Origin of the sequence: Glycomyces niveus, assembly GCF_017592475.1 — a bacterium.
Classification (GTDB): domain Bacteria; phylum Actinomycetota; class Actinomycetes; order Mycobacteriales; family Micromonosporaceae; genus Glycomyces; species Glycomyces niveus.
Genome location: NZ_JAGFNP010000015.1, coordinates 55,766 through 157,809, shown reverse-complemented (window position 1 = coordinate 157,809; position 102,044 = coordinate 55,766). Strand labels below are relative to the sequence as shown.

90 protein-coding genes, 2 tRNA genes and 2 pseudogenes (1 of these 94 cut by a window edge) are annotated in these 102,044 nt (G+C 67.9%); 31 read left to right on the top strand and 63 right to left on the bottom strand.

Features of this window, described 5'->3' with window-relative positions; genetic code table 11:
• Positions 1-490 precede the first annotated feature (490 nt).
• Positions 491-1,954: a GTPase ObgE gene (gene obgE, locus J5V16_RS22105; RefSeq protein ID WP_208499147.1), complete on the bottom strand. Its 1,464-nt coding sequence runs from the start codon at positions 1,952-1,954 to the stop codon at positions 491-493.
• Positions 1,955-2,069: 115 nt separating this feature from the next.
• On the opposite strand from obgE, the gene J5V16_RS22100 reads away from it, so the two are divergent.
• Positions 2,070-2,142 (top strand) — tRNA-Lys (locus J5V16_RS22100).
• Between the two features lie 79 nt (positions 2,143-2,221).
• Here J5V16_RS22100 and J5V16_RS22095 read toward each other — a convergent pair.
• The 13 genes from J5V16_RS22095 to J5V16_RS22035 all read right to left on the bottom strand — a co-directional run bounded on the left by J5V16_RS22095 (position 2,222) and on the right by J5V16_RS22035 (position 10,223).
• Entirely contained in the window at positions 2,222-3,442 is a 1,221-nt protein-coding gene (locus J5V16_RS22095; RefSeq protein ID WP_208499146.1) for a tyrosine-type recombinase/integrase, read from the bottom strand.
• On the bottom strand, positions 3,439-3,642 hold the full coding sequence (locus J5V16_RS22090) for a helix-turn-helix domain-containing protein (protein WP_208499145.1): 204 nt from the start codon (positions 3,640-3,642) through the stop codon (positions 3,439-3,441). Before J5V16_RS22090 ends, J5V16_RS22095 begins: the two co-directional genes overlap by 4 nt.
• A gap of 26 nt (positions 3,643-3,668) precedes the next feature.
• Positions 3,669-5,087, bottom strand: coding sequence for a replication initiator (locus J5V16_RS22085; protein ID WP_208499144.1), 1,419 nt, complete (start codon positions 5,085-5,087; stop codon positions 3,669-3,671).
• A gap of 92 nt (positions 5,088-5,179) precedes the next feature.
• Complete coding sequence (locus J5V16_RS22080; protein ID WP_208499143.1) at positions 5,180-5,500, bottom strand: hypothetical protein; 321 nt, start codon at positions 5,498-5,500, stop codon at positions 5,180-5,182.
• An 81-nt stretch (positions 5,501-5,581) separates the two neighbouring features.
• Positions 5,582-5,854, bottom strand: coding sequence for a hypothetical protein (locus tag J5V16_RS22075; RefSeq protein WP_408612509.1), 273 nt, complete (start codon positions 5,852-5,854; stop codon positions 5,582-5,584).
• A gap of 5 nt (positions 5,855-5,859) precedes the next feature.
• Entirely contained in the window at positions 5,860-6,405 is a 546-nt protein-coding gene (locus tag J5V16_RS22070) for a DUF2637 domain-containing protein (protein ID WP_208499141.1), read from the bottom strand.
• Complete coding sequence (locus J5V16_RS22065; RefSeq protein ID WP_208499140.1) at positions 6,402-6,716, bottom strand: hypothetical protein; 315 nt, start codon at positions 6,714-6,716, stop codon at positions 6,402-6,404. Before J5V16_RS22065 ends, J5V16_RS22070 begins: the two co-directional genes overlap by 4 nt.
• On the bottom strand, positions 6,713-7,072 hold the full coding sequence (locus J5V16_RS22060; protein WP_208499139.1) for an RRQRL motif-containing zinc-binding protein: 360 nt from the start codon (positions 7,070-7,072) through the stop codon (positions 6,713-6,715). The genes J5V16_RS22065 and J5V16_RS22060 overlap by 4 nt, the downstream gene beginning before the upstream one ends.
• A 106-nt stretch (positions 7,073-7,178) precedes the next feature.
• Positions 7,179-7,394 carry a hypothetical protein gene (locus tag J5V16_RS22055; RefSeq protein ID WP_208499138.1) on the bottom strand — a complete coding sequence of 72 codons (216 nt, stop codon included), beginning with the start codon at positions 7,392-7,394 and terminating at the stop codon, positions 7,179-7,181.
• Positions 7,395-7,565: 171 nt separating this feature from the next.
• Positions 7,566-8,336, bottom strand: a complete 771-nt coding sequence (locus tag J5V16_RS22050) for an FtsK/SpoIIIE domain-containing protein (RefSeq protein WP_208499137.1) — start codon at positions 8,334-8,336, stop codon at positions 7,566-7,568.
• Between the two features lie 136 nt (positions 8,337-8,472).
• Positions 8,473-9,456, bottom strand: coding sequence for a hypothetical protein (locus J5V16_RS22045; RefSeq protein WP_208499136.1), 984 nt, complete (start codon positions 9,454-9,456; stop codon positions 8,473-8,475).
• 99 nt (positions 9,457-9,555) lie between these two features.
• On the bottom strand, positions 9,556-9,855 hold the full coding sequence (locus tag J5V16_RS22040; protein WP_208499135.1) for a hypothetical protein: 300 nt from the start codon (positions 9,853-9,855) through the stop codon (positions 9,556-9,558).
• Positions 9,856-9,908: 53 nt separating this feature from the next.
• On the bottom strand, positions 9,909-10,223 hold the full coding sequence (locus J5V16_RS22035) for a hypothetical protein (protein ID WP_208499134.1): 315 nt from the start codon (positions 10,221-10,223) through the stop codon (positions 9,909-9,911).
• 184 nt (positions 10,224-10,407) lie between these two features.
• Here J5V16_RS22035 and J5V16_RS22030 point away from each other — a divergent pair, with 184 nt between their 5' ends.
• Positions 10,408-11,172, top strand: coding sequence for a helix-turn-helix domain-containing protein (locus J5V16_RS22030; RefSeq protein WP_208499133.1), 765 nt, complete (start codon positions 10,408-10,410; stop codon positions 11,170-11,172).
• Entirely contained in the window at positions 11,169-11,639 is a 471-nt protein-coding gene (locus J5V16_RS22025) for an NUDIX domain-containing protein (protein WP_208499132.1), read from the top strand. The genes J5V16_RS22030 and J5V16_RS22025 overlap by 4 nt, the downstream gene beginning before the upstream one ends.
• On the opposite strand, the gene J5V16_RS22020 is transcribed toward J5V16_RS22025, so the two are convergent.
• The 4 genes from J5V16_RS22020 to J5V16_RS22005 form a co-directional block, all read right to left on the bottom strand.
• Positions 11,627-12,178: an HD domain-containing protein gene (locus tag J5V16_RS22020; protein WP_208499131.1), complete on the bottom strand. Its 552-nt coding sequence runs from the start codon at positions 12,176-12,178 to the stop codon at positions 11,627-11,629. The genes J5V16_RS22025 and J5V16_RS22020 overlap by 13 nt on opposite strands.
• Positions 12,179-12,589: 411 nt before the next feature.
• Entirely contained in the window at positions 12,590-12,973 is a 384-nt protein-coding gene (locus J5V16_RS22015) for a hypothetical protein (protein WP_208499130.1), read from the bottom strand.
• A gap of 306 nt (positions 12,974-13,279) precedes the next feature.
• A complete protein-coding gene (locus tag J5V16_RS25845; protein WP_208499129.1) occupies positions 13,280-13,564 on the bottom strand; it encodes a translation initiation factor IF-2 N-terminal domain-containing protein in 285 nt (94 codons plus the stop codon).
• Positions 13,565-13,846: 282 nt separating this feature from the next.
• Positions 13,847-14,584: a hypothetical protein gene (locus J5V16_RS22005; protein ID WP_208499128.1), complete on the bottom strand. Its 738-nt coding sequence runs from the start codon at positions 14,582-14,584 to the stop codon at positions 13,847-13,849.
• Between the two features lie 159 nt (positions 14,585-14,743).
• Between J5V16_RS22005 and phoU the strand changes: the two genes are divergently transcribed.
• From phoU to pstA, 4 genes are all read left to right on the top strand, one after another.
• Positions 14,744-15,391: a phosphate signaling complex protein PhoU gene (phoU, locus tag J5V16_RS22000; protein WP_208499127.1), complete on the top strand. Its 648-nt coding sequence runs from the start codon at positions 14,744-14,746 to the stop codon at positions 15,389-15,391.
• Positions 15,392-15,609: 218 nt separating this feature from the next.
• Positions 15,610-16,668, top strand: a complete 1,059-nt coding sequence (gene pstS / locus J5V16_RS21995; protein ID WP_208499156.1) for a phosphate ABC transporter substrate-binding protein PstS — start codon at positions 15,610-15,612, stop codon at positions 16,666-16,668.
• Positions 16,669-16,750: 82 nt separating this feature from the next.
• A complete protein-coding gene (pstC, locus tag J5V16_RS21990; protein WP_208499126.1) occupies positions 16,751-17,737 on the top strand; it encodes a phosphate ABC transporter permease subunit PstC in 987 nt (328 codons plus the stop codon).
• Positions 17,734-18,624 (top strand): phosphate ABC transporter permease PstA, encoded by an 891-nt coding sequence (gene pstA / locus J5V16_RS21985; protein ID WP_208499125.1) that lies wholly within the window; start codon positions 17,734-17,736, stop codon positions 18,622-18,624. The genes pstC and pstA overlap by 4 nt, the downstream gene beginning before the upstream one ends.
• Before the next feature lie 71 nt (positions 18,625-18,695).
• On the opposite strand, the gene pstB is transcribed toward pstA, so the two are convergent.
• Positions 18,696-19,577, bottom strand: coding sequence for a phosphate ABC transporter ATP-binding protein PstB (gene pstB / locus J5V16_RS21980; protein WP_208499124.1), 882 nt, complete (start codon positions 19,575-19,577; stop codon positions 18,696-18,698).
• A gap of 201 nt (positions 19,578-19,778) precedes the next feature.
• Here pstB and J5V16_RS21975 point away from each other — a divergent pair, with 201 nt between their 5' ends.
• Complete coding sequence (locus J5V16_RS21975; protein WP_243901551.1) at positions 19,779-20,168, top strand: phage holin family protein; 390 nt, start codon at positions 19,779-19,781, stop codon at positions 20,166-20,168.
• A 58-nt stretch (positions 20,169-20,226) separates the two neighbouring features.
• Here the strand turns inward: J5V16_RS21975 and J5V16_RS21970 are convergent, their stop codons facing one another.
• Positions 20,227-20,700 carry a hypothetical protein gene (locus tag J5V16_RS21970; protein WP_208499123.1) on the bottom strand — a complete coding sequence of 158 codons (474 nt, stop codon included), beginning with the start codon at positions 20,698-20,700 and terminating at the stop codon, positions 20,227-20,229.
• 297 nt (positions 20,701-20,997) lie between these two features.
• On the opposite strand from J5V16_RS21970, the gene J5V16_RS21965 reads away from it, so the two are divergent.
• Both J5V16_RS21965 and J5V16_RS21960 read left to right on the top strand, forming a co-directional pair.
• Positions 20,998-21,909: a cation diffusion facilitator family transporter gene (locus tag J5V16_RS21965; RefSeq protein WP_208499122.1), complete on the top strand. Its 912-nt coding sequence runs from the start codon at positions 20,998-21,000 to the stop codon at positions 21,907-21,909.
• A 122-nt stretch (positions 21,910-22,031) separates the two neighbouring features.
• A complete protein-coding gene (locus J5V16_RS21960; protein ID WP_208499121.1) occupies positions 22,032-22,205 on the top strand; it encodes a DUF397 domain-containing protein in 174 nt (57 codons plus the stop codon).
• Between the two features lie 67 nt (positions 22,206-22,272).
• Here the strand turns inward: J5V16_RS21960 and J5V16_RS21955 are convergent, their stop codons facing one another.
• Positions 22,273-23,211, bottom strand: coding sequence for a helix-turn-helix domain-containing protein (locus tag J5V16_RS21955; RefSeq protein WP_208499120.1), 939 nt, complete (start codon positions 23,209-23,211; stop codon positions 22,273-22,275).
• Positions 23,212-23,575: 364 nt separating this feature from the next.
• Between J5V16_RS21955 and J5V16_RS21950 the strand changes: the two genes are divergently transcribed.
• Together J5V16_RS21950 and J5V16_RS21945 are read left to right on the top strand one after the other, a co-directional pair.
• The gene (locus J5V16_RS21950) at positions 23,576-23,881 is read left to right on the top strand and encodes a hypothetical protein (protein WP_208499119.1); all 306 of its coding nucleotides are present in this window, start codon (positions 23,576-23,578) and stop codon (positions 23,879-23,881) included.
• A gap of 204 nt (positions 23,882-24,085) precedes the next feature.
• The gene (locus J5V16_RS21945; RefSeq protein WP_208499118.1) at positions 24,086-25,861 is read left to right on the top strand and encodes a serine/threonine-protein kinase; all 1,776 of its coding nucleotides are present in this window, start codon (positions 24,086-24,088) and stop codon (positions 25,859-25,861) included.
• A gap of 75 nt (positions 25,862-25,936) precedes the next feature.
• Here J5V16_RS21945 and J5V16_RS21940 read toward each other — a convergent pair whose 3' ends face one another.
• Positions 25,937-28,867, bottom strand: coding sequence for a UPF0182 family membrane protein (locus J5V16_RS21940; protein ID WP_208499117.1), 2,931 nt, complete (start codon positions 28,865-28,867; stop codon positions 25,937-25,939).
• A gap of 133 nt (positions 28,868-29,000) precedes the next feature.
• Entirely contained in the window at positions 29,001-29,972 is a 972-nt protein-coding gene (locus tag J5V16_RS21935; protein ID WP_208499116.1) for a YlbL family protein, read from the bottom strand.
• 113 nt (positions 29,973-30,085) lie between these two features.
• On the opposite strand from J5V16_RS21935, the gene J5V16_RS21930 reads away from it, so the two are divergent.
• The gene (locus J5V16_RS21930; protein ID WP_243901549.1) at positions 30,086-31,354 is read left to right on the top strand and encodes a zinc-dependent metalloprotease; all 1,269 of its coding nucleotides are present in this window, start codon (positions 30,086-30,088) and stop codon (positions 31,352-31,354) included.
• 21 nt (positions 31,355-31,375) lie between these two features.
• Here J5V16_RS21930 and J5V16_RS21925 read toward each other — a convergent pair whose 3' ends face one another.
• Positions 31,376-31,906 (bottom strand): M48 metallopeptidase family protein, encoded by a 531-nt coding sequence (locus J5V16_RS21925; RefSeq protein WP_208499115.1) that lies wholly within the window; start codon positions 31,904-31,906, stop codon positions 31,376-31,378.
• A gap of 145 nt (positions 31,907-32,051) precedes the next feature.
• Positions 32,052-32,216, bottom strand: coding sequence for a DUF5679 domain-containing protein (locus J5V16_RS21920; protein WP_205327395.1), 165 nt, complete (start codon positions 32,214-32,216; stop codon positions 32,052-32,054).
• A gap of 330 nt (positions 32,217-32,546) precedes the next feature.
• Here J5V16_RS21920 and J5V16_RS21915 point away from each other — a divergent pair, with 330 nt between their 5' ends.
• Positions 32,547-33,845, top strand: a complete 1,299-nt coding sequence (locus tag J5V16_RS21915) for an ABC1 kinase family protein (RefSeq protein WP_208499153.1) — start codon at positions 32,547-32,549, stop codon at positions 33,843-33,845.
• Positions 33,846-34,182: 337 nt separating this feature from the next.
• Here J5V16_RS21915 and J5V16_RS21910 read toward each other — a convergent pair whose 3' ends face one another.
• The 4 genes from J5V16_RS21910 to J5V16_RS21895 form a co-directional block, all read right to left on the bottom strand.
• Positions 34,183-34,386 carry a hypothetical protein gene (locus J5V16_RS21910; protein ID WP_208499114.1) on the bottom strand — a complete coding sequence of 68 codons (204 nt, stop codon included), beginning with the start codon at positions 34,384-34,386 and terminating at the stop codon, positions 34,183-34,185.
• Positions 34,383-34,742 (bottom strand): WhiB family transcriptional regulator, encoded by a 360-nt coding sequence (locus J5V16_RS25160; RefSeq protein ID WP_208499152.1) that lies wholly within the window; start codon positions 34,740-34,742, stop codon positions 34,383-34,385. The genes J5V16_RS21910 and J5V16_RS25160 overlap by 4 nt, the downstream gene beginning before the upstream one ends.
• Positions 34,743-34,818: 76 nt before the next feature.
• Complete coding sequence (locus J5V16_RS21900; RefSeq protein WP_208499113.1) at positions 34,819-35,241, bottom strand: hypothetical protein; 423 nt, start codon at positions 35,239-35,241, stop codon at positions 34,819-34,821.
• Positions 35,242-35,423: 182 nt separating this feature from the next.
• Positions 35,424-37,571 carry an ATP-dependent DNA helicase UvrD2 gene (locus J5V16_RS21895; protein ID WP_208499112.1) on the bottom strand — a complete coding sequence of 716 codons (2,148 nt, stop codon included), beginning with the start codon at positions 37,569-37,571 and terminating at the stop codon, positions 35,424-35,426.
• A gap of 266 nt (positions 37,572-37,837) precedes the next feature.
• On the opposite strand from J5V16_RS21895, the gene J5V16_RS21890 reads away from it, so the two are divergent.
• On the top strand, positions 37,838-38,071 hold the full coding sequence (locus J5V16_RS21890; RefSeq protein ID WP_208499111.1) for a mycoredoxin: 234 nt from the start codon (positions 37,838-37,840) through the stop codon (positions 38,069-38,071).
• A gap of 123 nt (positions 38,072-38,194) precedes the next feature.
• Positions 38,195-39,070: pseudogene (locus tag J5V16_RS25840) on the top strand (EamA family transporter); the annotation flags it as partial.
• Here the strand turns inward: J5V16_RS25840 and J5V16_RS21880 are convergent.
• Genes J5V16_RS21880 through J5V16_RS21865 form a run of 4 tightly spaced genes read right to left on the bottom strand, consistent with a single transcriptional unit; the run spans position 39,025 to position 42,689 of the window.
• Entirely contained in the window at positions 39,025-39,195 is a 171-nt protein-coding gene (locus tag J5V16_RS21880) for a hypothetical protein (protein ID WP_208499110.1), read from the bottom strand. The pseudogene J5V16_RS25840 and the gene J5V16_RS21880 sit on opposite strands and share 46 nt — an antisense overlap.
• Positions 39,196-39,202: 7 nt before the next feature.
• Positions 39,203-40,084, bottom strand: coding sequence for an NAD(+) diphosphatase (gene nudC / locus J5V16_RS21875; protein WP_208499109.1), 882 nt, complete (start codon positions 40,082-40,084; stop codon positions 39,203-39,205).
• On the bottom strand, positions 40,081-41,391 hold the full coding sequence (locus J5V16_RS21870) for a M16 family metallopeptidase (protein ID WP_208499108.1): 1,311 nt from the start codon (positions 41,389-41,391) through the stop codon (positions 40,081-40,083). The genes nudC and J5V16_RS21870 overlap by 4 nt, the downstream gene beginning before the upstream one ends.
• Entirely contained in the window at positions 41,388-42,689 is a 1,302-nt protein-coding gene (locus J5V16_RS21865; protein WP_208499107.1) for a M16 family metallopeptidase, read from the bottom strand. Before J5V16_RS21865 ends, J5V16_RS21870 begins: the two co-directional genes overlap by 4 nt.
• A 270-nt stretch (positions 42,690-42,959) precedes the next feature.
• On the opposite strand from J5V16_RS21865, the pseudogene J5V16_RS21860 reads away from it, so the two are divergent.
• From J5V16_RS21860 to J5V16_RS21845, 4 genes and pseudogenes are all read left to right on the top strand, one after another.
• Positions 42,960-43,670: pseudogene (locus tag J5V16_RS21860) on the top strand (methionine ABC transporter ATP-binding protein); the annotation flags it as partial.
• A 53-nt stretch (positions 43,671-43,723) separates the two neighbouring features.
• The gene (locus J5V16_RS21855; protein WP_208499105.1) at positions 43,724-44,377 is read left to right on the top strand and encodes a methionine ABC transporter permease; all 654 of its coding nucleotides are present in this window, start codon (positions 43,724-43,726) and stop codon (positions 44,375-44,377) included.
• A 33-nt stretch (positions 44,378-44,410) separates the two neighbouring features.
• The gene (locus J5V16_RS21850) at positions 44,411-45,244 is read left to right on the top strand and encodes a MetQ/NlpA family ABC transporter substrate-binding protein (protein ID WP_208499104.1); all 834 of its coding nucleotides are present in this window, start codon (positions 44,411-44,413) and stop codon (positions 45,242-45,244) included.
• 91 nt (positions 45,245-45,335) lie between these two features.
• Positions 45,336-45,408 (top strand) — tRNA-Trp (locus tag J5V16_RS21845).
• A gap of 293 nt (positions 45,409-45,701) precedes the next feature.
• Here the strand turns inward: J5V16_RS21845 and J5V16_RS21840 are convergent.
• The 3 genes from J5V16_RS21840 to J5V16_RS21830 are packed head-to-tail and all read right to left on the bottom strand — an operon-like array spanning position 45,702 to position 49,730.
• Positions 45,702-47,153, bottom strand: a complete 1,452-nt coding sequence (locus J5V16_RS21840) for a phospholipase D-like domain-containing protein (RefSeq protein ID WP_208499103.1) — start codon at positions 47,151-47,153, stop codon at positions 45,702-45,704.
• Between the two features lie 31 nt (positions 47,154-47,184).
• Positions 47,185-48,633, bottom strand: coding sequence for a hypothetical protein (locus J5V16_RS21835; RefSeq protein WP_208499102.1), 1,449 nt, complete (start codon positions 48,631-48,633; stop codon positions 47,185-47,187).
• Positions 48,630-49,730 (bottom strand): CBS domain-containing protein, encoded by a 1,101-nt coding sequence (locus J5V16_RS21830; protein WP_208499101.1) that lies wholly within the window; start codon positions 49,728-49,730, stop codon positions 48,630-48,632. Before J5V16_RS21830 ends, J5V16_RS21835 begins: the two co-directional genes overlap by 4 nt.
• A gap of 209 nt (positions 49,731-49,939) precedes the next feature.
• Between J5V16_RS21830 and J5V16_RS21825 the strand changes: the two genes are divergently transcribed.
• Both J5V16_RS21825 and J5V16_RS25630 read left to right on the top strand, forming a co-directional pair.
• Positions 49,940-50,569 (top strand): hypothetical protein, encoded by a 630-nt coding sequence (locus J5V16_RS21825; RefSeq protein ID WP_208499100.1) that lies wholly within the window; start codon positions 49,940-49,942, stop codon positions 50,567-50,569.
• Positions 50,566-53,688 (top strand): ATP-binding protein, encoded by a 3,123-nt coding sequence (locus J5V16_RS25630; RefSeq protein WP_208499099.1) that lies wholly within the window; start codon positions 50,566-50,568, stop codon positions 53,686-53,688. Before J5V16_RS21825 ends, J5V16_RS25630 begins: the two co-directional genes overlap by 4 nt.
• 12 nt (positions 53,689-53,700) lie before the next feature.
• Here the strand turns inward: J5V16_RS25630 and J5V16_RS21815 are convergent, their stop codons facing one another.
• The 8 genes from J5V16_RS21815 to J5V16_RS21780 all read right to left on the bottom strand — a co-directional run bounded on the left by J5V16_RS21815 (position 53,701) and on the right by J5V16_RS21780 (position 71,878).
• Positions 53,701-53,997 (bottom strand): hypothetical protein, encoded by a 297-nt coding sequence (locus J5V16_RS21815; protein WP_208499098.1) that lies wholly within the window; start codon positions 53,995-53,997, stop codon positions 53,701-53,703.
• Positions 53,994-54,272, bottom strand: coding sequence for a hypothetical protein (locus J5V16_RS21810; RefSeq protein ID WP_208499097.1), 279 nt, complete (start codon positions 54,270-54,272; stop codon positions 53,994-53,996). Before J5V16_RS21810 ends, J5V16_RS21815 begins: the two co-directional genes overlap by 4 nt.
• Complete coding sequence (locus tag J5V16_RS21805) at positions 54,269-54,520, bottom strand: hypothetical protein (protein WP_208499096.1); 252 nt, start codon at positions 54,518-54,520, stop codon at positions 54,269-54,271. Before J5V16_RS21805 ends, J5V16_RS21810 begins: the two co-directional genes overlap by 4 nt.
• 258 nt (positions 54,521-54,778) lie before the next feature.
• Positions 54,779-56,941 (bottom strand): UvrD-helicase domain-containing protein, encoded by a 2,163-nt coding sequence (locus tag J5V16_RS21800; RefSeq protein WP_208499095.1) that lies wholly within the window; start codon positions 56,939-56,941, stop codon positions 54,779-54,781.
• A gap of 2 nt (positions 56,942-56,943) precedes the next feature.
• On the bottom strand, positions 56,944-63,282 hold the full coding sequence (locus J5V16_RS21795; protein ID WP_208499094.1) for a DEAD/DEAH box helicase: 6,339 nt from the start codon (positions 63,280-63,282) through the stop codon (positions 56,944-56,946).
• A gap of 23 nt (positions 63,283-63,305) precedes the next feature.
• A complete protein-coding gene (locus J5V16_RS21790; RefSeq protein ID WP_208499093.1) occupies positions 63,306-68,156 on the bottom strand; it encodes a class I SAM-dependent DNA methyltransferase in 4,851 nt (1,616 codons plus the stop codon).
• Positions 68,157-68,165: 9 nt separating this feature from the next.
• Entirely contained in the window at positions 68,166-70,931 is a 2,766-nt protein-coding gene (locus tag J5V16_RS21785) for a helicase-related protein (RefSeq protein WP_208499092.1), read from the bottom strand.
• Between the two features lie 2 nt (positions 70,932-70,933).
• The gene (locus J5V16_RS21780; RefSeq protein WP_208499091.1) at positions 70,934-71,878 is read right to left on the bottom strand and encodes a serine/threonine-protein kinase; all 945 of its coding nucleotides are present in this window, start codon (positions 71,876-71,878) and stop codon (positions 70,934-70,936) included.
• Positions 71,879-72,245: 367 nt separating this feature from the next.
• Here J5V16_RS21780 and J5V16_RS21775 point away from each other — a divergent pair, with 367 nt between their 5' ends.
• Positions 72,246-73,064: an MGMT family protein gene (locus J5V16_RS21775; protein WP_208499090.1), complete on the top strand. Its 819-nt coding sequence runs from the start codon at positions 72,246-72,248 to the stop codon at positions 73,062-73,064.
• A 51-nt stretch (positions 73,065-73,115) separates the two neighbouring features.
• On the opposite strand, the gene J5V16_RS21770 is transcribed toward J5V16_RS21775, so the two are convergent.
• Positions 73,116-73,499 (bottom strand): transposase family protein, encoded by a 384-nt coding sequence (locus J5V16_RS21770; RefSeq protein ID WP_208499151.1) that lies wholly within the window; start codon positions 73,497-73,499, stop codon positions 73,116-73,118.
• A gap of 385 nt (positions 73,500-73,884) precedes the next feature.
• Between J5V16_RS21770 and J5V16_RS21765 the strand changes: the two genes are divergently transcribed.
• Positions 73,885-75,876 carry a hypothetical protein gene (locus J5V16_RS21765; RefSeq protein WP_208499089.1) on the top strand — a complete coding sequence of 664 codons (1,992 nt, stop codon included), beginning with the start codon at positions 73,885-73,887 and terminating at the stop codon, positions 75,874-75,876.
• A gap of 367 nt (positions 75,877-76,243) precedes the next feature.
• Here J5V16_RS21765 and J5V16_RS25835 read toward each other — a convergent pair whose 3' ends face one another.
• Positions 76,244-76,924, bottom strand: coding sequence for a plasmid pRiA4b ORF-3 family protein (locus tag J5V16_RS25835; protein WP_408612511.1), 681 nt, complete (start codon positions 76,922-76,924; stop codon positions 76,244-76,246).
• Between the two features lie 89 nt (positions 76,925-77,013).
• On the opposite strand from J5V16_RS25835, the gene J5V16_RS21755 reads away from it, so the two are divergent.
• Complete coding sequence (locus J5V16_RS21755) at positions 77,014-77,403, top strand: DUF302 domain-containing protein (protein WP_208499088.1); 390 nt, start codon at positions 77,014-77,016, stop codon at positions 77,401-77,403.
• A gap of 102 nt (positions 77,404-77,505) precedes the next feature.
• On the opposite strand, the gene J5V16_RS21750 is transcribed toward J5V16_RS21755, so the two are convergent.
• Positions 77,506-78,600 carry an SWIM zinc finger family protein gene (locus J5V16_RS21750; protein ID WP_208499087.1) on the bottom strand — a complete coding sequence of 365 codons (1,095 nt, stop codon included), beginning with the start codon at positions 78,598-78,600 and terminating at the stop codon, positions 77,506-77,508.
• Entirely contained in the window at positions 78,597-81,326 is a 2,730-nt protein-coding gene (locus J5V16_RS21745; protein ID WP_208499086.1) for a DEAD/DEAH box helicase, read from the bottom strand. The genes J5V16_RS21750 and J5V16_RS21745 overlap by 4 nt, the downstream gene beginning before the upstream one ends.
• A 292-nt stretch (positions 81,327-81,618) precedes the next feature.
• Between J5V16_RS21745 and J5V16_RS21740 the strand changes: the two genes are divergently transcribed.
• The gene (locus J5V16_RS21740; protein ID WP_208499085.1) at positions 81,619-82,974 is read left to right on the top strand and encodes a hypothetical protein; all 1,356 of its coding nucleotides are present in this window, start codon (positions 81,619-81,621) and stop codon (positions 82,972-82,974) included.
• Between the two features lie 361 nt (positions 82,975-83,335).
• On the opposite strand, the gene J5V16_RS21735 is transcribed toward J5V16_RS21740, so the two are convergent.
• The 3 genes from J5V16_RS21735 to J5V16_RS21725 form a co-directional block, all read right to left on the bottom strand.
• On the bottom strand, positions 83,336-84,442 hold the full coding sequence (locus J5V16_RS21735) for an epoxide hydrolase family protein (protein WP_208499084.1): 1,107 nt from the start codon (positions 84,440-84,442) through the stop codon (positions 83,336-83,338).
• A gap of 74 nt (positions 84,443-84,516) precedes the next feature.
• The gene (locus J5V16_RS21730) at positions 84,517-85,740 is read right to left on the bottom strand and encodes an FAD-dependent monooxygenase (protein ID WP_208499083.1); all 1,224 of its coding nucleotides are present in this window, start codon (positions 85,738-85,740) and stop codon (positions 84,517-84,519) included.
• Positions 85,737-87,131 carry an MFS transporter gene (locus tag J5V16_RS21725; protein ID WP_208499082.1) on the bottom strand — a complete coding sequence of 465 codons (1,395 nt, stop codon included), beginning with the start codon at positions 87,129-87,131 and terminating at the stop codon, positions 85,737-85,739. Before J5V16_RS21725 ends, J5V16_RS21730 begins: the two co-directional genes overlap by 4 nt.
• A 209-nt stretch (positions 87,132-87,340) precedes the next feature.
• Between J5V16_RS21725 and J5V16_RS21720 the strand changes: the two genes are divergently transcribed.
• Positions 87,341-87,970: a TetR/AcrR family transcriptional regulator gene (locus J5V16_RS21720; RefSeq protein WP_208499081.1), complete on the top strand. Its 630-nt coding sequence runs from the start codon at positions 87,341-87,343 to the stop codon at positions 87,968-87,970.
• On the opposite strand, the gene J5V16_RS21715 is transcribed toward J5V16_RS21720, so the two are convergent.
• The 8 genes from J5V16_RS21715 to J5V16_RS21680 form a co-directional block, all read right to left on the bottom strand.
• Positions 87,967-88,803, bottom strand: a complete 837-nt coding sequence (locus tag J5V16_RS21715; RefSeq protein WP_208499080.1) for a DUF7192 family protein — start codon at positions 88,801-88,803, stop codon at positions 87,967-87,969. The two genes, J5V16_RS21720 and J5V16_RS21715, sit on opposite strands and share 4 nt — an antisense overlap.
• Positions 88,804-89,949, bottom strand: a complete 1,146-nt coding sequence (locus J5V16_RS24715; RefSeq protein WP_208499079.1) for an AAA family ATPase — start codon at positions 89,947-89,949, stop codon at positions 88,804-88,806.
• Between the two features lie 76 nt (positions 89,950-90,025).
• A complete protein-coding gene (locus tag J5V16_RS21705; protein WP_208499078.1) occupies positions 90,026-90,457 on the bottom strand; it encodes a hypothetical protein in 432 nt (143 codons plus the stop codon).
• Positions 90,454-90,813 (bottom strand): hypothetical protein, encoded by a 360-nt coding sequence (locus J5V16_RS21700; protein WP_208499077.1) that lies wholly within the window; start codon positions 90,811-90,813, stop codon positions 90,454-90,456. Before J5V16_RS21700 ends, J5V16_RS21705 begins: the two co-directional genes overlap by 4 nt.
• Positions 90,810-91,928 (bottom strand): ARPP-2 domain-containing protein, encoded by a 1,119-nt coding sequence (locus tag J5V16_RS21695; RefSeq protein WP_208499076.1) that lies wholly within the window; start codon positions 91,926-91,928, stop codon positions 90,810-90,812. The genes J5V16_RS21700 and J5V16_RS21695 overlap by 4 nt, the downstream gene beginning before the upstream one ends.
• Positions 91,916-93,370, bottom strand: a complete 1,455-nt coding sequence (locus J5V16_RS21690; protein WP_208499075.1) for a hypothetical protein — start codon at positions 93,368-93,370, stop codon at positions 91,916-91,918. Before J5V16_RS21690 ends, J5V16_RS21695 begins: the two co-directional genes overlap by 13 nt.
• Positions 93,371-93,571: 201 nt before the next feature.
• Positions 93,572-95,827 (bottom strand): alpha-L-arabinofuranosidase C-terminal domain-containing protein, encoded by a 2,256-nt coding sequence (locus J5V16_RS21685; protein ID WP_208499074.1) that lies wholly within the window; start codon positions 95,825-95,827, stop codon positions 93,572-93,574.
• A gap of 130 nt (positions 95,828-95,957) precedes the next feature.
• Positions 95,958-97,355, bottom strand: coding sequence for a cellulase family glycosylhydrolase (locus tag J5V16_RS21680; RefSeq protein WP_208499073.1), 1,398 nt, complete (start codon positions 97,353-97,355; stop codon positions 95,958-95,960).
• Positions 97,356-97,480: 125 nt separating this feature from the next.
• On the opposite strand from J5V16_RS21680, the gene J5V16_RS21675 reads away from it, so the two are divergent.
• Together J5V16_RS21675 and J5V16_RS21670 are read left to right on the top strand one after the other, a co-directional pair.
• Positions 97,481-97,879, top strand: a complete 399-nt coding sequence (locus J5V16_RS21675) for a hypothetical protein (protein WP_208499072.1) — start codon at positions 97,481-97,483, stop codon at positions 97,877-97,879.
• Positions 97,880-97,977: 98 nt separating this feature from the next.
• Entirely contained in the window at positions 97,978-98,652 is a 675-nt protein-coding gene (locus J5V16_RS21670; RefSeq protein ID WP_208499071.1) for a DUF6766 family protein, read from the top strand.
• 2 nt (positions 98,653-98,654) lie between these two features.
• On the opposite strand, the gene J5V16_RS21665 is transcribed toward J5V16_RS21670, so the two are convergent.
• A complete protein-coding gene (locus tag J5V16_RS21665) occupies positions 98,655-99,242 on the bottom strand; it encodes a class I SAM-dependent methyltransferase (RefSeq protein ID WP_208499070.1) in 588 nt (195 codons plus the stop codon).
• 91 nt (positions 99,243-99,333) lie between these two features.
• Here J5V16_RS21665 and J5V16_RS21660 point away from each other — a divergent pair, with 91 nt between their 5' ends.
• A complete protein-coding gene (locus J5V16_RS21660) occupies positions 99,334-99,477 on the top strand; it encodes a hypothetical protein (RefSeq protein WP_208499069.1) in 144 nt (47 codons plus the stop codon).
• Between the two features lie 2 nt (positions 99,478-99,479).
• Here the strand turns inward: J5V16_RS21660 and J5V16_RS21655 are convergent, their stop codons facing one another.
• Positions 99,480-99,992, bottom strand: a complete 513-nt coding sequence (locus J5V16_RS21655; RefSeq protein WP_208499068.1) for a DUF4395 domain-containing protein — start codon at positions 99,990-99,992, stop codon at positions 99,480-99,482.
• Positions 99,993-100,128: 136 nt separating this feature from the next.
• Between J5V16_RS21655 and idi the strand changes: the two genes are divergently transcribed.
• On the top strand, positions 100,129-100,677 hold the full coding sequence (idi, locus tag J5V16_RS21650; RefSeq protein ID WP_307793041.1) for an isopentenyl-diphosphate Delta-isomerase: 549 nt from the start codon (positions 100,129-100,131) through the stop codon (positions 100,675-100,677).
• Between the two features lie 30 nt (positions 100,678-100,707).
• Here idi and J5V16_RS21645 read toward each other — a convergent pair whose 3' ends face one another.
• Together J5V16_RS21645 and J5V16_RS21640 are read right to left on the bottom strand one after the other, a co-directional pair.
• Positions 100,708-101,472: an enoyl-CoA hydratase-related protein gene (locus tag J5V16_RS21645; protein WP_208499067.1), complete on the bottom strand. Its 765-nt coding sequence runs from the start codon at positions 101,470-101,472 to the stop codon at positions 100,708-100,710.
• 14 nt (positions 101,473-101,486) lie between these two features.
• Positions 101,487-102,044 carry the 3' portion of a ferredoxin reductase domain-containing protein gene (locus J5V16_RS21640; RefSeq protein ID WP_208499066.1) on the bottom strand. It continues 726 nt past the right edge of the window, so the window shows 558 of its 1,284 coding nt (coding positions 727-1,284); its start codon lies off the right edge, out of view; its stop codon occupies positions 101,487-101,489.

The following is a 102,044-nucleotide window of genomic DNA, read 5'->3' as shown; positions in this document are numbered from 1 at the left end:
CCTGTTGCGCACCACCATCCGAAGACCATGGCGACTTTTGGTATGTGTCGAAGCATGTCCTGACCGATTTTCAACGGGACACCAAGCAAGTGTCCCAAGGAAAAGACAGTCAAAAACAGTACCAACCAGAAACCACCGAAACCTTGTCCGATCGTCCCAGTCAGCCCGCACGCTGACCATCCAAACACCCTGTTGAGTTCTCAAACAACACGCACTGATCAGATCTGAAACTTCTTGGAAGTTCCTCTCCGACCGGAGCGGCTCCAGTAACTTATCAGACCGGTTTTCGGGCCGTTTTGGCCCCCCGATCGATTCGTTCGGAGTTTTACCCTTTTGGTTCTGGGCCAGGGCCTTTCGGCTTTCCTGTCCGTTTCCCCCGCGGGCAAAGACAAATTTACGGTACCTGGAAACGGGGTTCGCAAGGGGGGTGCGTGCTCGGCGCCACACCCTTGCGAACCACACGTTTCCGCAGGTCAGTCCGCAAATGAGGCTATCGCTTGCGGCGTTTGCCCTTGGCTTCGTCCTCTTTTGCGACCCTTTCGAGCAGCTCGGCGCGGCGCTCCTTGCGCTCCGCGAGCCGTTCGTCGGCGCCCTTGCGGTCGCTGATCTCGAAGCGGGCGTCGGTGCCGCGGGGCCCGACGGTCGCGACGATGTTCGGATCGGTCGGCTGCCACTCGAATTCGTGGTCGGCGATGCGGACGTACGAGCCGGGCACCGCGCCTTCCTTCACGAGGGCGTCTTCGACGCCGAGGTTCGCGAGGCGGTCGGCGAGGTAGCCGACCGCTTCCTCGTTCTCGAAGTTGGTCTGGCTGATCCAGCGTTCGGGCTTGGCGCCGGTGACGATGAATTCGACGTCGCCTTCGAAGGCCGGCTTGACCTTCTTGACCTTGAAGCCGGAGTCGTCGACGGCGGCCGGGCGGATCACGGCGCGGGTCGCCTCGACCGGCGGCTGCGCTTCGCGGAACTCCACCACTTCCTTGGCGAAGGCGAAGTTGAGCTCCTTCAGTCCTTCACGGCTGACGGCGCTGACCGCGTAGACCGGCCACCCGTACTTCTCGAGGTCGCCGCGGACGTACTCGGCGAGTTCGCGGCCGTCAGGGAGATCGACCTTGTTGAGGACGATGATGCGCGGCCGGTCGGCGAGGCCGCCGTACTCGGCGAGCTCGTGCTCCAGGGCGTCGATGTCGGAGACAGGGTCGCGATCGGACTCGAGACTGGCGCAGTCGACGACGTGCGCGAGGACCGCGCAGCGTTCGATGTGGCGCAGGAACTGAAGTCCGAGTCCCTTGCCGGCGGCCGCGCCCGGGATGAGGCCCGGGACGTCCGCGATGGTGTAGGTCGTCTCGCCGGCCGACACGACGCCGAGGTTCGGGGCCAGGGTCGTGAACGGGTAGTCCGCGATCTTCGGCCGGGCGGCCGACATCGCGGCGATGAGGGAGGACTTGCCCGCGGAGGGGAAGCCGACGAGGCCGACGTCGGCCACGCTCTTGAGTTCGAGGACGACCGAGAGCTCGTCGCCGGCCTCGCCGAGTTCGGCGAAGCCGGGGACCTTGCGCTTGGAGCTGACGAGCGCGCGGTTGCCGCGGCCGCCGCGGCCGCCGTGCGCGACCGTCACCTCGGTGCCGTTGCCGGTGAGGTCCGCGAGGACCTCCCCTTCGGAGTAGATGACGGTGCCGTTGGGCACGGACACCCGGATGGACTCGCCGTTGGCGCCGTCCCGGTTCGAACCCTGCCCCTGCTTGCCGTTGCCCCCCTGCAGGCGGGTCTGGAAGTGGAAGTCGAGCAGGGTGTGCACGTTCGGGTCTACGACGAAGACCACATCACCCCCGTGGCCGCCGTTGCCGCCGTCGGGTCCGCCGAGCGGCTTGAACTTCTCACGGTGGACCGACACACAGCCGTTGCCACCCTTACCGGCAATGACCTGGAGATTCACGCGGTCTACGAAACTTGTCACCGGTCAAGCGTAGCCACCGCGGGGACCCCCGGAGACGGAGCCCGCGGCACATGCTAAAGTTTCTCCTCGTGCGAGAGACACCGGCGCCAAAGCCCGGCAGATACTCAAACATCATGCGCCGCTAGCTCAACTGGCAGAGCAGCTGACTCTTAATCAGCGGGTTCGGGGTTCGAGTCCCTGGCGGCGCACAACACATGCAGGTAGAGGCCGGGTTCACACCCGGCCTCTTTGCTATTTCCCTATGAGTACAGCAGCGAAGTACAGCAATCACCCAAGCTCGGTTTCGAGCCGCTTGAGTGCCGTAATCGTGGCTTCATCGGACACCTTGGTATAGACCTCCATCGTGACCGTGATCTTGGAGTGGCGCAGAATACGCATCGCGATCCGAGGGTGAACGTCCAGGTCAGCAAGGATCGAGGCACAGGTACGCCGGGCGTCTCGGATCGAAATGCGCGGCACCCCGGCCTTGTCGCACCTGTAGTACCAGTCCCGCAGGAAGTTCCTCGGGTCCTTGACGCTGCCCAGGGGCGTCGTGATGACCAGGCCCGACTCATGCCAGGCGTTGCCTGCCTCCTGTCGCTCCTTGTCCCGCTGCCGATACCGCAGCTCAACAGCGGCACGGCAGATACCAAGCAGTGGTAGGTAGTCCTCCGAGTCCTCGGTCTTGACCTCGCGGCGCAACAGCTCCGTGCCGACGCGCTGAATCTGCCAGGCCACTTCAAGCCGGTCCCGAGCGAGGTCGATCTCGTCATCGCTAAATCCCAGAGCCTCACCTCGACGCATGCCATAAACGAGGATGAACACGAACGCCAGGTAGTAGCGGTCCTCGTCCACACGAGCCGAGACGAGGAACTTCCGCGCGTCTTCACTTGACCAGCGGCGACGCCGTGTCTTGTGCTTGCGCTGCGCGGTGATCTTGGTCAGTGAACCCAGGTTCTTGTCCAACTTCTCATCGACGACGGCGCACCCGAGCATGGCGCGGAGCGCTCGACGAAGTCCCTGCAAGGACGACTTGGTATAGAGCTGCTTGCAGCATTTCCCGATGGCGCAGCATTGGCGTTTGTCCTCCGCCCTGGCGGAGTCTTTTCCCTGGTAGCAGCATTGACAGGTACCGGCGACCTTGTTCAGCCAGACCTGAATGTCCCGTACTCGGAGCTTGTCCAGACGCCGAGATCCGATGCCCGGTTCGATCTGGAGGCGCACCCACCTCGCGTAGTTGTCGTAGGTGCCCGGCGTGAGGTTCGGCTTGACCAGTTCTTCAAGCCAGTAGTGGGCGTACTGCCCAACGGATTCGACATCTGTGTCGACCGGCCCCTTGGCAGCCTTGGCCTGGAGTTCGATCCACTTGGCGTGGCACTTGTCGCGATCCTTCGAGGTGACGTACTTCCGCTTCAGCGCCCCCGAGGGCGTGGTCACCCAAACGTAAGCGGCCCAGCCGTCCTTATACGGATACATCGAGCCTTCGCGGTTGCCCCGCTTCCCGCTCATGCCACCAACTCCAGAGACTCGGACTTGGCGGCCTTGCGCTCGACGTACTCATCGACCCATTCGGGCAAGATGCGGCGGTTGCCGCCGTCCTTGAGCGAGCGCAGTTCACCGGAGTAGACCAGGGTCTTGACCTTGGCGACGCTGTAGCCGAGCAGTTCGGCGACCTGCGCCATCGTGTACCAACGTGGGGCGAGAACCATCTTTCCATCCATAACAATCAATCCAATCAATCAGTAGTGTTCAGTTCGTGCAAGGCTTCGCGGGCGAGTTGCCGTTGCTCTCGGGCGCGAGATGCGGCGGAGGAGGCCATGAGGGCGTCAGCGGCGGTGTGCCAGCCGGTGCCGTCATAGCGGAGGTAGTTGACGAGCACGGTCGTGTCAGCCTCTTCGGTATCAACCTCGTGTTGACAGCGAATCCATTGGGCGCGTGCGTCTCTGAGTGCTCCGAAGGTGGTGGACCAGGCGCGTGCTTTGGTCATGAAGTGGCCTCCGAAGCCGAGCATGTGCGCCCAGCGGCGAAGGCGAATCCATTGCCCGCCTTGTCTTCCGAGGTCCCAGCAAGCAGCGATCAACCGGGCAATGTGGTCGCCTTGGGGGTCGGCATAGAAGTGGACCGTGGTCTCATCGAGTCGGCCTGACAGGTGGTTAGTGTCCTCGGTGGCTTTGGTGGCGTACTTGGCGAGGTATCCGGCGGCGTGATTCTCGGTCAGTTCGCCCTCGCCAAGCTCGATCTGGCGCACGTCGACTTGCGCACCCCAGCGGATGAGCCAGCCCTCGGGGCGCTCTTCGTGCTCATCGGTGCGGAAGTGCGTCGAGACAGCAGCTTCGGAGACGATGGTGGCGATGTCGTCGGCGCCGATGGCGGCGGGCGGAGGGATCACAACGTCACCAGCGATCGGGGAGCGTCCGTCGAGGCGGATGAGCGTATGAAAGTGGATCGCGCCGCGCCGTTGGAACTCGGCGACCTTGACGTATCGCAGACGCACCGAGGCGGGGTCGATGCCGTGGGCCTTGGCCAGGCGGGACAGGCCGCGGTCGATGTTGATGCGGGTGCGTCGCCACAGTTCGCCGGAGGCGATGTTCCAGACGACTTGGGCGTCATGGTCGTAACACTCCAGGCACAGCGGCTGGCCGATCTCGGGAGCGTCTTCACCGTGGCGGGTGTGGCAGGCCAGGCGGATGCCGTGAGGGCAGGTTTCGGCGTCGCGGCGGGCACGGCAGGGCCGCACCTTCCCCGAGGCGGTCAGCGTCCGGGTGTGGACGGGACCGAAGGCAGGGGCGGTGAGGGTGACGAACAGGGCCGGGTGCGAGGTGACCGTTTCGGGGACGCCTTTGCCGCCGATCATGCCGGAGCGCACGAGGTGGAACGCGTCGTGTTGGTAGGTCTTCGCGCACGTTGGGCAGAGGGAGGCTCGGCGAGTGCCGCAGGCTTTGTAGATCACGCCATCGGGCATGGTGGCAGTCGAGCGGGCGGCGAGGATTTGCCCGGTGGCTTCGTTGACCGTGTGGAGGTCACCAGCGAGTCGGACGGGGTTCGAGCACCCGGCAGCGCCCGCGACGTGTGAAAGCCACGAGTCCCAACCGGTCGTCTTGGCGCGGTGGACTACGTCGGCGGCGAACGAAGGGTGGATGGTGTCGGTGTCCATTGGTGTTCCTCCTTTCGGTGGCGAGTGGTTGGTGCCCTGCCTCGGCGGCTCGTGTGTGTTCATGGAGCGGCGGAGGCAGGGCGTTGGATCTGTTAGTCCTCGTCGTCGAGGTAGACCCAGCCGAAGCAGCGGCACAGGTCTTCGGAGTAGGCGAGATCCCGCACGAAGTCGGGATAGGAGCAGTGGCCGCAAATCACGAAGATCACGGCGATCTCCTCGGTCTGGTCGGGCTTGCCGCCATTGGCGTATAGGACCGAAGTGCACTCGGGGCACTTGTAGACCCGGTAGAGGGTCCGGCCGCCGACCTTCGGCGGGTCGACGGGTTCGGGGAACTGGCATTCGCCCGCGTTGCCGTCGAGGTCGCCCAGGAGGCGCTGACGGTAGTGGTAGGTCATGGCCTGCGTGGTTGGCATACTGGAATCGCCTTTCAATCGCATTGGTTGGCAGTTGATGCCGGGGCGCGGCGCTGTGGAAGGTTGGCCGCGCCCTCGGCGCTAGTCGTTGTTGTTGGGGTCCCGTTGCTGCGGGATGGACCGGCCCCAGCGCTGCTGGGCGGCCTGCCTGGACATGCCGACACGATCGGCGATCTCGGTCCAGGAGTAGCCAAAGGACCGCAGTCCCTTGACGGCGTTGGTGATCGCCTCATCAAGCGAGGCAGAGAGCTCGATGAGCTCGGGAAGTGCGTCCACGTCACCCTCAGCCACCCGGCGCCCATACGCGCGAATGATCCGACGGGCAAAGGCGTTGAACTCGCGGTTTTCGACCATCGCGGCTACCGGCCTTCACCGAAGGCGGCGAACGCGGCGAACGCGTCATCCACCGGAGCGGGTTCAGCAGCCACGGCAGGCTTTTCGACCACGGTCGCGGCCACGTCGATCAACTCAGGTTCCGACTGAGGAGCCGGGACCGGTCGAACGGGTTCGGCCTGCCGAGTTTGGCCGGCGCTTTTGGCCTCAGTGGGTCGCGAAAGCACGACCTTGACCAGGGTCAGGAACCCCAGTGCCGAGGCGGAAGCGGCGAGCCAACCGACGATGGTCGGTTCGGCGTCAAGGACCTGCGCGCCCATGGACAGGAAGATGAAGAACATCATCATGGCCATGACCGACTTGACCTTGTGACCGCCAGAGCGGCGGCGGCGTCGCACCTCAAGACCGAGGGCGATCACCATCAATTCGATGGTCACCGCGTTGACCCAGCCGACCCACGAGGGCTGGCCTGCCATCACGGTGGCGTCGTGGACGTGGGTGAAGGAGACCGCGCCAGCGGCCACACCCATAAACAGCATGATGACGGTCTGCGCGCCGTCTTCGAGCTTCATTGCTTGACCTCCAAAGGTTTCCACCACTGCAAGCCGTTGCAGTAGTCGCATTTGGATGAGTGCTCGACCGTTGGCACGGTCACCTCGTCGCAGATGACGCATCGAACCCACTCCCAACCGGGAGTCGGCGCGAACACGAGGACGTGCAAGTCGTCGTCGGCGAGTTCGGTTCCGGTGAAGTGCTTGCGGCACATACGGCACAGGAACCGCATCCGGGAAAGATCGGTCTGCCACGGCGGACAGGCGTCGATCTGGGCCACCTTGTGCAGCGGCGGAACCGCAGCAGCCTGGAACGCTTCGAACACGGTCACGCCCCCGCCTGCTCAAAGCAGTCGAGGCATTCGCCGTAGCGCTTGGGGATGTAGTAGCCGTATTCCGTCTTACAAGACGGGCAGGTCGACAAGGCGACCCACGCCTTCATGAGCGCAACGAGCTGCGCGTCGGTGGCCGGACGCTTCGGTACGGCCAGGTCGCGGCGGTACAGATAGGCGAATCGCTTACCGCGTCGCCACCTGATCTGAGCCGCTATCGGCTGCCGCCCAGGGGTAAGCCCTTCAGCGGCGAGTTGTCGGCGGGTGTACAAGCCGTCCGGCGCGAAGCGGTAATTGAAGGTCGGCAGACCGCCATGACGGATGCCTTCCGGGTCGTCATATTCGGTACGGAACATTGCACACTCCTCCTTCCTTTTCCATTCGTGATTGCTATTACCGCGTGAGCGTCGGGGCCTCGAACCCCGAAGGTTGCCGATCGCTCTCCCAGTAAGCCCGTGCGGCTTACCTGTTCCTGATCTCGATCGCCACAATCCGGCTGACCCGGATGATCGTGATCGATTCCCTGACCGTCGTGTCGCCACTGAATGTGTGGTCCTCAATGGCGATCATGTCGCCCTCCTTGAAATCCACCATCACGACGGCGGCATTCTCGTCGGTAGTGACGAAGTGCCTGACGCTCTTGTCTTCATCATCAAGCGTTACTCTGAGGTGCTTCATTTCTTGCCCTCTTTCTCTTGTCCTCAATGCCTCATCAGCAAGACGCAGTACTAGCCCGTGTGCGATTAGTGCTGGGATTCCTTGCGTCGTGGACGCCGGGGAATCGAACCCCGGTTGAACCGTTCGCCCGGAGTGCCGCCGACCTGTCAAGGACGGGTTGACGGCACTCGGTTACACGACCGACTTGCGGCCCCGGAGCTGAGCAGCGAACGCCGCCACCTGAGCGACCTCCGCGTCAGACATCCACGCCACCCGCATCCGGCGCGGCACCCCACCCTCAGCGAGGAGAAAGGAGTCACCGGGCTTGGACGGGTCAAGGTTCATCGCGTTGTAGCCCTGGTCAACCCAACCGGCACCGAGCGCAACGTCCGAAGAACCCGGGGTGGAGCAGCGCCCGACCCACCGGTAGGCGAACAGGTCGCGCAGCGCGGTCGGAACGATGTCCCACGAAGCCCGCTGCGTCATCGCCAGGACGATGATCCCGGCAGCACGGCCACGAGCGACGATGTCGCGCAGCAGCGCCGAGAACAGTTCCTGTTCGACCTTGGTGCCCGCCACCGAAGTGAAGTAGGCCAGCTCATCGACCGAGATCACCCAGAACGGGTCAGTCTGAGACGGCACGTGTTTGCGGAGCTTGAGCGCCGACATCTTGGCGTAGCGCTCATCCATGAGCCGCTGCACCCACAGCAGCGTGGCAAGGGCCTTGCGCATGTCCGGGCCTACGAAGACGTCGAAGACGTCGGCCCACTGCATGAGTTCGACCAGCTTGCCGTCGAAGCCGATCAGCTTCGTGTCGACACACAGCGCCGCCTGCGCCAGGATGGTCTGTTCCAGACCCGACTTGCCCGAACCGGGCTCGCCGCCCGCGAGCAGATTCTTGTAGGCGAAGCAAAGCTTCACGGCCTCGCCGGTGGCGTACTTGCCAAGGTAGAAGTCATCCATGATGGACATATTCGGACCGACAGCAGTGTTCATAACGGTTACCTCCCAAAGGAATCCAAGTGATTGGTGGAGGGACGGAACGGCCTGCACCGTCCCTCCGTTTCGAGCAGCCCAGCAGGGCTAGAACCAAGGGGCCTTAGATGAACGCGGGGATGAAGCCCTCGTCCTCGTCCGGACCCTCTTCACGCCGCACGACGGCGGCGTCTTCGGCCTTGTCGGCCTTGGACTGGCGTGGCTTGCGCTCACGACGGGACTTGCCTGTCAGCTCATCGAGCTGCGCTTGGATCACCGGGTCATCGGTGATGTCCACGCCTTCGTCGTCTTCATCGACCTCGGCCATGTCCCGGTACGAGTCCGGGTCGATCCCTTCGAGCATCGAAGAGACCGGCACCGCCACGCCCTCAGCGAGGACATCGCGACGGTGGATATCCACCACCGCATAGGCGGCTTTCTTGCCCGCCGGGCGGGCATCCGCCGAGTTGGCCCAGCAGACCGAAGCCAGCTCGGTCAGACGGCCTTGCAGGTCGTCCAAGGTCAGGTCGCCGCGCAGCCACAGCCACACCCGCTCACCCGACTGGGTCGGACGAGCGATGAGAATCAGCGGCTTGACCGCTCCCCGAGCCCCTTTGCCCTCCATGAAGGCGTCCGAGGCGACGCGGAGGCGGTGACGGGTGACCATGCACCAGCCCCAGTGGTTCAGCCACCGGTTGGCCGGCGGAATGAACCACGGGACACCGACGAGCAACGCGACGATCGCGAGCGAGCCGAACGGCCCGACCCACGCCGCCAGCAGCGCATAGACGGCGATGAGGAGGCCCAGGAGGACGAGCTCACCAGCCCAGTGCCACGCCACGCGCAGCACCGGCCACACCACGGTCAAGACCGCAGCGACCACGCCAGCAGCAGCGCCCAAGGCGACCGCGACGAACAGGGCCTGAGCCCACTCCATCGCCAGCACGGCGATGGGGAAAGCGACCAGAGCGACCGCGAACGCGGCCAGGCCACCGGAGATCTTGGCGCGGCGCTTGGCCGAGCCGACCTCGAACTGATCGATGAGCGTCTGCGCAGCACGAGCCGAAGCCCGGTTGCGGCCAGCAGACCGGCTACCATGAGAAGGCATGGCAGACCATCCTTTCCGCCCCGAGGGGCAAAGGGTTTTGGTTCATGCGAGGCGGGGAACCGGCCAGCTTTGGACGGTCGACCGGTTCCCCATTGCCGCCTAAGCGGCTACTTTCATCTCTTCCTTCACCGCCGGATCGGCGACGAACTTGGTCCGACGACGCGGAGCGTTGTCAAGCGCGCGTTGACGCTTGGCCCCCCGTTCAACGTCATCGGCCAGACGGTGCAGAGCCTCGGCAACCTGCCGGAACTCCACTGCCGATCCATGCAGCACCAAATAGGCACCGCTGTAACCGGCCTCCATTCGCAGCGATCCACGCTGGTTCTCCCAGACAGACGACTCAACGGTCATCCCGTCCGTGAGGAACACCGCGAGGTGTGCGGACATCCCGTCTTGCATGGCAGAGATCCTTTCGAGAGGTCAGGCCCCGGCAACGGAACCCGAACTTGCGGCTACTTCGCAGACTGAGGCTTGATGGCGGCCGCGCGATAGGCGACACCGCTCTTGCCGTTCTGGTTCCAAGGGATGGCTTCCAGGTCGACCGGGGTGACGGGCTGGAGCTGGGCCAGTTTCGGCATCTCTCCAGCGGTCACCACGCGGATGATCTCGCCCTGACCGTTCTCTCCCTTTTCCAGAGCCAGGAGCTGGGTGACCCACTTGAGCGCGCCCGTGTCCTTCTCCGTCTGCTGCTTGCCGTCGTACTCCTTGGCTTCCGGAGCACCGGTGACCATGAACGCCACGTTCGTGACATCGATCTTCAGCTTCATCAGCTTGCCTCTCATCTCGTATTGCTTGGCCCCTAAAGGCTTCGGCCCAGTACTTCTGGGCTGATGAATCAAGAATGAGGGAAAAAGGAGGACGCATTCACCACCTCAAGGGACTTCTCAGGACGTCTCAGTCCTGTTAGACTCGTCCCTAGACGTCCCTGTTTCAGAGATGAAGGTGCAGCGCATGAACGAGCGACTTCGCAGCGCGATCCACGCCCAAGGCATCACTCCGGCCGAGCTTGCGGCCAAGATCGGCGTCGATCCGAAGTCCGTTGAGCGTTGGATCACGAAGGGGCGCAACCCGTACGCGAAGACCCGCGCTGCAGTGGCTCTTGCCCTGCAGCAGAGCGAGAACTACTTGTGGCCTGACGCCTTGCCCGAGCAGAAGGCGAAGATCGTCAGCGAATCTGAGTTGGTTCACACCTACCCGAAGCGCAATGACGTTCCGGCAGAGCTTTGGTCACGGATCTTCAGGCAGGCGACCCGGCACATCGGAGTGCTGGCCTACGCGGGGCTGTTCCTGCCCGAGGGCGATTCAGGCCTGGTGCCGCTCCTCAAGGCGAAGGCGGCTGAGGGTGTGAAGGTTTCGATCCTTCTCGGCAATCCGGATTCAGCCGCGGTTGCTCTTCGCGGCGAGGAGGAAGGTGTCGGTGAGGGGATGCGACGGCGCATCGAGGCGGTCTTGCCGTTCTATCAGCAGCTTGAGGGAACCCCTGGGATCTGGGTCGGGTTCCATGAGACGACCCTGTACAACAGCATCTATTGGTGCGACTCCGAGATGTTGGTGAACACCCACGTCCTCGGGTGCTACGCCTCCCACGCTCCGGTCATGCACTTGAAGGAGCTGCCGGGCGGTGGCATGTTCCGAACCTTTACCGAGTGCTTCGAGCGGGTCCAAGCAAATTCGGTCAATATCTGGACAGGTCAGCAAGGTACGATGCGGCCATGACCCGCGTCGACCACATCAACAATCCGAACGCGCCTGAACCGAACAGCGTGGTTCCTTCGACCACAGCGTTTATCGAGGACGGGGCCGGAAGGATCGTGTTGATCCAGCGAAGCGACAACGGGGACTGGGCGATGCCGGGCGGCGCCCACGACTTCGGCGAGACGATCAGCCAGACGGCCGTTCGCGAAGCGAAGGAGGAGACCGGCCTCGACATCGAGATCACTGGCCTCATCGGGATCTATACAGACCCTGGTCACCTCGCGGAATACAGCGATGGCGAAGTCCGGCAGCAGTTCTCACTCTGCTTTCGAGCTGTGCCGGTGGGCGGCGAGATCCAGACCAGCGAAGAGTCACTAAAGGTTCAGTGGTTCAGCGAGGAGGAAACAGCCTCAGTGAGAATCAACTCCTCAATGAGGCTGCGGATCAAGCATGGGTTTCAGAGGCTGGCTGAGCCCTATCTCGGCTGACTGAGTTCCAGCTCGATCTTCCGCACGCTTCCGATGAGCGAAGGCTTTGCTTTCGTGATGAACCGGTATACCAGGTGCTCAGGACCGTATCGTGATTCGATCTCCGAGAGCCGTTCCTCGATCTCGAAGTCTTGACCGTCAGGCCCGGTTGTCATGTCGCAGTAAAGCAGAGCTTCGGTCGTGAGCGTCTTCTCGTCCGGGAACTTCTCGATGTCCGCTCGAAGATCGCGCTCATCTGCCTCGAGACATGCGCATGAGTGGTTGGCAACCAGGTTCACGATGCGGTCATCCCAACCTTGCCGCTTCAACCAGCGTGCACCATCCAGCGGATGAAAGCCGGTATCGGCAATGCTTGGCGCGTAACCGATGTCGTGCAAAACTGCTGCGATAGCAAGCGTATCGGCATCCGTATCCGAAAGGATGATCGGACCAATTCGCAAGGCCTTCTTGCCTACTGCCTGGACATGGGACCACCGACGAGGCAACGCCTCTTCGAGTGCTGCCCGCGATGTTTCGAAAGCTTCGTCATAAGTACTCATACCTATGGCCACTATAGCGTCTGTGCCGCACTCAGTCTTGAGCCAAGATGCAAAGTGTTGCTCCATCGATGTGGCAGCTTGGTTGATAAGGACCTGACCGGCGCGCCAGCACCGCAGGAGCCCACGCCACGGCCCCTGTGAGAACTTTCTATACATCTTCAAGGCGGCCTTGCGGCCGCACCACGTGGCAGGCCTGCGGTCCGGTCCTCGCTTCGCTGCGGGCGGTCCTCGGCCGGCCACGGGCCGGGCGACGCCTTGAACATGGGAAGAAAGGTTCCGGCCGGAACCCTTGGCCGGGGACCCCTGCGGGCGCGCGGCCAGGCCGGATTGCGGGCGATCCCTGCGGGCCCGCCCTGTCGCTTGGGCGAGCGTATCGCGCGCCCGCCCCCGGCCAATGAACCCGGCCTCCAGCTACAAGGTGACTAGCTGCCATCCCCAGATTTCGGAGACCCGCCCGCGCCAGAACGGTGCTTCCCTCTCGCCCCTGGCACCGAACTCATCGATAATTTGAGCATTTCTCAGGTGAAGAAAGTAGTTGTCCCCGTTCAAGGTGCCGCCGGGCTTGAATCGCGGGACCGCCCACTGATCAGCGGCAACATGCCCAGGCTCAACCAGTGCTTTCTTCAACTCTGCCAGCCAGGCCTGAGAACTCATCAGTTCACCAGTAACGCGAGCATCAGTTGTGTTGACGCACAGTGAGATACGGACCTCGCTCTTCTCGGCGATCCCTATGAGTTCCCTGAGTACGTAGTCACTCTCAGGGGCGGCATCGGATTTCTGGAACATCTTGTCCATGCGATCACGATAAGGCTCGACTTCCGGTTTCGTTGTCGACTGGGCAAGATTGGACGACGCGATCACCCAGACCGCAGCAGTTCGAATCTCGCTAGGGATCGTGCTGGAGTTTTCAAAGGGCCGCGCCGCTTGTGCACCGCAAGCAAGGGACAAGACCGGTCACGAGCGGGCGAAACCGGACAAACGAAAGGCCCCGTTGGTTCAGCGTTTAGGCTGGTCAACGGGGCCACTGGCGGAGGATATGGGATTTGAACCCATGATCGGGTATCACCCGAAACCCGCTTAGCAGGCGGGTTCTAGACCAGCTCAACCTGGATCGGAAGGTCTTGCATGTCGCCCCATGCGACCAACGCCTACCGATGTGCCAGGAACTACCTCATCCGATCGGCTCGCTGGCGCCGCAGCAACCGAACGAGCCAAGTCTTCGGCCTCCGCATCAAGGAAGCTAGAGGCAGACCGAACGGAGATGCCTTCACGAGCAAAGAAGCTAAGGAGACCCCGAGACGTTACACCGAGGTCTTTGGCAAGCTCGTGGACCCGAAGACGAGGCTCAGGAGGCTCCTCAAAGGGACTGAGTCTGTGTTTGCCCATCGTGCTCCTTCTCCTGAGAATGCGGGAAGCCGAACGGTCGGGGTACAGCAGGAAAGTACAGCAACCGCACCAGCCGGAGTCCACCCGAATGAACCTCACATGACCATCTACCAGCAAAGTTAGCCGTCAATAGCCAGTTGACGCTAAATCAGCGGGTTCGGGGTTCGAGTCCCTGGCGGCGCACCACACAAGAGGTCCTGGTCACAGGGCCTCTTTTTTGGTTTCCCGGGAAGACGTGGAGCGGGGCCCGGCGGCCGATGTCCGCCGGGCCCCGCTGCTGCCTTAGACGAGGTCGGCGAACATCTCGTTGGACTGGGTGATGAAGTCCTCGAGCACCGCGGTGGCGGCGGCTTCATCGATGCTCTCGGTGTCCCACAGGGTCGTGTTGACCTTGACTTCCAGGCTGCCGGTGACGACGTGGATGTAGATGCTCTTCCAGCCGTCGCTGTCCTGTGTGTAGATGTAGCCGACGTCGCCGAGCTCGGTGTACTCGGAGAGCTCGTAGCCGTTGTCCTCGTTGTAGTAGTCGGGGATCGACTCGATCAAGTAGCTCGCGTCCTCCGCGGTCTCGTAGTCCGAGATTTGGAGGGTCACGCCGGTGGAGTCGCTGTTGTAGAACGAGCAGTCGACCGAGCCGAAGCCGTTGTAGCTGGACTCGGATCGCGAGGTGTCGTCGAGGGCGCCGTACGTGTCCTCGAACGAGCCGAAGTCGTAGGCGTCGCAGGCGTCCGAGGTCAGCTCGACTGGGCCGGAGCCCCCGTCGTCGCCGCCGTCATCGCCCCCGTCGTTCCCACCGTCGTCGCCGGTCTCGTTCGTGCCGCCGCTGGGGTCCTCGCCCCCGTCGCCGCTGTTGCTGTCGTTCTGCGTGCCCTGCACCACGAGCAGGATCACGGTCATGATGACGATGAGGACCGTGAGCACCGCCCCGCCGATGAGCCACAGGTTGTTCTGCTGCGGCTGCTGCGGGGGCTGGCCGCCGTACTGCGGCGCCGGGTAGCCCGGCTGCGAGGGGTAGGTCATCTGGTCCGCTCCATGGGGATCGTTCGTCGGTCGCATTCACTCTAACGCCGCTCGTCCAGGCGTGTTCGCTCGGAGTTTCCCAGCGGGGGGAGCCTGGGGCGGCGCCCCGGTGCCTAGACTGGGGACGAATCCGGCGCTTCCAACCTCGATTGGTCCACTATGGCGAATGTCTTCCACGTGCATCTCAACGAGCTCAATGAGCTGCTGGTCGAGATGGCCCGCAGGGTCGGCGACGCGGTCGAGAAGGCCGCGGCGGCGCTGCTCGAGTCCGACACGGCCGCGGCCGAGGCCGTGGTGGCGGCGGACGAGCAGGTGAACGCCCTGCAGTTCCGGGTGGACGACAGGATCGTGGAGCTGATGACGCAGTACGACCCGGTCGCGACCGACCTGCGGTTCGTGCTCGGGGCCGTGCGGATCTCGGTGGACCTCGAGCGGATGGGCGACCTGGCGAAGCACGTGGCGAAGTCGGTGCTGCTGCGCGCGCCCGTGCCGGTGATCCCCGATTCGCTGCGGGCGGACTTCGCGGCGATGGGCGCGGCGGCGGTGCACCTCTCCCAGAAGCTCGTGACGGTCCTCGAGGAGCGCGACCACCTCCTGGCGACGCAGATGGGGCTCGACGACGACGAGCTCGACGCGATCCAGCAGCGCATCCACGCGCAGCTGCCGGACCTGGGGTACGGGCCGCAGACGGCGGTCGACGTGGCGCTCCTGGCGCGGTTCTTCGAGCGGTTCGGCGACCACGCCGTCCGCATCTCGCACCAGGTGGTGTACCTCGTGACAGGGGATGTTCACCTGGACCGTTCATAACGGTCAGGTCACAACCGGGGCGAGACCCGGTAAAACCGCCTGTTCAGGGCGGTGTCTCCGATCGCTCCCGCGGCACTGTTGCGAATCGCGCTCAGTCGTTCACCTTGAGTTCAACTCCAAGTCAGCGGGTGAACACCGGGTCTGGCTTTGATGGTTGCGGACAGTGAAGCAGTAGCCCGGCCGACCGCCGGGAGACGGAGTAGAGACCAGCTGTGAACATGAAACTGAACCGCAGAGCCATCATCGGCGGCATCACCGCCGGCACCCTCGCTTTCGGCCTGGCGGCCTGCGGCGGCGGTGGCGACGAAGAGGGCGGCTCGGGCGACCTGGCCAGCGGCGAGATCAACGCCTCGGGCGCGAGCTTCCCCGACGCCTTCTACGCGGCGGCCATCGAGGCCTACGCCGAAGTGAACCCCGACCTCATGGTGAGCTACAACGCGACCGGCTCCGGCACCGGCAAGTCCGAGTTCGGCGAGGGCCTGAACGACTTCGCGGGCACCGACTCCCTGGTCAAGGACGACGACGGCGTCGAGGCCGGCTCCTTCCAGTACATCCCGACCGTGGCCGCGCCCATCACGGTCTCCTACAACCTGCCCGGCGTCGACGCCCTGCAGCTCCCCCAGGACGTCCTGGCCGGGATCTTCGGCGGCACCGTCACCACTTGGAACGACCCGACGATCGCGGCCGCCAACCCGGACGCGACCCTGCCGGACACCGCGATCACGCTCGCGGTCCGCTCGGACGGCTCGGGCACCACCACGAACTTCTCGAAGTTCCTCGAGGCCGCGTCCCCCGACGTGTGGACCCTCGGCTCGGGCGACACCATCGAGTGGCCGGGCAACGCCGTCGCCGGTGAGAAGAACACCGGTGTCGCGCAGATCATCCAGGACACCGAGGGCGCGATCGGCTACGTCGACCTCGCCGACGCCACCGAGTCCGGCCTGGTGACCGCCTCCATCGAGAACGCCGACGGCGCCTTCATCGCCCCGACGCTCGAGGGCGCGACCGCCGCGCTCGACGGGGCCCAGGTCGAAGCCGACCTCTCCTACAACCCGCTGAACGCGGCCGGCGCCGAGGCCTACCCGATCACCGCGCCGACGTACATCCTCATCCGCACCGAGTACGACGACCCGAACGTCGCCGCCGGCGTCAAGGAGTTCGTCAACTACCTGCTCACCGACGGCCAGGACCTGGCCGCCGAGAACAACTTCGCGGCGCTGCCCACCGGCCTGCGCGACCAGGCCGTCGAAGCGCTGAACTCGACGATTGCCGACTAGGAACCCCGGATCCGAACACCCCAACGGCCAGCGCGCCGCTGGGGTTTTCGGCCGTTCCGCTGACGAGACCGGAGAGAGAACCGTGACCGCAACCGCTACCCCCGAAGCCCCCGCCGAGGTCGACCTCGGCGGCGAGGCCCGCTCCCGCCGGGCCGACTGGGGCTTCCGGGCCCTCGTGACGGCGGCCGGGCTGACCGTCCTGGCCGTGCTGGGCCTGATCCTGGTGACGACCTCGCTGCGCGGCTGGCCCGCGTTCGAGGAGGAGGGCCTGCTCGGCTTCATCACAGGCACCCGTTGGGCGCCCAACGACGACGTGTTCGGCACGTTCCCGATGCTGTACGGGACGCTGGTCACCTCGCTGATCGCGATGATCATCGCCGTGCCGGTGTCGATCGGCATCGCGCTGTTCATCACCGAGGTGGCGCACCGCCGCACCCGCAAGTACATCGTGACCGTGATCGACCTGCTCGCCACCGTGCCCTCGGTGGTGTTCGGCCTGGTCGCGATCCTGGTGGTGGTGCCGGTGATCACGCCGGCGTACCAGGGGTTCGCGAACCTCGTGTCGCCGGTGCCCGGCTTGAACGCCATCTTCGACGACTCCAACACCGGCCGCAACTACATCACCGCGGCGCTGGTGCTGGCGATCATGGCGATCCCGATCATCACCTCGATCGCGCGGGAGGTGTTCGCGACCGTGCCCGAGACCGACAAGCAGGCCGCGTACGCGCTCGGCGCGACGCGCTGGGAGATGGTCAAGGGCGCGATCCTCCCCCACTCCTTCGGGGGCCTGGTGGGCGCGTCGATGCTGGGCCTGGGCCGCGCGATGGGCGAGACCATCGCGGTGGCGCTGGTCATCGGCGGCGCGACGTCCATGTCCGCCAACCTGTTCGAGCCCGGCAACACGATGGCGGCGATCATCGCGCAGCAGTGGGGCGAGTCGAGCGGCCTGCACCAGGACGCGCTCATCGCGATCGGCGTGGAGCTGTTCGCCATCACCGTGATCATCAACTTCCTCGCCCGCGTGGTGGTCCGCCGCGCGGAGATCAAGATGAAGGGGGCCCACTCATGACGAGCCTCAACACCGCCCCGGACCTGACGGGGCGCAATCTGTCGAAGCGGCGGGCGTTCGCCAACCGCACGGCGACGCTGCTGATCGGCCTGTGCGTGCTCATCGCGGCGCTGCCGCTGCTGCTGGTCGCGTGGGAGGTCGTCACCCGTGGCGGTTCGGCGCTGAGCCTGGCGTTCTTCACCGAGGAGATCCCGCGGAACTACCGCACCGAGGGCCCGGGCATGGGCCCGGCGATCCTGGGCACGCTCGCGATCACGGGTATGGCGGCGTTGATCGCGATCCCGATCGGCGTGCTCGGCGCGGTGTACCTGAACGAGTACGGGAAGAACAAGCCGCTGGCGCGGTTCATCCGGACGATGGCCGACGTCATGACGGGTGTGCCGTCGATCGTGATGGGCCTGTTCATCTACGTGGCGTACGTGGTGGTGATCGGCGAGAAGGTCGGCTTCGGCGGTTCGCTGGCGCTGGCGTGCCTGATGCTGCCGATCGTGATCCGCTCGGCAGAGGAGATGCTGCGGCTGGTGCCCGACGAGCTGCGGCAGGCGTCGGCGGGGCTGGGCGCGCGGAAGTGGCGCACGACGATGAGCGTGGTGCTGCCGTCGGCGTCGTCGGGGATCACCTCGGGCGCGCTGCTGGCGGTGGCGCGCGCGGCCGGTGAGACCGCGCCGATCATCGTGACCGTGGGCCTCACGTACATCTACAAGCCGGACCTGTTCTACGGCGAGAACACGACGCTGGCGGCGCAGATCTACCGGAACGCGACGCAGCCGTTCGCGGCGTCGCAGGAGCGCGCCTGGGGCGCGGCGCTGACCTTGATCGCGATCGTCTTCCTGTTCACGATCGTGTCGCGGGTGATCGCGGCGCGGTTCGCGATCGACAAGCGCTAGTCGGAACGGTCTCTACACCGAGAGGGCCGGCCCCGCCGCAATGGCGGGGCCGGCCCTTTGTCGTTGTCCGCCTATCCGAAGCGGCCGGTGACGTAGTTCTCGGTGCGCTCGTCGGAGGGGGTGGTGAAGATCCGCTGGGTGTCGTCGAACTCGACGAGGACGCCGGTGCGGGTGTCGCTCTGCTCGTTCACCTCGGTGGAGAAGAACGCGGTCTTGTCGGAGACGCGCGCGGCCTGCTGCATGTTGTGGGTGACGATGACGATGGTGAACTGCTTGGCGAGGTCGACCATGAGCTCCTCGATGCGGGCCGTGGCGATCGGGTCGAGCGCGGAGCACGGCTCGTCCATGAGGACCACTTCGGGCGCGAGCGCGATGGTGCGGGCGATGCACAGGCGCTGCTGCTGGCCGCCGGAGAGGGCGAGGGCGCTCTGCTTGAGCTTGTCCTTGACCTCGTCCCAGAGGGCGGCCTTCTTGAGGGAGTCCTCGACGATGGCCTCGCGTTCGGCGCGGGGGACGCCGTGGATGCGGGGGCCGTAGGCGACGTTGTCGAAGATGGACTTGGGGAAGGGATTGGCCTTCTGGAAGACCATGCCGATGCGGCGGCGGACCTCGACGGGGTCGACGCCGGCGGCGTAGACGTCCTTGCCGTGGTAGGAGACCGTGCCTTCGACGCGGGCGCCGGGGATGAGGTCGTTCATGCGGTTGAGGGAGCGCAGCAGGGTGGACTTGCCGCAGCCCGAGGGGCCGATGAGGGCGGTGATCTCGTTCTTGGCGACGGTGAAGTTCACGTCTTTGACGGCCTTGTAGGCGCCGTAGTAGACGTTGACGCCGCGGATGTCGAAGACGGTGGGGGCGCCGTGGCCGGCCGGTCCGTGCTGGGCGGGCGCGGTGTTCGCACCGATCCGGCGGGGATCGACGGTGCGGCCGAGCGCCGAAAGCGACGGGTCGCTCATGGTTTCTCCTTCTGCGCGAGGCAGGTGTGGAAGCGAAAGCGGGGCTGCCGCGACTGTAGGCGCGGTGGGTGGCCCGGGGTTCGATCCCGGGTGAACCGGGGGTGAATCCGCGGGTCATTCTCGGTCTCGCCCGTGCCGGCCCGTCCGGGCCTCGTGGGCGGAAACTGGACGCGCGGTCGCTTCGGCGGCGATACTGGCCGGATGATCAGGTTTCTGGTGCGTCTCGTCCTGACCGCGCTGGCGCTGTGGCTGGCCACGGCGATCGTCGGCGGCATCCACTTGTACGGCGACTCGGTGCTCGAGCGGTTCTTCTCGCTCGTGCTGGTGGCCTTGGTGTTCACGTTGGTGAACACGTTCGTGAAGCCGCTCGTCATGGCGGTGGGGTGCGCGCTCTACGTGCTGACGCTGGGCCTGTTCGGGCTGGTGGTGAACGCGCTGATGTTCTGGCTGACCGGCTGGATCTCGGAGAAGCTGTCGCTGGGGTTCTTCGTGGACGGGTTCTGGGCGGCGTTCTGGGGCGCGATCATCGTCTCGCTGGCGATGTGGGTGATGGACCTCTTGTCGCCGCGGACGCGGACCGCCGAAGAGTAAGGGCGCGTTCTGGGCATGAGAACGGGGACGGCCTGAGGCCGTCCCCGTTGTCGCTCGCTCAGTAGGGCAGTCCGGTCGACGGTCCCGTGGGGATGTCGCGGACGTTGGCGTCGCGCTTCGCGTTCTTGGACGTGCCCGCGGCGTTGAAGGGCATGGGGCCCTGCGGTCCGGGGGCTTTGCCGAGGCGGCGGCGCATGATGTTCAGGTTGTGCAGCCCGGCGAGCGCGTAGGTGCGGATGCGCGCGAACTGCTTGGCCTTCTTGGCGGTCTTGAGTCGCTCGACCGCCTTGTAGTGGAGTTTCCGGGCGCGGTCGAGGGCCGCGGCGGCTTCGGTGTCGCCGACGGAGGCCGGGGCGATCTTCAGCTGGGTGCCGAGGAGCTCGGTCCAGGCTTCGGCGTCGGCTTTCGCCCTGGCTTTGCGGCGGCGCTTGTTGTCGATGACGGATCGCAGGCCGAGGACGGCTGCGAAGATGAGGACGATCGCGACGATTGCGATGAACGCGATGGCAGAGGTTTCAATGGCGTCTTTCATCGTCACCCCCCGTGACCAGTGCTGATGATGTTGGTACGAATATTATTCCATTCCCGCCCCGCATTTGTGAAAGTCCCCCTGGTTCGGGCGTTTCCGGGTGCGCTACACGCAAATGCCGCGGATCGGGCGATCCGCGGGGAGCGGAAAAGTGACCAGGGGTACCCCGGGAACACGGAACGAAATCAACCCCGTCTCCACATATGCAATAGTGCGCATGTTAGCATTCGATGGCGGCGGGGACCCCACCGCCGAAGCCCGGTCCGCCGCACCGGCATCAGAACGAAGGAGACGCCCTCCATGGGCCACGACCACTCGCACGCAGGAGCCGCCTCGCTCGGCGCACAGCACCGGGGCCGGCTCTGGCTCGCGCTCGGCCTCGCCCTCGCCGTCATGGCCGCCGAAGCGGTCGCCTCCTGGTACACCCACTCGCTGGCGCTGCTCTCCGACGCCGGGCACGTCGCCGGCGACGCCCTCGGCATCGCCATGGCGCTGGCCGCGATCGTCGCGGTCCGACGCGCGGGCGGGCGGCCCCGCCGGACCTACGGGATGTACCGGCTCGAAGTGCTGGCGGCCCTGGCGAACACGGTGCTGCTCTTCGGCGTCGCCGGGTTCGTCATCGTGCAGGCCGTGCGCCGCCTCGGCGAGCAGCCCGAGGTCCAGTCCGGCCCGATGCTCGCCGTCGCCCTCTTCGGCCTCGCCGCGAACGTCGCCTCCCTGCTCCTGCTGCGCTCGGCCGCCGCCGAGTCGATCAACGTGCGCGGCGCCTACGTCGAAGTCCTCGGCGACGCGATCGCCTCCATCGGCGTCATCGCCGCCGCCACTGTCATCGCCTTCACCGGCTGGTTCGCGATCGACAGCATCATCGCCGTCGGCGTGGGCCTGTTCATCCTGCCGCGCGCCTACCGGCTCGGCCGCGACGCGCTGCGCATCCTGCTCCAGCACGCGCCCGTCGGCGTCGACCCCGAAGCGGTCGAACACGCGCTGGGCGCACTCGATGGGGTGAAAGAAGTACACGATCTCCATCTGTGGACTTTGACCTCGGGTATGGAGGTGGCGACGGTCCACCTCGCGCTCGATTCGGGCGCCGACCCCGGAATCGTCCTCGGCGACGCGCAGCGGACGCTGGCAGAACAATTCGACATCGCGCACGCGACGGTCCAAATCGAGCCCGGCAGCGCGGAGGCCGCCTGCGGCACACCGCATTGGTGAAGCGCGGCAGTCGTTCTGTCCGGAACCTGATATTGACGGATAGTCGACGTTCGCCTTGTAACGCAATGGTTAAGCTCTACACCGTCCTGGGGACTCGAAGGCTCCTTGGAAGGAGGAGATCCATGTTGACCCACGCATGGAGGAAGAGCAGCAGGTCAGGCCCGAACGGGGCCTGCGTCGAAGCCAGGCTCGCGGAAGCGGCCGTGGAGATCAGGGACACCAAGCTGACGGTGAGCCCGATCCTGCGCGCCAGCCGAGCCGACTGGCGTTCGCTGCTGCGGGCATCCGGCAGGTAGGCAAGAGCAAGTAGGACGGGCGAGGGGGCGGACATGGAAATCCATGTCCGCCCCCTCGCATGTGCGCCTAGAGCGACTTCAGGTTCTCGGCCTGCCGCTCGATGAACTCGAGGCTCCGGCCGGGGTCGAGCGCGGCGGAGCGGAGGTAGCCGAAGATCTCGTGGAAGGGCTGCACGTCGGCGCCCTCCTCGTAGACGTCGCCGTTGTGGCCCTCGATGTAGACGACGTCGGGGTGGCGGTAGCCCGGGTCGACCTCGCCCTCGAGCGGGCCGAAGCCGAGGATCGTGAACGACGAGAGCATGCCGGGGTAGGCGCCGCCCTCGAACGGCAGCACCTGGAGGTGCACGTTCGGGAGCGAGCCGAGCTCGAGCAGGTTCTGCAGCTGGTCGATCATCACCTTCGGGCCGCCGAGGACGCGGCGGATCGCGGCCTCGTCGATGACGTTCCAGATCTTCAGGTCGCCGCGCAGCCGCTGCTGGCGCTCCATGCGCAGCTCGATCCGCTCGTCCATGAATCGCAGCGACTGCTCCGGGACCATCCCGAAGGTGGCCTTGGCGTACTCGCGGGTCTGCAAGAGCCCGTTGATGATCAGGCCGTCGTAAACGTTCAGGCTCGAGGCGTCCTGCTCCAGGCCGATGTAGGTCGCGTACGGCGGGGAGATGGTGTCGGAGTACCGGGCCCACCAGCCGCGCTTGCGGCCGTCGCGGGCCAGGCGCACGAGCTCGTCGACGAGGTCGGAGTCCTCGACCCCGTAGACCTCGACCAGGGCCTGGACGTCGCGGGGCTTGATGCCGACCCGGCCGAGCTCCATCCGGTAGATCGTGGAGCTGGTGACCTCGAGGGCGGCGGCGGCGTCGTTGGCGTCCTTTCCGGACTTCTCGCGCAGGTCCCGGAGGATCCTCCCGGCGCGGCGGCGGCGGACGGTGGGACTGCCGGTCGAGGGCATCGCCTTGCCTCCCAACTTCTTCGGCAGATCGCTCTCAGCGTTGTCGTTCGATGTTCCCATTTGACACCCTGATCTCTCCGGATTCGGTGAGGACGCACCGGGAGGGGGGAGGACTTCTAGGCCGCACACCCGGTAACGTCAGCTGTTCTCAAGTGCGGCCGGCCGGTGTCGCCAGAACGGGTCGTCCGGGTCTCGCCTGCTCGGCCGCGGGGCGGGAGGAATCGCCACCCGATCCGGTTATACCTCTTGCATCCAAATTCTGCATGTGCAATTCTACTGTACGGAGGGGCCATCCGCCTCCCCTCGACTGTACCGATTCGACACCGCGACTCGGCATCGACCAGGTCAGACCGGACCTCGAGGCCCGAATACTAAGGGCCACAATCGATCTCAGTTCAGCGAAAGACCGGAAAGGCAGCCCGCGTTGCGAAGTCCGTACACACTCGACAACCCCCCGCCGGATGAGCCGCCCAGCAACGTGCTGGTGCCGAGCCTCTGGCGGGTCCAGGCCCGCTGGTGGAAGCGGCACACGCCCGCGTTCGACCAGCGCGGCGCGAAGCACCCCGTGTGCGGCCACTGCAGCCAGTCCTGGCCCTGCCACTCGTGGGCCTGCTGGGACGGCCAGCTCGGCCAGGCCGTCGGCGGCCAGGCCGCCCCCCGCGCGCTCCCCGAACCCGCGACCCCGGTTCGCGCGCTCGGCGACGTCGTCGTCGCCGCCGCGAAGTCGTAGCGCCCGGCGCCGCGGGCGGGCGCGGCGCCGGAAATCCCCCGATCGGGCCGAAGTTCGCCCGACCCAGCGCGTAGCCTCAGCCGCCGCCGTTCGTTAGTCCCTCAGAACCGGGTCCGACACCGGACCGATTGATGGCTCGCAAGCATCGCCTTAGCTGCGAAAGCACGGCCCGCGAGCTTCGCCGAGGAGGGGAAAGCCGCCGGAATGCTGAGCACTCGCAACCTCAAGGCAGGCGTGGTTCTGGACGGGCGGTACCGGCTCGAGCGGCGCATCGGCGGCGGCGGCATGGGCGACGTCTGGGAGGGTGTCGACACGATCCTCTGGCGCACCGTCGCCATCAAGGTCCTCCTCGCCGACCTCGTCGACGACCGGGGCTTCCGCGAGCGCTTCCGCCGCGAGGCCCGCGCCATCGCCGTCATGCAGGGCCCCGGTGTGGTCGAGGTGTACGACTACGGCGAGATCGAGGACGAGGACGCGCAGCTCGCGTACCTGATCATGGAGTACGTCGACGGCAAGCCGCTCTCGCGCCTGCTCGGCCTGTGGGGCAAGCTCAGTCCGGCCGATTCGATGCGCGTGGTCGGCGGCGTGGCCGAGGCGCTGCACGTGGCCCACACCGCGGGCATCGTGCACCGGGACATCAAGCCGGGCAACATCCTCGTGCGCGCGGACGGCTCGGTGGTCCTGGTGGACTTCGGGATCGCGCGCGTGAGCCACAACCTGACGCTCACCACCACCGGGGTCGTGCTCGGCACGGTCACCTACATGTCGCCGGAGCAGGCTGCGGGCGAGAACCTCACACCCGCTTCGGATCTGTACTCGCTCGGCGTCGTCGCCCACCAGTGCCTGGCCGGGTCGCCGCCGTTCAAGGCCGACACCCCGCTCGGGGTGCTCTCGGCCCACCTGCGCAACGCGCCGCCGCCGCTGCCTACCGACGTGCCGTACGAGGTCGCCGAGATCGTGCGCCGCTCGCTCCAGAAGGAGCCGTCGGCGCGCTGGGCGGACGCCGCGGAGCTGGCCGAGGCCTGCCGCGAGACGCGCGCGGCGCTGCTCGGCAACCGGGCTCCTGCCATGGCGCGCACCAGGGTGCAGCCGGCGCGGGCGGCCGCGACCGGGGTGGGCACGGTGGGTCCGCCGTCCGGCGCGCACCGGCGTCCGGTGCAGGAGGGCGACACCGGCGTCGGGCAGTACCCGTCGTACCAGACCGGGCCGCAGCCGGTCTCGCGCGCGGTGCCTCAGGAGCCGCATCCTTCCGTGCCGCCGCGCACCGACGACCACACGCTGCCGCCGCTCACGGGCTCGCACACCGGGGCGCACGCCATGGCCCCGCCGACCGGCCCGACCGGGCCGGTGCCTCCCGCTGCGGCGCCGAAGGAGCGGCCGAGGCGGCGCGGCCTGTGGCTCTCGCTCACCGCGACGGTCGCCGCGGTGGCGGCGCTGAGCGCGATCGCGCTCAGCCTGCCGTGGAACGAGGACGAGAAGCAGGGGACGCTTCCCACCGGCGAGACCGGCGCTGACGGCGCCGAAGTGCAAGGGCAGGACGGCGACGGCGGCGTCTGGGACGACGGCGACGATGACGACGGCGAGGCGACCTCGGCCGATCCGAGCGAGACCGCTTCGGCCGCAGGCGAATCTGCGCCCGCAGCGGGTCCCGCGACGGCCGGGCCGTCGCTGACCCCGAGCGACGCGCCGAGCATGTCGGAGAGCCCCTCGCCCACGTCGCCCGCGAAGACGGCCGTGCCGAACGTGGTCACGCAGACGGAGGCCGACGCCCGCTCGCGCATCGAAGAGGCGGGCCTGACCCCGGCCGTGGACTACGAGGGCGAGGGCGAGACCCGCTGCGGCGTGGTCCGCCAGTCCCCCAGTGCCGGAAACGAGGTCGACCCGGGCTCGACCGTCCAGCTCACCGTGAAGCGCGCGGCGGACGCCGAAGGGTGCAAGCCGGAGACCGGCGAGACGGAAGCGCCCGCAGAGGAGCCGTAGAAACCAACCAAGCGCCCGGCGACCATTCGGTCGCCGGGCGCTTCTCGTTTCAATTGCGGTGCAAGGCCTCAGGCCTTACTGGCCCGCGGCCTGCCTCGCCGCCTCGAGTTCGTCGAGCGCGGCGAGCAGGGCGTCGAGGGCCGCGCCCTCCTGCTCGTTCGAACCGGAGGCCTGCGCCTCCTCGTAAGCCGCCTGCGCCTCGAGGACCTTCGTGATCGCGGCCTCGACTTCCGGCGGGTCGGCCGGGGCCTCGGTCGTGGGCGTCTCGCTCGGCGTCTCCGAAGGCGTCTCGCTCGGCGTCTCGCCGTCGGTCTCGCCCTCGTTCTGCTCGGCCTCGCTCGGCGCGCCCGACACGTACTTGTCGACCACCATCGCCACGGCCTCTTCGAACGTCGGCGCGAAGCCGACGTAGCCGCCGTAGCTGATCGCGACGTTCGTCAGGCGCGGCAGGTCCTCGCCCTGGCCGCCCGCCTGCCGCCGCAGGTACATCGGCTCGAGGTAGAGGATGCCGTCGCCCACCGGCAGGGCGAGCAGGTTGCCCCACTCGACCGTGGTGCCCGCCTGCGTGGCGTCGCGGAGCGTCGTCACCACCTCCGATGTGGACGTGATGATCTGGTGGATCTGCCGCACCGACTGGTCGTCGCCGCCGACCACGTCGTAGAGCTGCAGCTGCGGGTCGCCGTTCTCGTCGTAGTAGCCCGACATGAGGCTCGCCAGCGCGTTCTCGCGGTTCCTCGGCGTGAAGGTCGAGGTGAGCTGGAAGTACGGCTGGGTCTGCTCCGGGTAGGTCGCGTACACGTAGTAGGCGGGCTGGGTGACCGGCGAGTTCTGCGACGGGTCCTCGGGGGTCGCCCAGGCCTCGCTGCCCTCGATGAAGGTGCGGGACTCGTCGACGTGGAAGCGCTGGAGCAGGCTGCGCTGGATCTTGAACAGGTCCTGCGGGTAGCGGAAGTGCGCTTCGAGGGCCTCGGGGGTCTCCTCCTTGGGGGTGATGAGGTCCCCGCCGTAGATCGCGTTCCAGGCCTTGAGGATCGGGTCCTCGTCGTCGAACTCGTAGAGCTTGACGGAGCCGTCGTAGGCGTTCACGACCGCCTTGACCGAGGAGCGGATGTAGTTGATCTCCTCGTTGGGCTGGTTGGCGACGCCCTGGCCGGAGTAGGTGTCGTTCGTCGCGTCGGCGAGGTTGACCCGGTCGGAGTAGGGGAAGTCGTTGGTCGTGGTGTAGCCGTCCACGATCCACACGATCTCGCCGTCGACGACGGCCGGGTACGGGTCGGCCTCGACGGTGAGGAACGGGGCGACCTTCTGGACGCGCTCGCGCACGTTGCGGTTGTAGAGCAGCTGCGACTCGTCGTTGATCTGGTCGGAGAGCAGGAAGCGGGGCTCCTGGAACTCCCACGCGTAGAGGAGGCGCCGGCCGACGGAGCCGATGTCGATGCCGCCGTCGCCTTCGTAGGTGGTGTAGCGGTCGGCGCCGATCTCCTCGGCGTCCTCTTCGGTGGAGTCCTCGTCGCTGACGGCGACGTCGATCGGGCGGTCGTACTCGCGGGGGGTGTCGCCGTCGGGGACGCCGACGATGGCGTACTCGTTGTTCAAGAGCCCGTAGTAGATCTGGGGCTTCTCGACGTTGATGATGTCGTTGCCGATCCGGCAGTTGCCGGGGTCGTCGGAGAGGACGCCGGAGGTGAAGCAGGGGGCGCCGCTGTCGCTCTCGGTGGTCGAGGCGGAGACGAAGCCCCAGCCGTGCGTGTAGACGGTGTGGGCGACGGTCCAGTCCTGCTGCTCGTCGGTGAGCTGGCTCGGGTTGAGCTCGCGGAGGCCGACGACGAAGTCCTGGGTGACCTCCTGGCCGTTCTCGTCGGTGTAGGTGTAGCGGTCGATGTCGAGCTTCTCGTTGAAGTCGTAGAAGCTGCGCGGCTGCTGCGCCTGGGTGAACGCGTCGGAGACGACGAACGGGTCGATGAGGCGCACGAACGGGACCGTGGACTGGTCGGCGGCCATGGTCTCGGCGTTCGGCTGGGAGGCGACCGGGTACGTGGTGGTCTCGAGGTCCTCCATGCCGTAGGCGTAGCGGGTGCCGTCGATGGTGTGCTGGGCGTAGGGGCCTTCGCGCTGGGGGCGGTTGGGCTCGACCTGGAAGTTGCGGACGACGGCGGGGTAGATGCCGCCGGCGGCGATCGCGGTGACCACGACGAGGCCGAGGGCCGCGGCGGGCAGCGCCAGCGATCTGGTGAAGCCCCAGGAGAAGACGAGGATGACGAGGGCGGCGATGACGGAGACCCAGATGAGCGCGTTCTTGGCGTTCATGAGGGCGGTCATCTCGGTGTAGCCGCCGCCGACGATGCCGGTGACCTGGTTGTCCTGGGTGGTGAAGTCGAAGCGGTCGAAGTAGTAGGCGACGGCCTTGAGCCCCAGGAAGAGTGCGACGAGCACCGAGAGGTGGATGCGGGCGACGTTGGTCATGCGGTCGCCCTGACCGGAGAAGCGCAGCGCGCCGTAGAGGTAGTAGGCGCTGAGGGAGGCGAGGATGCCGACGACGACGGCGGCGAAGCCGAAGCCGATGAGGAACTGCCAGAAGGGGAGGCGGAAGACGTAGAAGCCGGCGTCCATGTGCAGGACCGGGTCGGCGTGGTCGAAGGTGCCGCTCTGGCGGAACAGCAGCCAGGTCTCCCAGCGGCTCTGGGCGGACATGCCGGCGAAGATGCCGACGATGACGGCGACGCCGCCGATCCACCAGCCGGCGCGCGGCGAGATGAGTTCGCGGTAGCGCTCGAGGCCTTCCTGCTCGCTCGTGGCGGGCCACGTGTCGGGACGGAAGCGGAAGGCGAGGTAGAGGTTGAGGCCGGTCCAGGCGGCCATCGCGAGGGTGAAGACCCCGAAGAGCCCCAGGCGGGTCCACATCATGGTCGCGAACACGGAGGTGAAGCCGACCGAGTCGTACCAGAGGTAGTCGGTGCGCAGGCCGACGAGCCAGCCGAGGACCGACAGCAGGACAATCGCGCCCACCAGGAGTATCAGGACGTAGCGTCCTCGTCGGCTCATCCGTGGGGGGGTGGGCGTCCGGTTCGCCACTGCAGCAACTCCTTCACGTCGTGCGGTGCCGGCTCGGCGGTGCGTGCGAGCCGTCGGTCAACAGGGTTCAGCAGGTCGTGACTTCCCCGCCTGCGGCCAGGGACTCGAGCGCCGCGACCGCGTCTGCGAGCGTCTCGACTCTGACAATAGTCATGTTGTCGGGCGCGACGGCGACGGCGTCCGAACAGTTCGAAGCCGGGGCGAGGAAGACCTCGATGCCCAGATCCGCCGAAGCGGCGATCTTCTGCTGGATGCCGCCGATACCGCCGACGTTCCCTTCGGAGTCGATCTCGCCGGTGCCGGCGATGACCTTTCCGTCGGTGAGATCGCCCTCGGTGACCCGGTCGACGATGCCGAGCGCGAAGATCAGGCCTGCGGAGGGGCCGCCGATGTCGAGCGCTTCGGTGTCGATCTGGATGTTGTAGGGATCGTCGTGGGTGGACTGGAGTTCGGCGTCGCCGAGGGTCACTCCGGGGACTTCGACGGCCGCGCCGGCGCGGGTGACGGTGACCGTGGTTTCGCTCTCGGCGTAATCAGCGAGGTCCTCGAGCGAGGTGACGGCGGTCCCGTCGACCGCGGTGACGACGTCGCCGGTGAGGAGGCCGCCCGAGTCGGCCTCGACGGTGATGGTCGCGGGTTCGCCGAGGTAGCCGAGGGCGGCCTGCTCGGCGTTGGACTGGGACTCGGCCCAGTCGGCCTCCTGCTCTTCGGCGATCTCCTCCTCGGATTCGCCTGGCGGGTAGACGAGGTCGCGCGGCACGATCGCGTACTCATTGGACAGCCAGTAGCGCATGGCCTGCACGAGGGTCACCGACTGCTTGACGCGCACGGTGGTCAGGCGCAGCTCGCCCTCCGAGGGGTACTCGGTGTCGGCGGTGATGATCGGGTGCTCGACCCCTTCGACCTCCTCGGAGCCGAGGACGTCCTCGGTGGGGCCGGGGCTGAACACGACGTAGGCGACGTCCATCGAAAGCGCCTGCCAGGTCAGCAGCGCCACCAGGACCGCACCCAACAGGACGGTGATTCCTCGCCTTCGCATGCGCGGAAGCCTACATCCCTTCGCCCGAAGCGGTGTTCGGCCCGCAGCGAACAGCGCGCTTCCAGTTCGGCGGGCCGTGGCCCGCGCCCCCTACTCTGACGTACGGTTGGCCCATGGGCTCCGACATTCCATTCGGCTTCGGCAATCTGGGCGGCGACCTGCCCGACCCGAACGATCCGCGGGTGCAGCAGATGATGCAGCAGCTGCAGCAGATGATGGCGCAGTCGCTGTCGTCCGGTCCGGTCAACTGGCAGCTGGCCAAGCAGCTCGCCGAGTCCGAACTGAAGAGCGAGAACGTGGTCGGCCCCGCCGAGCAGGCGCAGGTCGCCGAGGCCGTGCGCCTCGCGGACCTCTGGCTCGACTCGGCCGTGAACTGGCCCTCGGGCGTCACCGCCACCGACGCGTGGTCCCGCAAGCAGTGGATCACTCGCACCGAGGACTCCTGGAAGCAGCTCGCCGAGCCGCTGGCCGCCCAGATGGGCGAGGCGATGCAGACGCTCGTCCCCGAGGAGATGGCCGGGATGCTCGGCCCCATGGCCGACGTCATGAAGGGCGTCGGCTCGGCCCTGTTCGGGGCGCAGATGGGGCAGGCGCTCGCGAAGCTCGCCGGTGAGGTGCTCTCCTCCTCCGAGGTCGGGCTGCCGCTGGGCAAGACCGGTGTGGCCGCGCTGCTGCCGGGCAACATCGCCGAGTACGCCGAGGGCCTGGAGCTGCCCGTCGAGGAGGTGCGGCTGTACGTGGCGCTGCGCGAGGCCGCGACGCACCGGCTGTTCACGCACGCGCCGTGGCTGCGCTCGCACCTGCTGGGCGCGCTGGAGGCGTACGCGCGGGAGATCCGCATCGACGAGTCCGCGATCGAGGAGGCCATGTCGGGCATGGACCCGATGGACCCCGAGGCCGCGGCGACCCTGGACCTGAGCGAGGTCTTCAAGACGGAGGACACCGAGCAGCAGAAGGCGGCCCTGTCGCGGCTCGGCACGACGCTGGCGCTCATCGCCGGATGGGTGAACACGGTCGTGGCCGAGGCGGTGGGCGAGCGGCTGCCGACGATCGACCGGCTCATGGAGGCCGCGCGCCGCCGCCGGGCCACCGGCGGTCCCGCCGAGCAGACCTTCGAGGCGCTGGTCGGGCTCGACCTCGACCCGGCGAAGGTGCGGGCGGCGACGCGGCTGTGGCAGTCGCTCACCGAGGCGCGGGGCGTCGAGGGGCGCGAGGCGGTCTGGGCGCACCCGGACCTCATGCCGAGCGCGGGCGACCTGGAGCACCCCGAGGGCTTCGCGTCCGTCTCCGAGGCGCTCGAAGACCTCGACATGTCGATGTTCGACCAGCTCGCGGTCAACGACCCGAAGGACGATGACGACGAGGAGCCCGGGGACAAGTAGCGCCCCGAGACGCATCGGCCTTCACGCGCGCTCGCTGGCCTCGGCGTCGGCGATGCCCTCGAGATAGCCGCGGGCCCGCTCGGCCTTCGCGTACCGGCCGACCATGTCCCAGAACGGGCGCGAGTGGTCGGGGTGGACCAGGTGCGCGAGTTCGTGGAGCAGGACGTAGTCGATCACCCATGAGGGCATCATCGTGATCCGGCGGGAGATCCGGATCGTGCCGTCCGAGGGGGTGCACGAGCCCCACCGGCGCTGCTGGTTGTCGACCCAGCGGACGCTCCTGGGGGTGGCGCACTCGGGGTGCTCGGGGTAGTACCGGCGGGCGAGCCTGACGGCCCGGTCTCGCAGGGCCGCGTCGGACGCGCGGCCGTCGCGGGCCTCGCGTTTCCGCAGCCTCGCGAGCATGTGGTCGATCCACTCCTGCTCCTCGGTCTCCGAGAAGGCGTCAGGGATCATGACGACCACGCGGCCTCGTTCTTCATAGGCCGCTACGGTTGCCCGGCGTCGGGGAGAGCGCCGCACTTCAACGGGGGGATGCACTTTGCGCGCCATGAACGCACACTAAACCCGGGGGGTGACAATCGCATAACGCGGATGTCGCGATTGCGGTGAGAGCAGTGAAATGCCAAGAAAATCCCCTCGCCGATTTCCCGCAGAGTGGGATCGAGCGAGGGGCTGGGGCCGTCCGGCCCCGAGGTCACGATTCCTTGCCGAGAATCCGGTTCATCTTGGTGCCGCAGACCGGGCAGGTGCCCTTGGCCATCCGGCGGCCCGAGTCGGAGACGACCACGGTGCCCTCGAAGTCGCGCTTCTCGCGGCACTTGACGCAGTAGCCGGTGTAGGTCTTCGTCGCTTGAGCCACTGGATTCCCCCTGTTGTGCGCGAGCCTGTCGTGCAGGCCCTGTTGCGACGGTCACGCTGTGCGACCGTCCGGCCTCAGAATGCCACAGATTTCACGCCTGTAAGCCCCGCCGCGCCGCTTCACCCGAGTGGGTGACCCTCAGGCGGGAGACACGCGTGACTTCGGGGCCGTTCGGGGGGGCACCGCCCAGGTGGTCGGCACGCGCGTGACCTGGCGTGCCCGTGCCGTCGCCAAGTGGCGCTTCGCCGTGAGAGCATTGGGAACGTGAGCGACAGGCATGGACCCGCCCATTCGGGTGACGACCTCCCGCGCCGGGCGTTCTCCCGGGGCATGAAACTCGCCTCCCTGCCGCTGGGGCTGGCGGGCCGGGCGACCGTGGGGCTGGGCAAACGGGTGACCGGACTGGCCGACGAGATCCTCAGCGAGCAGGCGCAGCGGCGCACCGCCGAGCACGTCTTCAGTGTGCTCGGGCAGCTCAAGGGCGGGGCGATGAAGCTCGGCCAGGCCCTGTCGATCTTCGAGGCGGCCCTGCCGGAGCACCTGGCCGCGCCGTACCGCCAGGCGCTGACGAAGCTCCAGAACGCCGCTCCCCCGCTGCCGGTGGCGAGCGTCCACGGGGTGCTCGAACGGCAGATGGGCGCGGACTGGCGCGAGCGCTTCGCCGAGTTCGACGACGCCCCCGCCGCGGCCGCGAGCATCGGGCAGGTGCACCGCGCGGTGTGGAAGGACGGGCGGCCCGTCGCCGTCAAGATCCAGTACCCGGGCGCGGGCGACGCGCTCCGCGCCGACCTGCGGCACCTCTCGCGCATGGCCCCGATGTTCAAAGTGCTGCAACCGAACTTCGACGTCAAGAAGATCACCGTGGAGCTGCGGGAGCGGCTGCTCGAAGAGCTCGACTACGAGCTGGAGGCGACCACGCAGCGGCAGTTCGCCGAGGCCTTCCAGGGCGACCCGCTCATCGTGGTGCCCGAGGTGGTGCACGCCAGCAGCGAGGTGCTGGTGACCGAGTGGATCGCCGGGCGCCCGCTCGCCGAGATCATCGCCGAGGGCACGCAGGAGGAGCGGGACGCGGCCGGACTGCGCCTCGCGACCCTGCACTTCTCGGCCCCGAAGCGCGCCGGGCTCCTGCACGCCGACCCGCACCCGGGCAACTTCGCCATCGGCGAGGACGGTCGGCTCGTGGTCTACGACTTCGGCGCGGCCGCGCGCCTGCCCGGCGGCATGCCCGTCCAGGTGGGCCGGCTGACGAGACTGACCCTCGACGGCAAGGCCGACGACGTGGTCGCGGGCCTGCGGGGCGAGGGATTCGTGCCGCCGCGGCTGGACATCGACGCGAAGTCGATGCTCGAGTTCCTCCAGCCGATGCTCGAGCCGATCGCGGGCGACGAGTTCCAGTTCTCGCGCGAATGGCTGCGCAAGGAGAGCACGCGCCTCACCGGCCACGGCTCCGAAGCGGCGAAGCTGAACAAGCAGATGAGCTTCCCGCCCTCGTACCTGCTGATCCACCGGGTGACCATGGGCTCCATCGGCGTCCTCTGCCAACTCGGCGCGACCGCGAAATGGCGCGCCATCCTCGAAGAGTGGCTCCCCGGCTTCGCCGACCCCGAAGGCACCGACCCCAACCGCTGAGCAGCCCTCGTATCCCGGCGGCTGTCACACCCCCGCGAGACCATTGTTTCGGGGGCGTTGGCGACCCGCCACTCCCGACCGCGGGGGACGGTCACGCCCCCTCGATGTCGCACTCTTGCGAGATCATCGATTCGGGGGCGTCTGCGAATGTCCGAAATATGCAGACACGCCAGGACCCTCCCTGACACGCAGACACCATCCTGAGGCCGACACCACGCGCAACGCCGGCGCGGCGCTGAGGCAGACGAGCGCCGGGCACGACAAGAACCGGGCACAACAAAAGGGGCCCATCCCCTCTCAGGGATGGACCCCTTCAGCCAACGCGGTTAGTGCGTCGTCAAAGTCGGCCCCGGCGGCGGTGACGCCCCGTGTATCCGGCTTCCTTCCAAAGGCTCCGCATCCGCAGCCGTCCGATACCGCCGAGCAGCGGGTTCGTCAGCTCCATCGGGCGGATCGCCTCGGCCTCCCCGATGAACGAGGGTCCGAGATCCTTAACGCCGACATCCTTCTTGAGATGGCGGCTCAGCTGGTCGACCGTCATGACACCGTCACCCCCGCGAGCGCGAGTTCCCGGGTCCGCTCGGCCAGTTCCTCCTGGGCGGCCCGCTCGATCAGCGCGGCGTCCTTGCGGGGCCGGCCGCGGGGCCGCTTGCGGGCCACGACGTTCCCCTTCTCGAAGATCTCGCCGCCCCACACGCCCCAGGGCTCGTGGCGCTCGAGCGCCCCGGCCAGGCAGGCCAGGCGCACCGGGCAGTCGGCGCACAGGGACTTGGCGAACTCCAGTTCGGTGGGCTGCTCCGAGAACCACAGGTCGGCGTCGTACTCCCGGCAGGCCAGGTCGCCGCCGGTCTCTCGGGCCTGGTCTCGCAGCTCGGGCCCGATGAGGGTGTCGGTCATGAGCTCGGTCTCCTCTCTCATCTCGATGGTCTTCTCGACGTTCGGTCGCATCAGTGCTGTGTGAGGACGCAATTGCTCAGCAATCTGTCTCGTCTGTCTTCAACTGGTGGGCCGCGACCTGGCGTTTAAGCCATACAAAAAGGCCGCGATCCCTGGGGCGGGATTCGCGGCCTCGAGAGTTCCGAGCGGGCTTAGTCGATAAGCCCTTTCGATGTTCTCGAGGCGGTCTCCCGCGGGTGGCGCCGTGACGCTTCTCGGAGCCGGTAACCGGCTGCCAACCGAGGCCTGCGAAGTCGCGGCCACGTCCGATGACGACATTGGCGCCCATATCGGTGTTGTCGATGGTCTTCACGGTGCTCAGCGTCGTGATCTGGACGGCGCCGGGCAGAGTGGTGCCACGGACCGGAGCGGGGACGGGCGCGATGTGCCGATAGACGGCGGCTGCCACGAACGACACGCCGAGCGGCGTCGTGCTCTGGGTCTCGTCAAGCAGCTTCATCTGTCCCCTCCCTTCGGGTTCCGTGGTCAACATTGGTCTTCATCTCCTCTTGCCGGATGCTGAGGCACACACCTCACCCCGGCTTGAGCAACGCTACGCCGCTCTCGCTTGGGAGCGCAACGTCTTTTTCTGCGAGTCTCGCGAGAAAGTTTTTGCCGCCAGATTTACCGGTCAAGTACCGGTCACTCCTCGCTCGTGCACATCGCGATGGCCTCCGTCACTTCTCCGCCGTTGACCAGGTGCAACACCGCCGGGCCGTACTTGTCCAACTTGGACTTGCCGATGCCGTGGAGGGACGCGAGCTCACTGTCGGATCCCGGACAGCGCTCGGCAATAGCGATCAAGGTCACATCCGTGAAGACGGTGAAGGCCGGCTTGCCGTCCTGTTTGGCGACGCTGACCCGCCACTCGCGCAGCCGCTCGAACAGTTCCTCGTCCATAGTGGCGGGACAATCCTCGCAATGCCCCAGCTTGCGGTCCCGGGCGTCAGTGAGCGGCTTGCCGCAGCCGGAGCAGTCGAGGACCTTCGCCTTCTTGCGCTCGCGCGGCTTCGACACCGCCGCACCCGGGTCGGTCGGGCGAGGGAAGCCGCCGAGGCCGAGCGGCGCGAGGAAGCGGCACAGCCGCCGCTCGCGCCCGCCCGAGCTGCGGGCGAGCCCATACGAGAGCTGGAGCAGTTCGCGGGCGCGCGTGATCCCCACATAAAGCAGACGGCGCTCCTCTTCGAGCGCGGTCTCGGTGCGCGCGAATGTGGTCGGCAGCGTGCCGTCGGCCAGGCCCACCAGGAACACCGCGTCCCATTCGAGGCCTTTGGCCGCGTGGAGGCTCGCGAGGGTCACTCCCGAGACGGCCGGGGCGTGCTGCTCGGCGGCCCGCCGGGAGAGCTCGGCGCAGAACGCCTCCAGGTCCGGATCGGGGCCCTCCTCGTCCGGGTTCGCCCGGTGGTGCTCCAAGAACTGCTCCGAGAGCGCCACGATCGCGGCGACCGCCTCGTACGCCTCGCGTTGCGCCCCACCGGAAGGCGCCGAATCCGGCCGCCACCCGACCGCTTCGAGCGCGGCGGGCACCGCCTCGCCCAGCGGCATCGCGCCGATGTCCGTCTTCGCCGCCGAGCGCAGGGCGACCACCGCCTGGCGCACCTCGGGTCGGTCGAAGAACCGCGCCGCGCCGGTGACCACGGTCGGCACGCCGTAGGAGGCCAGGGCCTCTTCATACGCCTGCGACTGGGCGTTGGTGCGGTAGAGCACCGCGATCTCCGCAGGGTTCATGCCGTCCGCGATGAGCTTGGAGCAGCGGCGGGCGATCATGTCCGCCTCCTCGGCCTCGTCGGCGAAGACCTCGGCGGTGACGGCCGGCCCGGGCGGGCGCTGGCCGATGAGTTCGAGGCGCATCTTCGCTTCGCGCCCTTTGGACTCGCCGATGATCTGGTTGGCGAGGGCGACCACCTGCGGGGTGGAGCGGTAGTCGCGCACGAGGCGCACGAGCGAGGCGTTGCGGTGCTTGCGGGTGAAGTCGAGCAGGTTCCGCGAGGTGGCGCCGGTGAAGGAGTAGATGGTCTGGCTGGCGTCGCCCACCACGGTGATGTCGTCCCGGTCGCCGAGCCAGGCGTCGAGCAGCCGCTGCTGGAGCGGGGTCACGTCCTGGTACTCGTCGACCACGAAGAACCGGTACTGGCTGCGGATCTGGTCGGCGGTGGCGGCGTGGTCGGTGATGAGGTCGGCGGTGTACGCCAGCACGTCGGCGAAGTCCATGACCCCGGCGCGGCGCTTGGCCTCGATATAGGCGGCGTAGACCTTCGCCACGTCCTCGGGGGCGGCGGGCGCGTCGCGGCCGAGCGCGGCGATCGCGCTCACGTAGTCGTCAGGCCCGATGAGGGACGAGGCGGCCCATTCGATCTCGGTCGTGAGGTCGAAGTTCTTGGCGCGCGAGGTCTGGAGTCCGGCGCGGGCGGCGGCGATGGCCGTGAACTTCAGGGTCGAGTCGACGAGCTCGGGGAGCTGCCCGCCGAAGCGGCGGGTGCCGAAGTAGCGCAGCTGGCGCAGCGCCGCGGAGTGGAAGGTGCGCGCGTTCACGCCCGAGACGCCCAGGCCGCGAAGGCGGTCGCGCATCTCCCCCGCCGCGCGGGCGGTGAAGGTGACGGCCGTGACGTGCTGGCCGCGCATGTCGCCGCGCAGTACCCGCCAGGCGATGCGGTGGGTCACCGCGCGGGTCTTGCCGGTGCCGGCGCCGGCGAGGATGCAGACCGGTCCGGGCGGGGCGGTCACCGCCTCGCGCTGCTCAGGGTCGAGTCCGGAGAGGAGCTGTTCGATGGCCTGATCGCGTGCGGTCATCCGACCAGTCTCCCAGAGGCCTCCGACAAGAACTGCCGGGCCGTTCGCCCGAACGCGGCGGAGGTGAGGACGACCACTGCGGCGGCCGGCACGGCGGGCAGCGGCCGAGCCGCCAGACCCTGGGGATCGGGCCCCGGTTCCGAGAGTGCCTGAGGGGTACGACAATTCGAGATCGCGGCGCGGTGTGAGGACCGACACGGTGATGTCGATTTTGGGGGAATGCCCCTAGGCGGTATCGCGTTACCCTCGAAGACGAAGGAGGATCGATGATCACGATGTACAGCACCACCTGGTGCGGTTACTGCAAGCGGCTCAAGTCCGCGCTCGACCGCGAGGGCGTGCTCTTCAAAGAGGTCAACATCGAGGAGGACGCCGAGGCCGCGGCGTTCGTCATGGGGGTCAACGGCGGCAACATGACCGTCCCGACCGTGCTGTTCGAGGACGGGACCGCCCTCACCAATCCTTCTCTGGCCCAGGTGAAAGCGAAAGTCAGCGCTTGACCTGTGCCACATACCGAGACTATGGTCACGTTTAGGACACAAAGCCGGTACGATGCCCTATAGTTGACTCGTCAAGCTTGCTTAGCGACTTCGAGGGGTGGTCGCTAAGCATTCAGGCCCGGGATGGATCCGTCCCGGGCCTTTTCTTATGCACCGATTGTGAGCACTGGAGCCCATATGTCGTCACCCCGCGCCGCCCTCGGCGTCACCCTCGTTCTCGCCGCCTCGCTCTTCTTCGGCGTCTGCGGCCCCTTCGGGAAGGTCGTGATCCAAGCCGGGCTCACCCCGATCCAGGTCACGTGGCTCCGCATCTGCGGCGTCGGCCTCATCGCGATCGCGGCCGCCCTCGTGCCGCTGCTGCGGCTGCGCGGCAAGGACGAGCGCCTGCCGTGGGGCGGGCTGGTCCTGTTCGGCCTCACCGCGATCGCCGCGGTGCAGGCCTTCTACTTCATCGCGGTCGAGCGGCTGCCCGTCGGCATCGCGCTGCTTCTGGAGTTCATGGGCCCCATCGTGGTCGTCGCGTGGGTGCGGTTCGTGCGCCGCACGCTGCTGCCGCGCGCGGCGGTCATCGGGACGCTCCTGAGCATCGCGGGCCTGTGCATCGTGGTCGAGGTCTGGTCGGGGCTGCGCCTCGACGCGGTCGGCCTCGTCGCGGGCTCGGCCGCGGCCGCCTGCCAGGCCACGTACTTCCTCTCGGGTGAAAAGCTCACCGCGAAGGTCGACGTGCGCGTGCTGCTCGCGGTCGGCTTCGCCGTCGGCGCGGTCGCCTTGGCGCCCTTCGCGGCCCCGTGGGCGCTCGACTGGGAGGCCCTCTCCGACGATGTCTCGCTCGGCGGCATGACGACCACCGGCCTCGTCAGTGTGATGCTGCTCATCGGCTGCACGGCGCTCGCGTACGGCCTGGGCCTCAGCGGGCTGCGGTTCATCACCGCGCCGGTCGCCGGCGGCATCGGCTACGCCGAGGTTGTGATCGCCTCGCTCTCGGCATGGGCGCTGCTCGGTGAGGCGCTGACGGTGCCGCAGATCATCGGCGGCGTCGTCGTCATCGCCGGCGTCTTCACCGCGCAGCGCGCCGTCGCCGTAAAGACCGCGGCGCCGGACGAGACCGCCGAAGCGGCCGTCACTAAAGTCTTATCCCTCGGCCAGCCAGGCGTCGATCAGGAAGCGCGCGATGGAGATCCGCACGGCGCTCGGCGTCGAGTCCTCCGTGTCGACCCACATCTGCCGCACCTCGTCGCGCGTGAACCAGCGCGCGTCCGAGATCTCCTCGGCCTGCAGGACGAGCTGCTGCGCCGGGTCGGCGGTGGCACGGTAGGCGAGCATGAGCGAGCGCGGGTAGGGCCACGGCTGGCTCGAGACGTACGCGAGCCGGTCGATCTTGATGCCGATCTCCTCGCCCACCTCGCGGTGCACGGCCGCCTCGGCGGATTCGCCGGGCTCGACGAACCCGGCGATGCACGCGTACCGGCCGCTCCGGACCGCGGCGGGGCCGGTCTTCGGCGCGCCGGAGTAGCGGCGGTGCTGGGCGAGCAGCACGCGGTCGGCGCCGTCGTCGATGAGGACGATCACGGCCGGGTCGGTGCGCGGGAAGACCGGGCGGCCCGAGTCGGCCGCGAGCTCCCAGCCCGCCTGGCGGGCGGTCAGGGGCTCGCCGGTGGTCGGGTGGAACCGGTAGGTCGCGTGCCAGTGGGCGATCGCGATGGCCTGCACGGCGATCGCGAGGTCGCGGCGGTCCCAGTCGGGCCTGATCCAGCGGCCCGGCAGGCCGTCGGGCAGGTCGGCGAGGACGGTGAACACGGGCGGGTGCTCGCCGCCGAGGTAGACGCGCTGCCCTTCGGGCGCGGTGTCCGCGTCGAAGTAGTGCAGGCCGTCCTCGTCGGCGGCGATGCGCTCGTTCACCGGGTCGCAGACGACGATCTGCGCCTGCTCCCAAGCGGCCGTGAGCCATTCGTCGTCGCCGCGGTGCTCGCCGAGCCGGTCGAGCACGTCGATCGCCAAGGGCGGGTGGCTCATGCGGCTTCGATCTCCCCGAACCCGGCGAGCGGTTCGCGGATCTCGGCGCCGTCGCCGAGGACGACGGTGACCGCCCGGTCGGGGTCGAGCCGTTCGGCCGCGACCCGCTGGATGTCCTCGGGCGTGACCTCGCGGATGCGCTCGGAGTGCTCGGCGAGCCAGGCCAGCGGCAGGTCCGAGGCGGCGAGCACCGAGATGTAGTTGGCGATGCCGGCCTGGGTGGCGGTGGCGAGCTTGACCGAGCCGAGCGCGTAGCGGCGGGCCAGATCGAGCTCGTCGGCGGCGGGCGGGCGCTCGGCCATGCCGCGCAGCTCGGAGCGGACCTCTTCGAGCGCGGGACCGGTGACCTCGGTCGCGACGTCGACGGCCGCGAGCTGGATGGAGCCGGCCGGCGAGTGGTCCACACGGGACCGCGGCGAGTAGCCGTAGCCCTTGGTCTCGCGCAGGTTCATGACCAGGCGCGAGGAGAAGTAGCCGCCGAAGACGAGGTTCGCGAGGTGCTGCGCGGCGTTGTCGGGGTGCGTGCGCTCCACAGCCGCGTAGGCGACGCGGATCGCGGACTGCACCGAGCCGGGCCGGTCCACCAGGACGAGCGGGCCGGGGACGAGCACGGGCAGCGGCTCCATGCGACGCGGTTCGCTCGCGCCGTTCCAGTCGCCGAGGGCCTTCTCGACGGCGGCGTAGGCCGCGTCGGTGTCGATGTCCCCCACGATGATCAGGCGCGCCCCGACCGGGTGGACGCGGGCGGCGTGCAGCGCCAGGACCGCGTCGCGCCCGACCGCCTCGACCTCGGCGGCGGTCGGCTGCTGGTGGCCGTACGGGTGGCCGTCCCACAGGCGCGCGTCGAGGACGCGGTTGACCTGGAAGTCGGGCTGCTGCTCGGCGACCGAGAGGCCGTCGATGATGCGCGAGCGCTCGACCTCGAGCGGGCCCTCGGGGTACTCGGCGGCCTTGAGGAGGTCGCCGAGGACTTCGAGGAGCTCGGGCAGGCCGGTCGCGAGGCTGTTGCCGGACACGGCGATCCGGTCCGGGTCGGCCCCGGCGCCGAGCGCGCCGCCGACGCCCTGGAGGCGCTGGGCGATCTCGGTCATCGAATTGGTCTCTGTCCCGGAGAAGAGCGCGGCCGAGAGCAGGTCGGCGGTCGCGAGGTCGACGTGCGCGGCCGGGATGGAGAGCCGCACCTCGGCGAGCGGGACACCGGGGCGGCGGGTGAGCAGCACCCGGAGCCCGTTCGGGAGGGTCCGCTCGACGGGGACCGGCAGGGACAGCGGGACTTCCGGTGCGAGACCGGGAATGACGTTGCTCACTGGTTTCCTCCCGGAATGACTTCGAGAACGGCGCGGCGGTTCGGCGTCAGCGCGGCGGCGGCGCGGGCGACCGATTCGGCGGTGACCTCGCCGAGCAGGGCGGGGAATCGGGTCGACATCGCGGCGTCGCCGTGGAAGATCTCGGCGGTCGCGAAACGGCGCGAGCGCCCCATCACCGAGTCGTCGCCGCGCAGCAGCTGAGCGGCGACGCGGGCCTTCACGCGGTCGAGCTCGGCCTCGTCGACGCCTTCGGCAATGCGGGCCAGCTCCTCCTGGACCGTGCCGAGCACGGTGTCGACGACGGTGCCGGGCGGCAGGAACGCCTGCACCAGCATCACCGTCGGGCCGCGCGACGCGAACGGCTCGGCCATGAAGGTGGTGTGGGCGGCTACGGCGGTGGCGGTGCGGTCGGTGTGGATGAGCCGCTCGACCAGGCGCGAGGCGTCGCCGTCGGTGAGGAGCTCACCGAGGACCACGTACGGCAGGAACTCGTCGAGCTCCGTCACCGGGTCGGGGACCCGCCAGGCGATCGCGGCGGCCGGGAGGGTCGCGCGCTCGTCCGTGTACGAGACGCGGCGTTCAGCACTGAGGTCGGGTTCGTCGAAGGACGGGTGCACCGGCGCGGGGCGCGCCTCGACGCTCCCGAAGTGGCGCTCGACGAGCTCGCGGGCCTGGGCGAGGTCGAAGTCGCCCGCGACCGAGAGGACCGCGTTCGAAGCCGGGTAATAGGCGTTGAAGAACGACTTCGCGTCGTCCACCGTGGCGGCGTCGAGGTCGACGAACGAGCCGTAGCCGTCGTGCGAGTTCGCGAACGTGTCGAACATGACCGGCGGGAGCTTGATCCACGGGAAGCCGCCGTAAGGGCGGTTGAGGACGTTGACGCGGATCTCCTCCTTCACCACGGATACCTGGTTCGCCAGGTTCTCCTCGGTGATCGCCGGGCCGCGCATGCGGTCGGACTCGAGGAACAGCGCCAGCTCCAGGCCGTTGGACGGGAGGAGGTTGAAGTAATCGGTGTAGTCGATGTGGGTCGAGCCGTTGAAGGTGCCGCCCGCCGACTGGACGTGCCGCATGTGCTCGGCCTTGCCGACGTTGTGGGAGCCCTGGAACATCATGTGCTCGAACAAGTGGGCGAAGCCGGTCCGGCCCTCGGGCTCGGAGCGCATCCCGACGTCGTACACCACGGCGACGCCGACCACAGGAGCCCCGGGGTCCGGCGCGAGGACCACCCGCAGCCCGTTGGCGAGCTTGAACCGCTCGATCGCGAACGCCGGGGCGGGAATCGTCGCAACAGTCATGGACGGAACCCTATCTCAGCTCGGTGTCCATCCTGTGCCAGCGCCGTTCCAGCGCGTGCTCCCGGTGCGGCGCGGCGTTCGTCACAGAAGCTTGGAGACGGCACGAACTCCTGCTTGACTTCTAGGCTATGAACGCGCAGCACCTCGGACGCATCAGCGACGCCACCGGCGCCGCCGCGCCGTGCTGCCGAATGTGCGCCTGCTGAGGGTCCCTGCACCGCCGCGCCCCGAAGCGGCGATCTTCCCCAGCGAAAGCGATCTTCCTTCCTCATGGAACCGAGACCCAGCATCCGCCTGTCCGGCGTGACCAAGCGCTTCGGCGACGTGGTCGCCCTCGACGGGGTGGACCTCGACGTCGCCCCCGGTGAGATCTTCGGCATCCTCGGCCGCTCCGGCGCCGGCAAGTCGACGCTCCTGCGCACCGTCAACCTCCTCACCCGGCCCGACTCGGGCACGGTCGAGGTCGACGGCGTCGAGCTCTCCCAGCTTCGCGGGCGCGATCTCCGGGCGTCGCGGGCCAAGACCGCGATGATCTTCCAGCACTTCAACCTCCTGTCGAACCGCAACGCGGCATCCAATGTGGCCCTGCCTCTGCGGTTCCGCCGCGTCCCGCGCGCCGCCCGCCGCGAGCGCGCGCTCGAACTGCTCGACCTCGTGGGCCTCTCCGACAAGGCGAAGGCCTACCCGGGGCAGCTCTCCGGCGGGCAGCGCCAGCGCCTGGCGATCGCCCGCGCGCTCGCCGCGAATCCCGCCGTCCTCCTCTCCGACGAGGCGACTAGCGCGCTCGACACGGACACGACGGACGAGATCCTCGACCTCCTGGCGCGGCTCAACCGCGAACTCGGGCTCACGATCCTGCTCATCACGCACGAGCTCGAGGTGATCACCCGTATCTGCCACCGCGCGGCGGTGATGGAGGAGGGCCGGTTCGTGGAGATCGGCGCCGTTCCCGAACTGCTCGCCGACCCGGACTCGCGCCTGGGCGGCCAGGCCCGGCGCCTCGCGGCCCGCCTGCTCGGCGAGGAGGTGGCCCGATGACGGACCGACTCGTCGAACTGATGACCGAGGCGTTCTGGGAGACGCTGCACATCGTGGCGGTCTCGGGGGCGTTCACGCTCCTGGGCGGGCTCCTGCTCGGGACGATCCTCTACATCACGTCCGCGACCGGCCCGAAGCCGATCGCGGTGGTGAACGCGCCGCTCGGCTTGATCGTCAACATCGGCCGGAGCGCCCCGTTCGTGCTGCTCATGGTCGCGGTCGTGCCGCTGACCCGCTTGATCACGGGCACGAGCATCGGCACCGAGGCGGCGATCGTGCCGCTCACGGTCGCGTCGATCCCGTTCTTCGCGCGCCTCGTCGAAGGCGCGCTCCTCGAAGTCCAGCCGGGCCTCATCGAGGCGGCCCGCTCGATGGGCGCCAGCACGCCCGCGCTCGTGTGGCGCGTCGTGCTCCCCGAAGCCACGCCGGGCCTCATCAGGGGCTTCACCGTGACGCTGGTCGCGATCGTCTCGTACTCCGCGATGGCGGGGATCGTGGGCGGCGGCGGCCTGGGCGACCTCGCCTACCGCTACGGCTACCAGCGCTTCGAGACCGAGTACATGATCTGGCCCCTGGTCATCCTCGTCGTGCTCGTGCAGCTCTTCCAGATCCTCGGCGACCGGTGCGCCCGCACCCTCGACCGCCGCTGACGTTATTTCCCTACCTTCCTTTAGGAGAACACCATGTTCAATCGTCGTGCCCTCGTGGGCGCATCCGTCGCCACGGCAGCCGCTTTGACCCTGGCCGCCTGCGGCAACGACGGCGGCTCGGAGGCCACTGAGACCAACGGCACGGTCGTCGTCGCCGCGACGTCCGTCCCGCACGCCCAGATCCTGCAGTTCGTGCAGGACAACCTTGCCGAAGAGGCGGGTCTGACGATCGAGATCGAGGAGTTCAGCGACTACCTGCAGATCAACCCGTCGACCGCGGACGGCTCGACCGACGCGAACTTCTTCCAGCACCTGCCTTACCTGGAAGAGGACAACGCGGCCCAGGGCACCGACCTGGTCGAGATCGCCCCGGTCCACATCGAGCCGCTGGCCCTGTACGCCAACACCGCCGCCTCGGTCGCCGACCTCGGCGACGGCGCTCAGATCGCGATCCCGGCCGACCCGTCCAACGGCGGCCGCGCCCTCGCACTCCTGCAGGACGCGGGCCTGATCACCCTCGCCGACGGCGTCGACGTGACCACCGCCACCGAAGACGACATCGCGGACAACCCGCGCAACCTGGAGTTCGTGGCCGTCGAGGCCGCCCAGCTCCCCCGCGCCCTCGAAGACGTGGACGCCGCCGTCATCAACGGCAACTACGCCCTCGAAGCGGAACTGAGCCCGGCCGAGGACGCCATCGCCAGCGAGTCCGCCGAGAACAACCCGTACGCGAACTACCTGGTGACCACGGCCGCGAACGCCGACAACGCCGACATCAAGAAGCTCGGCGAGCTCCTCCAGTCCGACGAGGTCAAGCAGTACATCCTCGAGACCTGGACCGACGGCTCCGTCATCCCGGCCTCCTAACCTGCGAAAACACCCCCGGCTACCCGGTTGCACCGGCCGATCCGCAACACGTAAGATAGTTGCGGCCAGGCCGGGCGACCGGAACGGCCGAAGGAGTGTGGCGCAATTGGTAGCGCATCGGTCTCCAAAACCGAGGGTTGCAGGTTCGAGTCCTGTCACTCCTGCAGATTCAAAAGGCCCGGACCAGATGGTCCGGGCCTGATTCGTTTCCATCTGCGGGAACAGCCGGCGGTTGTGACGCGATCGCGAGAGCATTCCCGATCGCCGACTATGGCAGCGCGCGATTCGATCCGCCGACTGGATGCGGTTGACGCAGGGCCTACAGCTATTTCTCCCAGGACGACGCTTCGGCCGCCTTCCTGTCCATCACCCATACGCAGCGGCTCCCGGCGCTGTCGTCTCTGGTTGTCCTGCCGCACGATTGATTTCGACTCGTGGCTCCGAACCGCGATCTGCCCTATTGAGATCCTCGATGGAACACCGCGGTGCAGATTCCGATTCCCGCGTCGTTCGGGCGCAGGGCGGACAGGCGTCTCATGGCGTCGCAGTCCTCGTCCGAAGCTCGGTCGAGCAAGTGGCCTGGATGCCCCGAGCCCCGGCGCAGGCGCCAAGCGCGTTCTCCCGCGAAGAGGAGCAGGTCGTCCTGGCCACTCTCGAAGAGCACCGGACCGGATTCGGTTTCACAGAAGCTCGCCCACTCCGAGGTTCGTGCGGTGATTTCCACTTGCCCCGCGAGCGGCCATGGCCCCAGGTTCCAACCCTCGGACAGGGTGAGGGAGTCGGGGTCTCGAACCAGCACCCGATCGTGCTCGATCATTGAGTGCTCGAAGAAGCGGACCACGTCGCCCAGCGCCGAAGTGCCGTCGAGCCGGATGCCGAGCTCGACATCTCGTTCCAGTCCGTAGCGGGCGTCAAGGTTCGCTGAGAACAGCGCACCTCGCCTCCGGTCGGCCACGATGCCTTTCGCGTGGTTGAGGGAGCAGGGGTAGAGATTGACCCCGAAGTCCTGGAGCGTCGCGGCTTCATGTCCGGCTTCAGATCCGCTCTGGGCTCTCAATAGAAGGTTCACTGTCACTCCGCGTGCGATCGCTCTGCGAAGACGGTCGTGAAGAAGGTCCGGCCGGGCTGACATGCCGCTGAGATTGAAGGTCGCCAGAAGCAACTCTCGCTCGGCGGAGTCGATGAGCTCGATGACGGTGTCCAGGATGAAGTGCTCTTCGTGGAAAGTCCAGATCAAGCCGGGGACCGGACGAGTCAGAGTACCGGGACCGGTAGGGAACTGGACCGTCTCAGGACTGCGCAGCACCGTTGCTCCTGCACCGGTCGAATCCATCTCCCACAGGGCTCCGCGCCAGACCCGCTGGAAGAATCGGGCAACGTCCGCGAGGGCCGCCGGATCTTGGATGACTACCCCGTTTTCGCCTGTGACGTCGAATGCCCTAGACATGAAATTGGCGCTGTGGACGAGAGCGCTCCGGTCATCGATGATCGCGAACTTGGCGTGGCAACCGGGATAACTTCGGATCGCGACACCGCAAGCTGCCAGCTTCTCGAACCTCCGCCGCTGGGCGGCTTCGAAGGGATCGTCGCCGAGCCGGCGTCCTTTGAGATCCACCAGAACTCTGACCCGGCCTTCCAAACGCGCTGCCGCATTCTCCAGAGCTCGACTTAACGTCTCGTCGCCGATCAGGTAGCTGACGACGAGGACCTCCTCCCTCGCATCCTCGATCAAACCGAGGAGGTCATCACGGGTGGTGGAACCACCGGCCACATATGTGTGGCTGTGCCGGTAATCGTCGAAGGCGGATTCGGCCGGGCCTTCGAAGGGCGTGCGTTCCGGCCGGTCCGCCCGGACAATGAAGTAGTTGCCCGGCACCCGCAGAGCGCTGGTGTCGAATATCTCCTCCACCGCCATCACCTTCCCATCTCCGCCTCGGGATTCAAATGCGGTCGACGAACCGGAGCGATGCTATGTAGGCGCCGAGTTTCGGAAGGTCTGAGTGCCGCGACCAGTATCCGAGCAGCCGATCCCAGACGTAGCCCTCGAACTGGAGACTGGTCTCCGGGTCCACGTTCTGCGAGCCGTGTGCGAGCACGCTCCGATTGCGGATCTCGGCCTGCCGCATGAGGGAGGCAATGGACCGCTCATCGCCCAGCCCGATCGCGGGCATCACCGGGTCGTCGAGTGCATGCAGCAGCAGCGCCGCGTCCATCATCCCGATCCGGCCGGGCAGCGGAACGTCATCAGTCCGGTAGACCCTCCGGCCGATTTGTCGGAAGCGCCGCTCGAGTTCGACACGGTCGTCGCTGAGCAGCGTCCAGTCAGGGGAATCGGAACGGAAGCCTTCAGCCCTGTCATTGAGGCTTCTTCCAAGGAGGTGTTCGAGCGTTCGGTAGTAAAGCTGCGCCGCAAGCTCGTGCTGTTCTCGTCCGCGGTAGTGGCAGGCGATGAGGAAGTAGTTCAGCGTCGCGTGGATGCCGTCGGGGTCGGCGGAGAGTGCCGCTAGGAAGCCGAGCTGGAGTTCGATCCTTTCACGGATCTGCTGCGGCGGCTGGTATCTGGGGTCGTCGAGCCGCTTGCGAAGTGCATCGGCCCGGTCTTGGAGCTTCCGGATGTCGAAGTTGCACCAGGCGCTGTAGCAGTGGGCGAGGTCCCTGCCGAACCGCGCCCGGGAGGACCGGTCGGTCTTCTCGGCGATCTCGGCGAACCGCCGGTGGCTGGCGGGGAAGTCCCCGTAGGCGAGCAGGGTGCAGGCCTTGTCCATCTCCCGTTCCATGAAGATCTCGGTCGGGTTGGGAAGGAGGACTAGGCGCTCGGTGCCGGGGACCGGTTGCCGGAGCGACGAGTCGTAGCGATTGCCGTCGATGTAGCACATTTGGAGGTCGAGTTGGCTGGCAGCCAAAGCGGCGGCGGCGCTCATGATCTTCTTGCCACCGGTGATGTCGATGACGACGTTCGCGTCGCGCCCGGTGCGCTTCCGAATCCGTTCGGCCGCTTCCTTGACGTGCACATAGGTCGAGAGTGGATCGTTGGGATCGACCCTGCGCGGCTCTAGCCGGGAAAGGGGCACACTCGCGTACTTCATGATCATGTCGATGCTCTGTTCAGCGGCCTCAGACTGGAGGACCAGGAGCCGCTCAGGGCGGAGCATCTCGAAGGCGACGACGGTGGTTTCGGGAGAATGGCCCGACAGGCTCACGAGGAGATCCACTGGGTCTTTGGTCGGCTGGACCCAGGTCTCCCTGATGTTCTTGATGACCGCGGGCAGGATCTGCTCGATGCGGAACCGCCGGGCGCGGTCCATTGCAGTCCTGTCTACCCCGTAGATCTCCTCGTTGGCCAGGATTTGCTTGAGTTGCAGGTACTTTGCCTTTATTTCCCGGCTCAATTGCGCCGCCTCCGCTCGTTCGGGGAAGAGTCGGTGCGGCGCCGGTTCAGCACACCGCTGAAGACTTCGAGGGTTCGCAAGAGGGCTTCGAGCTCGGACTCGTCGTCCTGATTCGGCCGGCCCGGCCGATGGTGGAAGACAGCGTTCCGGATGACCCGGACCCGATCGACCGCTTCGCCGAAGCGCGCCACCGGGAAACTCGGGCCGAGCTCCCGGAAGATTCCGCCCTTGCGGATCAGGGTGACGTAGTCGCCGAAGGTGAGTTGGTCAGTGCGCTTCCGCGTGGTGAACTCCCTGCGGCCCTTGCGGTAGGTCACATCGATCTCGTCGGGGAGGAGGTTGCGCAGGCGGACCTCGATCTCCTCGATCTGCGACAGCGGCTTCATGCGGCGCTGGTGCTCAGCGGTGACGTCCGCGCAGTTCACCGCCCCGGTCACCGCTCCGGTCTCGTCGACCACGCACACGAACCCGCGCTCGATGATCGCGCCGGTCCAATTGAAGAGCATCTCGGACGCGTCCACGTCGAGTTGCGGCCGCACGACGACCTGGGCCGCGGGCGTCTCGGGAGAGGCGTGCATCGCGCTGGTCACCTCGATCAGGCCCACGCATCCCATGAGGCGCCCGTCTTCGTCGGTGACGCCGACGTAGTCGCGCCGGCTCCGGGCAATCTCGTCGAACATCGCGGTCACCGGTTGGTCCCAGTCCACGCAGTTGAGGCCTGATCTGGCGGCGGGGACGTCGCCGATGCAATAACCGATCCGCGTGGAGTCCTGAGAAGCGGCTTGTCCGGCCCGGCGAATCTCGACAACTGCGGAGAGCCCGAGACCGCGCAGGTCGGGTTCCACCGAGAGACCGCGCCGTTCGAGTTCCTCCAGGATGCGCAGAATCGTCGGGACGGAGAGGATTCCCGCCTGCCAGAAGGCGATCAAGTGCTCCACCTTGAGGCGCACCGGTCGGTCCGGCCCGCGCTCCAGGGCCAGGTCGAGGAGCCATTCGGGCCCTTTTTTCGGGTCGAGATCGACCTCAGGGGTCGATTGTCCGGAATTGCGTACCACGTTATCCAATGAGGACACACGCTTCACCTGTCGGCGGATCATGAGGGGGCTCCATGCGCGACTCGATGGGGGAGGAAGTTCGACCCACCACTGTAAAGCAGTGTGCGCCATCGGGCAACCCCTGTTCTGCTCCAATGAAAATGATCTTGATCAGATCCGAAATCGGCACTTCCGGAACTCCGCTGGGCTGAGTATGATGGGTGGCCGTCGGACTGACTCGTACCCCCACTCCTCCGAGCATTGGACGCCCCATGCCATCTGAACTCAACCAAGATCAACTTGATAAACTCATCGCCTTGGCGAGTTTCGGCGGATCGGCCTCGAACACTCAGCTCAAGCAGCGCTATCAAATTACGATCGTGGGCACACCGAGAACCACTCTCGAAGCGAGCGGATACATCTCCAGCAGCCGCAAGAGCGGTAACGCCCCCTTCGATCTCGAATTGACGGAGGAGGGCCGCGAGCTGTGCCGAGCGGCGTTTCGGACCGGCCCCGACTCGACCGCGAGCAGAGGCCACCGCATCGGCCAGGGCATGTTCCAGCGGCTGGCCGAGATACTGTCCGCCAACAATCTGGATGTCTTCGATCAACTCACGCCGCCCACCGAATCCAAGCCGGCGACCAAGGAAGGGCTGAGCACGGCGTATTTCGCGCTCGCCTCCAAACCAGGGGAATGGGTCTCTCTCACCGATCTCCGCCAGAAACTCGACGGTGTCGAGCGAGACTCCCTGGACCGGCTCATCCACGACCTCCACATCGCCGAGGACGTCACTCTCATTCCCGAGGAGAACCGCCGCAGCATCACCATCGAAGACCATGCCGCCGCCATCAGCATCGGAGGCGAGGACCGCCACCTCATAGCGATCGGCAGGCCTCTGTGACCACGGACCAGCTCGCCGCGCTCCGGGAACTGCGGCTCGTTCTCTCCTCCACCCTCACCCCCAACACCGACCAGTTGTGGGACGGGATCCCCGGCCACTCAGAAGCCGTGAACAGCCAGGTCATCGACGTTCTGCGCGCAAACATCGACTTGGTCGTGCAGCGCGGGCAGCACAGCGCTCAGATCCTTCCGATCGTGGGTCCCAAAGGTTCCGGAAAGACGCACACCCTTAGCTGGGGCAGGCAGTACGTCCAGGAGTCCGGCGGGGTGTTCGTGGCCTTCGAGCCCTCACGCGGGCGCGGCTTCTGGCCGACCCTGTGCCTCCGCATCGTCGATGCGCTCGGGAGACCGCACGCGCATGCGCCGAGCCAGCGGCTGTTCCTGCTCGACAAGCTCACCGCCGCCGCCGACCTGCCCGCGGAGAGCCGCGAGTTGCTGATGAACGGCAAGAACCTCACTCCACTCGACACCAATCAATTCACCCAGGCCCTGCTCCAGAAGTACGAGCATCTCAGCGCGGACGCGCGCCGCGCGGCGATCGCTCTCACACTCGCGAACACGAGGGACCCTGACACCGAGGACATCGGACTCGCGTACCTGAGTGCCACCGCAGATTCCGACGCCGAATTCCGCAAGGAATGGAGGCTCGGCGCAGCCGAGCCCGACCCGCAACGAGTCGCGATCGGCGTCTCCCAGCTCATCGCCACGGTCGCGGGGATGCTGGTGAGTGTCGACCAGGTGGACGAGCTGGTGCAGCAGGCGGACCACGGCACTTCGCAACAGCAGTCCGCCGGTATCGCGCCGCGGGGAGACCTCCTCACCGACCTTGGCGAAGGGCTCATGGACCTGCGGCAAGGACTCCGCCGGGCCGCGCTCGTACTGGCCTGTCAGCCCCTCGCCTGGGAACGATTCGACATCTGGGCCTCCGGAACCGCGAAGGACCGATTCCACCCGAAGGTCACGTTCAAGGACTTGCCTTCCGCCGAGGCCGCACGGGACCTGGCGGCCGAGCGCCTCCGGATCGCGTTCGAGCAGATCGACTTCCAGGCCCCCTACCCCACCTGGCCGATCAAGCCGGAGGCGTTCGAAGAGACCCCGGGCCAATTCCGCCCGCGGATCCTTCTACAGCGCATCCGCGACCATGTCGAGGAGTGCCTCAACTCGGAAGCGGTCGCCGAGCTGGGGACCTTCGAGGCGACCGGCAGGCCGATCACGCCTCCGCAGCCGATCGAGCCGGACGCGCTGGCGTCGCTCGACGCCCGATACAAGGAACTGCTCGGCACCGCAACCGTCGACCACGTCTTCAACAGGACCGGCGAGGACTCCGCCGTCCCCGATCTGCTCTTCACGGCCTTCACCTGCGCGCTCATCGAGACCGGGGCCGAGCACGACTGGCAGGTGGTCAAGAACGAGCACTTCAGACCCGGCTCCAGCGACTACCTCGGCTGGCATGTGCGACTCGTCCGCGAGATCGACGAGACCAGCGAGACCGTCGAGAAGCTCACCGTCCGCACGGTGACCTCAAGCCACTGGAAGTCGATCCAGAGCCGCGCCCGCAAGCTCGCCGGCGACGCCGAGCTCACCTTCCAGAACGGGCCCCGCAACGCCGTCCTGCTGCGCCCGCAGAAGTGGAGCCGGACGCCGACGTTCGTCGCCACCGAGCGAACGTTCCGCCGCAACGGCGGCAGGATCCTCACCGCCGATCTCTTGAAGGAGCTGCGCATCTTCGCCGCCTTGCAGGACATGAGGAAAGAGGGCGATCGCGACTTCGACGCCTGGCTTCGGGCCCGCAAGCCGGCCTCCGCGACCGCAGTGGTCCGCGCCGTGCTCGTGCCGAAGCAGAGCGGGCGCGCGAAGTCCGGAGACGAGGGGCCCGCCCCGCCGAGCCATCAAACCCCCCTCCTGCTGGGACTCGACGCCGAATCCTCGGCCCCGATCGCGATCGGGGTCAGCGCGCTCGCCAAGCACACCGCGGTGTTCGCCGGTTCGGGGTCGGGCAAGACCGCGAAGCTGCGCCGGCTCATCGAGCAGTGCGCCCTCAGAGGCATCTCGGTGATCGTGCTCGACCCCAACAACGACCTCGCCCGCTTGGCGGACCCCTGGCCGGAACCTCCTCCCAGTTGGCACGACGGTGACGCCGCGATGGCCGAACGCTTCCTCGAAGCGACCGAGGTCGTGGTGTGGACGCCCGGCCGGCAGACCGGGCGCCCCCTCTCGTTCCGCCCGCTCCCCGACTTCACCGCACTGGCGGACGACCCCGACGAGTTCCGCCTCGCCGTCGACTCAGCGGTCGCCGTCATGGCACCCCGCGCAAAAGTCGCTGGCAGCACAAGCAAGGACGAACAGTGCCGTGCGGTGCTCCGGGCGGCGCTCCGGGTGTTCGTCGATCGCACCCCGACCGGGGACATCAAGGACTACCTGCGGCTGCTGAACGACTTCCCCGCCGATGCCAGCGCCATCGCGAAGGCCCCGGCGCTCGCCCACGACATGGCGCAGACCCTGGAAGCGGTGCGCGAGAACGACCCGCTGTTCGGCGGCGACGGCGAGCCGCTCGACCCGGCGGCGCTGCTGACTCCGTCCCCCGGCAAGCGCGCCCGCATCTCGGTGGTCAACTTCATCGGTCTCCCGGAGGAGCAGGACCGCCAGGGCTTCGTCAACCAACTGCAGATGGCCCTGTTCTCCTGGGTGAAGCGCAATCCGGCCGGGGACCGGCCGTTGCAGGGCCTGTATGTGATGGACGAAGCCCAGACGTTCGCCCCGTCGGGCCGGTCCACGCCGTGCACCCATTCCACGGTCGCCCTGGCTTCGCAGGCCAGGAAGTACGGACTCGGACTGGTCTTCGCGACGCAGTCGCCGCGTGGCATCCACCCGAACCTCGTCGGCAACTGCGCCACCCAGTTCTACGGCTTCCTCAACACCGTCGCGCACATCGAGGCGGTTCGCGAGCTCGCCCGGGCGAGGTCCGGCGCCGTGCCGGATATCGCCCTGCTGAAGGCCGGTCAGTTCTATGTGGCCAGTGAGGGCGTGCCGTTCCGCAAGACCGCGGTGCCGATGTGCCTGAGCTTCCATCCGGGCACCGCACTCGCGGAGGAGGAGGTGCTGCGGAGGGCGCGGGGCTGAGGGCGCTCCGGGTCAGCCGTTGCAGGTTCTGAACATGTCCTCCTTTCGGCGCCAGATGTCGATGGCGTGGTCGAGGACGGCGGCGGCGCGGGCGGGTGCGGCCTGGTTGAGCCAGGGCATCCCGGTGGGGGCGGCGGCGAGGCGTGGGAGGCCGTCCAAGTGGGTGACGTGGCCGAGGAGGGTGTTGTCGGGGCCGTTGAAGGTGATGCGCAGGCATGGCTGGTGCCAGACCCAGGCGTAGGTGAGGGTGAGGCCGTCGATGTCGGCGGTCCCGATCATCGGGAGGCGGTCGATGAAGTGGAGGGTCATCCTTCGACCTCCGCTTCGTGGCGGGCGGCGTGGGCCCAGATTTGGGCGGCGTGTTCTTTCGCCTTGCGGCGCAAGGCGGGCGCCCATTCGGCGCGGTAGAGGTGGAGCCGGGCGAACGGGGAGCCGATCCGGTTGATGTAGCCGAGGTCGACGGCGGGTTCGGGTGCGACGCGGCGCAGGCGGACGGAGGTGGTGGAGCCTCCGGAGAGCTGGTAGACCTCGATGCGGCGGTGTTCGAGGGTGAAGCGGCCCAGGACGATGCGTTCGGGGTTCATGCCGCGCCTCCCCACGAGAATCCGACGAGCGCGGCGAGCACGTCTCGGAGAGAGTCGGACTTGATGTGGGCTGCGAGCAGCTTGACGGCGGAGCGGCGGCGCGGGCAGCCGTGGGCGCCCCATTTGTGGTTGCACCATTCGCAGCGCAGGCGGCCGAAACCGAACCAGGTCCGGTAGGGCCGGTGGAGTTCGAGGTCGATTTTGACCGAGGCGGGGACGGGGTCATAGCGTACGCTGAACGAAGCCACGGGAGGTTTCCTCTCTGGGTTAGGGGCGGGCTGCCGAACTTGTTTGGCGATAGGAGCGGCAGCCCGCCGCGTGATATTCGGTTGGAACTGAAAGGCGCGTGATACACGCGTGCTGAAACCTTTGCACAGCAATGCCCGGGAAGCAACCAGCGACACGCCTATACGGCAGAAGTGTCTAGGCCGGTCGTCCCGGGCTTCTTGCTTTCCTTAGGCCCCTTGGGTTTTCGGTCGACGCCGGAGCGGGCGGCGCCGCTTCTATCATTCCCCCGCGGCGAGGTGCAGCAGCGGACTCGGCTCGCCCGTCCAGGTGAAGACCACTTCGTCGCGGGCGCGGGTGGTGGCCACGAACAGCAGGTTCCGGGCCTTCTCCAGTTCGAGCTCGTAGCGCTGCGGGTCGGTGTCGGCGAGGCGCCGGATGTAGGGGAAGGGGAATCCGTCGGCGCCGATGCCGCTGATGATGAGGTACCGGTACTCGAGTCCCTTGAGGCCGTGCATGGTGCCGACGTGGACGAGGTCCTCGCCGAGCTGCCGGTCCTTGCTCAGCGTCCCGGCCGGGACGCCCGCGGCGTTGAGCGCGGCGATGATGTCCGCGACCGCGCCGGTGCGCGGGGCGGTCACCGCGATCGATCCGGGCGAGCAGTCGGCGGTCCAGGCCTGCACCTGCCTGACGATCTCATCCAGTTCCGCCGCCGCGTCGCGCTGCGGGCGGAACGCCGGCTTCTCGCCGGACATGACCGACCGGTATCCCGCCAGGCTGTCGAGGTCGCCGTCCAGGTCGTCGGCGACGGCGTCGGCCTCGATGGCCAGCGCCGTCCGCAGGATCTCCCTGGTAGTGCGGTAGTTCAGTGTCAGGCGGGAGGAGCGGCCCACGATGCTGACGCCGAGCTTGCCGAGCGTCACCGGCTGGCCGTAGATCCGCTGGAACGTGTCGCCGGCGATGAACAGGTCGTCGGTGCTCTCGGGAGCGAGCGCCCGCAGCAGCCGCCAGTGGGCGGGGGTGAGGTCCTGGGCCTCGTCGACGACGATGTGGCGGTACCGATGGCCGCCGCCCGCGGAGCGGTTCTCCTCCGCGATCGCCACTGACGCCCGCAGTTGCGGCCAGCACCAGGCGTTCTCTTCGGCGAGGCGTGCGTTGAACCGCTCGACGAGCTCCCATACCAGTGCGCGCTTGCCGCGGTCCAGCCGTCGCGGGCGCTTGACGCGGCGGGCTTTGAAGTACTCGGCGCGGCTGGTGAGGAGCTGCGCGCAGATGACCTCGGTCCATTCGCCGTAGAGGAACTCGGCGTCGAACTCGGTCTCGCCGCGTTCGAGGCGGAGTTCTTCCCACCATTGCCGGAGCTCCTTGTCGCCGAGGAGCTTGCCGAGTTTGCGGCCGCCTTCGACCGCGAGCCGGTGGACGACGCGGTCGAGGTGCTCGACGTCGACGTGCTTGCGCTCATCGCCTTCGACGAGCATGCTCAGTTTCGTGTCGAGATCGGCGGCGAGGTTCTTGGTGAAGGTGGTGAGGAGAATCCGCCCTTCGGACGGGTCGAGCTCGCGGGCGAGGCGCGCGGCCCGGTGGAGTGCGACGACGGTCTTGCCGGTGCCGGGGCCGCCTGAGACCCGAGCCGGGCCGTTGTACCTGCGGACGATGATCTTCCGCTGGGCGGGGTGGGGCCAGACCCGCCACGCCGCGAAGCCGCCGTCGAGCATCGCGGCGACGGCGCGGTCGGAGCTGGTGACCATGGCGGCGGGCCGCTCGATCGCGGTCTGGAGGTCGCCGGTGTCGACGGGCTCGTCGATCTTGACCGGTGCGGTGACGAGCTCCTCGACCTGTTGCAGGCTCTGCCCGTCGTTGAGGGCGAACAGGATCTCGCCGGTGAGCCGGGGTGCGACGCCGATGAAGTCGATGAGCTGCTGGTCGGTGCGGATCTCCCGGATGGAGGGCATGAGCGGCTCGGCGACGCCCAGGCCGATCAGTTCGGCGGTGGTGAAGGGGTCGAACAGCCCGGGCTTCGCCGCGGTCTCGGGTTTGACGGCCGCCGGTGCCATCGGCGCTTCGACGGGCCGCTTCGCGTCGGAGATGGCGGCGCGGATGTCCGAGTGGTCGACGACTTCGAGCGCGCCGGTGACGCGGTTGACCGGCATGTCCCAGCGTTCTTCGATGCGCTCGTAGACCTCGCCCCTGGGAAGGACCGCGATGAGGGCGAAATGGGCGTGCCCGACCTTGCACATGATGGCGCGGTAGTCGTCGGTGATCCGCGCCGACCACAGTCCTTTGTGCCCTTTCAAGGGCTTGAGTCGGAGCCCCGGCGTGTGCATGTTCCAGCAGAACTTCGACTGGAAGTCCTCGAAGCGGGTCCTGACGCCGCGGTCGAGGCTGTCGAGGTGCCTGATGGCGTTGCTCTCGACGGTGAGCAACGCGCTCTCTCGTTCGGCCAAGGTCACAGCTCCGTTCGCTGTCGAAGGGTTTCAAGGAGTGCTGCTGCCGTCCATCCGGCCGACGGTTCGGCGACCCAGCCGGCGCCGCGGTAGGCGGCGAGCGCCTCGGCCTCGTCGTCGGGGTCGTCGGTGCTGATGACCGCCACTTTCGCCCTGGGCCACACGAGTTCGGCCGTGTACCCGTCGACGTAGTCGGCGCCGATCTCAGGCGCCGGCGCGCCGGCGGCCTGGAGGTCCAGTGCGAGCTGGTGACACCGTGCGTCCGAGACCAGGCTGAGCTCGACACCCGGCCACTGGTAGGAGGAGTCGACGCCCGACGCGGACAGGCGGGACGACGAGACGCGGTCCCGGCCCTCGGCGCTGGTGTGCCCGTCGCCGAGGTCGATCGGTGGGGCCGCCGCGTACGCGGCGAGCAGTCCGGTGCCTTCGCAGACGGCGAGCACGAACGGATCGAACTCCCTAAGCCCGCTGGTGGTCTCCTGGACGCCGTCACCGCCTTGGGCGGGAAGGAACTGCAGGAGGTTCGACCAGTACAGCCACGACTTCCAGCGCCGCTTGTGGGCGTCGGTGTCGCGGATGGCCCCGGCTGAGTCGTCGAGCACCGCGATCGCGGTGAGAGGCTGGCGCTCCGGGGACCGGGCGTCGAGGCAGATCGTCATCGGCAGGCCGTTGCCGTCGACGGCGCTGAGCACCGCGATCCGGCCCGCCTCAGGGGCGGGCAGGTCGCGTCCGCTGACCGCGGCAGTGACCGCGCCGACGACGCCCGCCGAGGTCGTCATGGTCTGCTGCTTCGCCTTCGCGGCCATGCCCATGACCGTGGCGGCGGCGCGGCGGGCCCAACGTTCGGCGTCCGGGTCCTTCAGATAGCTCATGAGCAGGTCCAGTGGGTTGCCCCAGGCATGGGAGCGGACGAGGTCGCCCGGGGCCCCGCCGAGGCGCCGCAACGCGTCGTTCGCGGCGCGGTGCGCGTCCGGCGCGTAAGGGGGCCAAGGGCTCTTGGCGTCCGGGTCGAGCCAGGTCTCGACGTCGTCCCAGGTGGCGGCGAAGACCCGGTACCCGTGGGCGTGGAGGGTGCTGCGCTTGTACGCGTCGTCGGCGAGGCGGTTGTGCTCGGCGCTGGCATGGAAGGCGTAGCCGTCGAGGTAGAAGGCGACGATCTCGGATTCGGCGTCGAGGCGGGTGAACTCGGCGTCGGGAATGGTGCCCTCGATGCGCTTCTGAAGGCGGACCTTCCAGCGGGCGGGCCGGTCCTCGGCGTCGGTGATGAGCAGCTCGGCCTCGTCCTTGTGCTGGTCGATGAGGCGGACGCCTTCGGTCTTGTCGGCGTAACGGCGCAGCTTGTCGAGGAAACGCTGCTCCAGCTCCGATTCGGTGAGCCGCAGGAGGGAGATGTCGTGGACGCCGGAGACCGGTTCGGTGCCCCAGTCGTCGAGCAGTTCGGCGAGCATCTCGACGGCGAGGCCGCGGGAGACGTGCTCGTAGTCGTTCTGCGGAGTGTAGGCGAGCAGGCAGCGGTGGCAGGCCCGGTGCTCGTTGCAGGTGCAGGCGTCGAGCCGTTCGCGGGCGGCGGTGAGGACGGCGTGCAGCGCTTCGGGCTGCGAGAGCCGGTCGAGGTAGCCGGTGCCGCTGGGCAACTGGTCGAAGAGGACGACGAAGTTGCGGATGTCCCCGGTGCCGGTGTCGGGCATGCGGGCGGTGACGGTGGCCAGGTGGGCGGGGTCCCCCTTGTAGACCGCGGCCACGCCGAGTTTCAGTGCCGCTTGGAAGGACGCGAGCTTCTCGGCCTGGTGGAAGGTGAGCACGGGGACGAGGATCCGCAGTGCCTCGGTCTGGAGCTCGTGGGCGAGGATGATCGGCTCGTGGCCGGTGTTGGGGGTGCGGTTCCTGCACCACTGCCGGTGGTGCTCGCGCGAGGCGTCGCCGCCGCGAGGTGAGTAGAGCGCGTCGTGCTTCGATCCGGGGTCGTCGTCGGTGCCGGTGCCGCCGCAGTCGGGGCAGACCCAGAACCAGTTGACGTCGGTCTCCTTGCCGGCGAACACGGTCGAGGCGCGGCGGTCGGGCCGCAGTAGACCGAGGTTGAAGCGGCGCACGAGGGCGTCGGGGGCGTAGTCGGCTCCGAATGCGGCGTTGCGGTGGCGCCAGCCGGTGCTCACATGGGCGATGTCGACGGTGTCGCAGGTGTTGTAGTAGACGTTGAGGCGGTCGTCGCGGGCGTCCGAGATGTGGGCGTCGTCGGCGCGGTCGTCGGCCCAAGTACGGGTCGGCTTGAGCACCTTGTAGAGCACGCCGTTGTCGTTCATGGCGGTGCCGCAGCGCTCGCAAGGGCTGAGGTCGGCGGCGTCGTGGGTCCTCGCGTGGCCGCAACCGGCGCAGATACGCCATTCCTCCCACGCGGGGTTGGTGCGGGAGCCAATGTCGAGGCCGCGGATCTCGTGCTGGTACCCGCGGGCGTAGAAGGTGTTGCCGGGGGCGATCTCCGTGAGCGCCTGGCGGGCCGGGCGCGGGTATTCGCGCAGCTCGGACTCGTACTTCTTGTCGCCTTCGGAGGTCTCGTCGATGCTGGCGAGGGTGGCTTCGAGGACGGTGGCGGCGTCGATGAGCGCGTAGTTCGGGAGAAGCCCCAGTTCGACGAGGGCATTGTGGGCGGGGGTGCGTCCGATCTCCCCGAGGCGGCGGCGGATGCCTCCGGCTTCGGCGCGGAGCTGGCGCAGCTCGCCCTTGTCCTCGCCGTCGGGGTCGGTGAGTTCGGCTGCGGCTGCATCGATCTGCTTGATGCGGTCGCGCAGATGCGAGAGGCGCTCCTCCCAGTCGAGGGCCGCGCACTCCAGGCGCTTTTCGAGGCCGGGGCCGAACCAGTCGCGGAGTTCGGCGGCGACCCGTTCGGAGAGCTTGTCCCCGAACAGGTCCAAGAACTCGGGCCCGGCGAGGTGGGAGGCGGCGAGGGCCGCCTTCGCGAACCGGGTGAGCCAGCCGGTGTCGCCGAACAGCGCGGAGGCGCGTCCCGGCAGCTCCCCCACGTCGGGGAGTTCGCCGCGGCCGACCTTGTCGAGCAGGAAGGCCGTGTACTGGCGCTTGAGGATCTCAACGGCGGAGAGGTACGCGCCGGGTGGGCTGATCGCGGCGTCGAGCATGAGGCTCGGGTCGGCGAAGAAGTGCCGGTCGCGGGGGCGGCGGTCGGCGATGGTCACGGTGAGGGCGTTCCCGGTGGAGCGCCCGGCGCGGCCGGACCGCTGCGCGTATCCGGCAGGGGCCGGCGGCAGGCCGGCGAGGATGACGGCGGAGAGGTCGCCGATGTCGATGCCCAGTTCGAGCGTGGAGGTGGCGGAGAGGACGTTCGGGTCGTCGAACCCGTCGCCTTGGAACTCGCGTTCGACCCTCTCGCGCTGCTCGCGGGTGAGGACGCCGGTGTGGTCGACGGCGAGGACCCGGAAGACCTCCTTGTCCCGGTAGATCCGCCGGTAGAAGTCCTCGCGCTCGGCGGGCCTGGGTCGCAGGCGGCCTCGGCACTGCCAGCGGGGGCAGTGCGTGTCGGCCCAGGAGTCGCGCCGTTCGGGCACGACGGTGAGCCGGTGGTCGCAGGCGTCGCAGGCGACGATCGACTCGGCCGCGGCGGCGGTGGACAGGCCGGTGACGGTGATGTGGCCGGGGGTGAAGCCGAAGACGCGGGTGCCGGTGCCCGGCACGGTGCGCGCGGCGATGACGCCCGAGTCGGCGAGCGCGCCGAGGAGCCGCGGGAGGTACTGGGCCGCGACGGGCTCGGCGAGGCCCAGCGTGCGGCGGGTCCAATCGGCGTACCAGGTTCCCTTGCGGCCCAGAGGGGTGAAGCTCTTCTTCTGGTACTCGTCGCTGAGGCCGAACTCGGGCCGGGAGATCGAGTCGGGGAACGCGGGCATCCCCGGGGCGCGACCGCCCCAGATGGTCCACTGCTTCACACCGGCCGAGCCGATCCACTGGTCGAGCCAGCGGTGCTTGATGGCGCCGCTGCCGCGGAGGCGTTCGAGGAGCCCTCGCAGGTGCTCGAAGAAGAGTTCGGGTGTGGGGAGCTCCAGCGGCATGTCACCGCGGCAGGTCAGCAGGGCGTCGCGGGCGATCCCGGCCAGCAGGCCCGGGTCCGGCAGCGACACTTCGGCGGCGGCGGTGCGGGTGGTCTCGAGGGTGCGGCCGAGTCGGGAACGGAGGCCGAATTCGAGGAAGGTGTCGAAGGCGAGCCTGTCGGCGATGAGCCTCCATGCCGCCGGGGTGCCTGCACTGGTGCCTTCGAGGAGGCGCTTCACCTCGGGCTGGTCGTGCAGTTCGACGGGGACGACGGCCGAGAGTTCCTTGAGGTCAGGCAGCGCCTCGATAGCGGCGGCGGCGACCTCGTCGAGTCCGAGGGGCGCGTCGTCGGGGAGCTGCTTCGCAAGATGGCTGCGCAGTGAGAAGGAGTGCGAGCGGGACGAGAGGAACCCGGCCCGGTGGGCGGCGTCCTGCACCGAGTCGGAGAAGGCCAGGGTCTTGCGGGACTCCAGGTCAGGTTCGAGCGACCGCGTGAACAGCTCGGTGACGACGACGGAGGCCAGGGTGACCGCGCCGGTGCCGATGAAGCGGATGCCGTTGTCGCGGTTGCAGGCCGGGCAGCGGTCCTCGCGCGCGGCGGCATCGCTCTCCAGGTTGATCCAGACGGGGATCGCGTCCGAGGCGCCTTCCGGTCGGTCGGCGTCTGCGGGGCGGGGCGCGTCGATGGCCTTGTCGACCGACGGGTCGATCGGCCGCAAGTGCGCGAAGTCCAGCGCTCTGAGGTGCGGTTCGTCGGCGGTGACCGCGTCACATTCGGCCTGGGTGGCCGTGATCAAGGCTCGCAGGCGCGACTTGGTCTTCTTGCGGACGGTGGCGCGGTAGATGTTGGTGATGTCGGTCTTGAGGTCTTCGGGGTCCTGTTCGGGCGAGAGCGCCATCCAGCCTGACCGCCCGCAGTGGCGGCAGGCGATCGCCGGGAGCACGAGCGCTTCGCGAAGCGAGTCGTCTGAGTCCCAGTGGAAGCGGGGCGCGTGGGAGACGCGGCGCAGGACCCGGTGAATGGCCTTGAGCCACAAGTGGGTCTCGACCTTGAGCAGCGGCCGGCGGGGGAAGTCGGGATCCCGCGCGACCGAGAGGAGCGCGAGGTAGCGGGCGAGTGCCTCGGAGGCGAGGCCCGGATCGGTGCGGAAGACGCTTCGCCAGGAGTCGAGCACGAGCCTGCGGTGGAAGGCGGCGAAGACCGCGTCGAGGTCGCGGACCTGCCCGTCGGCAAAGACATCGAGGAGCACGCGGGTGAGCGGATGCCGCTTGAGCTTGGCGCCGAGTTCGGTCGGGGTAAGTTCGCTTTTGCCGCAGACGAGTTCGGCGAGCTCCGCGAGTGCGGCCGGGTCGTCGACAGGGTCGCCGGAGAGGGCCATGAACTCGTCGGGACTGGGGACGTTGAAGAGCTCGTCGTCGTCGGGCTCCTCGATGAACTCCCGCGATTCGAGCCGGTCTTCGGTGATCACCGAGTCGGGGGCGAACGGCACGCCGAAGACGTCTTCGGCGACTTCGCGGATGAGGTCGGAGGCCCCTTCGCCACTGGCGAGGGTCGCGGACGTGGCGACAGGGCAAACGGCGCGGTCGCCGACGGCGGCGTTGAGGCGGCGAAGGAGCATGGCGACGTCGGTGCCTTGCGCGCCATCGTAGGTGTGGAACTCGTCGACGACGATGTAGGTGAGCTGGCGCGGGCCGAAGAGCGCGGAGTCGATGGGGCGCTGGAGGATCATGTCCAGCATCTTGTAGTTGGTGATGAGGATGTCGGGCGGCGTGGCCTGGATGTGCCGGCGGTCGGTGAGGATGCGCTCGTAAGTGACCTCGGCCTTGTCGCCGATGTAGAGGCCGGCGGTGACGCCGGAAAGGCGGGGGTCGGAGGTGAGCAGTTCGTTGAGCCGCTTAGCTTGGTCGGCCGCGAGGGCGTTCATGGGGTAGAGGAAGACGGCTTTGACGCCGGAGTTGGAGCTGTCGGCGTGGCGGCGGCAGTGGTCGAGGATGGGGATGAGAAAGGACTCGGTCTTGCCCGAGCCGGTGCCGGTGGTGACGATGGTCGGTTGGGGTTCGTGGTGCTTCGAGGAGAGCCGGGCCCAAGAGTTCGCTTGGTGGCGGTGCGGGGTGAAGCCCTCGGGGAACCAATCGAGGGCCGACTCCCAGCCGGGGACGGCGGGACGGAAGGGCGTGCGGAGGCGGAGGAAGGGGCCCTTGACGATCCCGTCTTCAGGGTCGGTCAGGAACTTCTCAAGCTCTCGGGCGGACTCGCCGGTCATGCCGTAGGTCGTGGCCAGATACTCGACGACCTGGTCACGCATACGAAGAGCGGCAAGGGACGGCTTCACGACCCGGCCTCACGCTGCTTAGCTTCGAGACGGCGGGTGAACTCTGCATGCGCGGCAGTCATCTCCGCAACCCTATCGGCTTTGTAGAACGGAGGCGAGTACCCAGCGGGCGGCGGAGCACCATCATTGAGGTGAGCCTGGAGCTGGATGAAGTCCTCCTTGGTCTGGCCGAAGCCACCAGCCTTCGTGTCGCCACAGATCTTTCGCCCGTGAGCGTCGAACCAAGTCTGATCCTCACGCCCTGAAAGTACCGGATACCGTGCGAGATAGATCGCTTCGAGCTGATCGGCAGTCATTCCCAGCATGACCGCCACGAGTGCGTCTATCTCCACGAGAGCTGCGCGACGCTCATATTCGGTACGGAGAGGTATGGAATATTCCCAATTGGGATTTACCTGACCAAGTTCCTTCCTCATGGGCCACTCATGCGCCCAAGCTATAGAGTTCCAGTTGCTTTCATACAGATCGCCCCAAAGTGAAGAATAGACACTAGTGAGACAATTCAATCGAAGTGTTCGAAGCAAAAGTTCGGGAGTTAGCAAATGATTCGCATCTGGAGCAGGGTAGTTTTTCGCATTTCCTATTCTAAAGTGTGAAGACCCTGTAATTCGCAGCATGTAATCGAGGGGAATCGATGACCAGTACCCTGCTGTCAAAGCAGTTGTAAGGTCATCCTTCAGCGCCATCGAATTCACATTATCGATATGAGAAGGACCCCGAGGAATTAGCGCTGCATATAGACTTCTCTCGCTCTTGATATTAATCATCACCCGCCAGGCAACACGATAGAAATCCGTATAGGGACGCGACGGGGAATTTTCGGATCCGATCACCCACCGATCTTTAGATCTTTCAAATACGTCTTCCCCACAGGCGCGGACATAATTCGAGTTTGGAACAGTGTTTGGATCCAGTCTTGTCAGATCCCACGATGAATAATCAGCCTTGCTCCTGCAAGGAATATTAGGCTGCTTGGATAGAGCAGCGCCGATCCCAAGATGAGGACCCTGCAAAATCAATTCATTCCACTCTGAGATAGCGGTTGATTTCCATGAGATTATCCCCGCTTGGCTTGCGCCAGTCTCATGAAGTCCACTTGAAATCTTGGGATCGAGAGCTCCGATCCGATTGGCAACCTTCGCAAGCAATGAGATAACATCACTTTCATATACAGACACTGGAAACAAGAGCCTTGCTTGCATCCATTCGTCAGGTGCTCCATCGGAGACAAGGTTCCACGTCGAAAGCGTCTCTTCATCAACATGAATAATCCGACCGGGATGTGGCCGAGTATCCCATGACCCCTGAAAGGTCAGGCCCGGCAAGAAGTTACCATAATCGCCGGTATCATTTGTATCGGATAGCGTTTTTGATCGAATTGCAGTATCGGGATGATATATCCATGTGGCGTGCCCGAAACTTACCTCACGCTCACGCCCGTAAATGTGCAATCCGAATTCGAACTTATGAGCAATATCGAATAGATTCAGCGAGTTAACAAAATGTACATGCATTCGTAGCCTACGGTAGGCAGCAGTTCTTAGAACGGCCTCGCGCTTCCCACTGAAATGGGATTCAGAGTGGATTAGTCCGACAATACCTTTCTGTCCGCCATTTAGCCAAGTTCGAACCATAAAACAACGATATAGATCCGGCTGAGTTCCGCGCAGAGTCGAGTATGTTGACACATCTCCAACGAACGTCGATATCCCACTAAGCATGGCGCGCTCAACCAGGACAGTGTTCTGCGCCAGCGAAACCGAAAGAACCCGCTTTGTATTCGCGGACCGCGCTTGAACGCTCGCCTTCTCCGCCAAGGCAAACCAAGGGTCAATCTCCGCAAGAACCAGAGATTCATCCCATTGCGGCCGCATCCACGGCGGATTTCCCACCTGGAGATCGAAACCGCCGTCTTTGAAGATGTTCGCGAACTGGAGTTCCCAGTGGAAGAAGCTTTGGTCCTTGGCGATGTCGATCGATTTCTGGACCCAGGGGAACTGTTCTCGGATCCTGGAGAAGTGCTCCATGCCCATGTTGAGTGGAAGGTGGTCTTCGAAGTCGCTCAGCTCGGGGAGGCTCTTGAAGGCTCCGCGTAGGACTTGGTCGTCGTAGTCGACTCGTCCGAGCAGAGCCTCGGCGAAGTCGATCCAGTCGTCCAGATCGGCGAGCGGCACGATCCGTCGCTGCCGGCCGGTCGCGGACTTGAGGTTAATTTCCTGGCTTTCTTCATAGCGTCCATGGCTGCCGTCGAGGAGCGAGGCTTCCTGCACCGGCCAGAACCACAGGGCGCACCAGGCGTCCATGACCGTCTTCAACCGCCAGTACGGTGTGCCTGAACCTTCGAGGTCGTTCTTCACAGCGCCCAGCGACTTGAGGATGTCCTCCTTCGACGCTGGGTTGCTCGGTTCGGGCAGGTCCTCTGCTCCCCAGACATCGATCTTGCGGGCGATCTCCTGCTCAGAGATCCTGAGCCGCTTTTCGACCAGCCCCCACAGGTACTCGGCCCGCCGCGACAGGGCCTGCAAGCGCTTGACCTGCTTCTCTTTCGGCTTGGCGCGCAAGGCTTTTCGCCACTTGTTCAGCTTCTCGCTGTCCTCGGGGGCGAGCTCCTTCGCCTCCTTCTCCCCCGCTACCGCTCCCCAACCCTTCGCGGGCAGCAGGAAGTGATGGATCATGCCCTCCGGCAGGTCACCCTCCTTGAAGGGGTGCTCCACCGGCGCGCTCTCCAGCCAGGCCTTGCTTCGGACATCCTTCGGGTCGTAATACCGCCGGTTCGCGCCGATCAAGGAGTTGCCCTGCCGAAGATGCAGGCCGAACCACGGCGCTTGCAGCCCCGGGTGCATGACGTTCAGCCACAACGAGATCTCTGCGAGCTCGACCGCCGTCGCGTTCAGGTCCACCCCGTAGGAGTTGTGCAAGGCGATATAGGCCTTGACCTTCTGCAACTCCCGCTGGTAGTCCTCGGCGGGCAGCTCAGTCCCCAATTCCTCCTGGCGCTTCTGGAGGTACCTGGCCGCGACCTGGTTGATGGCCTCGTTGAGGAACGCGCCCGAGCCAAGAGCGGGCTCGCAGATCTTCCACCGCAGCATCTCAGCGGCAGTGACCGGCTCGCTCGCCTCTTCCATCCGGTAGTCCAGCGCCAACTGCACCGTCGCCTTCGTCAGCGACTCCGGGGTGTAGTAGCTCGCCGAGGTCTGGCGGTCGCGCCCCGCGAGGCGGTACACGAACTGGCCAACTTCGTATTTGACCCGCTTCAGCTCGCCCGTCCAAGGGTCCTCGCGGCGGACGTAGACGTCCTCGGGGTAGTCGGCCACCTTCGAGGCGGGCACCAGCCAGGACCCGCCCTCGGGATCGCCGCCCTTCGCGACCTCAAGGAGCGCTTCGCCCTCGGCGATCCGCCCGGTGTAGGACATCAGGCCCTCATAGACCGCACCGAGCTGGTTGATGCCGAGTTGGGCGTAGGAAATGAAGCCGCCCTGCTTGCTCGCCGTCGCCGCCGAGCGGCCGCGGCCGCGTTTCGCGCCGCCCTTGGTGAGCATGAGGAGTCGGAGCACGACGTGCAGGGTCCTGTTGCGCAGCCGGGTGTCGACGCCGCCGTGGTCTTCGACGTAGACGGACTTGCCGATGAGCTTGATGGAGGCAGGCTCGAACAGCTCAGAGCGCATGGGCTCGAAGCGGATGCCCGCGCTTTCGCTCTTGCTCACAGGCTGGTCGTATCGGTAGCCGCTGTTGACCTGAGTGAACAGGAGGTTCAGCGACTCGTAGAAGTGGAAGCCGTCGTTCGAGGCCGAGTCGAGGTCGGGGACGACGAGTTCGCCGAGGCGGGCCAGGGAGTAGCCCTCCATGTATTCAGGGTGGTCGACGGGCAGGATGCCCGTGTCCGGGCGGGCCTCGGCGTAGAGCAGGAACAGGATCCGGTACAGGTAGCGCAGAGATTCGCGGCGGAGCTGGTCCGCGAGGTCCTTCGCGTCGTCCGCGACCTCGATCTCGTCCAGGGCCACGCCGGCGTCGCGGAAGCGGGCGAGAACCTCGTTGGCGACGATCTCGACGCTGCGGCGCAGGGCCTCGCGGAGGTCCTTGGAGACGCCGACCGCATGGCGGCTGGACTCCTCGACGAGCGCGGCGAGCGGGCTCGCGGTCTCGCCTTCGGGCTGGCGCAGCATCTCGGCGGTGAAGAGCCCGGCGATGAGGTCGAGCTCGCCGCCGTTCTTGACGTCGTTGCGTTCCAAGGCGACATCGAGGTCGACGGCGAGGTAACGGCCTGAGCCCCAGGCGAAGCGGTCGGCGAGGACGACGATCCCGCCGGCGAGGATGAGCACGTACCGCGGCGGGGTGTCGGCAGTGAAGAGCCAGGTGGCGAGCTTGTCGGCGGTGGTGATCTCGTCGCCGGAGGTCGCGACCGGCTGGTGCAGCGCGCCGGAGCCGTCGGGGTCGAAGGCGTCGTCGAGGTCGGTGGCGAAGCCGGCTTCGATGGCGACCAGGCCGCCTTCGAGCAACCCGTCGAGGCAGGCGACCGGCACGTCGTGGTCGATGTCCGCGCGGGGGACGCTGAGGGTCTGCGGCTCGGCGCCGAAGCCGAGGCCGGCGAGGAGTTCGGCGTGCCATTCGCTCGTGCGCTTGGCGGCCAGCGCGGTCTCGCCGGTCGCCTGGAGTTCGCGGATCTCCAGGCGCGCGTTCTGGTACGGCGCGCGGAGGGCGCGGAGGCGGGTGCGCGGGGTGGGCTTGCCGTCCTTGGCGTCGGCGGTCCATTGCGACCACTGCTGCTTCTTGAGGGCGTCGGGGAGGAGCTCGGCGAGGTAGTGGTTGGAGAAGTACTCGCCGCGGTTGGTGATGGAGTCGTAGATCATGTGCTGCTCCTAGCCTTGCGGGACGAGGACGGCGAGGACGCGCAGGAGCGGCAGTCCGTCGGTGGCGAGCTTCTCGATGTGGCGCCGCTGGTCGGCGGCGGTGTCGGTGACGGTGCTGCGGCGGCGGCCCGCGTTCGGCAGGAGGTCGTCGAAGTTTTCGAGGGCGGCCTGCTGCCAGTCTCCAAGGTGCTCTTGGTGTTTCGCAATCTCGGCTGCGATCGCGGCGTCGGCTTCGGCGCGGCGGCCTTCAAGGAAGGCGCGGGCGGCGGTGATCGCGGGCTTGACGAGCGCCTGGAGCGGGGCCCGGTCGAGGGGCTGGTTCGAGTTGGCCATATGGGGGCCGACACCGGCGGTGTGGAGACGTTCGATGAGGTCGCCAGACACGGCGGGTTCGGTGTCGAAGCCGGTGACGGTCATCCATTCGACGACGGCGGGCTGCCCGGCCTTGTTGGTGTAGACGCCTTGGATGCCGAAGACGGGTTCGGGCACGTCGCAGCGGATGATCGGGGCCTTGCCGCGGCCGAGTTTGACGAGCGCCTTGTCGACGAGCCATTCGACGAGCGGATGGAGGTCGGAGAGGAAGGCGGTGTCGGGCCAGGCCATGTCGGTGTCGTCGACGGCCTTGTCGAGCCGCTTCTGGGCGTGGTCGCGGTCGCAGGTGACCCAGAGCCGCTCGGTGACCTTGTGCTCCTTGAGATAGGCGGGCGGCAGTACCTGGAGACGCTGCTTGAGGTCCTCGGGCGGGGTGATCATGAGGGTCTCGCCCTCCCAGTCGGCCTCGATGCCGAGGTCGGCGAGCGCGGTCTCCACGAACTCCTGGGTGCCGGCGAACAGGCGCGGCTGGGTCGCGGTCAGCGGCGGCGACTGCTGCGCCGCGCCGCGGGCGGCGGCGGGTCCGTTGATCATCGACAGGAGGTCGCCCGGGTCGGGCTCGGTCACGTCCGGGACGGTCTCGTCGATGCCGCGGCCGGCGATGAGGCCTTCGAGGATGCGCCGCGATTCGACCGCGGAGTCGACGTCGAGGGCGGCGGCCTCGACGCTTCCCAGCGCGGCCGCGGCGGTGGCAGCTTTGCGCACGAGCTTGCCGGAGACGCGGGTGTCGTCGAAGTCGGCGAAGGCCCCGGATTTGAGCAGGAGGGCGGTGAACTGCGGTTCGTGCATCTGCCCGTAGCGGTCGATGCGGCCGTTGCGCTGCTCGATGCGGATCATCGACCAGGGCACGTCCCAGTGCACGAGCTGGTGGCAGTGCTGGTGGAAGTTGACGCCTTCGGAGGCGATGTCGCCGGTGACGAGGACGCGCAGCTTCGAGGAGCCGAGCTGGAACTGCTCGACGACCTTCTGCTGCTCGGTGTCGGAGAGTCCGCCGTGGAGCACTTCGATCTGGTTCGGCTTCAGGCCGGTGATCGCCGGGATCTGCGCGGCGAGCCACTTCACGGTGTCGATGCGCTCGGAGAAGACGACGACGCGTTCGGGCGACTTCGGTCCGATGCCGATCTCCTTCAAGCGCGATGCGAGTGCGTGGAGCTTGGCGGGTGCGGTGATCGCGTCGTTGAGGCCGGCGAGGCGCCGCAGTGCCTCCGCCTCAGTCCCGGTGGCGGCTTTGAGGCGGTTCTTGACGGTCTCGGCGAGGGCCGCCGGAGAGGACAGGAAGGCCTTGATGAGCGTGAACGGGAAGAGGCGGCGCTCGGGGCCGATGACGGTGCAGGTGCGCGGGTCCCAGGTGCGGGCGAACTCGGCGAACACCGCTTCTTCGGCCGCGCTCGGGTCGACGTCGACGAGTCGCGGTTCGCCCCGGTCGGCCCATCTGCCGTAGATCTCGCCGCGCACTTCGTCGTCGACCTTGGTGCGGCGGATGTAGAGGTCGTTGATGTCGGCGGCCGAGTAGTGCTTCTTATCGGCGATGGCGGTGGGGTCGAGCAGGTCGATGAGACCGGCGAAGGATTCGGCGTTGCCGTTGTGCGGGGTGGCGCTGGCGAGCAGGAGGGCGTCGGTCTTCTTCGCGAGGAGTTCGGCGAGAATGCGTCGCTGGCTCTTCTTCTGCCCGCCCACGAGGTTGTGGGACTCGTCGAGGACCACGACGTCCCACTGGAGGTTCTCCAGGTGGTGCCGGTAGGCCGATTCGTTCTTGAGTGTGTCGATGGAGATGATCACACGCTTGTGGACGGTGAAGGGGTTGCGTCCGGCCGGGAGCTGCTGCTGGATGCGGGAGATGCCCACGGAGTCCATGCGCAGCAATGGGATCGAGAAGCGAGTCCACATCTCGCGCTGGAACTGCTCGAGGACGTGCTGCGGGGTGACCACGAGGATGCGCTCGCCGCGGCCGCGGCGGATCAGTTCGGCGAGGGTCAGGCCGATCTCGAGGGTCTTGCCCAGGCCCACGACATCGGCGATGAGGATGCGGGGGCGCAGGCCCGCGAGCGCCTGTTCAGCGGGGCGCTGCTGGTAGGTCATGGGGTTGAGGAGAAAGCTCTCGGACATGGCAAGGCCGCGTTCGGTGCGCGCCAGCGGAGTGCGGCGCAGGACCGCTTCGAGGAACAGGCGGGACTGGGCGTACCGGGACGAGCCCTCGGTGACCAGCTCGGTGTCCTCAGGGCGGATGAGCTCGACGTCGTCGAGTTCGGTGAAGAAGGTTGCTTCGACGCCTCTCACCAGATCGGAGACGCCCACGACTTTGAGCTTCGCACCGTCGTGATCGGTGCCGCGGCTGTCGAGCACCATCCACTCCTCGTCGCGGACCTCGACGCGCGCGCCTTGGACGAAGCTGTTCTCGGTCATGCTCACAGTGCTCCGGACTTGGCGTAGTCGGCTCGGATGGCGGCGGCGGCGTCGGCAGCCCGGGCGGCGGAGGGCCGTACGCGTTTCAGGGCGGGCGCGGGAGCCGGAGCGGGCGACGCTTCGACGGCGCGCCGCGTATCGGGCTCGGCCGGAACGGCGACGGATTCCAGTCGGTCTCCCGCGATGGCGAGGAACCGCTTCTTGGACTCCCAGGCGTCAGGGCGGCGTTCGGGGACGCTGTCGAGCAGATCGGACAGGACGCTCCTGAGTCTGGGGGGCAGTTCCGACTGGTCGGCGTTCCCTCGGACCGGGCGTGATCCGGTCGCTGCGAAGGCCACGACCAGTCCAAGCGAGTAGAGGTCGGCGGCGGCGGTCACCTGCGAGGTCCGGGCCTGTTCGGGCGCCATCCAGTTGCGGGTGCCCACGGTGTTGGTGATCGCGGTGATCTCGCCCATGCGCTCCTCGAGAACCGACAGGCCGAAGTCGATGATCTTCGGCCCCTCCTCGTCGATCATGATGTTCGCCGGCTTGAAATCACGGTGGACCACGTCGAAGCGGTGGATGTATGACAGGCCTTCGGCCAACTGAGCCCCCAGGTAGGCGGCCTGTTCCGGAGCGAGCGGACCACCGTCTTCAATCAGCTCGTCGAGCGTCGGGCCGGCCACGTACTCGGTGGCGATCCACGGCGGGTCGGCTTCGGGGGTGGCGTCGGCGTCGACGTACTGGGCCAGGTGGAGGCCTGCGACCATGCGCAGTGTCTCCGCCTCGCGGGCGAACCGGCGACGGGCGTCGGGGTCGCCGAGGAGGCGGCCGAGGGTCTTGATGGCGACACGTTGGCCGGTGTCGGACTGGGCGAGGTACACCGCGCCTTGGCCGCCTTCGCCGAGGGGCTCGCAGAGCCGGTACTCCCCCAGTCGCTCGGGGAGATCGGCCGGATTCGACGTCATTGGTTCCCACTCCTTCCCCGAACGGCGATGCGGTCGTCTCGTAGTCGATAGGCGACCGCTTTCGGCCGCTGAGTTTACCCTGGTACACGATTTGCCGCGTCCCTGCACATGAGGACGCGGCGCGCTTCATGGCGGGCGCGGCCGGTCTTCGACCACGCCCCAGAGACCTCTTCGGTTGCAGACCGGGCGATGATTCCGGCAACGCGACAACGTCTCCTGCCAGAGTGTCATTTCTCTTGCCGGACAAGTCGAGCCATACAGACGCGGATCAATCACGGTCGACTTGCCCCAACTACCGGCAGCGCCTCGTGGTTGACAGACGACCCGAAGGGAGTATGGTTATTTTAACCTAAACTAAGGAGATCGAATGCTCCAACCTCACGAGTTGAGCCCGGCGACACTCGCCCGGCTCAGCGCCACGTTCCCCTTCAAGTTCACGAACGCCGATGAGGCGGTCAACGGCATCCTCGATGAGCTGCAAAAACTTCAGTCGATCGCTCCAGGTTCTCCTGCCCCGCGGCCCTCGACCGGGGCAAAAGCCGCGTCATCGACCTTCGGCGCGCTCTACGAGTTCATCGCCAACGGGGACTTCACGGCGGGCGATGAGCTCCGCTGGGAGCGTCCGAGCCTGCGGGAGACCCATATCGCCCACGTCGATGCCAATGGCTGCATCGTCACCGAAGACGGTGAAGCGCACGCATACCCGACCAATGCTCTCGCAAGAATCGCACCGGGCCAACAGCCGCACCCCTGGGAGGCCTTCGTCCACTCGGCCAGCGGCAAGACGATCGGCGACTGGCGCGAGGTGTACCGACGTCGCAACCACGCCGAACTCGCCCCCAGCGGGGAGGACGGCCGGACCCTGAGCTGGACCGAGATGATCGCCACCGTCCTTGAGCGCATGCCCGACGGCACTTGGACCACATACGGCGATCTCGCACGGCTCACCGGCCACCACCAACGCGAGATCGGAGGCCATATCGCGCGCGCCCATGACCTGAAGAACGCCTGGCGGGTCCTGCTCGCCGAAGGAAAGGTCTCGCCCAACTTCGACTGGCCGGGAGAGGATCTCGGCGACCCCCACGCCCTCCTGCGCAAGGAGGGCGTCCGATTCTCCCCGAGCCTGGTCGCCGACCGGACGCAGCGACTGCATGTGGAAGACCTGCGCAAGCTGCTGACACAGTGAGCTCTTTCCATCTTGGTTACCGATCGACGGTGGTCGATGGTGATGGTATGTCTACTGTCGATCATTGATCATGAGGGCGAGGACGGCGTGCGCGGCGGGGCCGATGAGGGTCGGGCAGCAGCGGGAGCGGCGGAAGATCTCCCAGGTCTTGAGCTGCGCGAAGCCGCGTTCGACCAGGGCGCAGGTGGAGTTGACGACTCTGTTGTGCGCGCGCTGGTCTTCGGTCAGCTTGTCCCACTTGCCCTTGAACGGCACCAGCACGCCGGGCCCGGCGCCGGTGTAGCCCTTGTCGGCGAAGATCTCCAGGTCGGCTCTGCGCGCCCAGTAGAAGACCTGGTCTCCTCGGGCGGCGGTGAGGTCGTAGGTGGAGCCGGGGTAGCCGGTCCCGATCCACAGCAGGTTCCCGTCGCCGTCGGTGAGGGCGGCCAGAGTGATGGCGTGGTGGAAGGCTCATTACCAGGACATCCAGGCGTGATGCCATAGGACACCGCCCTGACCTGCGGGTAAAGGGTCCTATAGGCCTCGATGATCCCTGCAAGAACGTAAAGGTCAGGCCCGGGTTGTGAAACCCGGGCCTGACTTTTTCTGCCCTGAAACGGATTCGGAGCGGACGGTAACGGATCAGGTCGAGATCGCGGTCGGCCGAGACCGGTCAACGTCTTCCGCGACCTCGCGCAGTTGTCCACCTTAGTTCCGCTACTCCGTCGGTCATGTTCTCGGCTCGAACAATTTCCGTGGAAGCTGCAACCGTCCTCATCGCCGGCCGCGTCTTCTGGTCGGTGCGCGCCTTCATGTCCTTCCAATCTAGAGGAGACTCTCCGTGCGGAGACGAAAGAGCATGGCGGCGGCGGCCGTCAGCGGGTTCGCGGTGGCCGGGCTGGCCGTTATTCCGTTTGCGAACGCGAATGCGAACGAGTCGAGGTCGCCAGCGACGGCCGAGGCGGTGTCGGTCTCGTCGGCCGCCGTGGGCACCGTCGTACTTCCGACTGGCGACCGGGTGACCATGGCGTCGAACGGCGTCACCGGCATTGAGCCGGCCGCGGGCCGGGAAGACGTCCATTTCCTGGCGCTCACCAGGCCTTCCGGGGACCGGATCGTGGTCCCCTCCGACAAGGTCGAGGCGATCCGCTCCGGCGAGGAGGACGCGCGGCGCTACAACGTCACGCAGCTGCTGGAAGGCGGCCACACCGACGCTGCCGCCGTCCCTGCGGCCGAACTCGACGGCCGCGATTACGACAGCCTCGTGCCGGCCGGGGGCGAGGTGTCCGCCGCGGCCGACACCCAGAAACTCACCATTGCCATCGCCGACACCTCGGGGGCCGTCCCCGACGGGAACCTCATCGGCGCGTACAACGCCGCCACCGGCGAAGAGGGCTACTTCTCGTTCGACGAGCAGGGCGTCGCGACCGCGGAGCTGCCCCAGGGCGAGTATCTCGTGTTCGGCGAGATCTGGAACGAGGCCGCCGACGGCTCCTCGACCGAACTCGTCATGGGCATCACCGCAGTGACCCTGGCGAACAAGCCCGTCAAGACCGAGTTCAACGGCGCCGACGCCTCACCGGTGACCGTCGAGGTCGACCAGCCGGACGCCGTCGTCGACAGCGCCATCCTCGGAGTCGGATTCCAGGGCGCATCGGAGGTCGAAGGGACCGGCTCCGGGATCACGGGCTTCCCCGGACCGGACACCGACGTCTATGTGCTGCCCGAACCCGAGATGCCCGAAGGGCCCCTGCTCGACTTCATCTACCAGCCGATGCTGTCGAGCCCCGCGGGCGCTGCGGAGCCGTACCTGTACAACCTCGCGTTCGGCGAGATCGGCGGCTACCCCGAGGATCTGTCGTTCTACGTCTCGGATGACGAACTCGCGGTCGAGAAGACCACTTACAACAGCTTCGGCACCGACCTGTCGGGCACGACCTGCGACTCGGGCAACCCGACCGGCTCGGTGAACGGGGGCTGGTGCCTGGAGATCCCCACCGACGCGCCTTCGACCCGCACCGACTACCGCAGCGCCGGACCCGAAGTCGAGTGGAGCGGATACAACGAGTTCGGCGTCTTCAACGACGAGGGCACGATGCTCGACGGCTTCGCGGACACCTACACCGGTGCCGTGCTCGAAACGGGCGACACCGCTGTCACCAAGGGCCACGGCCTGTTCGGCGCCGGAGCCCCCGAGATGATCCTCGCCGGCGGCGACACCGCCTCCGCGACGACGTACCTCTACCCGGCCGTCGGCTACAACGACGAGAACGTCAAGCTCGTCGGCTACAGCGGCACCGCCGAGCTCAGCCTCAACGGCGAAGTGCTGGGCGGCTTCGACGGCACCGCCTCGGCACTGGTCGTCGACGCCGCGCTCACAGAGGCCGGCCGTTACACGCTGACCACCGAGACGACCCGCGGCACCGACACGGTGCCGTTCGGCACGAGCAACACCTCGGCATGGTCGTTCGACCTCGACCCCAACGCTCTGGCCGACGGCGAGGAGTCGCGGCCGTCGCTGCCGGTCGTGGCGATGCGCTCCGACGGCGTCGAAAGCGGCTACGCCGCCGCCGCTGAACCGCTCGACATCAGCCTCGACCTGGCCGTCGCACGGCACGCGGCACCGGTCATCGCCGAGTCGATGACCTTCCAGGTCTCCTACGACGACGGCGCCTCTTGGACCGAGGTCCCGCTCGACTTCGACGGCTGCACCGCGACCGCGACCCTTGAACACCCTGAAGGCGCCGAGTTCGCCTCGACCCGCTTCACCGCGACCGACGACGCCGGAACCGAGGTCGAGCAGACCACGATCCGGTCCTTCGGCTTGAAGTAGCAGCAGCAAAGGGCCCGACGGGGCAACCCGCCGGGCCCTTCCGGTGTATCGACCTGGCGGCCTATCGAAAGCGCATTGTCGTCGAGCGGTGCTCCAACCGGGCTCAAACAGTGGCGCGACGTGGCAGCTACCCGCTATGCGAAACGGGCCGCCTACCGAGCCGGTCTCGTCATCGCCGAGACCATGATCTGGCTTAACGATTCACAGGACACGCCCTTGTCGGGCAGGCGGGAAGGCAAGGCGATTCATCCGGACTCGCGGACCAGCTCAAGCTCGGCCGGACCTTATGGGCGCCACAGGGTCATCGTCTTCGAGTCAGGCATCGCGCAGGTTCCGTTCAGCGTGGTCTCTGACAGGCCAGGACTCGTCACGCTCCTGGATCGTGAGTACCCGGGTCTGGGGGCGCGTCGCCTTCTCCCCCAGGCGCGGCCGCGGCAGTTGACGGTTCCTCCCTCTGCCGCGGCCGCGTCGACCTGCCGAGGGGACGGCTACCGGGCCGTCGCCTTCGAGAAGCCTCGCGCCGAGGGCATGGCGGCTCCTTGGTCTTGAGCAGGGGAAACAAAGAATGTGAAGGATAACATCGCGCCATCGACATAGTCAACAATTTGAGTTTGACTCTGCGGTATCCGCGCAGCGAAGTCGTCGATGTCGAACGATCGACTCGCCAGGGTTCACAAGGCGCGCAGCCGCTTGTTCGCCAGGTCGCGGTCGAAGGACGACGGGTCGAAGTCGGCGGATCCGATGAACTCCAGCCATTCGAGCAGGTCGGACCGCCGGTCGCTCGGCGTCCCCGCGAGGGCGGCCTTGAGGTCGGCGTATCCGGTGGGCCGCCGCAGTCCTCAGGCGGGCAGGCCCCGGTGCCGTCGACGCAATACGGGTAGGCGCGGTGCTCCTCGGCGGTCGCGGTGTCCTCCAGCTTGACGCGGTGGTCCCAGCCGTCGCCGAAGTCGTACAGGCAGGTGATCTCGTTGCCGTCCGCGAGGACCTGGCCGATCGTCGTCTCGGTCTCGCTGGTGAAGCCGAGTTCGGCGTCGGCGGCGTCGGCGATCTCGTGAATCCTGCGCTCGGAACGCGAATCCTGATATGGCCGCTATAGGCTCGGACTGCGAGTTCACGATACGCGGCCGAGGGGCTGACATGGGGTACGGGATCACGATCCGTTTGGAAACGCCGTTCGACGAGACCGTCGAACAGGTGCGCGCGGCGCTCGCCGATCAGGGGTTCGGCATCCTCACCGAGATCGACGTGCAGGCGACCCTGCGGGAGAAGCTCGGCGAGCAGATGGAGCCGTACCTCATCCTCGGCGCCTGCAACCCGCCGCTCGCGCATCGCGCCCTGGGGGCCGACCGGCAGATCGGACTGCTGCTGCCATGCAATGTGGTCGTGCGGACCGCCGAGGGACGGACTCTCGTCGAAGCGCTCGACCCACTGGTCATGGTGGACGTCTCCGGGCAACCGGGTCTCGAACAGGTCGCGACCGAGGCCAGGGAACGCCTTCAAGCCGCGCTCGACGCATTGCAGTCCTGAACGCGGCAGCCTTGGCGCTGTTCAAGCCGGTCCGGGACGAGGCCGTCCGGGGAGCGGAAGGCAGGATCGAGTCGGCGGTGCGAGCGCTCAGCGCTTCTTCCATCACCGATGGATCTGGCTCATGACCTGGCCCCATTCGGAGCCCTGGAGGCGTGTCACGGCTTCGGTGAGGTCGGTCGCGGGCGGGCCTGCGGGCCACCATTTGTTGCTCTGGCGCAGGAACGGGTACCAGCGTTCATCCCGGCCGTAGCGCAGTTGGAGATGGTGGGAGTCGATCGTCCAGCGGTTCATGCGTTTGGTGACTCTGGCAGGGGCGCCGTCGGCGGTGGTGAATTCCGCGAGCGCTGTGGTGACCTCGTGGTGCAGGTCCGGATCGGGTTGCCACTGGTCGGTGAGGATGGCGATGCTCTCGGGTCCGAAGAAGGTCCATGCCAGGCTCTCGCCTGTCAGCGCTGCGGCGGTGCGGCCGATGGCGGTTGCGAGGGATTCGAGTCTGGCGGGGCCGGTCACGTGAAGGGCGATTCGGACGGCGTCGAGCTGCGGGTCTTCGGGCCACTCCCGGACCTGGTGGCCCGGTACGTCGGCGTTGACGAGGGCGGTCATGGCTGTACCGGCGGCGATGGCCGCGAGTGCTTCCAGGGCTTCGAGGTCGACACCGCTGCGGGGGTTGGGGGGACAGTAGCAGGGTTCGCCGGTCGCGTCGGGGATCGCGACCGGATCGGGCCGTGGTGCGGTGGGGCGGGCGAACGCTTCGGCCGGGGTGAGTGCGTCGGCTGCCAGTTCGGATCCCCAGCGGGTGCGTCCGGCGTTGCCGGCCGGCTCCGGTTCGGGCTCGGGTGCGGGATCGGCGCTGTAGCCGTCGTTGGCGCGGAGGGTGCGCAGGGCGGAGGGGTCCTCGTCGATGGTCCGGCCGAGGCGGAAGACTACGGCGACAACGTGTTTGCAGGGCCAGACGGGGTCAGGACAGTCGCAGTCGGCGGTGATCCGGCCGGGGCCGGGCAGGGTGATGCGGACGCGGTAGCTGCTGCTGCCGCGCACGGTCGCTGTGGCGGTGCCGGGTCCGATCTCGGGTTCGGCGACCCGGCCTCGGGCGTATGAGAGGCCGCGTTGGAGTCTCCCGGAGTCGGCTGCTTTGAGGATCGGTTCGGCGATGTTGAGCCAGTTCTGGCCCCAGGGGGTGTTCACGTAGCGGCTCATCGCGCCTCCTCCAGCCGGACGAGGTCGTGCAACTGCTCGTCGGTGAGTTCGGTGAGCGCGGCCTCTCCCGAGCCGACGACGGATTCGGCAAGGGCGCGTTTGGTTTCGAGCAAGGCGGCGATCTTCGCTTCGAGGGTGCCTTCGCAGACGAGGCGGTGGACCTGCACGGCCTGGGTCTGGCCGATCCGGTAGGCGCGGTCGGTGGCCTGGTCCTCGGCGGCAGGGTTCCACCACCGGTCGAAGTGGACCACATGGGAGGCGCGGGTGAGGTTGAGGCCGACCCCGGCGGCCTTGAGGGAGAGGATGAGCACCGGTATCTCGCCCGCTTGGAAGCGTTCGACCATCGCCTCGCGTCGTTTCACCGGGGTGCTGCCGTACAGGAACTCGGCTTCGACGCCTTTGCGGCGCAGGTGCTCCAGCAGGAGGTGCCCCATCTGGGCGTACTGGGTGAACACGAGTGAGGACGCGCCTTCGGCGGCGGTGATGTCGAGCAGTTCGTCGAGCAGTTCAAGCTTGGCGGACTTGCCCGCGGCGGGATCGGCCTCCTTCTTGAACTGGGCCGGGTGGTTGCAGATCTGCTTGAGCTCGGTGAGGAGCTTGAGCACGAGGCCGCGCCGTTCGATCCCGGCGGCCTCCGCGATGGTCTTCATGGTGTCCTTGACGACGCGCCGGTACAGGGCGGTCTGCTCCCGCGTGAGGGCGACAGGGTGGTCGGTGATGGTCTTTGCGGGTAGTTCGGGCGCGATGCCGGGGTCGGTCTTCAAGCGGCGCAGCATGAACGGGCGCAGCATGGCGGCGAGGCGGGCGGCGGTCTCGGGGTCGCCGCGTTCGGCGGCGCGGCCGTAGGCGTCGCGGAAGGCGGTCAAGGTGCCGAGGAGTCCCGGCGTGGTCCAGTCGAGGATGGCCCACAGATCGGTGAGGTTGTTCTCGACCGGGGTGCCTGTGAGCGCCACGCGAGCACCGGACGGGATGGCGCGCAGGGCTTTCGCGGTCTCGGCGGCCGGGTTCTTGGCGTGCTGGGCCTCGTCGGCGCAGACGAGGGACCATTCGACGCCCGCGAGGGCCTTGGCGTCGCGGCGCATGGTCGCGTACGTGGTGATCACGAACTCGTCCTTGCCGACGTTGTCGAGATCGCGGCCCGGCCCGTGGAAGCGGCGGACGCTCGACGCGGGCGCGAACTTCGCGATCTCGGCCGCCCAGTTGGCGAGCAGCGAGGCAGGGCACACGACCAAGGTCGGGCCGGAGGTCGCGCCCTCGGACTGGCGGTGCAGGTGCAGCCCGATGAGGGTGATGGTCTTGCCCAGGCCCATGTCGTCGGCCAGGCATGAGCCGAGGCCCGTTGCGGCGCGGCTGTTGAGCCAGTTGAGGCCGCGCAGCTGGTAGTCGCGCAGCACGCCCTGGAGCGCGGCGGGCTGACCGATCGGGCGGTTCGCCGGGTGATCGGGGTCGGTGAGGCGATCGCGAAGGTCGGCGAGCGGCCCGGCGACGTCGACCGGGACGGCGGTGCCGCCCACGGTCGTGGTCCCGGTCAGGGCTGCGCGGAGCCCTTCGAGCGGGGCGGGGCGGGCCAGGTGGCGGCGCAGCCGGGCGGCGAGGGACTCGTCGACGAGCACCCACCGGTCGTCGAGGCGGACGACGGGGCCGGAGGCCGCGGCGATCCGGTCGAGTTCTGCCTCGGTGAGGTCGCGGTCGGCGCAAGCGGCCCGCCACTTGAAGTCGAGCAGGCCTTCGAGAGCGAAGAGTGATGCGGTGTCGGCGGCGGCCGATTCGAGTCGCAGCGATGCCGACAGGCTCCGGTCGATCCGGTCCGACCAGCGGATTTCAACACCGAGGTCGCGCAGGTCGTCCTCGGCGCCGTCGAGCAGGTCGGCCAGGTCGTGCGATTCGAGTGGGACGCTGAGGGAAAGCGATCGACCCAGGTCGCGGAGCGGTTTCCAGTCGGTGCGGTGGGCGAGTTGCTGGAAGGCCCGCCGCAGCTCCGTGTCGGCGATCCGGGATTCCTCGGGTGCGACCAGGCGCGCCGGATCGGCTCGGTCGAAGAAGCCGGCCGAGGCGGTGGCGCGGCCGTGCGGTTCGAGTGAGATCGCCAGGGCCGGGCCCCAGCCGTCGTCCCTGCCTCGGGCGAGTTCGGCCGCTGGACGGGCGAATTCGGGCAGGGCGACCGGATCCTCGACGGCGAAGGCGTCGTGCCCGGTGATGAGCCTCGCGGCCGGCGAGCGCGGCCAGGCGTCGGCGACGGCGTCGAGGAACGCGCGCAGCAGCCGGTACGGGTCGGGAACGCCGGTGCCCGCTTCCGTGTCGACCGGGATCGCGAAGGCGCTCGTCGGCATCGCGGCGGCCAGGACCCGGAGGTAGTGGACGTCGGGCCCTCCGAGCGGGCCGACCCACCAGGCGTCGCCGCCTGCGGCGTCCAGGCCGGGGAGGAGGAGCCCGGAGGCGATCAGTTCGAGGGCTTTACGCGCGGCTAGTCCCCAGGCGGAGGCGGAGGCGGTGCCGCTTTCGAGATGCGTCAGGACTTCCGCCCCGTGCCCGGGCCGCAGCAGCCGGGCTGTGTGCACGCGCGAGTTCCCGGAGGCGTCGGCCACGAGGGTCACCTCACCGGGATCACCGAGGTCGTCGGGGAGCGGGCCGCCGTCCGGTCGGTAGAAGGCGACCAGCCCGGCTCGCGGCGGGTCGCTCGGGCAGAAGACGACGTCGCAGTCGGAGAGAGCGGCTTGGACAGCCAAGACTGAACCTCACGGGAGTGGATCGTACAGTGCGGTGACGGATGCCGCTTCCTGTGCGGGTGGCGCGGCAGGCAGCGGATTCTCGGTCGCGCCGGTGGCCTACTGGATGAACTCCAACGAGTATGACGATCGAACGGGGCCGTGGTTATGGGCGGGTTTCCCCGGGTCGGCCGGTTCGCAGATCGCGGAGGAGGGACCTCGCGGTCAGGGCCTATTTCGTCGTCCGGCGTGTGGTCCTCGGCTTGGGCGCTTGTCGTCGGGGGTTGGCGTGGCGGGTCGCTCGTAGGATGCGGTGGTGGTCGGACGAGGTGAGGGGCCTTGGGTGAATGAGGACGGGGGCGAGCCGCGCGGGTGGCATTGGCACGAGTATCCCGTCGGGGCAGCTGGTGAGGTGGCGGGTGCGTGCGCTCGTTCGTTGTTGGCGGTCCTGGTCGGGCTGGGCGTGGCGTTCGCATTGATCCTGAGTGGGGGCATCCTCGCTGAGGAGAATCTGCTCGGCGACCCTGGGCTCGAGACCGTCGTCGACCATCTCTTGCGCTTCAGCGTCGGTTTCCTCATGGTGTTCGCACTCGGCGTGGCGTTCATCTGGGCGGTGGTGAGCTTTCTGCGGGAGGTGGCCACCTCGAAGGCGCTGGTCAAGGCCGCCACCCGTGGTGCGTCCCGCCATGCCGTGCCCTCGCCTGACCAGGTCGCCGCGGTCGTCAATCCGCCGGCGTCGCGGCTCGAGATCCTCGGATGGGGGAACGCCGTCCTGGCCGGCGTGCTCGGGTTGGTCGGACTGTTCGTGGTGCTGGTGGACAGCAGTCCCGAAGGATGGGCGATCACCTTGTCCTCCATCGGATGCGCGCTGGTGATGAGCCTGCTCGGACACGCCTGCCGGCAGTGGCTCCCGCGGGCCCACGCCAAGCGCCGGGCGCGGATCGCCGCGCATTGGAGTGCCCAGGACGAAGCGCGGGCCTGGAAGCGGGCGAAGCGTCGCGAGAGTTCGGAACCTGTGGTCTCAGGGTCCCCGAAGGCCGCCGCCTTCATCTACGTCGCGGGGCTGGTCGGCGTCCTCGGTTTCGTCGCGCTGCTGGCGTCGATGGTGATGCGGTGCGCGAGCTTGCCCGGGCGCGGGACAAGCGAGTGCAATGAGGTCTACTACTCGTCGTTCATCGAGCGCGTGCTCTCCTGGGGGTTCTGGATCTTCGCGGTCGCGGTCCCCTTGACGGCGCTGCTCGCGCTGGTCGGGGTGCTCATCGACTGGACGCAGCGGCGCGCCGAACGCGCCGACCTTTTCGTGTCGCTGGCCGACTCGAGATCCCGCCGCCCTGGCAGGAACGTCCTGGCCTTCCACTCGGAGCAACGCATGCATCCACTGGCGCGCGTCGGCGCGATGATGTCAGGCGTCGGCCTGGTCTACAGCGCCTCCGCCTACATGCTCGGCCAGGGCATGGGCCTCGGCTCACATGAGGTCTTCGCCGAATATCGCACCGAATCGATCGTCGCGATGCTCGTCTCGGTCGGGCTGTTCGTCGCCGCCGCCGTCGGCACCGGCATCGCCACCGCTCGCGGCCGCGAACTCCGCAACGCCCTCATGCGGCGCTGGCCCACGATGCCCGAGCAGGACCGCGACAGCCAACGCCGCAACCGCGGACTTGCCCGCTGAGGACCGCCGCCGCCGCCACCGGTGCGGTTCGCATGTTCCGGGCTCGTGCGCCCCGCGTGCGTGCGAGGCCCTTTCGGGAGCGCAATCGAGCAGTCGGTAGGGAGTCGACGACGTCGCAGGCGCGAGCGAGCCGCATTTTGACATCACGGCGCCGAGCGGGGACGAGCCGCTGTACTGCTGGACGCCGGGCGGTGCGAATCTCTACCGGCTCGAGGTGCTGCCGTTCCACGGACTGGGGTTCGCGGGGATGGCCAGGCGGATGGTGATCACCGAAAGCGAGGACGCCGCCGCGCATGCCCAGGAAGCAGCGAGCGGAAGGCGCTGATCCTGAGATCAGCGCCTTCCTTGTGCGGCAACGCGTTCAGTCCAGCGCGGTGAAGAAGTCGCGGAGGTCGGCGGCGAGGAGAGCGGGGGCCTGGTGGGCGGCGTAGTGGCCTCCGGTGTCGTGGGTTCGCCATTGGGTGATGTTGGTGTAGTCGCGTTCGGCGAAGCGGCGGATGGACTGGAAGTCGCCGGCGAAGCTGGAGTTGGCCATCGGGAAGTTCGCGGGCGTGGTGTCGATCGGGTTGCGCTTGTTCTCGAAGTAGAAGCGCATGGATGAGGCGATGGTGCCGTTGAGCCAGTGGATGATGACGTTGTCGATGACGAAGCGGTCGTCGACGACGTCGCCGAAGAGCTGGTCCATCCAGGCGAGAAGGCCGCGGGGGGAGTCGGCCAGGGCGTGGGCGAGGGTCTGGGGCTGCTGGGAGTGGAGCTGGTCGTAGGAGCTCTTGTTCTCGTAGAACCACTGCAGGACCTGCAGCGCGCCCATCTCCTCTTCGGTCATGCCCTCCATTTCGGACGGGTCGCCGGAGGGGAACGAGAAGATCTGGTCGACGTGGATGCCGATGACGTGCTCGCCGTCGATCCGGCCGAGTTCGGGGGCGATGAACGCACCGCCGTCGTTGCCGTGGGCGCCGTACCGCTCGTAGCCGAGGCGCGCCATGAGCGTCGCGAGGGCTTTCGCGGTGCGGGCGGCGCCCCAGCCGGTCTCGGTGGTCGGGCCGGAGAAGCCGAACCCCGGCAGCGAGGGGATGACCAGGTGGAACGCGGGGCCTTCGGCCGGGCGGGTGAGCGGCTCGATGAGGTCGACGAACTCCATGATGGTGCCGGGCCAGCCGTGGAGCAGCAGCAGCGGCACGGCTTTGGGGTCGGGCGACTCGATGTGGAGGAAGTGCATGCGCTGGCCGTCGATCTCGGTCACGAACTGCGGGAAGCCGTTGAGCCGCGATTCGGTCTCGCGCCAGTCGTACTCCTTGGCCCAGTACTCGGCCAGGCGGTCCACGCGGTCGACGGCCACGCCGTACTCGTCGCCGACGCCGGCGATCTCCTGGGCGCGGCGTGCCCGCGACAGGCGGTCGCGGAGGTAGTCGAGCTCGGACTGCGGGATGTCGATGGTGAAGGACTTGATCGCCTCGTGCTGGGTCATTGCCGTCTTCCTCTCACTTGCCCTTCAGGGGCCGATCCCCCTCTGGTCTCTCAAGCATACCAGAACGGAATGATCTATTCCAGTACTTTCACTGAAGAGTTCGCCGCCGGCTCTTCGGGCAGGGTGAGGGCCGTGTAGGCCGGCCGTGGGGACGGGGTGGGGACGGTGGTGAGGTTGCGGAGTCTGGCGTTGCGTTGTTCCAGGTCGTGGGCGGTTGTGGGGAAGAGCGCTGCGGTGCCGTGGTCGACCAGGGCTTGGTTTGCGGTGGTGAAGTCGCGGGCGGTCTGTTCATAAGCGGCGAAGGCCGTTTGGTGGTCTGGGTGCGTGGCCAGGGCGTGGGCGAGCATGTAGGCGCCTACCAGGGCGAGGCTCGTGCCCTGGCCGGTCAGGAATGAGGGTGCGTAGGCCGCGTCTCCGACGAGGGCGACTCGGCCGCTTGACCAGGTGGGCATGCGGATCTGGCCGACGGCGTCGGCGAAGAGGTCGTCTGCGTTGCGCATGGCGTGGATGATGTCGGGGACTTTCCAGGCCGAGCCCTTGAAGGTGTCGGCGATCTGGTCCTTTTGGGCCTCTGGGTTTCGGAGAGCACGGCCTGCCTGTTGCGGCTGGTGGACGTTCAGGAAGGCGTGGAGTGCTTCGTTGCCGGTGCCGGTGGCGTAGAGGGCCGCGGACTTGCCGGGGGCGTTCCACATCACGAGCTCGTGGGAGAGGCCGAGCGTGTTGGGCATGGTGAACACGGCGAAGCGGTAGCCGAGGTAGCGGTGGAAGGACGCTTCGGGGCCGAACAGGAGGCCGCGGGTGTGGGAGTGCATGCCGTCGGCGCCGATCACGACGTCGAAGGTGCGCTGTTCGCCGCTGCGGAAGGTGATGTCGACCTGGTCGGCGGACTGGTCGAGGGTTTCGATGGTGTCGTTGAACCGGAATTCCACGTCGTCGCGGACCTTCGAGTAGAGGATCGCGGTCAGATCGCCGCGGGCCACCTCGAGGTCCCTGCCCTCGACGCTGCCGGCGAGGGTGTGCGGGGCGATCGTGGCGATCTCGCTGCCCGCTGCGTCGAGGAAGGTGATTCGTCTTGTGTCGATGTGCGCTTGGTGCAGCAGTGGCAGGATGCCCATGCGTCTGGCGACTTCGATCGCGGTGCCGCGCAAGTCGATCGGGTAGCCGCCGGTGCGTGGTGCGCTGGCCTTCTCGACGACGGTGACCTCGAATCCGTACCGGTGCAGCCAGAAAGCGAGCGCGGGTCCCGCGATGCTCGCTCCGGAGATCAGGACGGTGCGCGGTCGACGAGCGGTGGTCATGCCTTGGTTCCTTTCTTCATGGCGGGGAGGACGAGGAGGGACAGGGCGGCGATGACGCCGGCGATGATGAAGCCGGTGGTGAAGGCCGTTTCGCTGGGCAGGCCGGTACGTGGGTCGGTGCTGGCGTCGAGGATCGCGCCGCCCGTTTGGGCGCCCAGGGCGACGCCGACGACGCGGGTCACTACGAGCAGGCTCGTAGCGATGCCGGTGTCCTTGGCGTCGACGGTGGTGGCGGTGCCGGCGAGCAGCGCCACGGCGCTGACGCTGACGGCGAACCCGATGAGCGCGCGGGCTACCACCAGCTGCCAGGTGGCATCGTGCAGCGAGCCCAGGGCGATCAGCGTGGCGGCCGTGGCGATGGCGCCCACGGTGATCACGGCGCGGGTTCCGAAGCGCCGCGAGGCGATCCCGGCGATCGTTCCGGCCACTACTCCGGCGATGGTCGCCGGGAGGAGGAAGAGGCCGATGTCGGACGGGTCGGCTCCGAAGCCGTATCCGTTGGCGGACAACGAGAGCAGCTGCGGGATGAGGTAGACCGCCATGCCGAAGCCGAGGCTCATGAGAAGGGTGACGACGGCCGAACTCCACATCGCCGGCATGGCGAGCATGCGCAGGTCGACCATGGGCGAGGCGACTCGGCGTTCGACCGCGACCCATCCGGTCGCGAGAGCGGCTACGGCGACCGTGATCGCGACGATCGCCAGGGGCGGCAGGCCGCCACCGGTCACCACCATGACGCCGAGCACGAGCGCGACCAGCGTGCAGCTCAGCAGGATCACGCCGAGCCAGTCGATCTTGGCGTCGGAGGCGGCGGGCGGGTCGTCCGGCATCAGGCGGGACACCAGGAGGGTCGCCGCGATGATCGCGGTCGTCGGGATCGCGAACATCCAATGGCGGGAGAGGTGCTCCGCGATCGGTCCGGCGACGAGCATGCCGACCAGGCCGCCGCCGGTGAAGAGTCCGCTGACGAGGCCGACGGCCACCTGCGTCCGGCCGGGTGGAAGGTGCTTGCGCACCAGGATGAATGAGAGCGGCAGCGCGCCGACCATCGCGCCCTGCAGGACTTGGCCGAGCAGCAGCACGGGCAGGTTCGGCGCCAGGCTGGAGATCAGGCCGCCCGCCGAGACGGTGGCCATGAGCACGACGAGGACCCGCTTGCCGCCGTAGCGGTCGCCGAGTTTGCCCGCGATCGGTGCGACGACCGCGCCGGTGATGAGCAGGGTGATGAAGATCAGTGAGCCCTCGGCGGGACCGATGCCGAGATCGTGCTGCAGGAGCGGGAGCGAAGGCTCCACGACCGCTTGCAGCGTGCCGAGTGCGAGGGCGAGGGTGCCGAGGGCCCCGATCGCCGCTTTTCCGATGCGGACCGGTGAGTCCAGCGTTACGACCATGAACGTTCCTTTCATCGTCGGTGGCGAGGCGCCGGTGGAGACCGGCTCTCGCTGTGGTCGGTTACTGGATCCAGCACCGATCACCTAGCGCCAGAAGCGGTCTGGCGATCACCTCGGACTGACGCTTTCGAAGACTACACTACACGGTGTAGTGCATTCTCGATGTGGCGAGCGGCCGGGCCGCGCATGCGGTCCGTTAGGATGCGCCTATGCCGACAGAGAAGACGCTGCGTGCGGGGTCCGCACAGAAGAGGGCCGCCATCCTCGCGTCGGCTCGTGAGCTGTTCCTCACAGAGGGATTCGACCGTTCGAGCGTCGACGCGGTGGCCGCTCGGGCCCAGGTCTCGAAGCGGACGGTCTACGACTACTTCGGCGACAAGCAGACCCTGCTGCACGCGGTCTTCGACGAGGTCGGCCAGTCGCTGCTGGCCACGGTCCGGCGCACCCTCACCGACACGCTCGAAGGCCTCACCGACCCCGCCGAGCTCGAACCGGCCCTGGTCGAGTTCTCCATGCGGATCACCACCGACATGCTCGACTCGGCGGAGTACACGACCTTGCAGCGCTTCGTGAACACCGCGTCCGGGCACCTCCCCCACCCCGACGACCGCGCGCTCACCAACGCGCCCGAGGAGGCCATGGGCGAGCGGTTCGCCGCGCTGGCGAAGGCGGGACTGCTCGAGGTCCCCGACCCGCGTCTCGCGGCCGACCACTTCATCGCGCTGACGTTCGGCGTCACGCTCAGCCGGCTCGGTTCCGCGAACGCGGAGAAGGACTCCCGCGTGCGGCCGCTCATCGTCGAAGGCGTGCGGGCGTTCCTCAGGGCTTACCGGCGCTAGTGGTCGCGGAGTAGGCCGAGGTCTTCGAAGGTGGTGCGGCTCCATTCGAGGGAGGCGTCGAGGGTGCGCCACTGGGATTCGCGGTCGTCGAGGTAGGGGAAGACGTAGGGGTCGCTGATGCCGTCGGGCAGGTCGGTCGCCCTGCAGGAGAACGGCGGTTTGCCGTAGTTCGCCAGGATCAGGCGCAGGACGAAGTCGCGGTCCTCGGTGTCCAGGACGGAGAACCACAGGCGGCGCAGCATCGCCGGGTGGGCGGTCGCGAAGCAGAGGCGGCCGATGTCGAGCGGTTCGCCCGCGGCGATGACGCGGGCGACCGCGGAGAAGCGGCCTGTGCGTGGGAGGTTCGCGGCGTAGCCGCTCCAGATCTCGACGCTGTGGCCGACTTCGATGATGGCCGAGCAGAGCGCGGCGAGGGCGAGGCCGCGGTTCCTGATGTAGTGGTGCGGTGTGCTGCTCGAGTAGGTGGCGGGGACCAGGAAGGTGACGACGCGGCCGCGCACGGAGGTGCTGCGGGGCACGGCGTCGACCATGCACTCCGGGACGCCTGAGAGGTAGACGCCGACGTCGACTTCGCTGCCGGTGACGTCCCAGCTGGGTTCGAGGGCGGTGACGGTGCGGCTGAGGCCCGCGCGTTCGCGGAGTTCGCCGACGGCCACGTCGGTGTCGGGGAGGTCGACGTGCCAGCCGTCCACGCCGAGCCGCTGGGCTTCTTCGAAGGTGGCTCCCGCCCAATGGGTCTCGGAGTTGCGGCCCGAGCCGTACGAGACGGAGGGCGGCCGCTGCGAGGCTTCGAGGAACTCCCGCCAGGAGTGGAGCGGCTTGATGACGACCATCTACTGCACTCCGAGCGCGTTCCGGTGGGCGTCGGAGAGTCCTCTGAGGACGCGCCATTCGAGGGCCTGCTGGTAGGTGGCGCCCGCTTCGAGGAGCTTCGCGCCGTCGATGCTCGCGCGCGGGGAGAAGACCAGCGGGAGGTGCTTGCGCTCGGCGATGCCCCTGAGCCGCTGCACTTCCTTGAGGAGCCGCTTCACCTCGTTCGACTTCGAGGGGGCGTGCGCATGGGCGAGGCGGCGTTCGAGCTTCGGGTCGATCGGGACCTCGATCATGGTGAATCGGTCCAATGTGGCCGCGTCGAGGCTCTGCCTGCCGACGTACCGCTGGTCGCCTCCGGTGCCGAAGGTGTTCGCGGTCGCGATCAGGTGGAAGTCCGGGTGCGCGGTCACCATCTTGTCGGCGAACGCGCAGACCCGAAGGGCCAGCGCCTGGTTCAACTCCCCCAGCAGCCCGGGGTGGCCGTTGTCGAGCTCGTCGAGCAGCATGACGCCGCCCTCTTCGAACGCGCGGCGGAACGGCGTGCCGTGGTAGTTGCCGTGGGCGTCGTAGTAGCCGAAGACCTTGCTCATCGGGGTGGTCGGGCCGAGGGAAAGGGCGTGGAAGCCGAGGCCGAGTCCCTCGGCGGCCTGCTTGGCGAGCATGGACTTCCCGGTGCCGGCCGGGCCGACGAGCAGCACGTGGCAGTGCGCACGGAGGGCGAGCAGCAGGTCGGGGAGGATGTGGTGCGCGGCGCCTTCGATGTCGATGGGCCGCGGTGCTTCGGGGAGGAGGACCTGCACGGGTTCGGGCAGGAGGCCCGGGAGCTGCGATTCGATCTCGGCGCGGACGATTACGGCGAGCTTGGCGACGATTTCGGCGCGCGTCTCCTCGACTTCGGCGTAGTAGTCGTGCCGGAGCCGTTCGAGGAGGGCCTCATGCTCGTCGCGTGCGAGTGCGATCTGGCGTTCCTGCTCGTCGGTCCATGCGGTGGTCTCGTTCTCGACCATGCGCTTGATCGTCTGGTGCGGGATGGACAGGAGTCCTCGGGTGGCTTTCGCCGCGGCCTTCTCGGCGAGGCCGGTGAGGTCGTGGTCGCGGCGGTCGAGCTGCTGCTTCGCGACGTCGTACGCGATGCGCATGACTTCGTCGCGGGTCTTCTGCTGCACGGGGGTCTCCGTCTCGCCAGGGGGCAGGTACCTCCTCATTGGTACCGGCAGCCGGGCGGGAGGGGTCCCGCCGCTGTCACACCTGTTCGGTGGCGCGGAGCGAGGCTTCGTATTGGGCGCGTTCGAAGGTGAAGGGGCCGAGGCGGCTCAGGTCCCAGGCTTCGCGGTGCGGGTTCTTGAAGTGGTGCCAGGTGACGGCCGCGTCGGCGACCTCGACTCGGGCGACGAGCGGCCAGCAGCCCCAGTCGCCGCAGTCGCAGCCGAGGAGGACGGTGTCGCCGTCGTCGGTCGCGGGCAGTGCCGGTTCGCCCAGGAAGTGGCGGCTGGGCCAGCAGACGGCGTGGAGCGGGGTGAGGCCGTCGTAGGCGCCGGCCAAATCCGGCTCTCCTTCTGCTGCGGCTGAGGTGATTTCGGCGCGTCTGGCGTGCTCTTGGAGTCTCACGTCGTCGATCTTGATGTCGAGGCAGGTCGACCCGTCGGGTGCGACGACGAATTCGACCCTGTTCACGGCTTGATCGCGGGGTCGCGGTATTCAGCCGTGACTTCGATGGTGCCGGTGATGTGGCGGTTGAAGTCGTCGAGTTCTTCGGCGGGGACCCAGAGTTCGAGGATGGTGTTGCCGCCGGCCTGCTGGACGGGGTAGCGCTCGAGGAACGCGGTGTCGACTTCGAAGCGGGTCACGTAGCCGACGCCGTCGCGGGGCGCGTTCCAGTCGCGGGCGATGCGGGTCGCGTAGTCCTCGTTGAGAACGGGGTAGAAGATCGGCTGCTCGGGGAGGCGGGGCGGCCAGGCGGTCCAGCCGGATTCGCGGACGAGGTCGAGTTCGGCGGGGCCGCAGGGGCGCCACAGGGTGGTGGTGGTCATCGGGTGCCCTTTCGGTTCGCGGCCAGGTGGTGGGCGAGGTGGTCGTCGCGGAGGAGGTGTCCGTAGCCCGCGGTGTGGAGGCGGGCGGCCAGGGCGGGCACCACGATGCCCATGGTGGCGGCCGTGGCTTCGAGGTTCCAGTCGTTTTCGGCGAGGGCCTGCAGGAGGCGTCCGCGGCGGGCCTGGGCTTCGGAGAGCCGGAAGGTGCGGAGGTAGGCGAGGCGGCCGTCGTCGGCCGTGATCGCTTCGCCCACATGGGTTTCGCGGCCGGGTTCGAAGCGGGGGCGGAACCGCTGGAGGGTGTACCGCTCCATCTGGTATTCGGCCGTGAAGACGTAGTCGGCGTCGAGGAGGCCGGCGGCCATGACGCCGTCGTGGAAGTCGGTCCACTCGCGGCGGGCGGCGTCGATCGCGGCGCGGAGGTCCGCGATCGTGTCGATGGAGGACGCGTCAAGGTGGACGCGAGAGTCCGGAACGTCGCCGTGGAGGTTCGCGTACCGCCAGATGAGTTCGCCGAACGCGTCTTCGACGAGGGTCGGGTGCAGGGCGCGGTAGTCGTCGGGGTGCGGGGTGACGACGGCGGCGGCGAGCGCGTCGGCGACGTACAGCAGCACCCCGCATTGTCCGTGGTGGATCTCGAAGATGCGGAGGGCGTCGGCGAGCCCTTCGACGTGGTAGCCGGCGTACGGGCGCTCTTGCGCGGGCGGGGGGACGCGGAACGCCCGCGTCGACCATGCCTTCCACGCGATCGCGGGGCGCTTGAAGGTGAGCGGGATGAAGGCCTCGAGGGCGGTCTGGTGCGGGACGAAGTGCACGCGGGTGCGGCGTTCGAGTTTCGTCTTGGGCCGCAGCGACTTTCGTACGGTCTTGGCGGGCATGCACAGGGCGGTGCCGAGGGCGGGGACGGCAGTGCCGTCGTCGGTCCATTCGGCGACGAGGCCGTGCGGCGAGTAGCAGCAGCGCGGCTCGTACCCGCGGGCCGGTTCCTCGGAGAACCCGTTGGGGTGCAGGCGCAGTGAGGTGATGGGCTCGTCGCGCACGAGCGGCACGAGCCGAATGCCGCCCCAGACCTGGCCGGGACGGGTCTGGAGGCCGTCGAAGGTCAAGTGCTGCACGGCGTCTCCTCGGTGAGCCGGCGGGCGACCCGGGCCTCGATGTGCGCCCGCAGTTCGGCCAGGCCGGTGCGGCCGGTGGCGAAGCGGGCGAAGGCGACGAGCTCGGGCAGGTCCTCGGCGTCGCGGATGCCGACCGTGGGGGTGGTGGGCGAGAGGCGGCGCACTTCCAGTCCCGCGGCGTCGAACACCGGGTTCAGGTGGGCGACAGCGGTTCTGCCCTCAGGGTCGAGGCGTTCCTCCCAGACGCGCAGCACTTCGGCGGCCATGCCGACGGGCGCGTTGTCCCAGCCGTCGGAGACGACGACCAGCAGATCGGGCCGGGTCTCCAGGCCGTCGAGGATCCGCTCTCCGAGCGAGGTGACGCCGCGGGCGCGCACCATGAGCGGGTCGTCGCCGCCAGAGAGCCACAAGGGACGGTAGTCGGTGGCGAGCTCCCGCAGCAGGAAGTGCGCGGCGAGGGCCACGACGAGCGGTCGCCGCCGCTTCTCGCTCGATCCGCTCGCCGAAAAGCTGTCGTCGAGCACGGCCGCGACCCGTCCCCAGGTCCCGGCCCGCAGGCCCGCGACGCGCAGTGCGGCCGCGCGGAGCGCGTCGGTCAGTTCCAGGCGCCGCTCTTCGCGCTCCTCCACGGTCAGCGCGAGCACGTATGCGGCAAGGCGGGTGAGCGGCATCCGGGAGAGATCGGCGACGTCGGCGACGAGGTGAGCCGCGCCGATCCGGGCGGCCGACCGCTGGAGGCGCAGCCGTTCGCCGCGCGTGAGCTGCGGCGCGATCTGCTCCAGGAAGTCGGCCCGCTTGATCCGGTGCTTGGTCGCGAACCCCTCCGCTACGGTGTACGGCAGCTCGAACACGGCGCGCCGATCGAAGTGGGCGCGCCGCCAGGACTCGAACAGGGGCGTGGCGAAGCGCCCCGCCGCCTGCCGGCCGAACAGGAACGCGTCCATCTCGCCGGCGGGCAGGTCGTCGACCTTCAAGTGCGCGTGGCGGACCGCGCCCTGGAATGCGGACCGGTACTTGACCGCCTCGAACGCGGGGTCGGGGCGGTTGACGAGCCACTCGCGGATGATCGCGCGGGTGCGCCGGTTGTTGACCCGGGCCTTCCGCAGGGCCGTGAACAGGTGGTAGACCCGGTTCGTCGGCATCTCGGCCAGCGACTTGGCGATGAGCCGGCCCTCGACCGCCCGCTGGGCCACGCTCGCGTCCCGTCCGGTCTGCAAGAGCCGCATGATGATCGCGGCGGCGTTGCGGTCGTTCACGCCAAGGGTGAGCGTGGCCGCGTACAGGTCCCGGTAGTTGACGAGCATGTACTCGTGCAGGAATTCCATGGACCACTGCTGCGCGTCGGCGTCGGAATGGAACTCGCGCTGCCCGGTCGAGGCGATGGCGGCGTTGACGAACAGCAGCACGTCCTCAGCGGCGGTGCGGTCGGCGACGAGTTCCATGAGGCGTCCGGGGTCTCGAGGGGAAGGGGCGCCGACCGGGGAGTGAGTGGCACGAAAGCGAATTAGCGCTAACAAAACGGATCCGGGAGTCGCACCAGAGTCCCGCGGTCGGCACCGCTCACCTTACTGCCGCTTCACCATGCGCCGCTATCGAGATTGGACATGGGCCGGAGGCCCGGCTTTCGCCGGGCCTCGCTGCTTTCAGGCTGGGCGGATCACCGCCGAGGCGAAGGTCCAGGGCGGGAGGGTGATGGCAATGCCGTTGTCGCCCTTGGTCTGGGTGCGGGTGGGCGGGGCGGGGAAGGCTTCGAAGAGGGCGCCTTCGTCGGGGCCGGTGCCGGTGAGCAGTTCGATGTCGGCGGTGTAGGCGCCGGGGTCGAGGGCGATGTGGACGGTCTTGGGGGTGTCTTCGGCGTTGACGAGGCGGGTGACGTATTCGAGGCCGTCGGGGACGGTGCGGGAGAGGACGCCGGCGGCGACGCGGTGTTCGGGGCGGGTGTCGAGGGTGTGGTCGTGGTGGGGCTCGCCGTCGACCCAGACTTGGACGCGGGGGCCGTCGAGCTTGATGCGGACGTGGACGGGGACGCCGTCTTCCATGCCGGTCCAGAGGTGGTCGGACTCGTGGTTGCCGATGCCGTCGTCGTGGCGGAAGACCGAGGTGTTCTTGTTCTGCCAGGGTGCGAAGTCGACCCGGATGTGGGTGTGCGGGTCGGCGGGGCCGAGGCGGATGCCGAAGCCGTCGGTGCCGCTTTCGCGGACGGCGGTGAACGAGAGCTCGGTGGCGGTGGGGTCGATCTGGGCGAGGACGACACCGTCGCCGCCCGGGCCGGTGCGTGCGTCGCAGATCGGGTTGCCGTCGATCGTGATGTCGCTGAAGGCGATCGCAGCGCGATTCGATTTGACGGCTACCGCGCCTTCCTTCGGGAGTTCGCGGGCGACGGGTTGCGCGCCTTCGAGTTCGACCTCGTGGATGCGCTCGCCGCGTTCGGCGGCGAAGGCGCGCTGGACGTAGTACGGGGCGGTGAGCCGCACGTCCTCGGCGGTGAAGTAGATGAGGTCGGGCGTCCACTGCGAGTGCCCGACCCGGGCGAGCAGGGGCGCGTAGGAGGCGAGGCGGACGACGGGGTTGCGTTCGAGGCCGATCATGTAGGCCGCTTCGGCGAGGGCGGAGCGGATCTTGCTGGACCAGCTGCCGTATTCGCCGAGGTAGACCTTGGGGCCGGCGGTGTCGTAGGCGGCGTAGCGGTCGAGGTTCTGCTGCAGCCAGCGGGGGCTCTGGTAGCCGTGCTCGTCGACGATGGGGAGGCCGCGTTCGCGGGCGTAGGCCCATCCGGCGTCGTAGTCGGCGCCGGAGGTCATGGGCCCGGAGGTGCCGATGACGATGATCTCGGGGTGGGCGGCACGGAGGGCGTCTTCGATGCGGGCGGAGCGGTCGCGGAAGTCGGGGGTGATCTGGTCTTCGTTGCCGAGGCCGAGGTAGCGCAGGCCGTACGGTTCGGGGTGGCCGTGCTCGGCCCGCTTGGCGCCCCAGGGGGTGTCGGTGCCGCCGTTGGCGTATTCCACGAGATCGAGGACGTCTTGGATGTAGGCATCCATTTCGGACTCGGGGATGGCGTGCTGGCCGCCGGGCGAGTTCTGGCAGCAGACGCCGGCGGCGACGATCGGGATGGCGGTCGCGCCCGTGGCCTCGCAGAGCTCGAAGTACTCGGTGTAGCCGATCTGGCGGCTCTGGTGGTAGTTCCAGGTGTTGCGGGCGTGGACGCGTTCGTGGCGGGGGCCGACCGAGTGCTTCCAGTGGTAGATGTTGTCGAGCCCGTGGCCGTGGGCGAGGCAGCCGCCGGGGAAGCGGATGAAGCTGGGTTTCAGGTCCTGCAGGGCCGCAAGGAGGTCGGGGCGGAAGGTGAGCGGTTCGCCGTCGGCGCCGAGGGGGCGCAAGGAGACGGCGTCGATGTCGACGGCCGCGCCGTCGGGGACACTGAGGCGCAGTTCGCCCCGGCCGGTCGCGGTGGCGGTGAGGTCGGTTTCGAGCCGCTGCCAGCCGCCTGCCTCCACTTCGAGTTCGGTTTCGGCGAGGTCGCCCAACTGGACGCCGAGGCGGACGGGTGTCACCGTGCGGGCGAACACGACCAGGCGGAGGTGCTGGCCTTCGGTCGCACCGATGCCGTCCCAGCCTTCGTTGGTGATGGCGGCCGGGCCGGTGAGCGTGGCGTAGTGCAGGTTGTTGGGGTGCAGCGGGTCGTCGGTGGCGACGGCGGCGGCGCCTTCGACAGTCCAGCCGGTGAGGGGGTGGAAGCCTTCGCGGTCGGTGGGGGCGAATTCGAAGTCGCCGTTGCGGACGAGTTCGGCGTTGAGGCCGCCGTCGAGGGCGTCGTTGAGGTCTTCGATGAACAGGCCCCACAGCTCGGGGGCCGCGTCGGCTACGGCGGCGCCCACTCGGAGGTCGACTCGCTGGGTCATGGTGTCTCGCCTTCCCGGCGTCTTTATCGGTAAAGTCGCATTACTCTACTCGTTCCCGACCCACCCCTGTCAAGTCCCGCGCGGCACACGACGCGGCCCAGACCAAGCGGTCCGGGCCGCGTTCGCCTGCCTACCTGAGGTTCTCGACCACGAAGGGACCGTGGCCGCGGAGATGGTTGTTCCAGCCGCCGGTCAGCGGGGCTCCGGCGGAGAGCAGGTTGGTCGAGTCGGTGCCGACGTCGAGCTTCCAAGCGGCCCAGGAGATCCCGTTGGCCTCCATCCAGTCGACCCAGCGCTGGGCCTCGTCGAGGCAGAGGCGGCCGTCGAGGCCGCCGTCGGCGTGGCTGGCGCCCCATTCGGTGACGAAGAGGGCGAGGCCGCGGCTGATGGCGGTGTTCGCCTTGTCGCGGTTCCACTGCGAGTGGGTGCAGGAGTAGAAGTGCAGCGTGTACATCAGGTTGGTGCCCGCGACCGGGTCGGCGGCGGCCACGTCGACGTCCTGGGACCAGGTCGGGGTGCCGAGGACGATGAGGTTGTCGGGGTCGTGCTGCCGGATGGCGGCGACGGTGGCCTGGTGGTACGGCTTGACCTGGCTGCTCCAGGAGACCTGCTCGGGCTCGTTGTAGGTCTCCCAGATGATGTTCGGGAGGTGGCCGTAGCGGTCGGCGAGGTCGCTGAAGAACGCGACGGCCTCGGACTGGTGCTGGTGCGCCGCATGGGCATGGAAGTCGACGATCACGTAGACGCCGGCGGTGGCGGCATTGTCGATCACGGTCTCCACTTCGGACTTCCACCGCGCGGGGTCGTCGAGGTACGCGCCTTCGGGCTCGACGCCCATGGCGACACGGAAGACGTCGATGTTCCAGTTGTCGCGCATCCACTCGAGCGCCTGGAGGTTCTGGGCGTACGGCTGGGTCTGCCAGTGCAGCCACATGCTCGAGACGCCCTTGAGCTGCACCGGGTCCCCGGAGGCGTCGCACATCTTCGTGCCGCAGACGCTGAGCTTGCCGTGCTCCTGGACCGGGGTGCCCTCGGGCGCGGGGTCGGTGGGCTCGGGGTCGGTCGGGGTGGGTTCGGTGGGTTCGGGCTCGGTGGTCTGCTCGCCGTCGCCGTCGCCGCAGGCGATGCCGTTGACCTCGGCGTTGGCGATGTCGCCGGGGGTGCCGCTCGCGGTGAAGCCGAAGACCTCGCGGGTCTGGCCGGCCGCGATCGATGCGTTCCAGCCCGCGTCGGCGGCGGTGAAGTGCGCGCCGCTGAGGGTCTGGCCGGTGACGTTCCAGGCGCTGATGCCGGAGACAGCGCTGGTGAAGTCCCATTCGACGGTCCAGTCGCCGACGGCCTCGGCGGAGGTGATGCTGACGTTGGCCTGGAAGCCCGAGCCCCAGCTGCTGACGACGTTGAGGTCGACCTCGCAGCCCGGGGCGGCGTTCGCGCCTTGGGACGCGACGAGGGTGACGGCCCCGGCGCTGAGCGCCGCGGCGGCCGCGCCGATGATCGCGGTGAGTCTTCGTCTTGTACCGGGTTGCATGTTCTGCCCTTCGTCGAATGCCGGTTCGATGGGAAGCGCTCCCAACCGTATATCGGAGTTTGTCAATATCTGGCGGTCGCGTCAAGTGGCGTTTGCCGGGGCCGGACAGAGGGAACAATGGGGGGATGTTTCGCGCGACGCTGGCCACCGCCTGTGGCCTGGTGATGCTTTCCGGAGCCGCGGGCTGCGGGACCGGCCAGCGGGAGTCGGGCGCGGCCGCCGCGGCCGAGGCGTTCGCGGCGGCGGTCGGTCGGGGCGACGCGGCCGCCGCGTGCGAAGCGCTCGCGCCGGAGACCGTCGCGGCGCTCGTCGCCTCCGAGGGCGACGCGTGCGAGGCCTCGCTCAACCCCGAGGAGCTGCCGAGCGGCGCGGTCGGCGAGGTCCAGGTCTGGGGGGACCGCGCCCAGGTGCGCACCGACTCGGACGTGCTGTTCCTCGTCGAACTCGAGGACGGCTGGAAGGTCGCCGCCGCCGGATGCCGGCCGCAGGGCGAGCGTCCTTACAAGTGCGAGGTGGGTGGCTGATGGATCGGCGTTGCATGTTCGCGGCCTACCTGGTCGTGGTCTTCGGCGGGCTCGCGTACTTCATCGCCGTCGGCCTCCTGCGACTCTGAGGAGGGGGAATGAAGCGCTTCCTGCGGGACAACGGCCTGAGCGTGGGCTTCGGCGCCATGTTCCTCGCCGCGCTCGTCGGGCAGGCCTTCGCCGGGCAGGCGGACTTCAACGACCGGCAGCTCTCGCAGGGCGGCGCGGAGGTCACGCTGCTGCAGTACCTGGCCTCGAGCGACTTCGCGGTGAACGTCGCGGAGAACTGGCAGTCGGAGTACCTCCAGTTCTTCCTGTACGTGTTCGCGACCGTGTGGCTCGTCCAGCGCGGCTCGCCCGAGTCGAAGCCGATGGATCAGATCGGCACCGAATCGGATGAGCAGCAGGAGGTCGGGCGGTACGCCGACGAGGACTCCCCCAAGTGGGCGCAGGCGGGCGGCTGGCGCACCGCCGTGTTCTCCCGCTCGCTCGGCATCGCGATGGCCGCGATCTTCCTGCTGTCGTGGTTCGCCCAGTCGGTGGCCGGCCTGAGCGTGTACAACGCCGAGCAGATCGCCGAGCTCCAGGACCCGGTGAGCTGGCCGGCCTACCTCGGGGTCGCGGAGTTCTGGAACCGCACGCTGCAGAACTGGCAGTCGGAGCTGCTAGCCGTGGGCTCGCTCGCGGTCTTCAGCGTGTACTGGCGCCAGCGCGGCTCCCCCGACTCCAAGCCGGTCGGCACCTCGCACGACACGACCGAGAAGTCGGGCTGAGGTCAGACCGCGGTGGCGTCGAGGCGGGTGGCCTTCATGAACCAGCTCCAGACGGAGCGGAACGTGGTCTCCCGGAAGTCCGCGAGACCGGGCTGTCCGGTCACGGCGTCGAAGGGCGCGTCACGGAAGTCGTAGATCCGCAGGCTGCCGCCGCTGCGAAGGACCCGTGCGATCTCGGCGGCACCGGCTTCGGGGTCGTCCCAGTGGTGGGAGCTGAAGGTGGCGATGACGAGGTCGAAGCGGTCGTCCTCGAACGGCAGGTCGGCGACATCGGCGGCGCGCAGGTCCGGCGGGGTCGCGAGGTCGGCGAGGTTGTGCCTGGCGTGCTCGATCATGTCGGCGGCGATGTCGATGCCGGTGATCCGCAGGTCGGGCCGGGCTCGGATCAGCATTTTGAGGAGGATGCCCGGGCCGGTGCCCACGTCGAGCACGGTTGCGCCCTTCGGTGCGAACGCGGCGATTTCCTTGGCCATGCGGCTGTAGAACGGCTTGGCGAACAGGCGGGCGATGGTGTCGTAGCGGTCGCTTTGGCGGCCTTCGATGGGGCCGCTTTCATGATGGCGCTGGTGCTCGTGTGAATGGCGTGGCATGACACACCTCCGATACTTGTGCTTTGCAACTTTCAAGCCAGGCTGCGATGAATAGTTGCGAACACACCACCCTGCGATCGGTGGAACGGCGATGAAGGCCGAGCACCTGCTCCGCCTGCTCATGGATCTCGTCCGCACCGCCGAGTTCGCGCTGCTCGAAGAGGTGTTCCCCGGAAGGGCCCTTTCCATGTCGCAGCTGTTCGCGCTGCATGAACTGGACCACCGGCCGGCGTGAGGTCAGTTCGCGGCGGCGCGTTCGAGGGCGGCGTCGGTGCGGGCCTGGATGTCGTTGCAGGCCTCGCAGATCGTGTCGGGGATGAGCCCGGCGCGGGTGAGCAGGGCGAAGATCTTGCAGCCCAGGCAGAACGCGAAGCACGCCTCGAGGGCGGCGGCCGCGGTGAGGGCGCCGAGGACGATCCAGCCGGCGAGGTCGAGGTCGAAGACGAGGAGCAGCAGCGCCGAGGCGATGGAGAAGGCCGCGCCGATGCCCTGCGCGAATCGCTTGGGCGGGCCGGGGACGGGCTTCGGGGCGACGGGGAGCCGGGGCGTGACGACGCGGGTCACGACCTGGCCGAGGACGCTGAGGCTCGGGCCGGTGGCGACGCGGGCGATGAAGCCGAGCGCGATGACGACGACGAGCCATTCGAGCTGGAAGACGAGGGCGGCCGCGCTCATGGCGACCACGCCGGCGGCGACGAGGCGGGCGGAGACCTCGTTCACGGGGTTGGGGAAGCTGAACAGGCGGCGCATGGGCGGGCGTCCTTCGGAAGAAACCAGGGCAAGGCCGCCAATGCTAGCGCTGTGTGCGGCGAGCGGCCCGTTCTGGCGGAGGCGCGGCCTCCGGGGCCGCGATACGATCGGTGCTCGATCGACTACGGGGGCTCGTGTGGGGGAAGCGACGGAGATGGTCGTGCTGCTCGGCGACGACGGCGCGCCGATCGGCAGCGAACGCAAGGACCGGGTGCACGGGGCGGCGACGCCCCTGCATCTGGCGTTCTCCTGCTACGGGTTCGACGCCGCGGGGCGGCTGCTCGTCACCCGCCGGGCGGCGGTCAAGCGGGCGTTCCCGGGGGTGTGGACGAACACGTGCTGCGGGCATCCGGGACCGGGCGAGTTCATGGAGTCGGCGATCCGGCGGCGGCTCGCCATGGAGCTGGGCATCGAGGCGCGGGACCTGGTGTGCGCGCTGCCGAGCTTCCGGTACCGGGCCGAGTCGAACGGCGTGGTCGAGAACGAGATCTGCCCGGTGTACCTGTGCCGCGTCGAGGGCGAGCCCGCACCCGACGCGGGCGAGGTCGGCGAGTACTCGTGGGTCGACTGGCCCGCGTACGTCGCCCGAGCGGAGCGGCCCGATTCGGACCTGTCGCCGTGGTCGCGGCTCCAGGTCGCGCAGCTGCACGAGTGGGGCCTGGTCGACGCGTACTTGCGGCGGTGAGGGCGGCGCGGTCCGCGCCGCCCCCGCTGCTCACTTCCCGGTGAAGACCGCCTGCCGCTTCTCGCGGAACGCGCGCATGCCCTCCTTCTGGTCCTCGGTCGCGAAGAGGGCGTGGAACGCCCGGCGCTCGTATCGGATGCCGTCGGCGAGCCCGGTCTCGAGCGCCCGGTCGACGCAGTCGCGGGCGGCCATCGCGGCGAGCTTGCCGTAGCCGGCGATCTGCTCGGCGGCCGCGTGCGCCTCGGCCGCGAGCCGGTCGGCGGGCACGACCCGGGAGACCAGGCCGATCCGCTCGGCCTCCTCGGCGTCGATGAGGCGGCCGGTGAGGATGAGGTCCATCGCCTTCGCCTTGCCCACCAGGCGGGTCAGCCGCTGCGTGCCGCCGATGCCGGGGATGACGCCGAGCGTGATCTCCGGCTGCCCGAACGTCGCCGTGTCGGCCGCGATGATCATGTCGCACATCATCGCCAGCTCGCAGCCGCCGCCGAGGGCGTACCCCGAGACGGCCGCGATCTTCGGGGTCCGCAGGGCCGCGAAGGCCTCCCAGCCCGCGAAGTAGTCCTCGGCGATCATGTCCGCCGCCGACTTCCCGCTCATCTCCTTGATGTCCGCGCCCGCCGCGAAGGCCCGCTCCGAGCCGGTGACGACGATGCAGCCCACGTCGGGGTCGGTGTCGAGCGGGGCCAGCGCGTCGACCAGTTCGGTCATGAGCGCGGCGTCGAGGGCGTTGAGGACTTCGGGCCGGTGCAGGCGCACCCGCACGACCCGGCCGATGCGTTCGATCTTCAGTCGCATGTCGCGCGCCTTTCTCAGGAGTCCCAGATCGCGCCGTACGCGGGGATGCCGCGGCGCTCGAGGCCGTGTACGACCTGCCAGGTGAGTTTCTTGTTGGAGATGCAGATGACGGCCTCGGCGCCGAAGTCGCGGTGGGCGGCGGCGGCCAGTCTGACCATGTCGGGCTTGCCGTGCAGGGCCGTGTCCCAGATCCGCGCGTCCGGCTGGACGGCGAGGATCTCGTCGACCAGCTCGTCGCCGAACGTCTCGCGCGGCGACCGCGTCGACCACACGAGCAGCGCCGGGACCTCCTGCGCAAGCAGGTGCGGCAGGCACGGGCCGATGCCGCTGCCGGTCGCGACGTAGACGACCTTGCGGAACAGGACCTCGATGTTCGCCACGCCCGCGGTGGTGATGCCCTTGACCCACACGTGGGACGGCAGGTCGTCGATGAACCTCCCGGTCCAGTCCCCCGCGCGCGAGATCGTGAGGCGGAAGCCGTGCTCGTCGGGCGAGGGGATGTTCGCGAACGAGTGCCATTCGAGCAGCGGCGACCGGCTGATCGCCGTCGAGGAGCCCGCGAACGGCTTGCG

What these genes read in the sequence shown, in the direction of transcription:
- J5V16_RS22095 (WP_208499146.1), bottom strand. Translation starts at nt 3,442, where the DNA reads ATGAGCGGGAAGCGGGGCAACCGCGAAGGCTCGATGTATCCGTATAAG.
- J5V16_RS22090 (WP_208499145.1), bottom strand. Translation starts at nt 3,642, where the DNA reads ATGGTTCTCGCCCCACGTTGGTACACGATGGCGCAGGTCGCCGAACTG.
- J5V16_RS22085 (WP_208499144.1), bottom strand. Translation starts at nt 5,087, where the DNA reads ATGGACACCGACACCATCCACCCTTCGTTCGCCGCCGACGTAGTCCAC.
- J5V16_RS22080 (WP_208499143.1), bottom strand. Translation starts at nt 5,500, where the DNA reads ATGCCAACCACGCAGGCCATGACCTACCACTACCGTCAGCGCCTCCTG.
- J5V16_RS22075 (WP_408612509.1), bottom strand. Translation starts at nt 5,854, where the DNA reads ATGGTCGAAAACCGCGAGTTCAACGCCTTTGCCCGTCGGATCATTCGC.
- J5V16_RS22070 (WP_208499141.1), bottom strand. Translation starts at nt 6,405, where the DNA reads ATGAAGCTCGAAGACGGCGCGCAGACCGTCATCATGCTGTTTATGGGT.
- J5V16_RS22060 (WP_208499139.1), bottom strand. Translation starts at nt 7,072, where the DNA reads ATGTTCCGTACCGAATATGACGACCCGGAAGGCATCCGTCATGGCGGT.
- J5V16_RS22055 (WP_208499138.1), bottom strand. Translation starts at nt 7,394, where the DNA reads ATGAAGCACCTCAGAGTAACGCTTGATGATGAAGACAAGAGCGTCAGG.
- J5V16_RS22050 (WP_208499137.1), bottom strand. Translation starts at nt 8,336, where the DNA reads ATGGATGACTTCTACCTTGGCAAGTACGCCACCGGCGAGGCCGTGAAG.
- J5V16_RS22045 (WP_208499136.1), bottom strand. Translation starts at nt 9,456, where the DNA reads ATGCCTTCTCATGGTAGCCGGTCTGCTGGCCGCAACCGGGCTTCGGCT.
- J5V16_RS22040 (WP_208499135.1), bottom strand. Translation starts at nt 9,855, where the DNA reads ATGCAAGACGGGATGTCCGCACACCTCGCGGTGTTCCTCACGGACGGG.
- J5V16_RS22035 (WP_208499134.1), bottom strand. Translation starts at nt 10,223, where the DNA reads ATGAAGCTGAAGATCGATGTCACGAACGTGGCGTTCATGGTCACCGGT.
- J5V16_RS22030 (WP_208499133.1), top strand. Translation starts at nt 10,408, where the DNA reads ATGAACGAGCGACTTCGCAGCGCGATCCACGCCCAAGGCATCACTCCG.
- J5V16_RS22025 (WP_208499132.1), top strand. Translation starts at nt 11,169, where the DNA reads ATGACCCGCGTCGACCACATCAACAATCCGAACGCGCCTGAACCGAAC.
- J5V16_RS22020 (WP_208499131.1), bottom strand. Translation starts at nt 12,178, where the DNA reads ATGAGTACTTATGACGAAGCTTTCGAAACATCGCGGGCAGCACTCGAA.
- J5V16_RS22015 (WP_208499130.1), bottom strand. Translation starts at nt 12,973, where the DNA reads ATGGACAAGATGTTCCAGAAATCCGATGCCGCCCCTGAGAGTGACTAC.
- J5V16_RS25845 (WP_208499129.1), bottom strand. Translation starts at nt 13,564, where the DNA reads ATGGGCAAACACAGACTCAGTCCCTTTGAGGAGCCTCCTGAGCCTCGT.
- J5V16_RS22005 (WP_208499128.1), bottom strand. Translation starts at nt 14,584, where the DNA reads ATGACCTACCCCTCGCAGCCGGGCTACCCGGCGCCGCAGTACGGCGGC.
- phoU (WP_208499127.1), top strand. Translation starts at nt 14,744, where the DNA reads ATGGCGAATGTCTTCCACGTGCATCTCAACGAGCTCAATGAGCTGCTG.
- pstS (WP_208499156.1), top strand. Translation starts at nt 15,610, where the DNA reads ATGAAACTGAACCGCAGAGCCATCATCGGCGGCATCACCGCCGGCACC.
- pstA (WP_208499125.1), top strand. Translation starts at nt 17,734, where the DNA reads ATGACGAGCCTCAACACCGCCCCGGACCTGACGGGGCGCAATCTGTCG.
- pstB (WP_208499124.1), bottom strand. Translation starts at nt 19,577, where the DNA reads ATGAGCGACCCGTCGCTTTCGGCGCTCGGCCGCACCGTCGATCCCCGC.
- J5V16_RS21975 (WP_243901551.1), top strand. Translation starts at nt 19,779, where the DNA reads ATGATCAGGTTTCTGGTGCGTCTCGTCCTGACCGCGCTGGCGCTGTGG.
- J5V16_RS21970 (WP_208499123.1), bottom strand. Translation starts at nt 20,700, where the DNA reads ATGAAAGACGCCATTGAAACCTCTGCCATCGCGTTCATCGCAATCGTC.
- J5V16_RS21965 (WP_208499122.1), top strand. Translation starts at nt 20,998, where the DNA reads ATGGGCCACGACCACTCGCACGCAGGAGCCGCCTCGCTCGGCGCACAG.
- J5V16_RS21960 (WP_208499121.1), top strand. Translation starts at nt 22,032, where the DNA reads ATGTTGACCCACGCATGGAGGAAGAGCAGCAGGTCAGGCCCGAACGGG.
- J5V16_RS21955 (WP_208499120.1), bottom strand. Translation starts at nt 23,211, where the DNA reads ATGGGAACATCGAACGACAACGCTGAGAGCGATCTGCCGAAGAAGTTG.
- J5V16_RS21945 (WP_208499118.1), top strand. Translation starts at nt 24,086, where the DNA reads ATGCTGAGCACTCGCAACCTCAAGGCAGGCGTGGTTCTGGACGGGCGG.
- J5V16_RS21935 (WP_208499116.1), bottom strand. Translation starts at nt 29,972, where the DNA reads ATGCGAAGGCGAGGAATCACCGTCCTGTTGGGTGCGGTCCTGGTGGCG.
- J5V16_RS21930 (WP_243901549.1), top strand. Translation starts at nt 30,086, where the DNA reads ATGGGCTCCGACATTCCATTCGGCTTCGGCAATCTGGGCGGCGACCTG.
- J5V16_RS21925 (WP_208499115.1), bottom strand. Translation starts at nt 31,906, where the DNA reads ATGGCGCGCAAAGTGCATCCCCCCGTTGAAGTGCGGCGCTCTCCCCGA.
- J5V16_RS21915 (WP_208499153.1), top strand. Translation starts at nt 32,547, where the DNA reads ATGAAACTCGCCTCCCTGCCGCTGGGGCTGGCGGGCCGGGCGACCGTG.
- J5V16_RS21910 (WP_208499114.1), bottom strand. Translation starts at nt 34,386, where the DNA reads ATGACGGTCGACCAGCTGAGCCGCCATCTCAAGAAGGATGTCGGCGTT.
- J5V16_RS25160 (WP_208499152.1), bottom strand. Translation starts at nt 34,742, where the DNA reads ATGACCGACACCCTCATCGGGCCCGAGCTGCGAGACCAGGCCCGAGAG.
- J5V16_RS21900 (WP_208499113.1), bottom strand. Translation starts at nt 35,241, where the DNA reads ATGAAGCTGCTTGACGAGACCCAGAGCACGACGCCGCTCGGCGTGTCG.
- J5V16_RS21895 (WP_208499112.1), bottom strand. Translation starts at nt 37,571, where the DNA reads ATGACCGCACGCGATCAGGCCATCGAACAGCTCCTCTCCGGACTCGAC.
- J5V16_RS21890 (WP_208499111.1), top strand. Translation starts at nt 37,838, where the DNA reads ATGATCACGATGTACAGCACCACCTGGTGCGGTTACTGCAAGCGGCTC.
- nudC (WP_208499109.1), bottom strand. Translation starts at nt 40,084, where the DNA reads ATGAGCCACCCGCCCTTGGCGATCGACGTGCTCGACCGGCTCGGCGAG.
- J5V16_RS21865 (WP_208499107.1), bottom strand. Translation starts at nt 42,689, where the DNA reads ATGACTGTTGCGACGATTCCCGCCCCGGCGTTCGCGATCGAGCGGTTC.
- J5V16_RS21855 (WP_208499105.1), top strand. Translation starts at nt 43,724, where the DNA reads ATGACGGACCGACTCGTCGAACTGATGACCGAGGCGTTCTGGGAGACG.
- J5V16_RS21850 (WP_208499104.1), top strand. Translation starts at nt 44,411, where the DNA reads ATGTTCAATCGTCGTGCCCTCGTGGGCGCATCCGTCGCCACGGCAGCC.
- J5V16_RS21830 (WP_208499101.1), bottom strand. Translation starts at nt 49,730, where the DNA reads ATGATCCGCCGACAGGTGAAGCGTGTGTCCTCATTGGATAACGTGGTA.
- J5V16_RS21825 (WP_208499100.1), top strand. Translation starts at nt 49,940, where the DNA reads ATGCCATCTGAACTCAACCAAGATCAACTTGATAAACTCATCGCCTTG.
- J5V16_RS21815 (WP_208499098.1), bottom strand. Translation starts at nt 53,997, where the DNA reads ATGACCCTCCACTTCATCGACCGCCTCCCGATGATCGGGACCGCCGAC.
- J5V16_RS21810 (WP_208499097.1), bottom strand. Translation starts at nt 54,272, where the DNA reads ATGAACCCCGAACGCATCGTCCTGGGCCGCTTCACCCTCGAACACCGC.
- J5V16_RS21795 (WP_208499094.1), bottom strand. Translation starts at nt 63,282, where the DNA reads ATGCGTGACCAGGTCGTCGAGTATCTGGCCACGACCTACGGCATGACC.
- J5V16_RS21790 (WP_208499093.1), bottom strand. Translation starts at nt 68,156, where the DNA reads ATGATCTACGACTCCATCACCAACCGCGGCGAGTACTTCTCCAACCAC.
- J5V16_RS21785 (WP_208499092.1), bottom strand. Translation starts at nt 70,931, where the DNA reads ATGACCGAGAACAGCTTCGTCCAAGGCGCGCGCGTCGAGGTCCGCGAC.
- J5V16_RS21780 (WP_208499091.1), bottom strand. Translation starts at nt 71,878, where the DNA reads ATGACGTCGAATCCGGCCGATCTCCCCGAGCGACTGGGGGAGTACCGG.
- J5V16_RS21775 (WP_208499090.1), top strand. Translation starts at nt 72,246, where the DNA reads ATGCTCCAACCTCACGAGTTGAGCCCGGCGACACTCGCCCGGCTCAGC.
- J5V16_RS21755 (WP_208499088.1), top strand. Translation starts at nt 77,014, where the DNA reads ATGGGGTACGGGATCACGATCCGTTTGGAAACGCCGTTCGACGAGACC.
- J5V16_RS21750 (WP_208499087.1), bottom strand. Translation starts at nt 78,600, where the DNA reads ATGAGCCGCTACGTGAACACCCCCTGGGGCCAGAACTGGCTCAACATC.
- J5V16_RS21735 (WP_208499084.1), bottom strand. Translation starts at nt 84,442, where the DNA reads ATGACCCAGCACGAGGCGATCAAGTCCTTCACCATCGACATCCCGCAG.
- J5V16_RS21730 (WP_208499083.1), bottom strand. Translation starts at nt 85,740, where the DNA reads ATGACCACCGCTCGTCGACCGCGCACCGTCCTGATCTCCGGAGCGAGC.
- J5V16_RS21725 (WP_208499082.1), bottom strand. Translation starts at nt 87,131, where the DNA reads ATGGTCGTAACGCTGGACTCACCGGTCCGCATCGGAAAAGCGGCGATC.
- J5V16_RS21720 (WP_208499081.1), top strand. Translation starts at nt 87,341, where the DNA reads ATGCCGACAGAGAAGACGCTGCGTGCGGGGTCCGCACAGAAGAGGGCC.
- J5V16_RS21715 (WP_208499080.1), bottom strand. Translation starts at nt 88,803, where the DNA reads ATGGTCGTCATCAAGCCGCTCCACTCCTGGCGGGAGTTCCTCGAAGCC.
- J5V16_RS21700 (WP_208499077.1), bottom strand. Translation starts at nt 90,813, where the DNA reads ATGACCACCACCACCCTGTGGCGCCCCTGCGGCCCCGCCGAACTCGAC.
- J5V16_RS21690 (WP_208499075.1), bottom strand. Translation starts at nt 93,370, where the DNA reads ATGGAACTCGTCGCCGACCGCACCGCCGCTGAGGACGTGCTGCTGTTC.
- J5V16_RS21685 (WP_208499074.1), bottom strand. Translation starts at nt 95,827, where the DNA reads ATGACCCAGCGAGTCGACCTCCGAGTGGGCGCCGCCGTAGCCGACGCG.
- J5V16_RS21680 (WP_208499073.1), bottom strand. Translation starts at nt 97,355, where the DNA reads ATGCAACCCGGTACAAGACGAAGACTCACCGCGATCATCGGCGCGGCC.
- J5V16_RS21675 (WP_208499072.1), top strand. Translation starts at nt 97,481, where the DNA reads ATGTTTCGCGCGACGCTGGCCACCGCCTGTGGCCTGGTGATGCTTTCC.
- J5V16_RS21670 (WP_208499071.1), top strand. Translation starts at nt 97,978, where the DNA reads ATGAAGCGCTTCCTGCGGGACAACGGCCTGAGCGTGGGCTTCGGCGCC.
- J5V16_RS21665 (WP_208499070.1), bottom strand. Translation starts at nt 99,242, where the DNA reads ATGCCACGCCATTCACACGAGCACCAGCGCCATCATGAAAGCGGCCCC.
- J5V16_RS21660 (WP_208499069.1), top strand. Translation starts at nt 99,334, where the DNA reads ATGAAGGCCGAGCACCTGCTCCGCCTGCTCATGGATCTCGTCCGCACC.
- J5V16_RS21655 (WP_208499068.1), bottom strand. Translation starts at nt 99,992, where the DNA reads ATGCGCCGCCTGTTCAGCTTCCCCAACCCCGTGAACGAGGTCTCCGCC.
- J5V16_RS21645 (WP_208499067.1), bottom strand. Translation starts at nt 101,472, where the DNA reads ATGCGACTGAAGATCGAACGCATCGGCCGGGTCGTGCGGGTGCGCCTG.